The sequence below is a fragment of the Arcicella sp. GW822-FHT02H01 genome, from assembly GCF_058802005.1.
Genome location: NZ_JBXANT010000001.1, coordinates 2,922,843 through 3,035,000 on the forward strand (window position 1 = coordinate 2,922,843; position 112,158 = coordinate 3,035,000).

A 112,158-nucleotide genomic window follows, 5' to 3' on the forward strand; every position below is an offset into this window, starting at 1 on the left:
ATCTAACCAACTGCGTTGGGCTTCCAGATAATCTACAATGGTTGTTCCTCCGTGTAAGTAAGAATATTTTACGCTACTCAGAATATTCTCAGACTTTGTTAGCAAATCTTTAAACTGCTCAATATTCTGTTTTTGTACTTGATAAGCATTATAAGCCGTATAAATTTCTGTTTGAATCTGGCTTTGTGTTGCCTGCAAACCTTTTTCAGCTTGTTGCTTTTGTAAATACGACTTTTTGATTTCGCCCTGATTCCTAGCAAAAAAAGGAATATCTATTGAGCCGAAAAAGCCAACATAAGGAACCGTATTTTGTGGGTTGTATATTGCTCCTAAAGTAGGCTGTGGAATAGCCAGTGATTTTTGTAATTTAATATTACTTTCTGCTACCTGAATACTTGCCTGATACGCCTGAATATCACTTCTATTGCCTAATGCTTGCTGTAAGAGAGCGTTTAATTGAGGCGAGAATGTAAATAGAAAATTATCATTTACATCAATCTCAATATTATCTTGGGTACCTAATAAAAATTTTAAATTGGATAATTCATTTTGATACACTTGCTCGTTTGATTTGACTTGTAAGGCATATTGATTAGCCAACAATTCAGTTCTAGCAAGGTCGGTTGATGTAATTACTTCTTTACCAAGTCTGATTTTATTGATACTCACCAAACTATCGGTATTGTTTTTAGCAATTCTCAGAATCCCTAATTGTTTGTGGGCAATCCAAACATCTAGCCACTTCATCGCTACATCTTGCAAAACATTGCGTTCAGTTTCTGCAAAAGCTTTCTGAGAAAGGACAGCATTTTTCTGAGCAAAGTCTATTTTGGCTTGTCGTTGTGCAGGTAACTGAACTACTTTAGTCAATTGCCACCAAACTTGTCGGTTTTGTGCACTTGCCAAATCTGTATTGGCAGGGTACAAAGACGGGCGAGTTAAAACAAGTGTCTGATTGTTCAAATTCGGATTAGGACGAAGCTTTGAACTAATAATGTCTGATTCTGCAATACCAATATTCAACTGTTGCGTATTCAGCACAGGATTGTTTGCTTTTGCCGTTTGCAAGGCTTTTTGTAAAGTATAAATTTCTTGTGCTATGGATGAAAAGCATCCTAGTACAAGAAGACAAATAATTATGGGAATTTCTCGAAGCCGCATCATCTTATTAATCTTTGATTGTGCGGTAAAATTGGGTTATTTAGCGGAGAATGTTAGTTAGAGGGTTTTTAGAAAATTATTAGAAAATCATTAGAAAATGAAGGTAGGTACTAATGCCATTTGTACTTATCCAAGTATTTCACATTTTCCAGAAAAGGGCGTATGCAATACGCCCCTACAGGGATATTAAAGATGTGGAAATTCAAGGGTGAAATGTGTTCCTTTTCCTACTTGAGAGGTAACAGCAATTTCGCCATCGTGTAGCTTTACAATCTTTTGGGTAAGCGATAACCCAATGCCATGCCCTTCACTATATTTTTTGTTACTACCTCTATAGAAAGGCGTGAAAATTTGAGAGAGTTCTTCTTCAGGAATGCCGATACCTTCGTCTGAAAAGTGTAGTAACACTTTTTCATTTTGCACCGAAATAGATACCACACTCTTTTTGTTTGCTGAAAACTTACAAGCATTTTCGAAAAGGTTTGCAAAAGCTACTTTTAGCAGATATTCATTACCATTGATAGAAATCTCATCGTCATTTTCTACTTCATTTTCATACAAAATGTCAATCAGATAGCTAGGATTCTTTCGCTGTACTTGTTGGCGTGCATCCAATAGAATTTCGTCTAAACGAATTTCTTTAAATGAAATTTCCGAAGGGTCATAGCTCGCTTTGGCAAAGTCTAATAAACTGGTTGAAAGCCTTGCTAATTTCTGAGCATCCGTTAATACATTCTCTATAACGATTTGATAATCAGCAATACTTCTTTCTTTATGAGTCGAAAGCTCCAATTCGGTAATTATCGAGGCCAGAGGTGTTCGGAGCTCGTGTGAAATATTAGAAACAAATTGTTTTTGAGCATCAAATGATTTTTCCAGACGGTCGAGCATTTCATTGAAAGTGCTAGAAAGTTCTGCCAATTCATCTTTGCCGATACTATTATTCAAGCGTAAATCTAAATTAGAAGCCGTAATACTTTTTACTTTATAGACAATTTCGGTAACGGGGGACAACGCTTTTTTAGAGAAAAAACGTCCTGTAGCATAAATAAAGATAATAGAACAGATAAAAATAATAAGGATGGTATTTCGAAGGTTCTGCAACTTTTTATAACCGAATTGGTCATAAGCTGCTGCCATAATGATGTAGTCTTTTTTATCCACATGAAAAAGTAGCCCGATTACCTGCCAATCTTTTTGATAAAAACGCACTTCATTTTTCTTCCTAATTTCATCAATCATTTGTTCGGTTTCCTTCACAAAGTCAATATCTAAAGCATCATGATAGCGTAGTTGGAAAGTAGTATCATAAATGGCTACTTCTACTTCATTAATGGTTTCGCGGTTGTTTTTATAAATTTTTTGTAGTGTTGCAGTGTCTACTTTGGCAGTAAAGAAAAGATTAGCCTTTGTAATACCTTCTTTTTTGAGGCGATTATAAAACTCAGTTTCTCGATTTTGATAAGCAGCATAATATACCAAAGCCGCAAAAAGCAATAGGATTGCCGCTGTGAGCAACGTAAAAAGTAAACTAAGCCTTTCTCTGATTTTCATTCTTCCTTAAAGATAAAACCCATTCCAGATTTTGTATGAATGAGCTTGGGTTCAAAGTCTTTGTCAATCTTTTTGCGTAAATAGTTAATATATACATCGATAAAATTAGTACCTGTATCAAAATGTGTATCCCAAACTTTCTCGGCAATTTCAGTTCTGCTCAAAATCCTTTCTGCATTTCGCATCATATATTCCAGCAGCTTAAATTCTTTGGGCGTAAGGGTAATATCTATTCCCGAACGACTGACGGTTTTGGTCTGATTATTCAGTTCCAAATTAGTATATTTTAAGATAAAACCTTGATGACCCGTTTTACTACTTTGGCGTTTGGTCAAAGCTCTGATACGAACATGAAGTTCTCGGAAGTCAAAAGGTTTTACCAGATAATCATCTGCTCCAGCATCAAAACCCTCTACTTTATCATCCGTCGTTCCCAAAGCCGTTAGCATAATAATTAACGTATTGGGTTTGGCAGTACGAATATCTTTACAAAGCTCTAATCCATTAAGTTTTGGGAGAATAATATCGGTAATGATTAAATCATAGTCGTTTTGTAAAGCCAGCTTTTTACCCATCATACCGTCATAAGCAAGCGTTACGGTATAATCGTTTTCTTCTAATCCTCGTTTTACCAAAGAGGCTATTCGTTCGTCGTCTTCAATAATGAGAATGTTCATGCCTTATTATTTGCTGTATTGTTTCTGTTGGGAATAATACAAATTTAGATGAATTATTGAATGGGAATCTTGTTAGAAGCTGAATCTGCTAAAAATACAAATTTCCTTGCTGGTTTAAATATTTTTTAAACCTCATGACTAATAAATTACCGTTTACTCATTTATGTGTTTTTGAAACAACAAAATTGAAATTCTTTCGTAGAAAATGAAGCAAATTCCTTTTTATGGAACAAAAATCTTGAGAAGCTTTGTTACCTTTGAGCCTCCCAATTTACAAATGTTCTTTTTAAGGGTATTAAATTGGCTTGAAGCAATCAACAAGATATTTTAACTGCTTGTTCTCTGGTTTTTCAACATAAAAATTGGGAGAAACAATAACATTAACAATGCGATTTTCAAAAACAATTATCCTCATTTCTATTCTATTTGTATTCAATAGTTTAGCACAAAAAAATAAGACGGTTGCTTCAAACGATGTATTCCCGACTCCTCCAGATTCAGACATTCGTTTGTTTTATATTCAGCGAAGTTCTAATGCCAATACGGTAGTATATGATGCTAACTTAATGGCGGATAAAAAATTGAATCCTAAAAGTCCTGTACATACTTATTGGATAAAATATGCCGAAGGCGGACATAAACAAGAGCTAACATCTATTCAGCGTACGCTTGCTTATGGTTTACATACTAAAGAAGTAGCCACAGAAAAGGGAAGCTATGACGGACATTTTTTGGCTTATCGAAAAAGGAAGTTTGTGGTAAAAATCACGCCCGAAGGAGAACCTGTAGCATTATTCCCGATTAATGGTAAAATGCAAATTCTTAAAAAAGTATTTGTTAAAGTAGACGAAAGTGGCATGATGCCTTCTGTAGTTTATATCGAACTTTGGGGTAAAGATGTAGCTACAGGCAAAGAAATATACGAGAAATTTAAACCATAATTTTTGAGTGATGAGTTGTGAGTGATGAATGAGGAGTAATATTGTAAAATTCACTCACCACTCTGCACTCAAAACTCATCACTTAAAAAACTCACAACTCAACACTTAATATGGTACAGTATCAATACAAGCCCGAAAATTTTCGTCTTTCTGATTCAAACAAACACCAATTAAAGGATTTGAAGTCGGAAGAGATGATTTTATCACTTGGCCCTCAGCACCCATCTACACATGGGGTTTTGAGGATGGAAGTGGTATCTGACGGTGAGCTTGTCGTAGATGTTGTGCCACATTTGGGTTATTTGCATCGTTGCTTTGAAAAGCATGCGGAGGCTTTGCCATTCAATCAAATCATTCCTTATGTAGATAGAATGGACTATTTGGCTGCTATGAATTCAGAACATGCCTATGTAATGGGTGTAGAAAAACTCTTGGATTTGGAAGGTAAACTGCCTAAACGCATCGAATATATCCGTGTATTAGTAGCCGAACTCAACCGCCTAGCCTCGCACTTTGTGGCTGTGGGTACTTATGGATTAGATATCGGGGCATACACAGCTTTTTTATGGGTAATGCGCGACCGCGAGCATATTCAACGACTATTAGAATGGATAACAGGGGCAAGGATGCTCTATAATTATATTTGGGTAGGAGGGTTGTTTTACGATTTACCCGTAGGTTTTGAAGAACGTTGTTTAGAATTTGTCAATTACCTGAAACCTAAAATGGTTGAGCTACGGGAGTTGATTATTGAAAACAAAATCTTTATCCAACGAACAGCCAATGTAGGCGTATTGCCAATGGCTTTGGCAATCAATTATGGATGTACAGGACCAGTGTTAAGAGGTTCAGGATTGAAAGTAGATTTACGAAAAGTAGATGGCTATTCGGTGTATCCAGAATTAGAATTTGATATTCCTGTTGGTAAAGGAGAAATGGGAACCGTAGGCGACTGTTGGGATAGAAACTATGTAAGGGTATTAGAATGTGATGAATCAATCAAGATAATTGAACAATGTTTGATTCAGCTTACTAATGACCATAAACGCACTACCGAGTTCAATCCACAAGCCTTAGTACCTAAAAAGATTCGTCCGCAAGCGATGGATTTATATGTTCGTGCTGAAAACCCGAAAGGAGAATTAGGTTTCTTTTTCCGTACGGATGGACGTTCGGATATTCCTGTGCGCTTAAAAGCAAGAGCTTGTTCGCTACATAACTTATCAATCATTCCAGAAATTAGCCGTGGAGCCATGCTAGCAGACTTAGTAGCTATCATTGGCTCAATGGATTTGGTAATGGGAGAAGTAGATAGATAAAAAAAACGGTAACCGCAAGGGTTACCGCTACAGCTATTTTGATTTTGTATTAGATTGTAATTTTTTTCACAACCTACATCTTGTGTCTAATATCTTACGTCTTTTTATCTCATCAAGCTTCCATCAAATAAGCCTTAATAAACTCATTGATTTCGCCATTCAGAACAGCATCAGTATTAGATGTTTGATAATTTGTTCTATGGTCTTTTACACGACGGTCGTCCAACACATAACTTCTGATTTGTGAACCCCACTCAATTTTCTTTTTACCTGCTTCTACCTCCGCACGAGCAGCATTCCGTTTATCAATTTCTATCTGATAAAGCTTAGATTTCAAGAGTCTTAAAGCAACTTCCTTATTCATCAACTGTGAACGTTCTTGTTGGCAAGCAATGATAATTCCCGAAGGTCTGTGTGTCAAACGAACGGCTGTTTCTACCTTGTTTACGTTTTGGCCACCAGCACCGCCTGAACGGAAAGTATCCCAATCAATGTCTGCTGGGTTTACTTCAATCTCGATAGAATCATCTGCTAAAGGATACACATAGACCGATGCAAATGATGTATGACGACGAGCGTTGGAATCGAAAGGTGAAATTCTTACCAAACGATGTACGCCGTTTTCAGATTTTAAATTTCCGTAGGCAAACTCCCCATCAATTTCTAACGTAACAGATTTTATACCCGCTACATCGCCATCATTATGGTCAGCTTCTTTTACTTTAAAGCCATTCTTTTCTGCCCACATAATATACATACGCATCAGCATACTTGCCCAATCCTGCGACTCTGTTCCACCTGCACCTGCGTTAATTTCTAGTACTGCCGACATGCTATCACCTTCTTCCGACATCATTTTGCGGAATTCTAGTTCAGCTAGTTTTGCTTCTAGTTTTTCCCCTTCGGCATCTACCTCCGCTTCGGTAGCCTCACCCATTTCGTAGAATTCCCAGATAGTATCAAGGTCGCCTACGTAAGTATTTAGCTGGTCGAAACCCAATGTCCAGAACTTCAAACCCCTAATTTTTTGCATCGTCGATTCTGCTTTTTTTGAATCCGACCAAAAATTGGGGTCAAGCGTAATTACTTCTAACTCCTCAATTTGGAATTTCTTATTATCGTAGTCAAAGATACCCCCTCAAAGCCTCTACTTTGGCTTTCAGGTCATTGAACCTGTCTTTTGTCATGCGTTAAAATAAATTTATTTTGTTAATGCCAAGCCTAACTATTGTTCGATAAAACATCGTGTTACCTAAAATAGATAGAATCTTTCATTTACAAAGATAGCTAGAAAAACAAAGCCCTCTAAATTTTTGACTTAGAAGGCTTTGTCGAAAGGGCTTCTCGCTGTGCAAGAAAGCATCTATAAGTAAGGATTCTTCGGAAATTCATAATATAAATATCCTTCATTTTTTAGATTATTAATCGTTTCCTGAGTAGGCAATGTTTTAAAAATAACGGCACTTAATACTTGATAAGGCAAAACTCCTAGTTTGCACAAAAAATTATCTCGACGAAGTTTAGATTGAATTTTACGAAAAGCCTCCGAATTGTTATTGGCAATTTCTGTATCAAGTCCTGCTTTCCAATATGAATTATTAATACCTTTAAAAGCAATAGCTGGTAAGTTCATGCCCATCGCTATTTTTTCCATTTCTCTGTCCGATAATTTGAATACATAATTACCTACTTCTTCAAAAGAATAGCGATTTTTCCAGTATTTCTGTAAAATGGTAGGGTCGAAACGGTCGAGGATATTTTTAACAGCCAGCATCAAAGGCATTTTTGTTAAGGGGTCTTGTGGCTCGGTTAAAATAATGGCTTTTCTTGCCACTCTAATCATTTCGTAAACACCTAAATATGCCCTAGGGAAATGGTGATAGGCCTCTTTACAAAAGACATAATCAAATGAATTGTCTTCAAAAGTTAATTTTTCAACATTTTCAACCGAAAAATCATCAATCAGGTGGAGGTCTTTTACTAAAGGTAGAAAAGCTCCGCCAATATCCGTAGCCATCACTGTACAGCCTTTTCGCTTAAAATAATTAGCATCAAAACCGTAGCCGTCGCCCACGGTAAGCCAGCTTTCGCCTGAATTAATTAATGGGTTGGCTAATTCAAATAATCTTTCGTGGAGCCAATAATCAATGGTATTGTCTTCTATACTTTTTTGCCATTTACGAATCGTATTCAAACGCTTTTCTTGATCGGGATACTGTTTGGCAAACCAAGATTCATGAGATAAATAACTTGTTTCTTCAAAAGTTTTTTTTGAAATATTTTCCATTGCTCTAAATAGGGAATCAAAAAATAGTGTTTTTCGTTAGACTAATGTACAGCAAAAATCTTATGATAGCGTATTTTTTTGTCAACAAAACTTAAAGGTATATGTATTAAGGTACGATAGTTAGGGGAAAAACTTATTAATAAGCCCCTTTCAATTCCACGCTTATCCTTATCTTTGTAGCATAAAATTTGAAATTACCCTTAAAAAAATAAAAATTAAATGGCACAAGTTTATGATTTAATCGTGATTGGCTCAGGTCCTGGTGGATATGTAGCGGCAATCCGTGCTTCGCAATTGGGTTTGAAGTGTGCGATAGTGGAGCGTGAGTCTTTAGGTGGTATCTGTCTGAACTGGGGTTGTATTCCTACGAAGGCATTACTAAAATCTGCACAAGTATTTGAATACATCAAACACGCTGCTGATTACGGAATCACGGTTTCTGAATCCCACGCTGATTTTGGAGCAGTCATTAAGCGTTCTCGTGGTGTTGCCGATTCCATGTCAAAAGGTGTTCAATTCTTAATGAAAAAGAACAAGATTGATGTGATTATGGGTACTGGAAAAGCCTTAAAAAACAAAAAAGTTGAAGTAACTGCTGCAGATGGAAAAGTAACAGTGTATGATGCTAAAAACATCATGATTGCTACGGGCGGAAGAGCAAGAGCTTTACCAAATATTCCAATTGATGGCGTAAAAGTAATTGAATACCGCAAGGCGATGTCATTAGAAAATCAACCAAAAACAATGGTTGTTATTGGTTCTGGAGCTATCGGCGTTGAATTCGCTTATGTATATGCAGCAATGGGAACGAAAGTAACGATTGTTGAATTTTTACCAAACGTTGTTCCTGTTGAAGATGAAGACGTTTCGAAAGAATTAGCAAAACAATATAAAAAATTAGGTATTGATATTTATACAAACTCTTCTGTAGAAACAGTAGATACTACTGGTGAAGGATGTAAGGTTTCTGTAAAAACACCAAACGGCAATATTTCAATTGATTGCGATATCGTATTATCAGCAGCAGGTGTAATTGCTAATCTTGAAAACATCGGTTTAGAAGACGTTGGTATTATTACTGATAAAGGTAAAATTTTAGTAAACCAATGGTACGAAACTAACATCCCAGGTTATTTTGCTATTGGTGATGTTACACCTGGCCCAGCTTTAGCACACGTTGCTTCAGCAGAGGGTATCATTTGTGTTGAAAAAATTGCAGGTCATAAAGTAGAGCCTTTAGATTATTCAAACATTCCAGGTTGTACTTATTGTACTCCTGAAATTGCTTCTGTAGGTTTGACTGAAAAGAAAGCAAAAGAAGCTGGTTATGACATCAAAGTAGGTAAATTCCCATTCGTGGCATCAGGAAAAGCAACAGCAGCAGGTGCAAGAGACGGCTTTGTGAAAATAATTTTTGATGCAAAATACGGTGAATTATTGGGTGCTCACATGATTGGCTATAACGTTACCGAATTAATCGCTGAAGTAGTAGTAGCACGTAAATTAGAAACGACTGCTCATGAAATCATGACTGCGATTCACCCACACCCAACTATTTCTGAAGCTGTAAAAGGTGCAGCGGAAGCAGCCTATGGTGTTGCTGTAGATTTGTAATAAAATAAGTATAAATCAGATAGGTAAAATCCCTTTTCCTTAGGAGAAGGGATTTTTTTGTATCACGAGTTTTCAACGCGTTAAAACAATCATACACGAGTTGAAAACTCGTAATACAAATTATATCTTGCATCTTCAAGTTCTCCAGTCTGAAATTAAACCCAAGAAACCATGAAAACTCTTTCTATTCTCCTTTCTCTTTGTTGTTTCTGGTTCAACACTTATGCTAGTAAAAGTAAATACAATACTCAGGTGTTGATTATAGGCGGAGGAACAAGTGGCGTAATGGCGGGGATTCAATCAGCGAGAATGGGTGTAAAAACCATTATTGTAGAAGAAAGCGTATGGATTGGTGGAATGCTTACCTCTGCAGGAGTAAGTGCTATTGATGGAAACTATAATTTGCCGTCTGGCCTTTGGAACGAATTTAGAGTAAAGTTAGAAAAACACTATGGTTCTAAACAGGCGTTAGCCTCTGGATGGGTAAGTCAGGTCATGTTTGAGCCTTTGGTTGGCGAGAAAATTTTACGAGAGATGTGTGCCAAAGAAAAAAATCTTTCTGTGATTTCGTCCATCAAATTATTAAACATTCAGAGGAAATCAGAACATTGGCAATTAACGTTTTCAGATGATATTTCTATTACCGCTAAAATATTAATAGACGCTACAGAATTAGGAGATGTTGCTGCAAAAGTAGGTGTAAAATACGATGTAGGGATGGATGCCCAAGCCACCTATCAAGAAAGAATTGCACCAGAAAAAGCTAATCATATCGTTCAAGATTTGACCTATGTAGCTATTCTGAAAGATTTCCACAAAGATGTAACGATTAGCAAGCCTAGTTCATACAACAAAGATGAGTTTATCTGTGCTTGTGAAAAACTCTGTCCTGATAAACAAATGCGTCGTTTGTGGGACTGTGAGCAGATGAAAACCTACGGACAATTGCAAAATGATAAATACATGATTAATTGGCCGATTAACGGGAATGATTTTTATGTAAACTTGGTAGAGATGAATGATGTGCAAAGGCAAGAAGCAATTCAGAAAGCGAAAGACCATACAATGAACTTTGTCTATTTTATGCAAAAAGAATTAGGATGGAATACCTTAGGTTTGGCGGATGAATTTCCGACTGCTGATAAATTACCACTCATTCCCTATCATCGTGAAAGTCGTAGGATTCATGGGTTGGCAACAGCCAATATGAATCATTTAGAAAAACCTTTTGACCAATCTGAACCGTTGTATCGGACAGGTATTGCTGTGGGCGATTATCCTATCGACCAGCATCATGGAAAGAATAAGGATGCACCAGATTTATATTTTGTGCCTGTGCCTTCTTTTAATATTCCTTTAGGAAGTTTGATTCCCGACAATGTAGATGATTTGATTGTAGCTGAAAAATCTATTTCAGTTTCCAACTTGGTGAGTGGGGCTAGTCGTTTACAGCCCGTTGTAATGGGTATCGGACAAGCAGCAGGCACTTTAGCGGCTATTGCCATACAAGAAAAACGCCATCCGAAAGAGGTTTCTATTAGAAAAGTACAAGAGAATTTATTGAAAGCAAAGGCTTATTTAATGCCTTATTTGGATGTAAAGCCCGACCATCCTAACTTTGAAGCCATTCAACGGATAGGAGCAACGGGTATTTTGAAAGGAGAAGGTAAAAACTATAAATGGTCGAATCAGACGTGGTTTTATCCTGATTCAGTAATGACGAACGGAGCGGTTATTGCTTCATTAAAGAGCTACTTTCCTAATTTGAATATGCAAGCTAACGAACAAGTGTTGTTAGAAAAATTAGTGGCGGATGATGCCTTTGAAATACTGACAAAAATCCAACCAGTACCTGCTGATTATCTGGCTAATATCATGAAGGACTATCCAGATAAAAATCAGCCGATTACCAGAGCAAAACTAGCAGATTTGATTGATAAATTAATTGACCCTTTTCATCGGAAGGAAGTGGATTTTAAAGGAAATTTTAAACCTTGAGAAGTGAGCCTTCAGCTATGAGGTATCAGCCATCAGTTTTAAGGTTTCGCCTTTCTAATAAAGAAACTTTAATCTTTAAGAAATCGTTAATTAATCTTAGCATAGATGATAAATTAGAAGAAAGTGATTCATAATAAAACTGTAATTTTCCAGAATCTGGGATTAATAGATTACCAAACTGCATGGGATTATCAAGAGAAACTCCATGCTGAAATAGTGGGTGTAAAACTTAATAATAAGAACTTAGCACTTGATAGTCAGGTATTGACGCCTAACTATTTGCTTTTTTGTGAACACCCCCATGTTTATACCTTGGGTAAAAGTGGCAAGCCAGAACATCTCTTATTAGATGAAGCGGGGCTTGAAAACTATGAGGCTAAATATTATAAAATCAATAGGGGAGGAGATATTACTTATCATGGTAAAGGACAATTGGTAGGATACCCAATTTTTGATTTAGAAAACTTCTTTACAGATATTCATAAGTATATGCGTTTTTTAGAAGAGGGCGTGATTCGTACTTGTGCAGACTTTGGGATTGATGCTGGAAGAATCCAAGGGTTAACGGGCGTTTGGATTGATTATGTCGAACAGAAAAATCCAAGAAAAATCTGTGCGATGGGCGTGAAAGCTAGTCGCTGGGTAACAATGCACGGTTTTGCCTTGAATGTAAATACTGATTTGAATTATTTTAAACACATAGTTCCATGTGGGATTGAAGACAAAGCCGTAACTTCTATTGAACAAGAACTTGGAAAGCCTCAAGACTTTCAAGAAGTTTCGGATAGAATGGCGAAGCATTTACAGGATATTTTTGAAATTGATGCTTTAAGCGATAGACTATAAGCTTTCGGATGTCGGCTATCAAAAATAATAACCTTACTTAAAAGACTATTAATCATACAATGCTGAAAGCTGAAGACCGAAAGCTGATGGCACACAACTTTATAAGATTTAATGAAAAAAGATATAGAATTTCCTAATGTTGAAGGCGTAAAAGTAGCGATTGCTAGAAAGATAAATGACCTAAATGAAGTTGAATGGGATGTATATTTAATTAACCGTTTGTCGGTAGACCTAGCGAATGTTTTTGTTAATTCTCGTGGGTATGGTCATAACCCAGATGGTACAGAAATAAAGACGTCACAATTGCGCCACTTTTATAAGGATGTTCCAGCGAAAGGAATTATTAAAGTAGAAATAATTACGCCTGATGTTTTTCATTTGAATAATGAATATTGGGTGAGTTATTTTATTGGTAATCAATTGTTTGATAAGAAATTTGTTTTTGTGCCAGAGTCTATTCGTGAAGAAAATTTGATTCGGATTAAACAATTGGAGTTAGAGGGAATCTTGCATGAGTAATTTTTTGGGGGAGACTTTAGGACTTGGAGACTTTAAGACTGAAGGATTTACTCAAGACTTTAGGACTAGAGGACTTTAGGATTGAAGATTTTGATTTTGGATGCTAGACAACAGACTTAAGACTTTAGGATTTATTACAACAAAAACATTAAGGAAAAGTATTAAAGAGCGAATTTTAAAGTATTAATCAATTACAAATACAAAGCTGATAGCTTAAAGCTCATCACTCACAGCTACCCTACAATTATGGATTTTCAAAAATTTGCTAAAAGTCTTTTATTTATTGACATAGAAACAGTTTCTGGTGAAGGTAATTTCAATTTACTTTCTGAAAGGATGAAAACGCTATGGTTGCATAAAGCTAGTTATTTGACGAATCCCAATGAGTTGAATGATGAAGCGTTTTACTTTGACCGTGCTGGAATTTATGCTGAATTTGGCAAGATTATATCTATTGGCTTAGGCTTTTTTCATTGGAATGATGAACAGGAGATTTGCCTAAAAGTAAAATCTATTAGTAGCGATAATGAAGCGGAGGTTTTGAGTCAATTCAAGAGCTTGATTGAAAAAAAATATAAATCAAACCTAGCTTTTTGTGCGCATAACGGAAAAGAATTCGACTACCCATATTTGTGCAGAAGAATGTTGGTAAACAATATCGAGATTCCCAAAGCCCTACAACTCTCAGGAAAAAAACCTTGGGAAATACCGCATTTTGATACCTTGGAAATGTGGAAATTTGGAGATAAAAAGCACTATATTTCGTTAGATTTACTGGCTTGTATTTTTGATATTCCAAGTAGTAAAAGTGGACTCAGTGGCGACAAAGTAAATCATACTTATTACCAAGAAAAAGATTTACCAAAAATAGCTTCTTATTGTCGCGAAGACATTATTGTACTGGCACAGGTCTTTCTGAAATATCAAAACATGGATTTTGTGAAGGAAGAAAATATCGAAAGAATTTAGTTTTTACTTCCTTGTATCTTCATATTTTTTGGGAGCGTACAAAAAACCAAAGGCTTCTGCGCCTTCTCGTTCATGTACTTTGTGGTGGATATAATGTGCTTTCATAATACGTTTCAAATAGGGATGTTTTGCCACAAATTTAATTTTTATCCGACGATGCACAATGATGTCATGAAAGATAAAATAGAAAACTCCATACAGGGTTACACCCATTCCTATCCAAAACAAGTACCATAATTCAGGTACAAAATTTCCCAAACCAATCGTAATAATTGAGACAGCTGAGAACACGATAGCGAACAAATCGTTTTTTTCTAATACCTCATTATGATGCACATGATGAGAACGATGCCAACGCCACATAAAACCATGCATGATATACTTATGAGTAAACCATGCTGTTCCTTCCATCAAGAGGAAAGTGCCGAATAATAAGACCAATCTGATAAGCATTATAATAAGGTTATAAGATTAAAGTTGACATAAAAATATTACTTTAATTATCCTTTTAACCAAATGAATCTAGGTTTTGTTTATTTTTTTTACCCGCAGATATAGCAGATTAGTACCGCAGATTTACACTGATATTAATTATCTGCGTAAATCTGCGAAAAAAATCAGCCTAAATCTGCGGGGTAAAAACAAACCCTCAAAATTATTCAAGTTCCATCGGAACTTCCATCAATAATAGTTCAACGCCGTTTTCGGTTTTGAAATTTACCGCTGTAATATTTTCTAAGCCTAAACCATCGCGTAGTGCTAATAATTCTCCGTCTGCGTTTACACTGCCATTTACTACCATAATAAACAGACCATTGCCTTCACGATTGATTTTGTAAGTAAATTCTTGGACAGCCTCAAATTTTCCCATACTAAAATACGCATCTTGATGGATACCCAAGGTATTTGGAATGTTGGCTTCGATAGGGGTAACTAATAATTGAAAATCATTATGTTGTGCCGTCACATCGAACTTCATTTGACCATAACGAGGCGTAACGTTGCCTTTGTTCGGGAAAAGCCAAATCTGAAATAATTTTAAAGTTTCATCTTTCAAATGATTAAACTCTGAATGGTAAACGCCCGTTCCAGCCGACATTACTTGTACTTCGCCTTTCGTGATAATACCATGATTACCTTGATTGTCTCGATGTTCAACCACGCCTTCCAACGGAATCGTAATGATTTCCATGTTATCGTGTGGGTGCATACCAAAACCTTTTCCACCAGCAATTTGGTCATCATTCAAGACCCTTAACACACCAAAATGTACTCTTTTAGGGTCGTGATACCCTGCAAATGAAAATGTTAAGCGAGTTTTCAACCAACCGTGATCAGCCTGTCCACGAGTACCAGCTTTATATAATGTTTTTTTAACGGCTGTTCCTAAAGTCGTTTCCATTGTTTTAATTATTTAATAATTAGTTTTGAGCCGTGAGCTTTTAGCCATGAGATTGTATTTTAAAAAAGATTCCAATCTACAACTTTCTCAGATTTGTCAACTCTTTAAGAGTTGACAAATCAACCCCACCAAACTCCCAATTCCAAACTTATATTACGCTTGTTTCACTAATTGTACATTAGCGATTAATTTTACTTCTTCACTTACTAACGCACTACCTGCTTCAGTGATTGCGTTCCAAGCTAAACCGAAATCTTTACGATTTATTTTTCCTTTTAATTCAAAACCAGCCTTTACATTTCCCCAAGGGTCAGTTGCTGTTCCGTTATATTCTACCGCTAAACTTACAGGTAAAGTAGTTCCTTTTATTGTTAAGTCACCCACTAACGCGAAATCATCACCATCTTTTGTAAATGAAGTTGATTTAAACGATAATGTTGGAAATTGTTCAGCATCAAAGAAATCAGCACTTTTCAAGTGTCCGTCACGTTGTTCGCTATTTGTATTAATTGAAGCAGTATTGGCTTCAAATGAAATTGATCCGCCATCAAAATCATCACCAGCTTCTACTGAACCACTGAATTCTTTGAAGTTACCTGTTACTGTAGTAATCACTAAATGTTTTACTTTAAACTGAATTTCTGAGTGCGAAGGGTCGATAGCCCAAGTTGAAGTTGCCATTGTTAAATATTGTTTTTTGATAATTAATGTTTATACATTTAATGTTATAACATTCAAATGAAAAATAGGTTCAAATCTTTTTCATTTTTCTGAAAAAATATTTTTATACCTTTCAATAGCCAGAAAAGAGTCATGTCGATATAAGATAGATAGACTAGTGATGAATAATAAAGAATCAACAATAAAATCGTGTCAGGAATTTGTTACAAGGGTTTCGCAAAGCTATTTGGAATACATTCCGTAATTTTGTTAGTGAACAGATACTCACCAGTAGAATGAACCAACAACTCTTTGTATTAAAATTTACCTTGAAGTGGCTTTTAGTAGCAATGGTTATTGGCTTGGCTATTGGTTCAGCTTCGGCTTTCTTTTTAATATCGTTAGACTGGACGACCCATTATCGAGAAAACCATCCGTGGTTAATGTGGCTTTTACCTTTAGGTGGATTGGCTGTGGGGGCTATCTATCATTATTTTGGGCAAGATGTTACCAAAGGGAATAATCAGTTGATTGAAGAAATTCAACATTCTGATAAAATCATACCTTTCAAAATGATGCCTTTAATTTACGTCACTACCATCATTACACATTTTGTGGGTGGCTCGGCTGGAAGGGAAGGCACAGCAGTACAGATGGGTGGAGCGATTGCAGATACGCTGACAAAACCACTCAAATTAAATGATGATGACCGCAAAATCCTGCTAATGATGGGAGTAAGTGCTGGTTTTGCCTCTGTTTTTGGAACGCCACTAGCAGGGACTATCTTTGCTTTGGAGGTTGCCTTTATTGGTAAAATACGATACGATGCCCTTTTGCCAAGTCTGTTTGCGGCACTATTGGCTGACTATACATGTCAGGAATTATGGCATGTGGGGCATACACATTACCCTATTTTATCAGGACCGCATTTGGCAATTTTACCCATCATGTGGTCGATGCTAGCAGGAATTTTATTTGGTTTAGTCGGAATGCTCTTTGCTAAAAGTACACATTTTTGGAGCAATTTATTCAAAGCCCATATTTCATATCCTCCTTTAAGACCCGTAATTGGAGGAATATTATTGGCTTTGTGTTTCTGGCTGGTAGGTACTTCAAAATACAATGGCTTGGGCGTACCCATTATTGTAGCGTCATTTACTGAAAAGTTACCTTTTTATGATTTTTTAGCTAAAATTTTCTTTACTTCGTTAACATTAGTGTCGGGCTTTAAGGGTGGAGAAGTAACGCCTTTGTTTTATATTGGTGCTACAATGGGCAATGCTTTGACTAGTTTTATACCACTTCCTATGGCTTTATTGGCAGGTATGGGCTTTGTCGGTGTGTTTGCGGGCGCTTCTAATACGCCTATTGCTTGCACTTTAATGGGGATTGAATTGTTCGGGGCACAATCTGCCATTTATTTAGCGATTGCTTGTATAATGGCCTATGCCTTTTCTGGTCATTCAGGCATTTATACTGCTCAGAAAGTAGGGGTAAACAAATATAAAGTACCCAATGAAGAGTTTTTATAAACTTTTGAGCCCAAGACCCATGAAAAAGATTTTAGTACTTTATGTGATGTTTATTATGAATTCAATATCAGCAAACTATGCTCAAAATGTAGGAGAAATGCTTCATGGTTATCATGAAGTGTTTAAGGAACAAAGTATTACCAAACGTAGGTTCGGTTATCAGACTTTAGTTGCCAACATTGAGCGACTAAAAGTTAATCCATTATTTGATGTTTCTAAAGCCACGCTATCGAGTGAAGGAAGAGATATTTACTTGATAAAATGTGGTACAGGAAAAACGAAAGTATTACTTTGGTCACAGATGCATGGTGATGAAGCTACGGCTACGATGGCTTTGATGGATATTTTTAATTTCTTGGGAAACAGGACAAATTTAGCTGTAGACGACCAGCAATTAAATCAATTACGAACAGACTTACTGAAAGAATGCACTTTTTATTTTGTTCCGATGTTAAATCCTGACGGGGCAGAAGCTTGGAGCCGTTATACGGCATTGGGCATTGATATGAACCGTGATGCTTTGGCACTGCAAACGCCCGAAGGAGCTTTGTTAAAAAAACTAGTGTTTGATTTAAAACCTGATTTTGCTTTCAATCTTCATGACAAAGGCAGGCGATATTCCGCAGGCAAAACAGGGAATTTGGCCACTATTTCGTTTTTGGCAACGGCCTATAACGAAGCCCAAGAAGTAAACGAAATCCGAAAGAAAGCGATGTTGGTTATTGTAGGAATGAATCATGCTTTACAGCCATTTATTCCTGATGCTGTGGGGAAATGGCCTTCTGATTTTGAGCCTCGTGCCTTCGGTGATAATATTCAGAAATGGGGCTCTACCTTGATTTTGATAGAATCTGGAGGTTTTAAAAATGACCCTGAAAAGCAGTATATCCGACAACTGAATTTCGTTGCTATCCTGACAGGTTTGCAGATGATTGCAGATAAATCGTATGAAAAAGAAGATATTAGCGAATATGAAGCCATTCCTGTAAATGATAAAGTGATTTATGATTTAATCATCAGAAATGCTACTATCACAAAAGGAAATGCTACTTATCAGGCAGATATTGCCATTAATAGAAACGAAAGACCCGTAAAAGGAAGAGACTATTTTACACAAAGTTCAGTAATTGAAGAAATTGGCGATATGTCAGTATTTTTTGGAACAGACGAAATAGATGCTACAGGGTTAACATTGAGTGCCACCCAAGAAATAAGTTTAGGGCAAAAGGCTGAATTTGAATTAGTAAAAGACGGAAAAGTAATTTATAAAATAAATAACGGAGTAAAATTGTAACTCGATGTTTCAATCGAGAAAATTATGGAGAATCCAGTAATGATTTTAGGTGCAGGTGGTTTAGGAGCTGTCGCCCTTGATATTTTCAAAACAAATAATGTTGTGGTCTATGCTTTTTTAGATGACAACAAGGAATTGCACAATACCGAAATAGACGATGTAATCGTGATGGGTAGTACTGATGACGAAGATTATACCAAACTAATCGGAAAAAGATGCGAAGTATTTATTGCTATTGATGAGTTGAAAGTGCGTCAAAATTTAGTAGAAATGCTACATGACGATAAAAAGGTTCAGCCAGTAAATGCTATTCATGAGCAAACAGCTATTGCATTAACAGCAACTATCGGACATGGCAATTTGATTTCTGCAGGAACGATTATCAATGCCCGTGCTGAAATCGGGAGCCATAATTTATTACACAGTCGTGTAATTGTTGACTATGATGCTAAAATTGGTAATTTCGTTCAAATCGGAGCAGGAAGCATCATTGGAGCAGGCGTTTCTATTGATGATAATGTATTTATCGGCTCAGGTGTAACGATTGTAGGAGGCGTAAAAATTGGTAAAGGAGCAAGAATTGGTGCAGGCTCGGTAGTAGTAGAAAGCGTCAAGGCACGTGAAACGGTATTTGGTAATCCTGCTAAGAAAGTTTAGGGTTTATGAGCGTTCAAAGTTTATGAGTTTAAGGTGCATGAGTATATATTAATATAAAAATTTACCCTTAGCCAGTGACTTAAGTCACTGGCTAAGGGTAAATTTTTGTTAGTTATTTATGTATTTGTCGGTTCTCTCTCAGTAATACTTAAGTACATAACTATAGACATTTTTAACTTTAGACTCATAAACTTTTAACTCCTAAACGCTATCAATTCTCTTCTTCATCCTCTGGTTTCTTTTTCGCTTTAGGAGCTTCATAAATAATTTTCCCTTTGTTATCTCGCTCTTGTAATACCACTGCTTCAGAATTATCAAATTTATCTTTTGCGAATAAAGTCTCTTTTTTCAAACGCCCCATTGCTCCGAATTGATGGTATTCTCGCCAACGCCCTACCTTCACACTATCATCAAATTTGCCTTCTTCTTTTAGCTGTCCGCCTTCATAAAAAGAGCGATAATCGCCCGTTACTTTATTGAATCGTACAGGAATTACTTCTTTGATTTTTGTTTCAGCTTTATCATAATAGCTAACCTTTGAATCGGCTAAAAAACCTCTTTTATACTTTTCTTTCGATAGCAGGATATAGTCTTGGTTATAAGTTTCCCAACGTCCATCTTTTACACCCACATAAAACGAGCCTTCTTCAACCAACTCATCATTTACATACTTTTTATAAGGGCCATGACAAATCTCTCCGTAGTCTTTATCTTTTCTAGGCACGTTCGTTACCCTTCTAAGTTTAGGGTCATACCACCAAATCTCTTTCGCATAAATGCTTGGTTCGGCTTCGTCAGGGTTTCGTAATACATGAATTTCTTCTACAGTCAATCTTACACCAGACCCATATTCACCAATGCGTATTTCAAATTTTATGTCTTCGTATTCGTCTTTCGGCTTTTTCTTGGCTTTACTTTTCTTTTTTGATTTATGGATTTTCAAGCCTAAATCGGCCGTTAAATCATCAACATCATTGCCTAATTTTTTAAATTCTTCTTTATTATCTTCAATCGATTTCTTGGCATTTTTAACATTATCAAGTATGTCCGACTGTATTAATCCACCCAGCAGTCCAGCTTTTTTCTTGGCCGAACTATCAGTTTTTGGTTTTGCTTTTGTTTTGAATTCATCAGTTTGGGCAAATGTTATCCTGAAAGCAAACGAAAATATAAGTATTAAAAAGGAAATGATAGACTTCATTTTTATGGATGAAAAAATAAGCATGGAATCAAAAGAATTGTAAATCACACGGGGCATTATTCAGTACCCTCATGCCATCAACATGAAATGGTTATCCTTATAAACGAAAATATGAATATATTTATTTTTATAAGTAAAGATAAGCATTTTCATGCTATCCTAAGAACAGCACGATTATTCTTTCAGTAGCACGAGTTTTCAACTCGTCATTATTTTTCACGAGTTGGAAACTCGTGCTACTGAAAGAATTAATAAAATGCGTCTTCAAAATGCGTTACTTCAAAAGTATTGTTTTTAAAAACGACTGCAACAATATCAAAGCGAATCTGTTGATGCCAATTGTTTTTATAGACATAAAAGTCGGCAGCCTTGGTTATCATCGCAACCTTATGCTTATTTACCCCAATTTCGGGCATTCCAAATTTTGTATTAGTGAGGGATTTTACTTCGACAAATACTAAGAAGATTCCTTTTCGAATAATTAAATCAATCTCAGCCCGCCCGTAGCGATAATTTCTGTGGAGGATTTGATAGCCTTTTTCTATTAGAAAATTGGCGGCAATGTCTTCGGCTTTTTTGCCTGTTTCAAGGTGCTGTGTCATAAGGGTGTAGATTAAATGGCTATTGGTCTTCGGTCATCAGCTTTCAGCTATCAAAAAAAATGATAACCGAAAGCTGATGACCGAAAGCCGAATACTGATAGCCGACAGCTAATTAATATCCAAATACGTCTTCTAAAGTCAATTTCTTAACCTCTCCGTATTTTTTCAAAGTATCTAAGTTTACTTTTTTCTCAGAAGCCACCACACACATTGCGTATGGTTTTTTCGCTAGTAAAGTATCCTGAAATTTCTTTAAATCATCTAAGCTTAATTTATCCAAAGCCTTATAAATTTCCTGGCGCTCATCTGTAGTTACCCCTTTATCAAGTCCACTTAGATAAGTATAAATAATATTATCCTGCGTGATTCTCTCAGTTTGATAATTCTTTTTCATACTCGCTATAGCTGTTTCCAAGTTCTTTTCAGACGATGGGAAATCGTTCAACAACTCATCCATACCAGCGATAGACTCATGAATTTTATCTGCTTGTGTACCAATGTAAGCAATCATGCGGTATTTTTCATCCTTGATATTAGGTGTCTGATAATACGCATACGTTGAATAAGCCAACGCTTTAGATTCACGAATAGTTTGGAAAACAATAGAAGACATCCCTCCACCAAAGTAGTTGTTGTACAATTCTACGATAGGCGTTTCGGCTGCACTAAATCCAATCGTAGGACGAACCCAGTTGATTTCTGCCTGAACCATGTCATAATCTGTAAACAATACTACTGGCTTAGTTGGCGACTCCATTTTGAAATCTGCTACTAAAGGTAAATCTGCTTTGAAAGTACTATTAATTTGGTGAGCACCTTTTAATGCTACAGCCAACTCTTCCACTGTTTTTGGTCCATAATATACGATTGTATGTTTATATGAGAACAAATCGTGTAAGAAGCTAATTAAGTCATCCGCATTCAAAGCTTTCAGTTCTGCATCTGTAAACTGTAAGGCATTTCTTGGGTTTTTAGCACCAAATGAAGCATAAGAAGCTAATCCTTGCAAGATGGCTCCTTTGTTCAATTTAGCATCATTTCTTTGCTTCAATAATCTGCCTTTTAGTAATTCTAAAGCGGCATCATCTTTCTTGCATTTGGTCAACAAATCTTCAAAAAGACTTACTGTTTTAGCAAAGTTTTCATTCAAACCCGACATTCCCAACGTAATATGGTGGTCGGTATAAGAAGTATTGAAACTACTCGCCAAACGATAAAATGCCGTACTGATTTGCTCAGCATTCATTTTGTCTGTACCTACAAATTGTAAATACTGAAGAGCAATAGGCAATACTTTACTATTCCAAGAACCCATATCAAAACGGTAGCTCAAACGAAAAAGATCATTATCTGTATTTTTTACCGTTAGGGCTTCCAAGGTACCAATTTTCCCTTTTTTGATGTCTTTGTTGAAATCTAACCATTTTGGTTCGATGTTCGACATCGCCGTTGTATTTACATTTTTCAAGAATTCAGATTGTGCCTCACGGTTTACTTCCACTGGCGTAATCGCAGGCTTATCAACTTTTGAAATATTAGGATCAGTACCCTTACGTTTGTAAACAACTACGTAACCATCACCACAGTATTTTTTAGCGAAATCCATTACTTCTTGTTTGGTTACTTTGCTCAAAGCATCGTTGATGGCAACATCTTTGTCCCACTTGTTTGATTTATCAAACACGAAGCTTTCTAACAGTTTATAAGAACGCGAAGAGTTGTTTTCTAAACCTTGAATAGCTGTCAATTTATAATTAGCAGCAATCGCTTTGATGATAGATTCGTCAAAATTACCCGACTTCAATTTGTCTAATTCGCCTAAAAGCAATGCTTTTACCTCATCAAGGCTTTGGTCTTTTTTAGGAGAGCCCGTCATTTGCCAAACCGAATAATCTTTGTTCCATTCTGGGCTACAGCTTGCTCTTAATACTTTTTGGGCCTTTACTAAATTCAAATCTATCAAACCTGCTTTTGAGTTCGACATCAATTCATCTACGATTGTACCAATAATCTTTTCTTTGGTATTCAATGCACCCGACCAACGCCAAGCAATCGTAAGGGCATCTGGCGTAGGACCAAACACTTCGCGTACTAAAGGGGCAGTAATGGGTGCTTCAGGAGCTGGCTTGTATTCAGCAATAGGTTTGCTAACCATATATTTGAAAGAAGCCTCAATTTTTTTGATTAAAACATCCGAATTGAAATCACCCACCATAATAATAGCCATGTTGTTTGGCACATAATATTTTTTGAAGTAATTGCGGATTTCAACTAATGATGGATTTTTCAAGTGTTCAATCGTACCGATAGTAGTTTGTTGTCCATAATTATGCGTTGGGAACAATGCAGCATTTCTAGCTTCATATACTTTCCAGCCATCGTTGTCAAGGCTACGGTTTTTTTCTTCGTAAACAGCTTCTAATTCTGTGTGGAAAATACGTAAGATTGGGTTACGGAAACGCTCGCCTTGCAATTTCAAGAAACGGTCGATAGCATTAGCAGGAATGTCTTCTGTATAAACCGTTTGTTCATAAGAAGTAAAAGCATTCGTGCCTTGTCCACCCATTGAAGCCATCATTTTATCGTATTCGTTAGCGATAGCAAACTTCGCAGCCTCGCCAGATACGCGGTCAATTTCTTTGTAAATCGCTTTACGTTGTGTTGAATCAGTAGTTTTGTTATACTTTTCGTACAGTGCATCCACTTGGTCTAACAATGGTTTTTCTTTTGACCAGTCTAATGAACCAAACTTATCAGTACCCTTGAACAACATGTGTTCCAGATAGTGAGCAAGTCCAGTATTTGTTCTAGGGTCAGTGTTTGAACCCGCACGCGTTGGAATTAATGCCGCAATACGTGGTTCTTTGTGGTTTTCGCTAAGGATTACAGTCAGTCCGTTAGGCAATGTGTAAAAACGGGCTTTCATAGGGTCGTTACTTACGTATTTGTAAGTATAGCCACCTGATGAAGCAGTTTTCCAGTCAAAAGTTTTTTGAGCAAATGCGAAAGAGTTTAGAAGTAGCGATAACACGACTCCCAGCAGAGATAACCTAAGGTTTTTCATGCGAAGTAGGTTGGATTTTGTAAAAAGAAACAATTAATAGATTTATTGACAAAGTAACTATTGTTTTTTGATAAACGGTATTGTTAGTTGAAACTTTTACCCGTTACTGTAAAAGATGCTGGTTTCATAAGAAAAGTTGCATGAGGTAATCTTGCACGAGTTGGAAACTCGTGCTACAGCTTAAAAGCTCTTTACTGAAAGCTGATAAAATCTCAACATAAATCACTATCTTTTCCGTTATCTTGACAAGATAAAATAAACTATCTTTATCAGCGATGTCCAAGTAGAGAACTCTAACAAAAATAATCATGAAAAAGTATATATACCAAGGAATTATCATTTTAACAGGTAGCTTTCTGCTCATATCAGCCTGTTCAAAAAAAGCCATCGATGATAATCCGCCAGCAAGTGAAACATCAAGTTTTAGCTTAATACAAGATAGAATCATTACGCCTACTTGTGCCACTTCAGGTTGTCATGCCTCTACTTCAGATGGTACTTATGTTCAACACGGATTAGTCTTAGAAAAATCAGTAGCTTTTGCCAATTTAGTAGGAGTTGTACCCAAAAATGAACTTTCAAAGGCTGACGGGCACTTGAGAGTAAAAGCCTACAAATCATTAGAAAGCTTATTTTATCATAAACTCAATTGGGATGTATCGCATCATGGCGGTAAACAATATGGCTCGCCAATGCCTTTGGGCGGAACAGCCCTTACGGTCGGTCAAATAGAATTCGTTCGTCGCTGGATTGAAGCAGGGGCTCCTAAAACAGGTGATGTTGTCGATAAAACCTTATTGGATGATAAAACGCCAAGTGTTTCTAGCACCGATGATTTTAAAACCATGCAAACGCCTCAGCAAGAAGGCGTTGCAGGGTATCAGATGCAAGTAGAAAAATTTACGATTCAGCCCAATTTTGAAAGAGAGATTTTTGTACGCAAAGCGGTTGGTAATACTACGGATATATACGTAAACCGTTTAAAATTCCAATCTCGTACCAATAGCCACCACATGGTATTATACGATTTTAGAGATAAAACAGCGAGTAATTTACCTGTTATCAATACTATTCGAGATTTAAGGAATCCAGATAATACCTTGAATTTAGTGACAGCCTTACAGATGTCTAACCATGTGTTTTTGGGTGGAGGAACAAATGCTAGTCAGGAATATACTTTCCCTGAAGGAACAGCTTTACTACTACCAGCAGGCATGACGGTTGATTTAAATCCACATTATTTCAACAAAACGACTGATTTCCACTTTGGAGAAAATAATGTAAATCTTTATACTGTGGATAAATCAAAAGTAAAAAATGTCGTAAAAACGATTGACTTTAATAATACAAGTTTTAGTTTGCCTGCTAAAACTGTTACTACGGTTACGAAAGATTTTAAGTTTAGTGCAGACGTAAAAGTGGTAGCATTGACATCACATAATCATAAATACGGGCAAAAGTTTGTCATAAAAATATTGGGAGGTACAAGGAATGGTGAAATAGTGTATGAAAGTACCGACTGGGAACATCCAGCGATGATTAATTATACAACACCAATAACCTTGAAAAAAGGAGAGGGGCTCACGTCGGTGGTTACTTATAATAATACATCTAGCCAAACCATTTCATTTGGATTAACCTCTGAAGATGAAATGAATATTATTTTTGGTTATTATTATGAAGAATAGAGAAAATATAGCTTAAAAATGGAACTAAATTTATAAAAGACTTCTCAGAAATGAGCGGTCTTTTTTTGAATAATGTAATTAATCCAGAAGAGGTATTATATTTGCTTGCAATACAGACAATAATTTGCCATTTTTTGAATAAATTTTACTTAACCAATAAAAAATTGTAACTATCGGTGTTACAATGGCTTCCTTTTTATGGAACATAAAAGTATGGACAAAGCCACCGCAGCGGGTCTGCTGGTAGCGATGGGAATTATTTATGGTGATATTGGTACTTCACCACTCTACGTAATGCAGTCAATTATTGGGAATGTACCAATAGATGAAAGAACAGTCCTCGGGGGACTTTCGTGTATTTTTTGGACATTAACACTGCAAACTACCTTCAAGTATGTAATCCTGATTCTTCGAGCAGATAACCGTGGTGAAGGCGGTATCTTAGCCCTTTTCGCCTTAGTGAGGCGTCATGCTAAGTGGTTGACTTTCCCAGCAGTTATCGGTGCATCTACGCTGTTAGCAGATGGTGTCATTACTCCACCTATCTCAGTAGCATCTGCTATTGAAGGATTGCTGAAAATATATCCTGACCTCCAAACGGTACCTATCGTATTGGCTATTATTACAGGATTATTCATGTTCCAAATTTTCGGTACAAAAGTAGTAGGTAGAGCCTTTGGACCTATAATGTTGGTTTGGTTCTCTATGTTGGGCTTCTTTGGGATTCTGTGGATTGCTCAGGATTGGACAGTACTAAAGGCTTTGTCTCCTTATTATGCCTTTGATTTATTGACAAATTCACATGGTGGCGAAAGCGGTTTTTGGTTACTGGGAGCGGTTTTTTTATGTACAACAGGAGCAGAGGCTTTGTATTCAGATTTAGGACATTGTGGTCGTGGAAATATCAGGGTTAGCTGGATTTTTGTTAAAATAGCACTTCTATTGCAATACTTCGGACAAGGTGCGTGGCTGATTTCACATAACGGCGAACTTTTGAATGGGCGTAAACCTATCTTTGAATTAATGCCTGAATGGTTCTTGATTTGGGGAATTGGTATTGCGACAGCCGCAGCAGTCATTGCAAGTCAGGCTTTAATCTCAGGGTCATTTACGTTAGTTTCAGAAGCCATCCGTTTGAACTTTTGGCCTAAAGTTCGTTTGCATTATCCCTCAGACCAAAAAGGACAATTATACGTGCCAAGTATGAATATTTTCTTATGGTTAGGTTGCGTTGGTGTTGTATTGTGGTTTAAGGAATCAGCTAATATGGAAGCTGCCTATGGTTTGGCCATTACCCTCACGATGTTGATGACTACCGCATTGATGGCGTATTACCTACATACACGCAAAATTGATATGTGGTGGATTGTAGGATTTATCATCGTTTATGTAGCCATAGAAGGGGCATTTTTGATAGCCAATCTTCGTAAGTTTGTACATGGTGGATATGTTTCGTTATTTATTGCCTCCGCCATTATTGCATTGATGGTAATTTGGTTTAGGGCGAATATTATTAAAATGCGATTGACAGAATACGTAAAACTGGCAGATTATATAGAACCTTTGAAGGAACTGAGCCAAGATATGAGTATTCCTAAATATGCTACCCACTTAGTATTTATGTCGAATGCGGCTAGAACGAGCGAAATAGAATCAAAAATTATTTATTCTATCTTCCAAAAACGCCCTAAAAGAGCAGATATTTATTGGTTTGTGCACGTAGACACCATGGATGACCCGTATACAATGGAATATAAAGTAAGCGTAATAGAGCCTGACGACGTAATCAAAGTAAACTTTAGATTAGGTTTCAGGGTAGAACAACGCATTAATCTTTACTTCCGAAAAGTGGTAGAGGATATGGTGAAAAAAGGAGAAGTAGATATTACCTCTCGTTATGAGTCATTGAATAAACAAAATGTAATTGGCGATTTCCGATTTGTAGTATTAGAGAAATTCCTATCGTTTGATAACAAATTATCATTGCTAGAAGGCTTAATTATGAAGGCTTATTTCTTTATTAAAGACTTTACACCTTCGGAAGATAAATGGTTTGGATTGGATACCAGTGCTGTAAAAGTAGAAAAAGTACCATTGATTATCCGTCCAGTTGAAAACGTAGTATTAAAAAGAATAGAGTAAGTTTTAATTATAAATCTAGATATTTTGAAAATTCTTATCACTGGCGGAGCAGGTTTTGTTGGTTCTTCTCTGGCAATTAATATTAAAACGAATTATCCTACTTACGAGGTAATCTGTTTGGATAATTTAAAACGCAAAGGCTCTGAACTTAATTTACCTCGTTTGGCTAAAGCAGGAGCTATTTTTGTTCACGGGGATATCCGTAATAAAGAAGATTTTGATGCATTGCCAGTGGTTGATTTTGTGATTGAATCTTCTGCGGAGCCTTCTGTATTAGCAGGGTTGGAAGGAACGCCTGATTACTTAATCAATACAAATTTGGTAGGGACAATCAACTGTCTGAATTATACCAAAAAATGTGGTGCAGCGTTTATTTTCCTATCTACCAGTAGAATTTATCCTATCAAAGCCATTGAAAAACTGAACTTTGAAGAAACTGAAACTCGTTTTGTGTTATCAGATGAACAGTCAGTCGGTGGAGTTTCGTCAAAAGGAATAGCTGAAAACTTCCCATTGGATGGTGCAAGGTCATTATACGGGGCTACTAAACTAGCGTCTGAATTGATGATTCATGAATACAACGAATTTTACGGCATGAAAACCGTCATCAATCGTTGTGGCGTGCTGACGGGCCCTTGGCAAATGGGAAAAATAGATCAAGGTGTGATGGTGCTGTGGGTAGCGAAACATTATTGGCAACAACAATTGGCATACATTGGTTACGGAGGCTCAGGTCGCCAGACACGTGATATGTTACACGTAAAAGATTTATACAGACTCATTGATTTCCAATTGCATAACATTGATACAGTAAACGGTGAAATTCTGAATGCTGGAGGAGGCGTTGAAGTAAGTGCTTCTTTACAAGAACTTACTCAGATTTGTCAAGAGGTAACGGGCAAAACCATTCCAATTAGCAAAGTAGCAGAAAACCGTGCTGCTGATATTCGTTTATATGTAACAGACAATACGAAAGTAACGGCTTTGACGGGCTGGAAACCTGAAATTTCGATGAAACAAATTGTGACAGAAATTACAGAATGGATTACTGAAAACGAGGAGGCTTTGGTTTATGTATTGAAGTAATAATATTGATTTTTAATAAACATAAGTTATCTGGAGTTTTAAAATCAAAAAAGCGGTCGAAATTAGTTTTTCGACCGCTTTTTTGTGATTGATGAACAACGAATTCCTACTGTTTGAAAAGATATATTATCATCATCTTTAAGATGCACTATCGTTTTTTAAATACTCCTTATAATTTTTATAAACTTGAATTACCAGCTATTCTACCTACCTTACATCGTAGCCAGAGCTTTCCGTAAATATACGTATAGGGTTAAATATTTTTAACTCCAAGGGAAAACGGAATGAGGCTAGCTGAAAAAGTAAATGCTGTAACAAATTTTTATACCGAACTAAATGCCGATTTGGCTAATTTACAAACAAAAAATGGACTGTCGTGTTTAAGTGGCTGTTCCAATTGTTGTAAGTCGCCAAATGTTGGGGCAACCATCTTAGAACTTCTTCCCTTTGCCTATCATCTTTATCAGGAAAACAAAGCCAAGCTTTTTTATGATGAGCTGATAAACAATCCTAAAACAGCTATTTGTATGTTGTATAAACCTGCATTAACTCCTTTAAACAATGGAGGGTGTAGCGATTATACTTATCGAGCCATGATTTGCCGCCTTTTTGGCTTTTCTTTTCGCCGAAACAAAGAAAACAAACCAGAAATGGTTACTTGTAAAGAAATTAAAACAGCTTATCCTGTAGCTTATCAGGAGCTTACCCAACAAGCAGAAGCAGGAATGCTAGTGCCACAAATAAGTTATTATCATTCAAAGCTTTCAGCGATAGACTATCCGCTGTCCCAAGAACAATATCCCATCAACAAAGCGATAGAACTGGCATTAGAAATGGTTTTAAATCATTTTTATTATGCTGAAACTGAAAGTATTGAAACAATAGAAATTTAAGGTATTTTATTATTTTGAATAAGCGGTAATTATCTGAGATGTCCAGTTATTAACTTGGTCTGATGTGGTACGGTCGGCTTGATCAAAAAAGAAATGCTGTTTTATTTCAAAACCACAATAGTCATAAATGCCTTTATCGGAAGTTAATGACAAGGCTTTGTCCATACCCATTTTTTCATATTCGGCACTCGACTTTCCATGTGAATTAATGATGTAGGCAGATTTTCCACTCAATAATCCTTTTTGTAACCCTTGGTCATAGCGATAGGCAAAGCCATAACTAAAAACACGGTCGATGTAGCCTTTCATAATGGCAGGCATTCCTGTCCACCAAATAGGATAGATAAATGTAATGGCTTCTGCCCATGAGATAAACTCTTGTTCTAGCTTAACATCAGTGGTTACTGTGCCTTTGTGTTGACCAGCCATGTCTTCAAGAGAAAGTACGGGATTAAAATTGAGTTCATACAAATCTCTGACAACAACTTCATGATTATGTTGTGTCAGCGTTTGTTCAACAGTTTGTTTAAAAAGATGATTTAAACTCGCTTTATTGGGATGGGCATAAATAATAAGATGTTTCATTGTTTTATTTTTTAGATAATTTTATGAAACAAAGGTAGCGTGCCATATTAGTCTAAAATTGTAAGAAAACGAAATGCCTACTTAGACTCTGATTGGCAAATATCTTCTTGAAACTTAAGATATTGGTTGGGAGAAAGATTAAGAAAGTGCCTAAAATCGTGAATCAGTTGACTTTGGTCGTAGTAACCACCTATTTCAATGATAGTAAACCAATCTGTTTTTGTACGTTGATTTTGTAGTAGTTCAATAACCTTTATAAATTTCTGATAGCGACTTTTTTCTTTGGCAGTGTATCCAAAGTATTTTTTGTGATTGAGTTGTACGGTTCTTTCGCTTTGATTGGTTTCTTGTGCAATGATTTTAATAGGATTCAAAACCGTGTAATCATTTTGTAAGTTGGTAAAGTGCTCAAATGTTTTTTCTCTTTTTTGTAGATATGGTTTACAGAACTCCAGTATTAAATCGATACGTTTAGTTTTGTCAGTATTTTTAAGCAAAGCCCAAAGGTTTGTAAAGCAATTTTCGTTGAGTAAATCATCTGGATTAATAGGTAAATGGTCGGATAGCATTATTTGCCCGAAAAAACGGTAGAAGGCATCATCTTTGAAATTGACAACTAACATTTCGGCTCCGACTGGTAATGTATATTCAATAGGTTGCTTTATTGGCCCCAAAATGATACACTTATCAATCTCAATGCTGGTGTTTTGCTTAGTATTAAAACGTATTGGCATACCAAAACTAAAAACCATAATAGTTTGGAAGCTTGGAACTAGTGTTTTATGAATGTCTCGTGCTGATTTATTTTCAGCGAGATAAAAATGAGAAAAAATATCTTCGAATTCAGCAGATACAATGATTCGTTTACTAATATATTCTTGTAGGTTCATATCTGTATTAATCAATTGCTAATTACAAGTTAATCATTTCTTGATGGTTAAGCGCAACACTCTTTTGATAGTGTTAGGTCGTGGATTTTCCACGACCAGTTTTAGTGACTAACTTGGTATTTCATTAAACATATCCAACATTATCTGCAAACCATTCGGCGAATGCATCCAATCGGTATTATTCAAGGTTTCTTGGGCTACTTCCCCAAACCTTAAACACATCTGTTTTTCATAATGCGCAATGGCTGACTGTATCGTTGGATATGCTGAACCAGTTAAAGCCTCGCTTAATTCTACGGCATCCAACATCGCCATATTGACACCTTCGCCAGCATAAGGAGGCATCAAATGTGCCGCATCTCCAAGCATAGTAATATTCGCCTTTGTCTCCCAACTTTGGTCTAAAGGCATACAATATAAAGGTCTTGGGATGAAGTAGCCTTTATCATATTCAAATAATTCTTGCCAAATAGCATCCCATGCCGAATATTCATTTTTAAACCAATCTAATACTTGTTTGTTATCGGTAAAATCAATACCGCTGTCTTTTACCCAAGTGGCATCCATTTTACAGCCTGTGTAAAAGGCTAAACTGCCATCTCCTTTAGCACTTACTATCAATGTTTTAGCATCGCCAAAGGCAAATATTTTTCCTCCCTTTAATAGCTCATGAATTTTAGGAGTATTTTTTGCTGAATCATAAATATTACCTTCTAGGGCTGTTATGCCTGAATAAAAGGGCTTAATGGGCGTAATAAAGGGCCTGATTTTAGAATTTGCACCATCTGCACCGATGACTATATCAGCGATGGCAATATTACCATTTTGGAAAACTAATTTCCACGTATCTGCTATTGGTTCAAGGGTTAAAATATGGCTATCCCATACAACGGTATCAGCTTGTAGGGAATCTAGTAAGATTTCCCTCAGTGGACCACGGTCTATTTCTGGTCTAAACCATTCTTCTCCAAAAGCTTCCATGCTCTCTTCGGCGTGTTGGTCATAGAAAATGTTTGCATGTTCGTCTACGACACGGATTTTATCAGCACCAGGTCTATAATTTGCTTTAAAGGCATCCATTAAACCCGCTTCTTCCAAGGCCCTTAGTCCTGATTCCAAATGAAGGTCTAAAGTCGCCCCTTGTACTCTTACATTTCTATTAGCATCTCTTTCGTACACTTTTACATCAGCACCTTTCATTTGTAAAAGTCTAGCAAGGGTTAGTCCGCCAGGGCCACCTCCAACAATTGCGATTTTTTTATCTTTGATTAACATTTTGATAGCTTGTTTTAAATACGCTACAAAGCTATTCAGGTGGCAGGGCTAAAAATTGTATAAATCGGTCGTTTTTGTTTTTGCTCAATTCTTTCGGTACTACTCCCGAAAACCTTTTTACCTCTTTAATAAAATGTGCCTGATCAGTAAAGTTTTGTTCTGGGAAAAGCTTTCCTTCTTTCAGGTGTGTAAAAGAAGCCCTGAATCGTAGAATATTGCAGTATGCTTTTAAAGAGATACCAAAGGTTTGATTAAAATATCGGTTTATTTGTCGGCTACTCCAAGCTACTTTTTCAGCTAATGTGGTGATGTTCATCGAGCCTTTTGAGGAATAGATTAGCTCAAATAACTTCCGTTTGCGGTTGTCAATATTGCCTTTTATCAACTGACTTATTTTATCCGTGGCTTTTTTGCAACAAAGCTCAAAATTGCTTAAATCTTCTTGTTTAACTTCCCAGAAGTTAGGAGGTAAAACTTGAACATTGTCGAGTAAAGAAGAGATACTAGTATGAAGTAAATATTCAATGGCTAATAGTTTGAGGCTAATGCCAAAAATTACCGTTTGGCTCGCAAATGTTGTTTGCGTAGCTTGGCTTTCTAAACCCAAAAGAACAACATGAAAAGGGTCGGAAGCTGAATAAGAAAATAAAATATCGACCCTTCCGTCAGGTAAAATAATAATTTGTTTATCATTTTCAGAACGATTAGCAACCAGCCAAAAATAATCAACGTAGTCTGAAAGCAGCGTATCAGGCTTAATAAATTGATATTCAAAATCGTTTTTCAGCATGGTGAAAGCATTAACTGGGAGTGAACAAAAATTTATTAAATCGTAATAAATCTTTTAAAATTAATCATATCTATCGCTAGTAACTACCCCTTCTTTTATCTTTTTAAGTTTTATATGAAGAAATTTCAAGATAAGCTCTCAAATAATTGACAGTCAGATGACTAGCAATATAAAAAAGTTGTATATTCGTTATTGTATATAAACCGAAATGAATATGAAAAAACTGTTACTTATTTTGATATTCTCCCCTTTTTTTATTCAAGCACAAATCCAAGTCAGCACAGGAATTAGTTATGTAACAGAACCAACTTTTGGTGACGATGGCAGTTATTCAGGTTCGGGCTTAGATATTAGTCTAAGAAAGCACCTTTCTGAAAAGCTAAAATTAACAGCTTATTCTGGCATTAATAAAATGAGAGTCGCTTTAGCGGTACAATCTCGGTTTGATTATAGCACAAAAATTTATGGTTATTACTACAAAGATGTTGTTCCTGTATCTTTCGGAGCAGAGTATTATCTTTATAGCAAGAAATTTATTAAACCATTTGTAGGATTAGAAACTGGTGCTTATTTCACCAGTTACGAAACACAAATAGACCCTAATTATATTAGTTTTGCTAAAAATATTCCTTCTGGAAGCGCGGTCAATTGGGGTTTTTCACCAAGTATAGGCATACAATTTCAAGAAAATGCTGACAGAATGGGGTTGTTCTTGAAAATAAAGCATACAGGAATTGTTTATGGCAACTCAGGGTTGTCAAATATGCTTAGTTTTAGTGCTGGTTTTACGTTCAAATTTGGAAAAAAAATTATGTGGAAACCACCCGTAATAGATGTACCAAGTCAAGCGCCTTATTACGAGAAAAAAGATTTTGACTAAGCTACTAAATACCAATCCAGAATTTCATGAGGTTGCACTTTTAGTACATTAGCCAATACCAATAAAACCAAGGTTCTAGAAGCTAGCCAAAGAGGAATGTTAGCTATTTTGGCAAATTCGGGGAGCGTGATTTTTGTGTTTTCTGATAGATATGACATTAGAATCTTTTCCTTATCGCCAAAGGTGAATTGAATGCCTTCTTCATTTTCACGGCGAAGGATTTGTTTCATTTCCTTAGTAGCCTGTACTGAGCGGTCGGCAACACGCACATAGGCCTTACCCATTTCTTCGGATTCAAGTTGTACATAGTGGGGCTTTTTTTCACTTTTCGGAATTGTGATGACCAAAACCTCACGGTCGTCAGTCACGCTAACTCGTTCAATTTCGTACGAAATAGGAGGGAAGCAGTTTCGTTCAATGGCTCGTACTAAGATATACTCTTCTTCATCGACGAATTTGAGGCCTGGAATACTTTTATCATCACCTACGCCAATCAGCAAAGTACCTCCTTTCGTATTAGCAAAGGCCACAACTTCACGGATAATTTTTTCAGGGTGATTTGCTTTCAGCTTAAACTCAAGTTGAATATTCTCTCCTTGACGAACAAGGCTCTTTAAATCCTTCAATTTCATTCCTGACATGCGACTGTGGTTCTCAGTCTTCTCAAAATAGGATACAAGTGCCTGATTCATACAGATTTATGATTTAGGTATTCTTATAAACAGATATGGATTTGTTTTAAAGATAACAGATTTAGCAGTACGAAATTTTTTTTGGTTTAAAAATATTTTAGCTAAAATCTACCCAATTAATAGACTTTATATGATTTTTTTTAATAGACTTTGTCTAACTTTGTACTCCTAATTACTTAGCTACCAGTTAAAACTAATTGCTAAAGGATTAACAAGTCTAAAAGCCGAAAAGTTTGCCAAGTGTAACTAAGCAGATATGAAATTTTGCCAAGCTCGGATACGAGGATAAAATTCAGGATTGCTTATGTCAGATTTAAGTCAGTTAAAACAAGCCTTAGAAGGTCTTTCACTTACAGAAGGGCTAAGTTATATGGCTGAAAACTATGGAAATGTAGTTTTCTCATCATCGTTCGGTCAGGAAGACCAAGTAATTACCGATGCTATTTTTAAGAACAATCTTCCTATCAAAGTTTTTACGCTTGATACTGGTCGTTTATTCCAAGAGACTTATGAGCTGATGGATACTACCAAAAATAAGTATGGAAAAGAATTTGAGACTTATTTTCCTAATACTGCCAAAGTAGAAGCCTTAGTAAAAGAAAAAGGATTTAATAGCTTTTATTTTTCTGTTGAAAATCGTAAAGAATGTTGTGGTATTCGTAAAATAGAGCCTTTAAAAAGAGCATTGGCAGGTGCCGAAATTTGGATTACTGGTTTACGTGCGGAGCAATCAGAGAACCGTTCTGATATGGAAATTGTTGAATGGGATAATAACAATAATGTCATTAAATACAATCCACTTATTCATTGGACTTACGAAGATGTATTGGCTTATCTGAAAGAAAACAGAGTTCCTGATAGCCCTTTACACAGAAAAGGCTTTATTTCGATTGGTTGTGCACCTTGTACCAGAGCCATCCAAGAAGGAGAACATCCACGTGCGGGACGTTGGTGGTGGGAAGCTTCACAAAAGGAATGTGGCTTGCATAGTTAGTGATAAGTTATGAATTTTGAGTGATGAGTAGTCTAGTCTATCGTTTCAATTGTGATTAATATAAAGTACAAAAAGCTTGTAGCTCATTGCTTATAGCTGACAGTCAAAGAGTTAATAAAAAATTAAAAATATGGTTGATAATTTAAAAAATCCAAGTCCAGAAGTTTCCACTCCGAAATTTGGTTTTTTCCCTCGTGAATTAGAAGACGAAGCAATCTATATTATGCGTGAGGTTGTAGCTCAGTTTGAGAAACCAGCGCTTTTGTTTTCTGGTGGGAAAGATTCTATCACGTTAGTACGTTTAGCTCAAAAAGCTTTTTATCCGGGAAAAATTCCTTTCCCATTACTTCATGTAGATACGGGTCATAATTTCCCAGAAACCATTGAATTTCGTGATTGGTTGGCTAAAGAGACGGGGGCAGAATTGATAGTACGTTATGTACAAGATTCTATCAACCAAGGAAAAGTAAAAGAAGAATCAGGAAAATATGCTTCTCGTAATGCCTTGCAGACGGTTACTTTACTAGATGCTATCGAAGAATTCAAATTCGATGCTTGTATTGGTGGTGCAAGACGTGACGAAGAGAAAGCACGTGCGAAAGAACGTATTTTCTCAGTGCGTGATGATTTCGGACAGTGGGATGCTAAGCGTCAACGTCCAGAATTATTTGATATGTTGAATGGTCGTATTGCTATTGGTGAAAACGTAAGAGTATTCCCAATTTCAAATTGGACAGAATTAGATGTTTGGAATTATATCAAAGAAGAAGAAATGGCGATTCCTTCTATCTATTATTCGCACAAACGTCAGGTAATTCAGCGTGATGGAATGCTTTGGGCAGATTCTGAATATTTGAATAAAGATGCAGAAGAAATTCCTTTTGAAGAAACCGTTCGTTTCCGTACCGTTGGCGACATGACGTGTACTGCAGCTGTGGCTTCTGAAGCAATAGAATTAGACGATATCATTGGCGAAATTCTATCAGCAGAAATCTCAGAACGTGGTGCCAGAATAGACGACAAACGTTCTGAAGCAGCGATGGAAAAACGTAAACAACAAGGATATTTTTAATGAATTGAGTGATTGAGCGAGTTAGTGATTGAGTGAATATTTAATATTCCAATAAAATCACTCAATCACTCAATCACCATTCACTCAATAAAAAAGATGGATATTTTAAGAATAGCAACAGCAGGTTCGGTGGATGATGGGAAAAGTACCCTCATCGGACGACTTTTATACGAAACGAAATCAATTACGCGTGATAAAATTGAAGCATTAGAAGCGGCTTCAAAACGTAAAGGCTTAGATTTTTTAGACCTTTCTTTATTAACAGACGGCCTTATCGCCGAACGTGAACAAGGGATTACTATTGACGTAGCCAATATTTATTTCTCTACGCCAAAACGTAAATACATCATTGCAGATACGCCTGGTCACTTTGAATATACTCGTAATATGGTTACTGGGGCTTCAAATACAAAGGTATCTATGATTTTAGTAGATGCACGTAATGGTGTGTTAGAACAAACTTTCCGTCACTTCTTTATCTCATCAATGCTTCGTATTCCGAAAGTAATTGTGTGTGTCAACAAGATGGACTTAGTAGGTTATTCAGAAGAACGTTTCAACGAAATCAAAGATGCTGTTCAGGCTTTGGCTAATAAAGTATCTTTTGAAGGACAGGAAATTACTTTCATTCCAATGTCTTCTTTATATGGACAAAACCTCTCTACCCAGTCAACTGAAATGCCTTGGTTTACAGGTGCGCCATTGTTAGAAGAATTAGAATCTACCAATTTCGACGAAATAAAAAAACCTGCACGTTTCCCTGTTCAATTTGTGGTTCGTCCAAAAACAGAAGAATTCCACGATTATAGAGGGTATGCAGGTAAAATTGCCAGTGGTTCTTTCTCGGTAGGAGATGAAATCACTGTTTTGCCTACAGGACAAAACTCTAAAATTGCGACGATTGAAAAATTCGGTACGCAATTAGAAAAAGCAGGAGCGAAGGAATCTGTAGTAATTACTTTAGAGACAGACGTAGATGTTTCTCGTGGTAATATGTTGGTGAAATCTACTTCAACGCTTGAGCCATTGAAAGAAATCACTGCAAGAATTTGTTGGATGGATTCTAAACCATTGGTTTCAGGTAAAACTTATATCCTTCAACATGGCATCAATGATTCAAAAGCGAAAGTAGTAGCTTTGAACAATAAAATTGATGTAGTGAACCAAGATACGATTGTAGATGCCGTTTCTGAATTAAAATTGAACGAAATTGGAGAGATTGTCTTGAAAACTGCCAAGCCAATTTTTGCAGATAAATACGAATACAATCCTGCAAATGGAGCCTTTATTTTAGTGGATGACCAAACGAACTCAACCGTTGGGGTTGGATTTGTTTTATAGTAATAACTATTTTTGATAATAGTAAAAAAGCCCCAAGAGTCTGGGGCTTTTTTTGTAGCACGAGTTTTCAACTCGTCAAATTTAATGACTACACGAGTTGAAAACTCGTGCTACTGTTTTCGATACTTTAACTATTCAATCCCCAATAAAATCTCCGTAACGTTTTCAGAAGAAGTCAAATCTACCCATTTGATATATACCTCTCTCGTTTGATTAGTAGGTTTATATCCTTGTGCAAATAAAGTGTTGAAAAGCTCCTTATAAACTGGCATGATATCACTAAAATCGCCATAATGTGTATAGGCAAAAGCTTTGAAAACAGGATGCTCAACCAGTTCATAAGGTGCTGGAACTTCTATTGCTTGATTTCCCACAGGTAGAGCAATCTCCAGCGTAAATGGTTTTTCTACATCGCCTGTAGCTCCCCAATAAATAAATTCAAGCGGTGCTGAGGTGTCTAAGCCCAATTGTCCAGCGGTAGCATACAGCGTGTCAATTTCACGTACAGCAATAGCATTTACGTTTAACAGCGTAGTTTCTGTTCGATAGATAAAATACTTCTGAGCAGGTATTTCTTTTACTTGTACTTGCATAGTAACTTATTATTTGAGGTTTATTTTTTATTAACAATGCAAAGTAATTAAGGCTTACTGACAACAGTATGTCAGTGAAAAAATCAATTATACATTTATTTTTAATATTTTTTCTTGATGGATTCTACCCCAACGCCTGATTTCCTTTACAATCGGATATAACGTTTCGCCATAAGCTGTTAAACTATATTCTACCTTCAAGGGTACTTCGGCAAATACCGTTCTTGATAAAATACCATCGGCTTCAAGCTCGTCTAGTTGCTTGGCTAACATTCTTTCGCTAATGGTTGGCAAGGATCTTTTCATTTCACCAAAACGGTTTATTCCTTTTTTAATCAACACAATCAAGGTGGTTTTACATTTTCCTTTCAGTATTTTCATAAATACATCAGAAGGACAATCTTGTTCGATATAGTTTTTTTCTAGTATCATAAAAATTAAGTACTTGATTATCAGAAAAACTGTACTTTTTGTAAGTAACTGTAAGCTTTGTAACTACTTGACTTTCAATGTTTTTTTGTAGAGGTTTACAGTATAAATATAGCTTGTTTCACCAAACAAACACAAAACCATGAGCCATTCTTTTAAAGCCTTAGTGATTTCTGAAAATGTAGAAAAGCAGTATGTCAGGAATATTATAAAAAGAGAGATTTCAGATTTGCCTGTAGGTGAAGTATTAATAAAAGTAGAGTATTCGGCCTTGAATTATAAAGATGCCTTGTCGTCAGTAGGAAATAAAGGTGTAAGTAAAAACTATCCACATACGCCAGGCATTGACGCCGCAGGAGTTGTTGAAGAAAGCGATTCTTCTGATTTTCAGGTAGGCGACCAAGTAATTGTTACCAGCTATGATTTAGGAATGAATACCGCAGGTGGTTTTGCAGAATATATTCGTGTACCAGCGAACTGGATTGTAAAATTGCCTAGTGGATTAACTTTAAGAGAAGCAATGATAAACGGAACAGCTGGTTTTACGGCTGGTATGTGCATCAATGCACTACTTAATCATGGATTAAGTCCTGAAAAAGGGAAAGTGTTAGTAACAGGCTCGACGGGCGGAGTAGGGACGCTAGCCATTGCAATACTCTCTAAATTAGGTTTTGAAGTAGTAGCAGTAACTGGAAAACCTGAGGCAGTTGATTTCTTGAAGAAAATAGGTGCTAGCGAAATCGTTACTAGAGAAGCATTAGACGACCAGTCGGGGAGACCATTGTTAAAATCTGCTTACGCAGGGGTAGTTGATACCGTTGGCGGGAATATTTTGGCAACAGCATTGAAGTCTTTAACGTATGGAGGTTCGGCAGCCATTTGTGGTTTAGTGGCTTCTGCTGAATTGCATACTACTGTATTACCTTTTATTTTGCGTGGCAATACATTGTTTGGAATAGATTCAGCAGAATGCCCAATGCCTTTACGACAGAACATTTGGCAAAAATTAGCGACAGACTGGAAACCAAATAATTTAGCATTGCTTGCCCATGAAATTTCCTTAGAAGAAGTACCCGACAAATTAGATTTGATGTTGAAAGGAAAAGCTGTGGGGAAAACGATTGTTAAGCTATAATTTAAACCGTAGCACGAGTTTTCAACTCGTCAAATTAATGTGACACGAGTTGAAAACTCGTGCTACGGATTTATTATTCTTCCCACTCAAAGCTACGAGTGACGGCTTTTTTCCAATAATGATAAAGTTTTTCTCTTTTTGATGCCTCCATATTAGGAGTCCACGTTTGTGCAATACCCCAGTTTTGTTTCAAGTCTTCTAGGTCTTCCCAATAGCCAATGGCTAAGCCTGCGGCATAAGCAGCACCCAAAGCGGTGGTTTCTATCATAGCAGGACAAACCACAGGTACATCTACCATATCTGCCTGAAATTGCATTAACGTTTCGTTTACTACCATCCCTCCATCAACTCTTAGCGAAGAAATTTCAATGCCTGCATCTTTTTCCATTGCCTCTAATACTTCCAAGGTTTGATAAGCGGTAGCTTCCAATGCGGCTTTTGCAATATGAGCTTTAGTGACATAACGTGTCAGTCCTACAATTACACCACGAGCATCTGCTTGCCAATAAGGAGCATACAAACCCGAGAAAGCAGGGACGAAATAACACCCTCCGTTGTCTTCTACAGCATTTGCCAACGTTTCAATCTCCGCACTATTTTTAATAATTTCTAAATTATCACGAAGCCACTGTACCAATGCACCTGTAATGGCAACAGAACCTTCTAAGGCATATTTTACTGGTTGATTGCCAAACTGATATGCTACCGTAGTAAGCAACCCGAAGGTCGACGGCGTTATTTTCTCGCCCGTATTCATCAACATAAAGCAACCCGTACCATAAGTATTTTTGGCTTCGCCAGGGGCAAAGCAAGTTTGTCCTACTAAGGCCGCTTGCTGGTCGCCTAAATCTCCTGCTACGGGTACACCCGAAAGTACACCACGAGCTTCGCCATAGACTTCACTGCTTGATTTTATGGCTGGCAACATTGCTTTTGGTATATTTAATTTTTGGAGTATCTCATCGTCCCAAGCTAAGGTTTTCAGATTCATCAATTGGGTTCTGCTAGCATTGGTTACATCAGTAATATGGATTCCGCCATCTGTTCCGCCCGTTAAATGCCAAATGATGAAAGTATCCATATTGCCAAAAATGGCTGTTCCTTCTTCTGCATCTGCTCTGAGCCCTTCTACGTTTTCTAAAAGCCATTTTAGTTTTAAACCGCTAAAGTAAGTAGCCAGAGGTAATCCTGTTTTTTCACGAAAACAATCGCCTCCGCCTTCTTTAGCTAAATCGGCTACCATCGTACCTACGCGGGTATCTTGCCATACAATGGCGTTGTAATAAGGCTGACCAGTGAATTTATTCCATACTACTGTTGTTTCTCGTTGATTGGTAATGCCTACCGCCGCAATATCCAAAGGCGAAAGATTGGCTTTGCCCAATGCTAGTCCGATTACTTCTTGTGTATTGCTCCAGATTTCATCTGAGTCGTGTTCTACCCAACCAGCTTGTGGATATATCTGAGAATGTTCTTTTTGTCCGACAGAAATTTGATTGCCTTGTTTGTCGAAAATGATGAAGCGGGTACTGGTAGTCCCTTGGTCAATAGAGCCTATATACATTTTAAAGAGTGTTTTTGATAGTTAATTAGGTAATTGAATAAATTAGAGCGTTGTAAATCTTTGTTTAATTTTCAATATTTTGATGGCTGATAAATGTTTTCCCAGTACTTAAAAAAGCCTCTACCAAACCTTCTGATGCTTTAGCGGCTTGTGCGTCTCTTAATCCTAAACCCAACCTTCTGTTTAGTACATCTTGCGTAGTAACAGCCATTTCTTCTTGGATAGCATATATTATCTCCGCTTTGATAAATGGATGATTAGGATGAATCAATTCTTTCAATTCAGGCTGATTGTTCGTTAAACTTAATACAGTTCCTGCCAATGAACCATACTTTTTCATCAAATGCTGTGCTATTATTGGTGAAATATGATATTGACTGACAAGTTGTTGCCAATCTTCAAAATGATAGCCTTCTGCGCCATGTAATAACTGATGTTCGGATGTACAAAGTACTGGTTCTTTATGCCAAATGGTTTCATAAACATGGTCTATGGTATCTTTCGCCATTAAGCGATAGGTAGTCCATTTTCCACCCATGATACTTACCAACTGACTACTCTTATCAATCTCTACCTCGTGGTCACGGACAAGTGATTTGGTATCAGAACTTTTTTCAGCTTTTCCGAGCAATGGTCTTTGTCCTGCAAAACCACTGGTAATTTCTTCGGGTGTTACGTTTTTTTCTAAATAACGATTTACATAACTTAATAAATATGGAATTTCGTCTGGTTCTAAGTCTGGGTTTTCAGAAAGCTTATCTTCTTCGTCGGTTGTTCCTACCAACAGATGGTCTTGCCAAGGAATAATAAATAAAACTCTTCCATCATCCGTTTTAGGTACTAAGATGGCTGTTTCATTTTTCATCAAACTGGTAGGCAAAACAATATGAGCGCCTCTGCTTACTTTCATCCGAGGTTTCAATTTTGTGTTCGCCATCTTACGAATATGGTCTGCAAAAGGCCCCGTAGCATTGATAAATACTTTCGACTGAACCGTTAAAGTATTATTGCTCACATTATCTTTAATCGTCAAAGCAGTTAGCTTTCCTTCACTATCTTTTTCAAAACGAACAGCTTCGGCATAGTTCAAAACGGTTGCTCCCAAAGCTTCCGCCTTTTGAATAATTGCTAAACAATAACGTGCATCATCCAATTGCCCATCGTAATATAATACTGCAGAGGTTAGATTTTCTTTTTTTAATTCAGGAATGGTTTTTAACGCTTCTTTTCTCGATAGCCATTTACTAGCACCAATACCATGATTTCCTGCTATCCACTCATAGAGTTTTAAGCCGATTGTAAGGTAAATACCTTCAATCCAAGAATAACAAGGGGTTAATAGTGCTAATGGGCGAGTAAGATGAGGGGCATTTTTTATCAACGTATCTCTTTCATGGAGACTCTTCTGCACCATTTTGTACTGTTCCCAATCCAATTTTTTTACAGCTTGCTCAAGATAGCGCACTCCGCCATGAATAAGTTTCGTAGATTTAGATGTAGTTTGACCTGCAAAATCAGCTTTATCAATTAACAATACCTTTAAACCTCTTAGGGTAGCATCTAGGGCAATACCCGCACCTGTTGCTCCTCCACCTATGATGCACAAATCAAATTGTTCTATTGATGAGATTTTACTTAGTTGTTCTATACGATTCATAATGGATAATTTACCTAAATATTAACAAAAGATACTCACAAAAAAGGACTGACAGCAATAAGCAAAAATAGAGGATATTTAATAATTTATGGTAATGATATGCTGTAAGTTATCTAATAGTATAACAAACCTAAATGCCATAACATTTCATAAAACATAAAAACAAAAAAATGGCTCATCTACTTACAAAAATGTAAATAAATGAGCCGTTTGAAGATTAAATTTTCATGAATGACTAACTATAGAATAACCACTCTATCGCTTTAGGAAATTCTTTTCCCCATTGGTCTTCGTTATGCATTCCATCAGGGTCATACGAAAGATGGATATCCGTTTTCCTGATGCCTTGTCTCTGGAAAGTCTGCTTTAGTTTTTCCACATTCGGTAACATCATCGTTCCTTCGTCACCACCAGCATATACATAAATGTCGGTTGGTAAATGTGAGATAAAATCAATGGCATCAAAGTAAATATTAGGCGAAACCCATAGTGATGGAGAGAAAACCATCAACTTCCCGAATACTTCTGGAAACATCAAGCCTGAATAAATACTGATTAAACCTCCTAGCGAGCTTCCACCAATACCTGTAAATTCTCTTTCTGGACGTGTACGAAAGTTCTTGTCAATATATGGTTTTAGTGTTTTAGCCAAAAATTGAGTGTACTTTCTGCCCTGTCCTTTTCCCATTTTAGGATTATTATAGGGCGAATACTCTTGATAGCGTTGTTCACCACCATGTGCCACAGCCACTACAATTACATCGCCATGCCCACGTGCAGCCAAAACGGCCAATTGCTTATCAATTCCCCAATTTCCAAATACAGAACCTCCGCCAAATAAATTCTGAGCGTCTTGTAAATAAATTACAGGATAATGTTTGTCGGATGTTTCATAATTATGAGGCAAAAGGATATACACAGCACGCTTTCTATCAAACTGTGGTATCTCAAAAGCATCAGAAATTAAGCGGATTTCAGGCATTAAATCACCTGAAAGATTTTCGCCATCTAGTCGCCAGTGTGGTACAAAGTCTTTTAAAACACCCGTTTTTACTTTGGATGTTCTGTTGGCTGTAGGTTTACCAAATTCATCTAATTCTACTTGATTCCAGCCACCTTTGGTATATTTATACTCAAAGCTTTCTGGTAGCTTAATAGTATCTGGTAACTTCAATTCATATTTTCCGTCTTCAACTTTGTTCAAACGGAATTCTTCTTTATTGGGCAGCCATTCGTTGAAACTTCCTGAAATAAATACAGGTCTATTGTCTTCAACAGGGGTTGTTAGTTCAAAATATAATACGCCTTTACTCATTAGTGATTTATTTGTCGAACCACAAATTTAATTAAATATTTGCTTTTTATACAGTATTTAGTCTTCCATATATAACAATATTCTAATATAGAATATTGTGTGTAACAAGCTGATCATCAGTAAAGGAAACCTTTCTTTTCCATATACAGGTATTATAAAGCAACTATTGTACCAAAATACATCCTTAGTCTGTAGTGATAGTCTAACGTTTTCAAGGTATTATCTTCTAACGTCATTAATATTAAATTTTACTTTCCTTCATAAAAAGCTAGTTTTTCGTGGATTGATTCTCAAAAAAATACTATAATGATAAATATCACTTTTTATTTTTCGGAATTGTTTTGCTGATAGATGTCAAGTGCTAATTATGTTAATATCAGCTACTTATCACATCCATTGCTTTCATTAATTTCATATTTCAGCATAGGTATTTATATCATATATTAGAATTATTCTAAATAAAACTTGTCTGCAATTAATTTGATTTATACTTTTGTTGCAACTATTAAGAATTAGTCTAAATAAAAATAATGTACAAATCAACTAATGTTTGTACATATAAAAAAGTATTAAACCTGTCTATTAACATAAATAAGTACCCATTTTAAACCCATTATTCCCATACAAACAATGAAAAAAACAATTACTAAAAAACTCTATTTAAGTATAGTGTTTTTATTGACTGTGCAGTTTGCTTTTGCACAATTAGGCTCAATTAAAGGTCGTGTTACAACTAAAGAAGGCGACCCCGCAGAATTTGTAAGCATTATCCTAAAGACTACCTCAAAAGGAACAAAGACGGATAACAATGGTCATTATGACTTCAGGAATTTAAAATCAGGAGATTATACGTTAGTGTTTAGTTTAGTAGGATATGAAAAATTAGAAAAAACAGTTAGCGTATATGAAGACAGAACTACAGAATTAAATGTTCAATTAGATGTTTCTGCTAAACAATTAAGTGAAGTAGTAGTGGTGAGTGCGGCCCAAAAATTTGCCAAGAAGCAAAGTGATTTTGTAGCACGGATGCCCCTAAACAACCTTGAAAACCCACAGGTTTATACGGTAGTACCAAAAGAACTCGTCCAAGAGCAAATGGCGATAGATTTTAGAAGTGCAATTACTGCTGCTCCGGGCTTGAATAATATTACACAATCTGTTGGTTCAGGGGGTGTTGGACTAACATTACGTACTAGGGGATTTAGTGGTAATGCTGGCTCACTCAGAAATGGTGCAAATACCAATTGGGTTACCATGAACGACCCTGCTAACTTAGAAAGTATCGAAGTAATAAAAGGACCTTCGGCAACGCTTTTTGGTTCTACATTGGTTACTTATGGTGGTTTGGTAAACAGAGTAACCAAAAGACCTTTAGATTATTTCAAAGGCGAAATCTCTTATTCCACAGGTAGCTGGTCTTTGAGCCGTACTACGATGGACCTTAATACACCACTGAATGAAGATAAATCGATGTTGTTCAGAATCAATGGTGCGCTTGATAACCAGAAGACTTGGCAAGACTATGGCGTAAGCAATACAATGTTTGTGTCTCCAGCTTTTACCTATCGTGTCAATGACAAACTAACCCTTGACTTTGAACTTGAACTATTTAAAAGTACTAGAAATGCTACTTATATAGGTTTGGCAGGGAATGGCCCTAAAAGCTTCACGAGTTTTGATGATATGAATTTTGATTTTAACCGTTCGTATACTACAGATGATTTTGTATCAGAAAATCAAAACAGAAATATTTTTGCAAGAGCAACGTATAAGCTATCTGACACATGGACTTCGCAAACAATTTTTTCAAATGCTTTTACGGATAACAAAGCCAATTACTTGTTTTTGTTAATTACTTCTGACACTACCATGAACAGAAGGCTGATGAGTATTAACAGTTATTTTAAAACGACACAAGTTCAACAAAACTTTATTGGCGATTTTAATATCGGAGGTATGAGAAACAGATTGCTTGTAGGAGCAGAGTATGTTTACTTAGGTACAAACGATAGTCGTTGGATTGCTAACCCTTATGATGCCGTAAAAATAAACCAAGAAGCGCCATTTATCAATATGGAGAAATATAAAGCCATTATTGCTGCCGCTAAAGAACCTTGGTTGATTAACCACAGAAATAGAAATACTATCAGTTTTTATGCATCTGATGTAATCAACTTTACCGACCGCCTATTGGTGATGGCAAGTTTGAGAGTAGATAATTTTAATGACGTTACTGCCAACTATACGCAGACGGCACTTTCGCCTAAACTTGGTGCAGTGTATCAATTGGTAAAAGATAAAGTATCACTTTTTACCAATTACATGAATGGTTTTACCAACGTAGCACCTACCACAACAGCGGCTAGCCCGAGCAAAGCAGTAGCCTTTAAACCAGAACAAGCTAATCAAATTGAGGGGGGGATTAAAGTAGAATTATTAGAAGGTAAACTGAATGGAACATTTAGTTATTATGACATTCAGGTATCTAACAAAGTACGTACTGACCCTAATAACCCTCTTTTCTCGATTCAAGATGGAACACAGTTGAGCAAAGGTTATGAAGCTGATTTAATTGCTAACCCTATCAAAGGTTTACACTTAATTTTTGGCTACGGTTATAACGAAAGCAAGTTTGTAAAATCAGCAGCGAACGTAGAAGGCAAAAGACCGTACTCTACCCCTAAGCACGTGGGTAACTTGTGGATGAGCTATAAAATAGAAGAAGGAAAAGCAAAAGGATTTGGTGTTGGTTTTGGCGGAAATGTACAGAGCGATTCGTTTATTAACGATACCAATACGTTCTCGGCAAAAGGATATACTACTATTGACGGAACTGTTTTTGTTGATAAACCGAAATACCGCTTTGGGATAAAAGTTAATAATATCACCAACAAAAAATATTGGTTGTCTGACTTCTGGGCTAATATGATGCCTACGCGTCAACTCATAGCCAACTTGACGATAAAATTCTAACATGTACAAACTCTAATCTATTTGCCTGACTATATTTTATAGTCAGGTTTTTCTATTCAAATCAGACATGAAAGAGAATACAAAAAAACAATCCAACAAGAAAAACTGGATAAGCAAGATGAATAGCTGGCTACATTTATGGCTAGGTTTAACAGCTGGCCTGATTGTCTTGGTGGTGTCTCTTACAGGAACATTATTTGTTTTCTGTGACGAAACCATCGAGGCTTTGGCAGGCAATGCTAGGTATGTACAAGCCACAAATAGTCCTAGACTTTCGTCAGAACAATTAATCAGTGCCTTCAAACAACAATATCCTGATAGAAAACCTTTTTATTTTGAAGTATATAAAGACCCGAACAAAAGTTTTAAAATAGCCTCAGGAGATAAGGAACAGTCGAACTTTACTTATACTTGGTTAAATCCATATACTGGGGAAGTCCAAGGAGTTAGTAGCTCATATTGGTTTTTTTATGTAGTAGCCCATTTGCATTCACAACTTTTATTGCACGAAACGGGTAGGATAGTAGTAGGCATTGCCACCATTATTTTCTTTTTTCAACTTATCAGTGGGCTAGTGCTTTGGTGGCCTGTTAATGCTAATGCCCTTTCGCAACGAGTAAAATTCTTGTGGAAAAAAACGACAAAATGGAAGCGTAAAAATTATGATTTGCATAATGTCTTAGGGTTTTATAGTCTTCTTCCTGCTATTCTGATTACGGTAACGGGTTTGATAATGGCTTATGAAGTATTGGGAAATCTTACACAAACAGTGTTTGGAGGAAGTACTGATGCCCATGAGCAAGAAAAAAAGCTTACACCAAAGTATGAAAAAGACCTGAGGTTTATGTCTTACGACCAAATTATTGACCATCAGTTACAATCTGGTGATAATGTAAAAATTGTCAGACTAAGTATTCCTCGAAAAGACAGCGTCACTACCCTTTACTGTGTAGTAGCCGAAAAAGTAGGACTAAAGAGTTGGGTTAATGGACAGGCTGGAGCAGTAAATAGGTATACTGGAGAATTTGTAAAGTTTCCAAAGGATTTACAAAAACACGAGCAAATTGAAACCCTTAATTTCGACTTACATGTGGGCTATTGGTATGGATTACCCTCTAAAATATTCACTTTTATGGTGGGGCTAATTTGTACAAGCTTGCCCATCACAGGTTTTTTTATTTGGTTGGGACGACGCAAAAAAGAGAAAAAAGGAGTACAAACATCAGGTTCAAAAACTTTTATTCCCAACAAAATCTAATGAAAAATATATTAATTTTTATAGCCTGTTGCTGTATAAGTAATATGGTACTAGCCCAAGAAACACAGGAAATAGGTAAAAAGCAGCAAATATATTCTAATATCCTAAAAGAAGAGAGGAACTATTGGGTTGCCTTGCCTGCGAACTATCAGAACTCGAAGTATAAAACCGAAAAATATACAGTTTTATATCTTTTGGATGGTGAAATGAATTTTCAATACAGTGCACCAATTGTATCCTTTTTATCAAAAGGAGTATACGCTTCCATCCCTAATATGATTGTGGTAGGGATTAATAACACCGACCGAACGCGGGATTTAACGCCTACTAATGCTCCTATTGGTGACCCAGCGGATAAAAAAATAAAACTATTTACCAGTAGCGGAGGATCTGAAAATTTCAAAAAATTCCTAAAAGATGAATTAATCCCAACGATTGATAGTAGTTATCGGACTAATGGCTATAAGATATTATCAGGACATTCATTCGGTGGATTATTTGCTATTCATACGTTGATAACCACGCCTGAGTTGTTTAATGCTTATATTGCTTTAGACCCTAGTTTGTGGTGGGATAATGGAAAAACATTACAAGATGCCGAGCTTTTTTTACAAAAAAATAGCCTAAAAGGTAAAAGTTTGTATATCGGACTAGCGAATACGCCCTCTTCTCCGAGAGATTTAGCAAGCAATCATCCTCAGGCTATCCAGCAGTTTACGAAAGAAATTTTACCTAAGTATGAGGAAAGTAAATTGAGGTGGGACTGGAAGTTTTATGAAGATGAAGACCATGGAACAATATCATTACCTGCCTTTTATGATGCCTTGAAATTCTTGTATAAAGGATTTCAACTACCTGTAAAAGAAATACCTTATAGTCCACAAATTGTAAAGGAACAATACCTGAAATTATCTGAAAGAATTGGCTTTAATTTACCGATTGATAATAATTTATTAGACCAACTAATTGATTATTGTCAGAGACAGGGCTTTCCACAAAGTGCTGAGGAGCTTAGAAAACTAAAACCTTGAATTTAGACTTCTCTATCACTAGCGAGGTACTTAATTACCTCGCTAGTGATAGAGAAAGGATATTACTTATTCACATAAAACATACAAATCTGCCAGATTTCTTCCTAATCCGTCATAATCTAAGCCATAGCCCAATACAAATTTATTTTCTAAATCAAACCCAACGTATTGTACATCAATAGGCTCTTTTAACGCTTCTGGTTTTTGGAAAAGCGTAGCTATTGACAAAGAACTCGGATTTTGAGCCAATAATTGCTTTTTAATTTCAATCATCGTTAGCCCAGTATCTATAATATCTTCAATAATAATAATATCTCGGTTTTCAATATTTTCAGATAAGCCCAAAATCTCATGTACTTTCCCTGTAGAAGTAGTTGCTTGATAAGACGACACTCGCAAGAAAGTGATTTCGCAACTCACCGAAATAGATTTCATCAGTTCAGCAGCGAACATAAATGAACCATTCAGAATAGCTAAAAACAAAGGTTTTTTCCCTGTGTAGTCTTGGTTGATTTCAGTGGCAAGGGCATTGATGCGCTGTTCTAAAATGCTTTGTTCGATAAATACTTCAAAATGTTTATCGTGTACTTGTATCGTGGATTTCATAAATGCTTGATTTCTAATTTGTAAAAATACGCTAATCTATAGAGCTCACCAAATCGTTAGAAAGCAAGTACCTCTCCTTATAAATAGAATATCTGTATCAATGACACTTTTTAATAATGCTTTTCGTTGTATCATTCGTTAGAGCAATACTTAAAATTTCCTTAAATTTACATCCAGAAAAGACAATCACCATGAAAAAAGTATTTGATTTATCGACTTATATAAAAGTATTCCTCTTGTGCAGTTTGTTGGTTTCACAACAGCAAATAGCCAACGCACAATGGTGGAAAGATACAGAGAAAGCAGAACAAGAGCGTTCTAAAGGAATGCTTTTGCTTACAGCAGAAGTACAGATTGAGGCTACGCAGGCTATCAATCACATGTATAATTTCAAGTTTTATGAAGCCGAACGCGAGTTTAATTATTTAAAAGTAAAATATCCTGATCATCCCCTTCCTGAATTTTTATTGGGATTGATGGAGTGGTGGAAAATTGTACCTAATACTGAAAATGTCATTTACGATGAGCGATGTATAGAATACATGGATAAAAGCATTGAAAAGGCTGAAAAAATATGGGATGATTCTGAAAATCCGGAGGCGGCTTTCTTTATGGCAGCAGCTTATGCTTTTAAAGGTCGTTTGCATTCTGAAAGAAAACATTGGACGAAGGCTACTTTTGCCGCAAAAAATGCGCTAAAATATCTCGATAAGTCAAGAAGTTTCTCAGATTTTAGCCCAGAATTGATGTTTGGTGATGGTCTTTATAATTATTACTTCCATTATGTAAAAGACAACTATGCGATGCTTCGTCCAGTACTTTGGTTGTTTCCTAAAGGAGATAAACCAAAAGGAATCAGTCAGTTAGAAAAAGTAAGTTATAATGCTTTTTATACGCGCACAGAGGCACGCTACTTTTTATTACAGATTTATGGATTAGAAAACATGAATGAAAAAGCATTGAACTTGTCGAAATACACGTATGAGACCTACCCTGACAATCCGTTCTTTCAACGATTTTATGCTAGGAGTGCCTTTGTTGCTGGTCGTGTTTCTGAGGCTAAAACCATTGCCAAAAGTATTTTACAAAAAATAGACGAGCATTATCCTGGTTATGAAGGCGTGAGTGGTAGATATGCTGCTTATATTCTGGGTTATTATGCAATGAATTATGATAGAGACAACAAAGAAGCAAAGACATATTTTCAAAAAACAATTGACTTTGCTAAACAAACGGGGTCTAATAATTCAGGTTATTATTGGTCATCGATGATAGCCCTAGGAAAAATAGCTTCGCAAGACCAAGATTATGATACTGCCATAGAGTATTACAAACAGGTAATAGATGATTCTGAGCGAAAATCTTCCCAAAGGGAAGAAGCAAAAAAATTACTAACCGAAGCAAAAAAGGCACGAAGGAAGAAAAAATAATGATAATTTAAAAAAGTCGCTTTATCCTATAAAGCGACTTTTTTATTGCCAACCCTTAAATTTGTGATTAATTATTTGGTGAAAACCATCAAGTTTAGCTATATTTAGGATTCATTATCTTAAAAAATAATGACCTCTTTGCTTTATTGAACAACTTTTTAGTTAACTAAAACCTCTACTTGGTCAAAACATTGAATTTGACTAATCTATCATGAAAGTTTCTACTTCTCAGCCGTTTCAGATTATTTATTCGATACTCAATCACGAGTACCTCGGCTATCTCTTTGAGGCCTTTGTCGTTCAATTGGATGACAAACAAGAATTGACTTTGCTCAACCAAAACGTTTCGATAAAAAACATCAATGAGTTTGCCCATGACTTAGACGAAAACGATTTACAATTAGTAAAGCTCATTGATTACCTTCAATCAGAAAATATTTATAAAAAATTCGTAGGCTCAAAAAAAAGAACAGTCGTTGACTTTTTCTTGAAAGTGTATGACCAACAAAAAGGAGAGAAGGCTTTACAAGAAATTATCGCTACTTATGTAGAAAAAATAAAAGCAGAAATGTTGCCTTTACTGCTAGGTAAACAATTGTTTATCATGGGAGGGGATGGTAATCCCATCTGGCAAAAAGTAGAGGTGTTGCCTGAAAAAGCAACGGTATTTTTTCATTTTATGCGTAATGAAGAAAATACACATTACTATCCTACGATTAAATATGAAGGGGAAAAAATAGATTTTCAATATAAGAATGCCTACATCGTTTGTGACGAACCCGCATGGATGATTCTTGAAAATAAGCTTTATCATTTTGCCAAAGAAGTAGATGGCAAAAAGCTAAGACCTTTTTTAAAGAAGAAATTTATTGTCATACCCAAGACCATTGAGGAAGATTATTACCGCAAATTCGTTACATCCATCATCAGTATGTTTGATGTTCGACCTAAGGGTTTTAAAATTTTGAACGAAAAATATGCCGTTATTCCTATTTTGAACCTTGCCGAGCAAAAGAGTCATCAAACAGTGTTGGTTGAAGCGAATGATGTGGATGTTCAGAAAGAAGAAGATGTTACGTTAGCCATTAGTCTGTCTTTTCAATACGGAAAATTCACTTTTAAGTTCGATAGTTTTTCTACCGAAGTAAATGTGAGCATGGAAAAAAATGGAGACGATTATGTCTTTCATAAAGTAGAAAGAAATTTGACGTTTGAGAAAGCTACCTTAGCAAAACTTGAAGCATTGGGCTTAGAATTGAAAAACGGGCGGATGATTCTTCCTAAAAGTGATGCATTGGCACTCATTCAGAAAAATTATGCTGAACTAACAGAAACAGGTTTCACCATAGAACAAAGTGTAGAAGAGGATGCCAAAAAATATTTCTTAGGGTATTCAAATATTGAAGTAAATATTACCGAAGGCAACGATTGGTTCGATATTCATGCGATTGTACATTTTGGTGATTTTGAAATTCCTTTTCTGAAACTTAGAAATTTGATTTTACAGAAAAAGAGGGAATTTACGTTACCAAACGGCGAAATCGCCGTGATTCCAGAAACTTGGTTTACACAATATTCTGAGCTTTTTGCTTTTATTGAACATCATTCAGAACGAGATGGCTTTATCTTGAATAAACACCATCTTTCATTGGTGCAAGATTTACAAAGTGAATCATTAGCATCGGCAGTATTGAGTAGAAAGCTGGAGAAACTGAGAGATTTTGAAGAAATGCAAACTTATCAGTTACCCAAAGGATTTACGGGGAGTTTGCGTCCTTATCAAAAAGCAGGATACGATTGGATGCGCTTTCTAAATGATTATCATTTTGGCGGATGTTTGGCGGATGATATGGGCTTGGGTAAAACCGTTCAAACCCTTACCTTGTTGCAATCACAAAAAGAACAGAAGAATAATCAGCCAAGTTTGTTGATTTTGCCTACTTCCTTGATTTATAACTGGGAGATGGAAGCACGAAAATTTACGCCAGAACTTAGAATACTGACTTATACAGGCACTTATCGCGATAAAAATATTGAAGTGTTTGATAATTATGATGTAGTCCTTACCACTTATGGCATCATCAGAATTGATATTGATTTACTGAAAAACTATCGATTTAATTATGTGATTTTGGATGAATCGCAAGCCATTAAAAATCCATCTTCTTATATCACTAAAGCCGTAATGCAATTGAATTCTCGGAATCGATTAGTATTAACGGGAACGCCTTTAGAGAATAGTACAATGGATTTATGGTCGCAGATGACCTTTATTAATCCGGGGTTATTAGGTTCACAGCATTTTTTTAGGAATGAATTTCAAGTGCCGATTGAAAAAAAGGGGGACGATGTGAAAATGCAAAGGCTTTATTCTATTATCAAGCCTTTTATGTTGAGAAGACATAAGTCGCAAGTAGCCACCGAACTACCCCCTAAAATTGAAAGTATCCATTATGCTCAGATGACAGAGCAACAACAAAAGGAATATGAAGAAGCAAAGTCGTATTTCAGGAACTTAATTTTAGAGCATATCGAAGAAGCAGGCATGGCAATGTCACAAATGGTAGTGTTACAAGGCCTTACAAAATTACGTCAATTAGCCAATCATCCAAGAATGACCGAACCTGATTATCAAGGAGATTCTGGTAAGTTGGAAGATGTAATGGAAAAACTAGACACAATTCTAGAAGAAGGACATAAAGTATTGATTTTTAGTCAATTTGTGAAGCATCTCGACCTTTTCAAAGAACGCCTTGACCAAGAATCACGAACGTATGCGTATTTAGATGGCAGTACACATGACCGACAAGCACAGGTAGAGAAGTTTCAGAATAACGAGGACATACAGATTTTTTTAATTTCTTTGAAAGCAGGAGGGCTAGGATTAAACCTTACTGCGGCTGACTATGTATTTATTTTAGACCCTTGGTGGAATCCTGCTATTGAAGCTCAGGCTATAGATAGGGCGCATAGAATAGGGCAAGTAAATACCGTTTTTACCTATAAGTTTATTACTAAAAATACTGTTGAAGAAAAAATATTAGCATTACAGCAAAGCAAACAACGCCTAGCGAATGAATTGATTACAACGGAAGAAAGTTTTGTAAAATCCTTGACAAAGGATGATGTATTGGCTTTATTGGAGTAGATAAGTAGAACTTTTAATATAATATAAAATGATAACGTCATTAAATGATATTGATTTAAATGGGCATTATACTTATGCAGACTATGTTAAATGGCAGTTAGATGACTATATAGAGCTGATTAAAGGAAAGATATTCAAGATGTCACCAGCTCCTCTAAGTCAGCACCAAGTATTGGTTCATCGGTTGGATGTTGAGCTAGGATATTATCTCAAAAAGAAGACTTGTCAGGTCTTCCCCGCTCCATTTGATGTACGTCTTACTACCAATAATCTTCTTTCAGATGAACAAATTACGACAGTCGTTCAACCTGATTTATGTATCATTTGCGACCCATCAAAAATTGATAGAAGAGGTTGTATTGGTTCGCCAGATTTAATTATTGAAATTATTTCAAGCTCGACAGCTAAAAGAGATTTAGATGATAAGTTCCATTTATATGAAGAGTCTGGTGTAAAAGAATATTGGGTTGTTTTCCCTGATGAGCAAGTCATAAGTGTTTATCTGCTCAATGAAACTATTTCTGAATATCAACTATTGAAGCATTACGAAAAAGGAGAAAAGTTAAAGGTTAATATTTTAGAAGATTTAACAATAGACTTGAATGATATTTTTGATTAATAAAAAAGCCGTAATCAACAATTTGTTGATTACGGCTTTTTATTTTTACTAAATAATTTTACTTTTTAGCATCAATATCCTTTAATAGTGTTTCCACTGCTACTTTCAATTGTTCGTCAGTTCCTTTAGCTATCCAGTCTGGTGTATTTTCAACGATAACATCAGGAATGGCTGCGCCTAATTCTTGGTTTTTATCAGTTGTTTTTGTGTACCACCCTCTTCCCGGCAATCTAACAAACGAACCATCCATTAATGATTTTCCTCCTGTTGAAATTACCGAACCATTTGTTGGTAAGCCTACCAATTTACCTATTCCCAAAGATTTGTATGCGTGCGAGAAAATCTCAGCATTAGAATAACTTCCTTCATTACAAAGAGCAATTGATGGCTTCGTCCAAGCAGCATATACTAAGCGCTCACCTATTGGATAATAGTCTCTGAATTTTTTCTTGTCTTTCTCTAAATCAGCACTTGCTCCTCTTGGAATTGTATAAGCATGTTGTTTATAATTTAAAATAGTCATTAAATAATCCGTTGTCGACCCTCCACCATTATAACGAACATCAATCAAAATACCTTCTTTGCCATAACCAGCAGCAGTAAATTCTCTTTCTACTACTTCAAAACTAGGGAAATCCATGCTTTTGATATGGATATAACCTAGACGACCATTAGAGAATTTTTCTACTAATTTCTTTCTGCCTTCAACCCATTCATTGTATAAGTTATCACTGATGCTTTGTGTAAGACGTACTACTACTTCTCTACTTTTACCTGCGGCATCAACTACACTGACGATTACTTTTTCGTTCACTAATCCATTTAACAAACTATAAAAGTTTTCGTTTTCACTAACTTGTTGTCCGTTGATAGCAGTAATGGTTTCGCCTTCATTGATAACACTCTTAATTTTTGTGACAGGTGTTTCTGGTACAACATGGTTTACTTTCATACCAGTTGGCGTTGGAATAAGTTCTGTTCCTAACAATCCTGTCAATTCTCTCTGCGTTTCAGCGCGGTCTGGTGCAGTTAAGCCCATGTGGCTAGAATTTAACTCACCTAATAGTAAATTAAACATATCTCTGAAATCATTAGAGGTACTAGCATTTATACAACGCTCTTTGTATTTATCGTGCAATTGTACCCAGTTGTTCCCGTGGAACTTAGGGTCATAAAAACCATCACGAATGGTTCTCCAAGCTTCTTCAAATACCTGTGTGCGTTCTGCCAAATAGTCTATTTTCATTTTGGCAACAAATGGCATAGGTTCAGAAACACCCGTTTTTACATCAACGCGAGATAAACTACCTCCCATTTTCGTATAGTAGATATATTTACCTTCCTTATCTAATGTTAGATTATTAGGGTTACTTCCGCCTTTCGTAATTTCTTTTAATTCTTTACCATCCCATTTAACACTGTATAAATCTCTGCCTTTTGCCGTGCTAGTTGAAGTCGTATAAAAGAATGTTTCACCATCTTTTGAAATCACAAAATCGTTTTCATCACCAGGGAAACTAGTTACTTGCACTACTCTTTCATGGATATTATCAAAATCAATCACAATTGGTTTTATGCCTTTTTTCTCTGGTTTAGCATCAGGAGCAGGCGTTTCTTTTTCTTGCCAGTCTTGTGTTTCTTTTTCCCAATCTTCTTTTTTCAACCATACAAACCAAACGTCAGCACTACGACCAGCACTTCTTTCTGAAACAAAACCTAATTTAGAACCATCGGCACTCCAGAATGGGTTACTATCGCCACGTGGGTGCATGGTAACATTAACAGGTTTGCTTGAATTATCAGCCGTTCTGATATATACTTCTTGGTTATAATATAAATCTGATTGACTATAAGCGATGTATTTGCTATCAGGGCTCCAAGCGATATCTGAAGGGTTGTTCCAACCTTCTGATAAGATTTTTTCGTTCGTTAGTTTTCCATCAGCGCTAATATCAGCAACGATAAAGTTGCCTCTGCCTCTTACATAAGCAATCTTTTTATTATCTGGTGAAACTGTAGGAGAAGTCTCATCTTCTGGCGTTTTAGTAAGTTGTACTATTTGATGTTTCAACGATTTGAAAATATTACGTTCAGCACCATCAGCAGAATTTACTAGATATAAATCAAAATTACCATTGTTACGGTCGCTAGTAAACAACAGAGTTGAGTCATTCAACCAAGCTGGAGAAACGTCACGGAAAGCATGTTTAGAAACGTTAATGCTTTTTGTTTTTTCCTTGTCAGCTTCCTTGATGAAAATTTCTCCACGAATGCTATAAGCAAGTAATTTACCGTTCGGAGAAACCTTGTAATTGTCTAATCCTGTAGGAAATGTTTTTTGCTCAGCAGCATCAAAACGTTCATCTGCATTGATGGTTACATTAATTTTATCAACGGCTCCATTCGCAACTTTGTAGGTGAAAAGTGCCATTTCTTTTTCAAATACGATCGTATTGCCATCATTTGAAATACTAAAATGACGAATAGATTCATCTTTAAATTGCGTCAATTTTTTAGGAGCACCTACTGCCTTACCTTCGTCCGAAATTTTGATTTGGTATAAGTTATACGCTCCGTCAACGCTACTTAAAAAGTAAAGTAAGCCGTTTTTGCCCCATTGAGGAATGATATCGTTGGTTTCAAAAAGGGTTATTTTATTATAGCTTTTGTTTTTGATATTATACATCCAAATATCTCTGTTCGAGCTACCATTATAAGCCTGACGAGCCACAGGGTTAATATCTCCACGCACCAAGGCTATTAATTTGCCATCTGGTGAAAGCACAGGGTCGAAACCTACGGCATCTAATAAACGAGATTCTGTTCCTCCTTTTGGACTAATTGTATAAACTTCTTGAGGTCGCTCAATTTGTTTGAACTCACGGCTTGTCGAGAACAATATTTTATCGCTCTGCGTCCAGCTAGCTACTACATCTTGACTTGAGTGAAAAGTCAAACGTTTAGGCAAGCCCCCTGTTACAGGCATTACAAAAATATCGTTGTTGCCAAAGCGTGTTCCCGAAAAAGCAATTTGCTTGCCATCTGGACTAAAAATAGGATTACCCTCGTAGGCCTCATGAATGGTAAGCCTTGTTGCATTTCCACCTGAGCTTGGTACAGTCCAGATGTCTCCTTGATATGAGAATGATACTACCGAACCATCGTTATTGATACTTGGTTGGCGAAGTAACAGAGGGCTTTGAGCCATAGTACTTCCTGCGGAAAGTAATGAAAAAAGTAATAAGAAATGTTTTTTCATGAATTCGTAATGATTTGATGAAGATTTAAACCACAAATAAGTAATAATTTGCCAAATTAATAAATTATCAAAAGAATATTCGCCCAACAGCCCTTTTTCTGCGATGTTTGCTGGGAGACCTGTTATGGACTTTAGGATTAGAAGACTTTAGGACTAAAAGATTAGTAGATGGTGAATGAATTCTGTTATTCGTTTATAATATATCATAAAAATAGGCTATCCATTTCTGAATAGCCTAATAGTTCTGTCTAAGAAAAACTTACTTTCAACTCCATTACTCCAGACAAATATCTAGTGTTTTCTAACCTAAAATCTAGTATCCTCTAGTCTAAATATCTAGTGTCTTCTAGTCTAATATCTAGCGTCCTCTAGTCCTTAAGTCTCAACATCCTCAAGTCTACAAAAATCTATCGATTACAAACCTTACAAACCCCTTGTACTAACAAATTAGTCTCAACACGTTTATATCCTTCGGGCAGGATAAAATTAGGAATCACCACATGGTCTAAACACGTTGTTAAGCCACAAGTAGTACATTTAAAATGCACATGGTCGTGGTGATGAGTATGGTCTTCTGAATGACAATTATCTTTACAAAGTGCATACTTGATACTACCCTCATCGTCCAGTACTTTATGAATTAATCCCTTATCTACAAATGTTTTTAAGGTTCTATATACCGTTACTCTATCAAATTGTTCAGTTAACTGCGATTCCACATCCGCATGAGCCAAAGCGTGTTCTTTGCTCATAAAAACATCTAAAATACCTTCACGACAGTCTGTTTGGCGAAGGTTATATGATTTTAATGTATCTTTTATTGCTGGTTTCATTCTATTATCATTGCATTTTCAAACTGCAACTTCACTAAGTTAGCATAAATTCCTTCATCAATCAATACCAATTCGTCATGCGTTCCTTTTTCGGCTACTTCACCATCTTTCAATACATAAATTGTATCTACATTACGAATAGTTGCCAAGCGATGGGCAATAATTACGGTAGTACGGTTTTGCATCAAGCGGTCTAGTGCATCTTGTACCAATCTTTCAGACTCTGAATCTAGTGCACTTGTTGCTTCGTCTAACACCAAAATAGCAGGGTCTTTTAAAATAGCACGAGCGATAGCAATACGCTGACGTTGCCCACCCGAAAGTTTTACGCCACGTTCACCTACAATCGTTTTAAAGCCCTCAGGAAATGAATTGATAAAATCTAAAGCATTGGCTTTTCTGGCCGCTTCAATGACCAATTCCTCCGTTGCTTCTGGATTACCATAAGCAATATTTTCATAAATTGTTCCACCAAAAAGCATTACTTCTTGTGGTACAATGGCTATATTCTTTCTTAATTCTGTAATATCAAAAGTGTTAATGTTTTTACCGTCTACCAAAACCTCTCCTTTCGCAAGATGATAATAACGCATTAACAATTGTACAATGGTTGATTTTCCTGCCCCCGAATGACCAACTAAAGCTATTTTTTCGCCAGATTTTACAGATAAAGAAATATTCTTCAGCACTTTCATGTCTGGGCGAGAAGGATAATTAAACGCAACATTTTTATATTGGATTTTAGGAATAGCAACCTCATCATTTGCCTTCGCTAGTATTGGTGCAACGGCTGCTTTTGGAGCATTTATGTCAACAATTTTTACTTCCGATTCTTCATCTAAAATTTCTAAAATACGTTCAGAAGCACCTACTGTTTTCTGAATCTGCGCATACATATCACCTAAACCACCCACAGAACCACCGATAAAACCTGTGTAAATGATAAAAGTGAAAAGGTCTTTGAAAGATAATTCGCCTTGCAATACCAAATTACCACCATACCATACTACGCCTACTACGCCCCCAAACAATACAAAAATGATGAACGAAATAAAGCCTCCTCTGAAAGTGGCAGCCTTTAAGGCATAATCTACTACTTTTTGAACAGATAATCCGTAGCGATGTGCTTCTAGACTTTCATTCGTAAAAGCTTTTACAACATTGATAGACTGTAACGTTTCTTCAACAATGATGTTAGTAGCGGCTAGTTCGTCTTGTACCTTTTTAGAGTTTTTACGAATAAATCTCCCAAAAACAATGGCTGCAATTACCAAGAATGGGAAAGTAAGCAACATAAAAAGTGTTAGCTTGCTCGATAAGTAAGAGATTAATACAATACCGCCCACTAAAGTAAACACTTGACGAAAAAGCTCTGCTAACGTTATAGAAAGGATGTCTTGTAACTGACCAATGTCTGTTGTAATTCTACTCATTAATTCCCCCACACGATTTTTTTCAAAAAATGGCACTGGTAACGTAATGATTTTACTATATAGGGCATTGCGTAAATCACGCATTGATTGTTCAGAAACCCTTGTGAACGTATATACCCTAAAAAATGAGAATATCGCTTGTAGAATAAGTAATCCAACAAAAATAAGGGTTACTTCATTTAACGTAAATCTTGGTGCTTCATGAAAAACGCGTTGTAGTTTATCCGTCATCATACCACTACTTATTCCCGAACCTGAGTCTGGCATTTGTTGTGGCGAAACTATTGATCCTACCATCTGACCCATTAATAAAGGGATACTCATCGTAGTAATCTGTGAGAGAATCAGAAAGATGAAGCCTATTAAAAATGTGCCTTTATAGGGAAGGGTAAATCTAAAAATCTTGAAGGCTTTCTGAAATCCTTCCTTATTTACTTTTTTCTTGTCTTCTGGAGAAACCTCTGCTCCAAAATTGCTACTTCGCTTTGCCATTTTTTGGTTTAATTACTAAAAAGCTATTAATTTAGTTATGATTGAGTAATGGTTATTTAATTACTCCTTATATCAGCATTCGGATTGATAGCTGATATACGAATGCGGATGATTAACAGTAGAAATCATTCTTCCTCGTCTGGTAATCCTTTATAATGAGACTCTTCAAAAATCTTTTGGGCATTTTTTTCCTTCATCAATTCCTGAATCGTTAATTTATCATTTTCGTCGAAATATTTACCTACAATTCGCCAGCCTAGCCAACGACCAATTCCTCCTGGACAAGATGCTCCAATCTCAGACGTCGTAGGTCTGTCCATGATATACTTTGCCTTGATAGGGTCTTCATTGGTATACAATAATTTTTTATCAATAAAATGAGCCCAAATATCTTTCTGGAACGTATAACAGTCCGTCAATTGTGCATCTGAATAACCAATAAATAGGCTGTCAGCCTTTGAGGGCATCATCGTATGACCAAAAACATAACTTTTCCCATACCAAACCATATCTGCTAATAACGATTTTTCAGAAGGTTTGGTTGCATTGTATTTGGCAGAAAGTAAAAGCACAGCTTGTGGTACAATAGCATGAGGAGAAGCTTTCCTTAATTGATAGTCATAAATGTCAGGTAAGAATTTTCCTTTCTTTCCCATGAAATAATCTAGTCCGATAATAATTAATGAGTCCGAAATTATTAATTCTGGACTACTTAGGATATCCTGCGCAAAAAAACCTGTAAAAATTGTAATAATTTTAGGCTCTTTGAAGTCGGGATAATAATATTTCAAGTGCTGGAAAGCTTCTTTAAAATCATCTTCAAGCTCAGTATTTCCAAAAAATGCAGGTTCTTGTGATTGCTTGTAAAAGTCTTGAAAAGCCTGATTTTGGATTACTGGAAGTAACCTTTCAGCGAGTTTATCAAAGTCTTGTGGTAAAACTTGAAAGTAAGTACTCACGAAATTTTTATGGGCATTGAAGAAATTTATTAACTGATTTTTGTCTTTACACGCAAGTAAATCTTTGTCAAGTCGTTGAATAGCTACATTTACTTTTACTGAACTAACATCGGGTTCAGAAGAACTATCTTGTTCGGAAGTACAAGCAAAGACTAGGCTTGAAAAGAGGAGGATAATATAGCATTTATACTTTTGAAGCATAAGTTTTTTAGATTAATAGTTTTAAGCAGTAGTATTCGTCTAAGTTTCAAAACCATATTTAACAGTACAAAATTATGAAGAAAAACGCATTTTTAGTCCTTTTTATTCTGTTGATGATAACGAGAGGTTATGCTCAAAATTATGGATACCCTTCTGGATATGGCGGAGGGTATGGTAACGGACTATATAAATTAAAAATAGGGTTTAAATTTTCACCCACTATTACACTAAACGAAGTGGATGCATCGAAGGAATTTCGTGATTTTGATGCTTCGGGAATCAACCTAAAAATGAGTTTGGGTCCTGTGATAGATTTCTATTTTGCCGAAAAATATGCCTTTAGTACAGGGTTATGGTATAGTGTCAAAGGAGTTAGTTATGCTGTAGGAAGTAGTTTTTATGATAATGATTTGTTTGGCACGTATCCCCTCACTGCCGATGAGCATACGGGAAATAAAGCGGCTTATAACCTACAATATTTACAAGTACCCGTTACACTCAAGATTTTTAGTGATGGCGTTTTTTCAGATACACCTGTTTATTTACAATTTGGAGGTACGTTCGATTTGAAAATTGCCGAAAAACCCATTGATAGAACCTCCAATCCACTTTATCAATATAGCCAACGGGTGATGAATCAACCAGATGTTTTTAGTCTGGGAGATATCAATCTATTATTAGGATTCGGTATTGAAAAGCGCATAAATGGCGGAGACGACTCTTTTATATTTGGCATTCAATACCAAAGAGGCTTAACCGAAATTAATCATACCAAGGGTTATAGTAACATAATTACTAAAAACGGATTGATTTCGCTAGACTTAGGGTTGAAGTTTTAATACTTCTCAGCCTTGAATTCAACCAGTTTTTTGTCTTTTATTTTTACGATATACAGATTGTCATATTCGCTTTCTGGAATTATTTTTAGGTCAAAGTTGGCGCCCAAAAGTCTAACAATTTCAGGAACGGTATTTGAATGACCAATAATTAAAATGTTCTTACGAGGTTCAACTTTATCCAAGAAATGAGCATTTCTGGCACTATAGATAGTGGTATCTATTTGATTATTGATACGCAAAGAATCGCCAGTTTGTTGTACTCTGAGGTATTCAGTAGCATAAATTTTAGTAATTTTTTCATTGGCTAAACGCTTGGATAGCTTACCAGCACGTTGATGCCCCGAAGTACTTAAAGGACGAAAATGGTCATCACCTTTATAGACTAAATCCTTCTCTGCATGGCGTACCACAAAAACGGTAGAGACTTTGCTTGTACAAGCAGACAAGAAGATAACAACTGCTAAAAAAGGTATCCATTTTTTCATAAGAATAGTCAATTAGAAATATAAGTTTGGAAATCAGACATCAGCTTTTGGCTATCAGTTTTTAACAATAGCTTTTACATATTGTAATTTACCTAAAGTTAAAAACATAAAAAAGGCTTCTCAGTTTAAAACCTTAGAAGCCTTTTTTATATTTCAACATCTATTTAAATTCAATCACCTCTGGCATCAAAGTCATTAAGCCTTCACGGGCTTTCAAATCTTGAATTTGTTTTACATAAGGTGCTAATTCACCAAACTGCGCTTTCATGATTTTAGCTTGTGCTTCTTCCTCTTTTTTCTCAAAAACCTCTTCAAAGAAAGATTTTGGTTGTGGATAAAACTTCGCTTTATAGTCCCCTTCTTTCAATTTCGCTTTTTGTGCTGCAATTTTAATCGCATCTTCCAAGCCCCCTAACACATCTACTAACCCATTTTGTTTTGCTTCTATTCCCGACCAAACGTGTCCGCCTGCTAATGATTTCAATTTTTCAATCGTCATTTTTCTGCCTTTTGCTGCTTTAGAAGTAAAGGTTTCGTAGCCTGCATCTACACTTCTCTGAAACCAATCTTTCTCAAAATCAGTCATTTCACGAGTAACTGTTGGGAAATCAGAATGAGCATTCGTATTTACACGGTCGTTGGTAATGCCCAATTTGTTCTTCAAGAAGTTTTCAAAGTTGAAAAACTGAGCAAAAATCCCGATAGACCCTGTAATAGTTGTTGGTTCAGCAACGATAGTATCAGCCGCCATTGCCATGTAGTATCCTCCAGACGCTGCATAATCTGCCATTGAAGCAATTACAGGTTTTACTTTTCTAGTTAATTCTACTTCACGCCACATGACGTCAGAAGCTAGTGAAGAGCCACCAGGGCTATCAATTCTTAATACAATGGCTTTTACTTTTTTATCTTCACGAGCTTTACGAAGTTCAGCTACCCAATCATCCGAGCCAATATTTCCTTTATCTGCTTTGGCTCCGATAATCGCTCCTTCGCCTACAATTACAGCAATTTTGTTTTGAGACTCATTAAAAGGAATCGCAGATTCTGCTTTTAAGAATTTTGAAAGACCTACGAAATCAATTTTGTCTTCTGTTTCTTTTTTTAATTTCTTCTTGAAATCAGCCTCAAATTCATCGTAATAACCAACATCCGTTACCAATTTTGAAGCCAACGCACCTTTAGGTTTGTAGGCAATTAATTCATCAGCAACCTTTTTCAACGTAGCAACGTCGATGTTTCTCGATTTTGCAATTTGCTCAAAGATGTGATTGTTGATGCTATTGAGCAATAATGAGTATTGTTGCTTATTAGCATCACTCATGTTTTCACGTAGATAAGGTTCAACCGCTGATTTATATTCACCTACTCTGAAAACTACGGGCTTGATATCTAACTTATCTAAAGCACCTTTATAAAAACTTACTTCAGCGCTGATACCGTTGAAATCCATTCCACCTGCGGGATTCAAATAAATTTTATCAGACACCGAGGTAACATAATATCCTTTTTCAGTAAACGATTCGCCGTAGCTATAGATGAACTTGCCAGATTTTTTAAAATCTAATAGTGCATTGCGGATTTCTTCTAATTGAGCATAGCCTGCCTGAGGATAGTGTGCTTGTAAATAAATTCCTTTGATATGACTGTCAACAGCGGCACGTTTCAAAGCCTCTCTGATTTGAACCATCCCAATGCTTTCATTATTGTCCATGAATGCCCCACCTAAATCCTTGAAAGGATTTTCTTCGTCGCTAACATTTTCAACAATGCTATGGTTGAGGTCTAATTTTAAAACAGAATTATCTTTAAGCGTAGTTTCGTCTTTAGAAGAGCCAACTGCGGCAGCAATACCAATAATTATAAAAAGGCTAACAATAGAGAAAACTATTAATCCGACTATGGTAGCTAAAACATATTTAAGAAATTGTAACATGAGTTTTCGTTTTGGTTTTAATACTTACAACCTACAAGATTAAGAACTTTTATGCTAAGTCGTAAACCCAAAAATAAATTGACTTGTTTCCAAAAAAAAGTTTATGTGTTCAATGGAGAATTGGCTTGATAGGAGGGCGGTTTGGAAACTTACTAAACTATCCGTCACCTAATTCCCTCAACTCTCTATCCTTTTACAGCTTTAGTTCCTACCTTTGTAGTATGAATTATTTATCAGCAGAAAATATCTCGAAAAACTACAGCGAAAGGTGGTTATTTCGTAACATAAATTTTGGTATCTCGAAAGGAGATAAAGTAGCTTTAGTCGGACAAAATGGAGCAGGTAAAACTACTTTAATGAACATTCTGGCAGGATTGATTCCTTCTGACGAAGGAACTGTAAGTATCCGTAAAGGTATTTCGGTAGGATACCTTTTCCAAAATCCAGAGTTTAATGAGCAATTGAGTGTAATGGATACGCTTTTTGCGGGCGATTCTCCAGCTAACCAAGCCCTAAAAATGTATGAAAGGGCAATGGAGAATCCAGAAGATTCAGACCTTTTGTCGGACGCTTTGGAAATGATGGACAAGCACGATGCTTGGGATTATGAAAGCAGGGTAAAGCAAATCTTGGGGAAACTAGGTATCCACGATTTCGAGCGTAAAATCTCTCAACTTTCGGGTGGGCAACGTAAGCGTGTGGCTATGGCGAAAGTATTGATTGATGAGCCTGATTTGATGATTTTCGATGAGCCTACCAACCACTTGGATTTAGAAACGATAGAATGGTTGGAACAAACACTTTCTGCTCAGAATATCACCTTGTTATTGGTTACTCACGACCGTTATTTCTTAGACAGAGTGTGTAATAACATTGCTGAATTAGACAACGGAACGATTTATCCTTACCGTGGAAATTATAGTTATTTCTTAGAGAAAAAAGCTGAACGCGAAGCCTCGGAAGCGGCAAGTATTGATAAAGCGAAAAATACGTTAAGAACAGAATTAGAATGGATGCGTCGCCAGCCAAAAGCACGTGGAACAAAAGCTCAATATAGAATTGATGCTTTCCATGAGCTAAAAGAAAAAGCTTCGCAGTCTAAAGACGATTCAAAGGTTACCTTGAATGTAAAAATGTCTCGTCAAGGCAGTAAGATTCTTGAAATTGAAGGATTGAATAAAGGATTTGGCAACCAAAAGATTGTAGAAGACTTCTCTTACATTTTCCAACGTAAAGACCGTATAGGGATTATTGGTAAAAATGGTATCGGGAAATCTACTTTCTTGAACATGATTACCCAAAACCTAAAGCCAGACTCTGGTAGCATTACTACGGGCGAAACCGTGGTATATGGTTATTATACCCAAGGAGATTTAGATTTTAAACCAGGCGATAAAGTAATTGATGTAATCAAAGATATTGCGGAGGTAGTAACGGTAGGAACGGGTGAAACTATTTCTGCAAGTCAGTTTTTAACGCACTTCAAATTTGAACCGAAAGTACAATATGCAGCAGTAGATAAACTGTCGGGGGGAGAGAAAAGACGTTTGCAATTGATGAAAGTATTAATCAAGAACCCCAACTTCTTGATTCTTGATGAGCCTACCAACGACCTTGATATTCAAACGTTGAATATCTTGGAAGATTTCTTGATTGCTTTTGGGGGTTGTCTATTATTGGTTTCTCACGACCGTTACTTTATGGATAAATTGGTTGAACACCTTTTTGTATTTGAAGGCGACGGACAAATCAGAGATTTTCCCGGAAACTATACTGACTATAGAGAGTGGTTGGAAGAAAACGAAATTACTTTAGGCGAAAAACCTAAAGTGAAAAGCGAGCCAGTTTCAACGAATAATCATAAGCTAGAACCTTCTGTTCAAGTTTCAACGACGAAAAGAAAACTTTCTTTCAAAGAACAAAAAGAATACGAAGATTTAGGTAAAGCCATCGAAAAAGCAGAAAAGAAGAAAGCGGAATTAACTACAAGATTAAATAATGGTGGTAGTTATGAAGACTTAAGTGCTTGGGCAAAGGAAATTGAAGAAATCAATAATGATTTGGATGAGAAAGAATTAAGATGGTTAGAGCTTTCAGAGTAAGATAGTTTGGCTGTCGGATTTCGGACATCAGCTATCGGATAATATGAGTAATCCTGAATTTTAAAATCATCAAAAAAGCGGTCGAAAACTAATTTCGACCGCTTTTTTGATTTATTGATACAGAGTATAGTTCCGTTAGGAACACTATATCGGTAGAACAAATATCCTATTTCCCCTCCAAGCCCCATGGGGGCGAAATATTTCGCCCCCATGGGGCTTGGAGGGGAATGTTGTTTACATTTTTACTACCGATATATAGCCTCTATGAGGCTATTTTGTTAAACTTCCTATTTAAAGAAAATTCGAGATGATTCATGTTTTTTGATACAAGATTATTACTGAAAGCTTCTATTTTACCTCTGTTAGTTCTAATACTACACTTGTTCTTCTGCGTGTAATATCTGGATTGATACCTACATTCATCAAATAGTCGCCAGAGTAAAAAAGGTCTTTTGCCAAGCTAGACTTTGTATCAGGATAAATATTAATCTCCTGAACCTTATATCGTTTCTTAGGGTCTAATCCTTTTAATTTCACAGGCGTAATGCTGAATACTTGGTCGTATCTGTTAGTCGTTAAGTATGAAAACACTACCGCGTGGTCTTGTTTATCATTACTAAACATCAACGAAGCATAAGGATTCTCCCAAGGGTTTTTCAAACGATACAAATCACCATGCCAGATAACATCACTAACATTCTTATAGTTTGCCAATGCCTGTTGGCTAAACTGCAATTCTTTTTCTGAAAGCTGGCTTACTACAATATCATACCCCATTTTGCCCATCATTGCTACGTCGGTACGGTATTTAATACCTACTTTACTCCAATCTGTAATATGATTACACTGAGCGATAGCTGGATAAAAATAAGAATATTCCCACTGCAAAAATACTCTTTCAAGTGGGTCGGTATTATCACTTACCCAAAATTCAGTAAAGTACTTCAAGGCTTCGTAGTCTACTCTTCCACCTCCGCCAGAGCATAACATCATGGGCACTTTAGGATATTTAGCCCTGATTTTTTCTAATACTTTATACAATCCACGTACATATTCTACATACAAATGTGTTTGGGGAAGTCCTTTCTTTTGTAAATATTCTGAATGAGCATTGTAGGTTACGGCATTACAATCCCACTTAATAAAGGCTATTTCAGGATTTTTAGTAAATAAGTTATCAATTACACCATATACAAAATCTTGTACTTCTGGATTCGACAAGTCTAAAGGTAATTGGTTTCTAAAATATTGTTCAGGGCGTTCAGGCTCACGGATTACCCAATCACGGTGTTTTTCATACAACTCAGATTTCGGATTTACCATTTCTGGTTCTACCCAAATCCCAAATTTAATGCCTGCCTTTGTGGCTTCTTTTACTAAATATCCAATACCATTTGGGAGTTTTTTGCGGTTTTCTTGCCAATCACCCAAGCCTGCATTATCGCCATTTCTTGGATATTTGTTGGCAAACCAACCATCATCTAACAAAAACATATCTACACCTAACTTCTTCCCATCTTTGAATAATGCTGTAAGTTTAGGCTCATCAAAATCAAAATAGGTAGCTTCCCAGTTGTTTAGTAATGTTAGTCTTGAGCCTTCACCATCCAAAATCCTGTATTTTCTAGCCCAGTTGTGCATATTTCTACTGGCTTCTCCTTTACCATTATCAGAGAAAGTAAAGATGAACGAAGGAGTTTTGAAATCTTGGTTACTAGCCAAAGAATATTCCGAAGCAAAAGAATTGATACCTGCCAATAGACGAAGATTATGGTAGGTGTCTAGTTCAAAATCAATCTTGAAATTACCAGACCATGCCAATGTACCTAATAATACTTTTCCGTAGTCTTCCGTGGCAGGTTTATCGAAAGATAGCATGAAAGTAGGAGGCTGAAACAAGTTAGCTCTTGTGCCTAATTTGGAATCTAACGTTTTGATACCAGCCGTTAGCTTTGTTTCCTCAGGCTTCATTTCCTTCGCCCAACCACCATGATAATGATTTAAGTAATAATCATCCGCCATGAAATACAAATTGGCAGAAGCATACTTTTGTAAAGTAATGTTTTTAGCTTCCTGATGCTTGATAACAGACCATTGTTCGATGACATTCTCTTTGAAATAAGTCTTGTAGAAAAGCCTAACTTCTACCGCATAAACAGGGTCTTTCAGGATAATCATTGTCTGAGAAACATTATCATCAATTTTTATTACTTCATGGCTTACATATTTAAGCTCCAACGAAGTATTACCGTCAGCATGTTTTACTTGAATAGCAGGTTCTACTAAATTCCAAGTACCACTAGGCGTGTAAACGGAGTTAAAAATCCCCGAATTTTCATCACTGATTTTATATTCCTTAGAAACAACAGGATATTCTGATGCCTGAGCGAGTTTCTTGCCGAAGAAAACTGTTCCGAGACGGTTTTCTTGATCTGTTTGAAAAACCAAGGCATTCTGTGCAGTTTGAATAGGAATTGTGACCACGGGCTTCTGGGCTGAAAGACCAAAGCTGATGAGAAAAAGACCTAAAATGATATAAAACGTTTTCTGAGAGTGATTAAACATATTATTGTTTTTTTAATTATTTATGCCAAATTAACTCATTTTGTATAGTTTAATAACCAATCTTATCATGAAATGTCATTAAACTTCATTAGATTTCTGAGAGTATTGCCTTTATGCTCTCAACAACCATAATACATTCAAGCATGAAAAAAATTAAACAAAGCTCTTTTATCTTTCTGTTATGTTTAGCTACAGCTTTATCTTCTTTGGCACAGCAAAAAAAGCCTCTTCATTCAGAAATGCTTCATACCGCTCAGCCAGATTATCCTGTGGCTTATACTACGCCCAAAGTAGAGGAGGTTACGCAGTTGCTCAATAGAGTACATAAATATTTGGATGCCGTAACACCTACCAAAGTAATTAGTAATACGACTAAAAAGGAGATTACAGATTTTTCTAAAATAGACACCAGTGCCGTTGTAGAAAGAGGGACTTTTAGTTTAACTAGCTACGAATGGGGTGTTACTTACTCAGGAATGTTAGCAGCTAGCGAGGCTACTGGAGATGACCGCTTTAATGAGTATGCTCGTAAAAGAATGACTTTTCTAGCGGAGAAAGCACCTTATTTCAAAGAAGTATTAAAGCAAAATCCTAAAAGCAAAGGACTTCGTCAGGTAGTGATGCCGCATGCTTTAGACGACTGTGGTGCGGTGTGTTCAGCCATGATTAAGGCAACCACAGGGAAGGTTATCAAAACAGATTTACGTCCTTTGATTGATAATTACATGAATTATATCAGCACGAAAGAGTTTCGTTTTGCTGATGGTACGTTAGCGCGTAACCGTCCGCAAGCGAATACGCTTTGGCTAGATGATTTATTCATGGGTGTGCCTGCGTTAGCACAAATGGGTAAATTGACGGGCGATAATCGTTATTTTGATGATGCTGTTAAACAAGTTTCTCAGTTTTCGAAAAGAATGTTTAATCACCAGAAAAACGTATTTATGCACGGTTGGGTAGCTGATATGGAGACGCATCCTGAATTCCACTGGGCACGTGCCAACGGTTGGGCTGTTTTGACGATGGTGGAATTATTAGATGTTTTACCAGAGAATCATGCAGGACGTGCAGAAGTATTGACATTATTAAAAGCGCATGCAAAAGGTTTAGCTTCATACCAAACAGGAAGTGGTTTCTGGCATCAATTACTAGACCGTCCAGATTCATATCTTGAAACATCGGCAACGGCTATTTATGCATATTCGTTTGCTAGAGCCATCAACAAAGGATGGTTGGATGCTAAAGCGTATGGACCAGCTACTTTATTAGCATGGAATGCTGTAGCGACTAAAGTAAATGCAGGCGGACAAGTAGAAGGAGTTTGTGTAGGTACAGGAATGGGCTTTGACCCAGCTTTTTATTATTACCGTCCAGTAAATGTATTGGCGGCACATGGTTATGGTCCTGTGTTATTGGCGGGTGCAGAAATGTTGAAGTTAATGAAATCTGGAAAATATACTATTAACGATAGTGCTTTGCAGTACAACAAATAATAACAGTCTATTTTTATCCAAGAGCCACAAATTGAGCATCAATCTCAATCTTGTGGCTCTTTATTTTTATCTTTATGTGCAATGTTAATCTTTTGTTAATAAAATACTTTTCAAGCAAAAGGCTCGTTTCCCTGTCAAATCAAATTAAACAATCAGATGAAAAAATTAGCTAAACTATTAATGCTCGTTGTTCCTTTCGGACTAGGAGCTTTTGCAAGCACTGCACAACAAGTAATCGTAGAGAAACCTCAACCTAAAAAAATTGAAGTAACAGGAAGTGCAGAACAAGAAGTATTGCCAGATGAGATATATGTATCTGTAACCCTCAGAGAGTACTTTAAAGACAAAGACAACAAAAATAAAGTGGATATCATGACTTTAGAGAAACAACTCCAAAAGGGTATTGAAGAGGCTGGTATTGCAAAAGAAAACTTTACAGTAGGTAATATCAATGGCTATCGTGAATGGTTTGGTAAGAAAAAACCAACGATATTTTTGGAGAGTAAAAACTATGTAATTAAAGTTGCTAATCTTTATAAAATTGATGGAATCATTGCTAAAGTAGACGATAAAGGTGTTGCGTCTACCAATATTGAACGCTTTGAATATTCTAAAATAGAGCAACTAAGAAAAGAGATTAAAATAAAAGCATTGCAAGCCGCAAAGGATAAAGCGAAATACTTGCTAGAGGGAATCGGCGAGCAATTGGGAGAAGCATTAGAAATCTATGAAATAGATAACGAATATGCCCCAGCACCGATGTATTCGAATATGAGGATGAAATCAGCAAGAGTAGAGGCAGCAGACGCCATGCCTGAAAGCACTATCGATGTACAGAAGATTAAAGTGAGATATGAGATGAAGACTGTTTTTAGAATTAAATAGTTTTTCTCAAGACGCAAGATGTTAGACGAAAGACACAAGACTTTAAGGAGTAAGGTGATTGCGTCTAGGTAAACAGAAGGGACATATAATGTCTTTTGTTTAAAGTCTTGTGTCTTTCGTCTAGAGTCTTGCATCTAACATCTTATATCTAAAAAAAATCATTTTAATAGCACGATTCTCAGGAGTCGTGCTATTTTTGTTTATAAACTAACTTCTTCAGCAAACATGAAAAAACATTTACTTTACTCAATAATTCTTTTATTCTTTTGCCTACCATCTTTTGCACAACAAAATACTTATTTGCTGAAACCTTCTCGTGTTTTTGATGGAGAGGTGATTCATGAAAATTGGCAGGTACTGGTTCAAAAAGATAGAATTGTTGCAGTAGGCGAAAACCTGAGTGTTCCGTTAAATACGGAAATTGTCAACCTACCTCATACTACTTTATTGCCTGGGCTGATTGAAGGACATTCCCATTTGTTACTTCATCCCTATAACGAAACCTCTTGGGACGACCAAGTACTGAAAGAATCCCGTGCTGAACGTATCATCAGAGCGACCATTCATGCCAAAAATACCCTGATGGCGGGCTTTACTACTGTCAGAGATTTAGGTACAGAAGGTTCAGACTATGATGACGTAGGTTTGAAGCAGTCTATCGAAAAAGGTATTATCGTAGGCCCACGAATGTTAGTAGCAGGGCGAGCATTGGTCGTTACAGGTAGTTATGGACCTAAAGGCTTTCAGTCAGATGTAAATGTAATTCAAGGAGCAGAGGAGGCCGACGGGATAGATAATTTATCAAAAGCCGTGAGAACTCAAATTGGAAAAGGAGCAGATGTCATAAAAGTATATGCTGATTACCGTTGGGGACTTTTTAAAGATGCTCAGCCTACTTTTTTAGAATCAGAATTAAAATTAGTCGTTGATATAGCCAAGAGCTCGGGAAGGGATGTAGTAGCTCATGCTTCCACTGCTGAAGGAATGCGGCGAGCAATAATGGCGGGCATCAAAACAATAGAACATGGCGACGGAGCAACTGCGGAAGTATTTGCTTTAATGAAAGAAAAGGGGGTATGTTTTTGCCCGACTTTAGCCGCTGGTGATGCTACTACTCAATACAAAGGTTGGAAAAAAGGACAAGAGCCTGAGCCAACACGTATTCAGGAAAAACGCAAGAGTTTTAAATTAGCTTTAAATGCAGGTGTGAAAATCTGTATGGGTGGAGATGTAGGAGTGTTCCCACATGGAGAAAATGCCCGCGAAATGGAATTGATGGTAGAATATGGGATGAAGCCTATGGATGTTTTACAATCGGCGACCGCTGTTAATGCAGAAGTATTTAGGTTAAAAGAGCTAGGAAGAATAAAAAATGGCTATTTTGCAGATATAATAGCTGTTGAAGGGGAGCCAGAAAAGAGCATCTCTAGTATCAGGAATGTGATATTTGTGATGAAAAATGGCATTATTTATAAAAAATAATACCTAACAGGCTGGTATAATTTTTTACTTATATATTTGTAAGAAAGATAATAAGTTATTACTGCATATATTGATTACCGCAAACCAAATTACTATGTTTACTCAAAACGACCTCAATCAAATTCAAGAATTAGGCATTAACTTAGATACTGTTCAACAGCAAATTCAGGATTTCAAAGATGGATTCCCATTTATGCAGCTTCAAAAAGCGGCTACTCCTGAAAATGGTGTTATACAGCTTTCTGACGAGAAATTGGCTGAGTATGTAAGCCTTTATGAAAGTAAAGTAAAAAGCATTACGCCATTGAAATTCGTTCCTGCATCGGGTGCAGCCTCAAGGATGTTTAAATCTTTATTTGCCTTTTTGGAAGAAGGAAAATCAGATAAATCAACGAATCAGTTCTTCGAACGATTACCTGAGTTTGCATTTTATGACGATTTGCAGAAAGTTCTCCCTGAAAATGCCGACGAAAAAACCATTGCTGACTATTATTTAACAAGCAAAGGGTTAGAATATGGCTCTTTACCAAAAGGACTTTTAAAATTTCATAAATATGAAACAGGCAATAGAACAGCCATTGAAGAACATTTAGTAGAAGGTGCAAATTATGCTAGCACTGACGGCATTGTAAAGCTACATTTTACAGTTTCGCCCGAACACTTAAGTCGCTTTAAGATGCTTTTAGATAAGGTAGTACCTACTTATGAAACTACTTTTGGCGTCAGCTACGAAATTACTTTCTCTGAACAGCGTCGTTCGACAGACACCGTTGCGGTAAACCTAGACAACACACCTTTTCGTGAAAAAGATGGGTCATTATTGTTTCGTCCAGCAGGTCATGGGGCTTTATTAGCTAATTTGAATGATATTGATGCCAATATCGTGTTTATTAAAAACATTGATAATGTGGTGCCAGATCGTATCAAACAAACTACTTATGATTACAAAAAGGCCTTAGCAGGGGTATTGGTGTATTATCAAGAAAAAATATTTGATTATCAGCATCAATTAACTCAGTTTGCTTCGCAACCATTAATTATAGAATTGACTGAGTTTTTTGAAAAAGAACTGTGCGTATTACAACCATCAAATTTTACAGATTTACCTCATAATGACAAAATAGCTTATTTCCTTAAAAAGCTTAATCGTCCACTTCGTGTTTGTGGAGTTGTGAAAAATACTGGTGAGCCAGGAGGAGGTCCTTTCTGGTGTAAAAATGCTGACAGAACCACTTCTTTACAAATTGTTGAATCAGCTCAGGTTGATTTAGATGATGAAAAGCAAAAAGAAATTTTCAATAATTCAACACACTTCAATCCTGTGGATTTAATTTGTGCTTTGAAAAATAGCAAGGGTGAAAAATTCGATTTACTAAAATTCCGTGACCCTAAAACAGGTTTTGTTACCCAAAAATCTAAAGATGGTAAAGACTTGAAAGCACAAGAGTTACCAGGTCTTTGGAATGGAGCCATGGCTGACTGGAATACCATTTTTGTTGAAGTACCTTTAATTACATTCAATCCTGTAAAAACAGTGAATGATTTGTTAAGAGACGAACATCAATAAAAGAAGGAGAATGAAGTTTATAAAATCCCTTTGACTCGTAAATTATAAAAACGAGTCATAGGAAATTTAACATCATAAACATGAGTCATCCCGAATTTTTCCTAAAATTGTGCGTTTTGGAGACAATTTGAGAGGTTTTCTACTTATTATTGGCTAGTCCTTACTTTTCTTTCCTTGATGAAAGAAAAGTAACAAAAGAAAATCAAGAATTCCTAAACTCGCTCCGCTCAAACAGTAGGAATTCGGAATTCATCAATCATAAAAAAGCGGTCGAAATTAGTTTTTCGACCGCTTTTTTATGATTTTAAAATTCGGGGTGACTCATGTTTGTGATTGATGCAAAACGAATTCCTACTGTTTGAGCGGAGCGAGTTTAGGAATTCTTGATTTTTTTGTTACTTTTTGCATCAAGGCAAAAAGTAAGGACGAGAATATATTACAAAAACTTAAAATCATCTAAAACTCATTATTATAAATAAAATTCGGGATGATTCATGTTTAGGAACTGATTTTGCTTAAAAATCATTATCTCTTTAGTGAAAAAGAAAACAGAAAAAATATGTTTATTCCTTTTGAAAAAATGCCCGATTATGCCCGTGTATGGGTATACCAAACTGATAAAAATTTAACCGATGCTGAATTTATTTATGTGCTAGAAACCCTTGAGGCACAGGTAAACCAATGGGCAGCGCATGGCGTTCCTTTAGTAGGTTCGGTAAAAATATTACATAACCGTTTTATTGTGGTGGCCGTAGACGAAGCTCAAAATCAAGCGTCTGGTTGTTCTATTGATGCTTCTACGCGTTGGTTGAAAGAGCTTAGTGCTGAAATGAACATTAATTTCTTCGACCGCTCTATTGTGTTTATTCATCAAGATGCCCTTCATAGCGTAGAGATGTTGAAAATTAAAAGCCTTGTAGCCGAAGGAATTATTCATCCCGATACTTTAATCTTTAATAATTTAGTGGCTAATATCGGCGAATTTAAAAACAATTGGCAAGTAAGTGCAGCACAAAGCTGGATGAAACGCTACTTCCAACCTATTACCGCTTAATACGCATGTCAGAAAGTTTGTATATTCCATCAACGACTAATCGTAAAGAAATTTATGAAAGTCTTTTGCCACAAATCAAATCACTTGTTTCAAGTGAAAATGATTTAACAGCAAACCTTGCTAATATATCAGCTGCCTTGAAAGAAGCTTTCAATTTCTTTTGGGTAGGGTTTTATCTAAAAAAAGAGAATCAATTAGTATTAGGTCCTTTCCAAGGACCCATTGCTTGTACACGCATCAATTTTAATAAAGGCGTTTGTGGGCATGCTTATACTACTAAAGAAGTTGTCATCGTGCCAGATGTAGAGGCTTTCCCTGGGCATATTGCTTGCTCTTCGGCATCAAAATCTGAAATTGTGTTACCAGCTATCAACAAAAACGGAGAAGTTTTCCTTGTCCTTGATGTAGATTCAGATGAATTAGACGATTTTGCTGAAGAAGATGCAGAAGGTCTATCGCAAATCATTAAGCTAATAGAAGAAATGGTGTAAGATTATAAATCATCAATTTTGTTCATCAAGAGAAAAATGCTTTTCTCTTGATGAACAAAATAAAATTATATTTAGAGAATAGCCTTTGCTGTTCTCTTTTTATTTTCTAGAATAATCGCAGAGGGGGGCAATTTCCGTCCCATGTTTAACTGTTCAACATCAGGCATACCTCTTCGTAAAAACGAGCCTAGTATGATGTCAGCATCGCCGTCTTGGTCCATATCTCCTACATCCATCACCATCCATTTTCCATGAGTAGCCTCAGGGAACGTAGCAACCTTAAACTGATTATTCCCTTGATTATCTAATAACAAGAAATCTTCATGAGGCTTTTGTGTAGGGTCTGTAAAGAATGAAATCGCAGCAATATCTAAATCTCCATCCAAATCAAAATCGGCTGCCATCGCTTTGGATGCTCCAAACATCGGATAGAAATAAGTTTGCTTAAAATTGTTTTTGCCATCATTCATAAAAATTCTAATGCCATGATAGCTTTTGAGAATAATAGAAAAATCAGCATTATCTCCATTGGTATACAGAATATCCATGAAGCCATCCTTGTTGAAATCTGCTAATTCCATGTAACTAGAACCATATACCGCAGGGAAGGAAAGAACTTGTTTTTCTTCAAAATTCCCATTGCCTTTGTTATAAAAGATAAAAATGCCTTCTCGTGCTTGTGTCATCAATGCCACGATGTCGGGCAGGTTATCACCATTCATGTCTTTAATAAATGTATTTCTAGCACCTGGGAGTGCCTTTAAAAGGTGTTCTTGTTTATCCTTGCCGTCATACCAAGCTAATTTTCCGATTTCGTTACCAAAATTGCAAAGGATAAAATCTTCTTGTCCATCCTGATTTAAGTCACCAAAAGTTGCCTGTACTGGTCTCTGTAATGATTCTATAATGGGCTTTTGTTGTTTCTGGTCATTGATTTCAAACAAACTGCCTTGGCTTAAATTAGTAGGAGCCATCAACCCCATAGTCAATACTCTACTATTTTTTGTAGAAAAGTCTACATCTGAAACAGGACTAGGAACAGCCAAAGAATCTGTTTGTGTAAACCCTAAATTATAAATTTTTAGGAAACTTTGTAATCCGCGCCAGCCTATATAAATATTTTTTTGAGCAGGATTAAATTTAACAAATGTTACATAAGGTACTTTGTTAGGCGTTCCTTCTATTTCCACCACCTTAAAGTTGCTTAAACCCACAGACACCTTTTCTTTTGGTGCTTGTGGAAGGGGCTTCTCTGGAGCGTTATCAATATAATATTTGATAATTTTAGCCCAATCTTCTGGAGCAATCACGGGTTTTTCAGGAAATACATTGGCAGCAGCAAGAATTGGTAATTCTTCGGGAGACATTCCGTCGTAAACTTTAAAAAGATCAGGCTCTAATCCTAATCTGTACGACATTTTAGGCAACACGCTTCTTTCCCAAGTAGTCTTATCTAATAAATCAGGGGAGGGTAATTGATGGCAACTGCTACAGTAGGTCTGGGCTAATTCTTTCCCAGTTTTATTAGAAGGGACAGGAGGGACATAAGTCTCTGTTTTATTTGAACCAGAACAGTTCCAAAGTAAACAAACTACAATGATAAATAATAAACGAATTAACATTTCTTGAGATTGAAGTATAAAAATGGTTTTAAACACAAAAAGGGTAAATTAAAAATACTTAAAATTTTTAATTTACCCTTCGGTATATATACTGTTTAGAAAAATATTAGGCTAATTCAGCAATCACTGTTTCACCGCCTATTGGTCTGTCTTCTAAGTTTACTAAAATTTTAGCATCTAAAGGAAGATAAATGTCTATTCTTGAGCCAAACTTAATAAAGCCAAATTCTTTTCCTTGTTCTACTGTCTGTCCTTCTTTTACATACCAGCAAATTCTACGGGCTAATGCACCTGCAATTTGGCGGAATAAAACCTCTGTGCCATTATCGTGTTTTACCACAACGGTTGTTCTTTCATTATCAGTACTTGATTTTGGATGCCAAGCTACTAGATATTTCCCAGGATGATATTTGAAATAAGAAACAATACCAGAAATTGGATTGAAATTGATGTGAACATTGATAGGCGACATAAAAATAGAAACTTGTCGACGTGGTTCTTTGAAGTATTCAGTTTCCACAACCTCCTCAATTACCACTACCTTCCCGTCGGCTGGAGCAATGACGTGTTTTGAATTTTTTTCTGTTGTACGAACAGGTACACGGAAGAATTGTAAAATTATTAATGCAAAAACTACACTAAAAGCGTATACGGTGTTGCTTAATATTTTATTTTCAAGAAAAAAATAAGCAACTGCACCATTTAAAACGAGTAAAAAAATGATTGTAACTAAAATAGTACCTTTACTTTCTTTATGGATAGTCATGTGTTTAAGGGGGTATAATCAAACAAAGTTAATTAAAACTTTTGAAAATCATGAATTATTGGTTTGGGATAGTTATCTTAATTGTTGAATAAATAAAGAATAAAAAAAAATACATATTGTCTATATTCCTACGCAACCTTTTAGGATAAAAACCGTAATGGTTATGAAACGTATTCAAAATGCCCATTATTACAGATAAGAATAATAACCTCCAAATCATACTTGAAGGATGCCGTAACGGTGATTCTAAGAGTCAAGAATTGCTATACAAGCAGTTTTATGGCTACGGTATGAGTGTCTGCTTGCGTTATACTAGAACGCGGGATGAGGCTGTGGAGATTGTTAATGATGGGTTTATAAAAGTATTTAACAATGCCGATAAGGTTGATTTGAATAAATCGTTTAAGAATTGGTTCAGAAGAATTATGGTTAATACTGCACTAGATTATTACAGGCAAAACCATAAATATTATGACCATGATGATATAGAATACGCAGAAAATGTAAGCGATAGAAGTGATGATGCATCAGCAAATCTTGCTTATGAAGAATTGTTATCTTTTGTGCAAAAGCTGTCTCCAACTTATCGAACAGTTTTTAGTTTGTTTGCTATAGATGGTTACTCACATGAAGAAATAGCAAAGATGCTAGGCGTTTCAGTAAGTGCTTCAAAGTCAAATTTAGCTCGTGCGCGGGTTAATTTGAGGGAAATGTTAAGTAAACGTTTTTAAAAATAACCAAAAGTATAAAATCAAGATTCAACAAAGAATCTTACTAAAAAGATGTCAGATAAGTGGTGGGATATGTCCGATGACGAACTGGATGACCTTTTCAGAGAAGCCTCTGATAAGGTAGAAATCCCGTTTGACCAGTCGTCTCTGGATAAACTTAAAAATAAGCTTGAACCCCAGCCTGCAATAATACCAGAAAGTCGCTATAAATACGAAAGATGGTTATTATTGTTGTTTTTGCTATGTTTTGTAGGTGGAATTACGATATATTATTTTACTAAAAATAATCTTGCAGAAAAATTAACAACGAAAACAGAAGTAAAAAAGAATCAATTAGAAAGCCCAAAAGAAGTATCAAAAGCATCCAAACAAAGTACTACAAAAGAAGAAGAACTAACTAAAAATATTGTTAATCCTAATGCCGTTTCAGCAGTAGAAAATACAAAAACAGTCGTACAACCTAAAGAACAATCATCTGTTGAAAGTGTTGATAAAAGCACTGTGATAGAGAATAAGGTTGATGCTGTTTCAAAACGAAATGAAAAAAACAATCCAAAGTCATTAAAAATATTTAAGTCTACCCCAAGCTTATCAAAAAATAAAATAACCTCTAAATCATTTACTAATTTTAATCATAATAGTCCATCTCAGGAGCTATCGAATATTCGTCAGAAAGAACAGCATAGTGCTGGACAAAAAAGCATAGATAATATTGGGCAAAAAACGATAGGAGAGGATGTATCATCCGCACAAGGAAATTTGGTAAGTGATAATTCATTAAAAACATCTGAAAGCTTGGCATTACTGACTAGCAAGCCCTTAAAGCCACTAAAATCAGCATTAGAAATCACTTTGCCAGAATTTGAAGAGAGTAGCAGTGAACCTCATATTAGCCCGCTCGTTAAATCTAATAAATTTTCACGTTTTGGCGTGAGATTATCTATTGCACCAGATGCTAACGGGGTAGAAACCTTATCAGGTTTTGCACTTGGTAAATCGGCAGGCATATTGTTTGAGTATAATATCACAAAGCATATCGTTATCCAAACGGGTGCAGTTTATAGTTCAAAAAAATACAGTACGGGAATCGAAAATTATCATGCTTGGGCTAAAAACTGGACTACCCGTCCTGTTTTGCCTACAAGTGTTGAAGGCGATTGTCAAATTTTGGATATTCCTTTTAATATTCGTTACAATGTTTTACAAAAGGCTAAAGATACTTGGTTTGTAAGTGCAGGTGCGTCTTCTTATTTGATGCTTACAGAAGGATATGACTATTATTATCCAGAAGGAGTTACAGTGCCAACTAACTTCCCTAGGTCAGTATCTTGGAAAAGAGATAATGATTACTTCATGAGTAGCTTGAATATTTCATTTGGTTTTGAGAAACGAATCAATAATCATCTTTCTATCCAAGCAGAGCCTTATTTGAAAACTCCTTTGAAAGAAGTAGGGAGAGGAAAGGTCAATTTATACAGTAGCGGAATTATGTTCTCGTTGAAGTACGGTTTTTAAAGAAATGCTAAACGATTTCCAGAATCATAGATTCTAACGTCAGTCCTGGCCCAAAAGCACAGCTTAGAATATGTTGATTTTTGCGAACAATTGCTACATCTTCGACGATAGCCTTTAATACAAAAAGTACTGTTGCTGACGACATATTTCCATAGTCCCTTAGAATCTGATAGGCATAACGATTGTCTTCCGTACTAATGCCTAGTGCCATTTCAATGGCTTCTAAGATGGCTTTCCCACCAGGGTGCATCGCATACAATGAAATATCCTGCGTAATCAATCCACAGTTTTCTAATAATTTATCTGTCAGTGACTTGATGCCTGATTTTACCAATTTGGGGATGTACGACGTCAGTGTCATTTCAAAGCCAAAGTCGGCCACTTGCCAAGCCATGTCTTGTTTTCCTTCAAGGTATAAATCACAAAAAAACGATTTTAATGCTAATGATTGACTCGTCGCTGAAGGCGTTCCTGCTACTAAAACAGCGGCAGCACCATCTGCAAATAATGCATTAGATAAGAGAAAATCTTCATCCATTTTTTTCTGGAAATGGAGCGTGCATAACTCCACACAAACTACCAATACCTTCGCTGCTGGATTAGCCTTACAGATAACATCGGCCATTTTCAAGCCATTAAATGCCCCGTAACAGCCCATAAAATTAATGGCCGTTCGCTGAATAGTAGTGTTCAACTGTAAAGACGCAATAATTTCAATATCAAGCCCTGGTGCATACATTCCTGTGCAACTTACGGTAATGATATGGGTGATGTTTGGAAGAGTGCCTAAGTTATCAATCGCTTTTAAGCAAAGGGGCAATGCATATTTTTTGTAGGCAAGCATTCTTTGAGAAATACTTGGGAATGGTTCTAAATCTACCGTTTTGGGATAAAATTTGTACTCTGACATATTACTACCATAATCAGATAATACAGAGTAACGTTGGTTGATTTTAGTAGAACGATACAACGCTTTTAGTCGTCGTTGGTCGTATTCATTCATTTGTAACGCAGCAGCCATGAATTCCGCAATGTCTTTCTGAGGAAAACAATTTTCAGGAACTGCCGTACCGATAGCATTGATAAAACTCATGAAGGATGATGGTGTTAAACGTTTGTTGACAATGAAAGCTACGTATTATATAGGAGAATACAAATTATATACGAATTTGGAGGGGCAATTGTTTTAATACAATAAAATGAATGTCATTTTATAGCATATTATCTTCATTTTGTAGGTATTCTACTACCTTTTCAAGCATTTTTGTATGTCCCGCTTCAAGTGTTATCATCTGAGCATTTGGTAGTTTTTGTGAAAGGGGCAATACTTGTTTGGTAGGAAGGATAGTGTCATATTTCCCTGTGAAAATACTTACTTTAATCTTTTGTGAATTAATCATTTCGGCTATTTTGCTCATATCAAACTTTAAATATCTAAAACCAGTCCATGATTCAAAGACTTGCTTTTTTTTAGTAGGAGTATCCAACATTTTATGGGCAAAACGAATAGAACTTTCGGGAACAATCCGCATTTTGGCAAAAAGCTTAGTTAATACTAACAGTTTATCTTCTTTAAAAATAACGTACTTGAATAACCTCCTAGTCAGATTAAAATGGGTAGCAAAGGCATAAATTGGATGCTCAGAAATGCCATCTGGCGCGATTAATATTAGCCTTTCTATTTTATCAGGGAAAGCTTCTAGTGTAGCCAAGGCAAATCTGCCCCCCATGCTAAAGCCAACTATTGAAAAAGAATGGATATTATGTTGTTCTAGAAAACTTTTCAGAAAATGCTTCCAAATATCTTTTGTAATGATTCCATCTATGGGATGGTTATTGAAACTTTTTCCATGAAAAGGCAAGTCAAAAGCATAGGTAGTGTAGGTATCAGCAAAGGTTTCACCAAATTGTTGAAAACACAAAAAATCCTGCCCAATTCCATGAAAGGCGAGCAGGATTTTTTGTCCGTTTCCAATTTTTTGAAAATATAATTCCATTAATTATTAATGACCTTTACCGCCTGTAACAACAGCATTATCAAAATCAATTCCCTGACTTTTCAATACACCTTGTACTCTTATACCAAAGAACACTAAGTAAGAGAAACAAATAATTGGCACAAAATACGATTGTTGAATACCGATTGTATCAGCCACGATACCTTGTAGAACTGGCACTACAGCGCCACCACAAATCATCATAATCATGTATGCTGAACCTTGGTTGGTATATTTTCCTAAACCTGCTGTGCCTAATGAGAAAATACATGGCCATAAAACTGAGCAGAATAAACCTCCACTAATGAAAGCGAATAAAGTAACTGTTCCGCTAGATAATAAGCCGATAATCATGGCCAAAGCACCCATTCCTGAGAAAACTAATAATGTTCTTACAGGTTTTTCATCGCAGTAGAAGAATGCCGCAATCATAATCAATACACAAATAGCATACGCATACAAATCGCTCATATCACTTCCGTGCAATGTATTTACGCCCAATACAATGGCAAAAGCTACGAATGGCACAATGATAGTCAACAGTTTTTTAGTAGTAGGGGTAACGTCAAAATTACTGATTGAGGCCGTCCAACGACCAATCATCATACTTCCCCAGAACATCGAAACGTAGTGTGAAATCTGAGATGAATCTAACCCTTGAGTTACTTTTAGGTATTCGCCTAAGTTACTACCAATGGTTACTTCTACGCCCACGTACATAAAAATGGCAATCATACCCATTACCAATTGTGGGTATTTCAATACACCTGTTCCGATTTCTACTTCTTCGTCATTCGTAATTCTTGGTAGTTTAGAAACTTTGAAGAAGATAGCTAATAACACAAAAAGTGCTCCTAGAATCAAATAAGGTAATTTCACTGATTCGATGGTTGCATTCTTAGCAGCATCCGCTGCAATTGAACCAAAGATGGCAAAGCTAATAATAACAGGGCCAATAGTTCCTCCTAAATTGTTTACAGCACCCCCTAAGTTAATTCTGTGGGAACCCGTTTCTGGTGGTCCAAGTGCAATCATAAATGGCTGAGTAGCCGTTTGTTGAAGCGAGAACCCTAAACCTACAATAAACAATGCTGAAAGTAATAAAGGAAAAGATTTCATTTCGGCTGCTGGGTAAAATAGCAAAGTACCTAACGCCGATATAATTAAACCGTACACAATCCCATTTTTGTAGCCGATTTTGTTCAAGATATCACTTTTTATGGCACTCGAAACGATAAAGTATAAAATAGAACCAACCGTATAAGCGATATAAAATGCAAAATCAACCAATTGTGCTTGCCATTGTTCTAAACCAAATTTTTCCTTGAATAAAGGAATTAAAATACCGTTTGAGGCAGCAACGAAACTCCAGAAGAACCATACTGTCATTAAAGTATAAAGATGGGACTTCTGATTGGATTGTGTGGTCATTGAAAACTTGTTTAAGGGTTATTTTTTGAATAATTAAAAAGGATAATTTTACTTTAAAACTAATACTTTTTAATTGTTTCGTCAAAAATATATTAATAAAATACTAGAGTCTTTACTTATATTGCCGATTAAGCTTATAAATAGTGTATTCACTACTGAACATAAATATCTGCTGAGTCATAAACTACTACTTTAGACCATAGATGATGATTATCTGCTCCAAATTTTTTGTGTAATGGATGTACTAAATACTTTTCTTCATCTTCTTTGCTAGCAAAAATCAACATTACAGAAAAAGAATAAGAAGCGTCAGTTACAGGTTTGTCAAAATCATTAATAGAAGGTAGCCCAATGTGTGCAGATTTGATTACTTCTATTTTTCCTAGTGCTTTCAAGGCTGCTAATAATTGGTCATGGTCTTTTTTATTAGAAGGGTCTTTCAACCAGAAAAATACATGGTGAATAAAAGAAAGTTTGCCAGCTACGGGTGCTGCGGCTTCTGAATCTGTGGTAGCAATACTTGTCATGATAGTTCCTGCAGCTAATGCTGCTGTTGAATTTTCTAAAAATTGTCTTCTAGTTGATTTTTGCATGATTTTGGATGAGATAAGTAAAATTTACAATGTTTTTGAAGAGTTTCGCAACAAATATATCTTTTCTTGACTTAAGTCTATCATGAAATACCTGTGAACTATTTTTATAGCCATATCGGTTAACTCTATAGATTAAACATTTTTTGTAATTTAAGGCTTAATTAATACCCATTTCCCTAAAACATACATTATGAATATTGCTATTATTGCCACATCGCCCAGAAAAAACAGCAACTCATTACGCTTTTCTAAATATCTTCAAAAAGTACTCTATACAGAAGGTTTTGAGTCAACCACGGTGGTAGATTTCCATCATTTTGATATTCCTTCAGTAGGAAGAGGAATAATTAACAAAGATGAATTAACTCCTTTTCAAAGCGAATTGATTGGTGCTTGGGAAAAAGCCGATTTAGTTTTTTTTGTAAGTCCAGAGTATAATTGGACGGTAAACGGAGATTTATTAAATGCTTTACATCAATTAGGCTCAAAGGATTTTATGCATCTTTTTGATAACAAAGTATTTGCTTTGGCAGGGGTTTCGAATGGACGTGGCGGAAAAATACCTTGTTTAGAATTGACAACAGTTATTAATAAAATCATCAATTTCACGCATCAATATTCAGTGGTTTCTCCAAGGATTTATGAGTCACATGAGACCTCAAGCAATTTAGACGAGCATTCTGAATCAACAGGTAATAAAATCTATGAATTTACGGTAAAGTCTTTTGTTGAATACGCGGTAGCTGTAGCACAGAGGTGGGTAAAATAGTTGTGATTGAGTGAATTGTGATTGAGTGAGTTGTGAATGAGTGAATTATAATTATTTTAATATTACATTCTTCGAAAAAATTAATCACTCAATCACAACTCACTCAATCACAAATATATTAGCTATATCTATCATTCCTCCAAGGGTAGGCAGTATTTGAATAACCTCTTTCTTCCCAAAAGCCTAGTTTGTTTTTAGGCATAAACTCTATTCTCTTTATCCATTTAGAGCCTTTCCAAGCATATAATTGTGGAGTAATCATTCGTAATGGTCCGCCGTGTTCTACAGCCAAAGGTTGTCCGTCTACGGTATGCACCAACAATACATCTGGTTTTAAGGCTTCTTCTAATGACACATTCGTTGTATAAGTATCATAGCCATAACACATTATGTGCGTGGCAGTTTCTTTGGGTTGTACTAAGGCCGCTAAATCTAATAAACGAACACCTTTCCACATCATATCTAGTTTTGACCAAGTAGTGACACAGTGAAAATCTGAGACATCCTCCGTTTGTGGTAAAGCCATAAAATCATCCCACGTTAGCATCAATGGTTTTTCTACTTCGCCATCAATAATCAAACGCCATTTGTCTAAGGGGATTTTCGGTTGATATCCCAAGTCTAGTACAGGCCATTTAACAGTTAGGGTTTGTCCCACTGGAGTATTTGGCATACCGTGCCTATTAATAGACCCCTTTCCTTGAGGTTTGGAATCAGCCATTGAAGGCGTCGCTTTCATTTTTTCTTCAAAACGAGCTTTCAATTTCATTCTAGCCTCGATGATACGGTCGAGCTTATCGTCTTGATGTTGTTCATTTTCCATGTTAGTATTTTTTCAGCCTTTAGCTTTTAGTCTATTTTTTACCCGCAGATTTACGCTGAAATCTTACGGAGATAACGAAGATTTTTAATTTATCACAACTCTAAATTAGCGCAAATCAGCGGTTTCAAATCTTTGAAATCTGCGGATAAAATGTCACCCGCAGATTTACGCTCAAATCTTACGCAGATGACGGAGTTTTTTAATTTCTCACAACTTTAAATCAGCGCAAATCAGCGGTTTCAAATCTTTGAAATCTGCGGGTAAAATATCACCCGCAGATTTTCTACTACAAAAGTATAATCACAATTTACGCTATATTGTTTCTTCGGCATTAATTTTTAACCAAAAAAATGCACCAATAATCACAATAACTCCTAATAGTAATACAGGAAAATTATACCCAAAATTGGTTGCTAAATAGCCGAAACTTACCGTATTTAAATAAGCAACTAATAATCCTGCCGAATTCATTGCCCCTGAAATAGACCCACTTCTTTTTCCTCCAATATCCATTGAAACAGCCCAAGCTACTGGAGCAGTAACATCCATAAAAGCCATACCTAATGAAAGCAAGACGATAGCAATAGTATTATTAACCGTAAGCGCCGAGATAATTAAAAATATACCAGAAATACCCATGCCAGCCATCGGAACAATTCTTCGTCCCCATTTTTTGCCATACTTTTTTACTAAAATATCGCTAATAAAGCCACCCATAAAACAACCAAATGCTGCTAGTAGAAAAGCGATAGAACTGATATATTTTAGTTGGTCTTCGCTGACCCCTCTACCTTGTTGTAAGTATTTAGGTAGCCATGTTTGAAAGAAATAAATGCCTGTAGCATAGCAAGCGTACATTCCCATCAAAAACCATAAGTTTTTACTTTTCAGAAAATTTCTGAAAGGTACTTTATCGGAATGATTATCTAATTGACGCTTCGCTAAGATTTCATCTAATTCATCCTTTGAAATATCTTTTGCCTGAGTAGGGTCTTCTTTATGCCAAAAGTACCAGAAAATCACCCAAATGACACCTACAAAACCTAATACATAGAAAGATGCCTCCCAACCATAACGCTGTTGAATCGGAATCACCACTAGGGGTGTTAAGCCCGCCCCTAAACGCGAAGCACCCCAAATGATGGCTTGGGCTTGTCCACGTTCGTTAGCAGGAAACCATTTTGCCAAGGCAATAGCAATATTAGGGTATGCACCAGCTTCGCCAATGCCAAACAAAAACCTAATACCAAGGAGCATAACAAAGCCCGTAGAGAAACCCGTTAATACTGTAAAAAACGACCACCAAAGTACTACCCTAATCAAAACCGATTTTGCCCCGATTTTATCACCCAATAGACCTGTAGGAACTTCAAAAAGGGCATAGGCTAAGGTAAATGAGCCCAAAATCCAACCCCATTGTACGGGCGAAAGTCCTAGTTCTTTAGTGATTCGCTCTCCTGCTGTAGAAAATGCGATGCGGTCTAGAAAAGTAATGACAGATAAAATAGCAAGTACTAACAGTACTTGGTGACGTTTTTTCATTATTAAAAGGGTTTATTTAGATGGTTAAAGATAAGTAATAGTTATGGATTATAATTTCAAAAAGCTGATATACACTATAATTATGCTGTTCAATTTATTGAATATTCATCAACGCGACATACGTTTCAAGCCCGTTCCATAGGTTTTGTATTCTGATATTTTCATTTTCAGCATGCTGATTATTATCATGATTGGCAATAGGAACAGTAATGGTAGTAGTTGACAAGTATTTACCAAACAAATACAAAGGTAAACTTCCACCTGAGCTTGGCATCAACACGATATCCTCTTTAGAAGTACTCTGCACAGCTTTAATGATAATTTGAGCGATTGGTAAATCCATTTTAGTGCGTTGTGCATTGTATCCATCTTTAGCTTGCACACGAGCAATAAGCGGATATTTTAATCGCTCTTCGTCGGTTATACTTTCGTTGGTAGTGACATAATAACCCTGTGATTTAATATGATTAATGAGTTTTTGTACTTGTCGCTGAGCATCATTTCCTAATACCAGGCGTAAGTCTAAAGCAGCCGTAGCTGAAGTGGGAATAATATTGGCTACCATTTTACCTACATTGGCACTGGCTATCCCGTTGATATTTAAAGAAGGTAAACTAATTAATTCTGCTAGTGACTTACCTCCGCCTTCGGCACGCACAAAACCCAGTTCATTTTTCATTTGTTCGTCGGGCGGAGGGATATTGGCTAATGCTTGTTTTTCTAAGGCTGTTAGGGGCGTAACATCATCATAAAAATCCTTGATTAATACTTTCCCTTTTTCATCCTTCATAGATGCTAATAGATTCACTAATAAGTTAGCAGGATTAGGAGCCCAGTTGCCATAATGCCCACTATGAAGTGGACGCTTTGAGGCATATACTTTTACCTCCACATTTACATCCCCACGTACTCCAAACACAACCTGTTTGCGTCCAGATTGATGTACTGGTCCATCACAAATTACCCAGAGGTCGGCTTTGAGTTTATCTTTATGTTTATCTAAAATTTCTTCCAAGTGTGTCGACCCTGCTTCTTCTTCCCCTTCAAAAAAGAATTTCAAATTAACTTTCGGACTAATGCCCATTTTAGTCATGGCTTGATAGGCAGATAGGATGGTAAAAACGCCTGCTTTGTCATCAGAAGCACTGCGGCCATAAATTCGCCATTCGGGATTAATACTTTCTGTGGATTTAGGCGTAGGAATGATTGTCCCGCCCTTTTCTAAAGACTCATTCAAAAAAACAGCTTCAAAAGGTTTGATACCTTCTGCCCATTGGTTTGGGTTTACTGGCTGACCGTCATAATGAGCATAGAAGACCAGCGTTTTTGTAGCATTAGGCACAATTACTTCTCCAAAAATAGCAGGAGGAACGCCTTTGGTTTTGGCATCTAACTTTTGAGCTTTGATACCCCTTTCCTCCATCATTTTTACAATATAGTTAGCAGTTTTCTGAATCCCTACGGTATCATACACTACATTAGGAATAGACAGCAGTCCCATGAATTCATTCAAAAGACGATGCTCATTCGCTTTACGAAATTCACGTGTTTTTTCTACTAAAACATTTTGCGAGAAGGCAGACAAAAGGGAGAGGCTGAGTATAGTAAGTAAAAAATAGCGTTTCATGGAGGAAGTATGGATTTTAGTTTACCCAAACTTACATTTTGCAACGCATAAAACAAAATTGAGGGGAGAGTATTAGACTTGAGGATAGAGGACTTTAGGACTGGAGGAGGTTAGATTATGGACATTAGACAAAAGACTTTAGGACTGGAGGAGGTTAGATTATGGACGTTAGATTTTAGACTTTAGTAGATTATAGATGTTAGACAAAAGACTTTAAGACTGAAGGAAGTTGAGGTTTAAATACCACGGTAATTCCACTCTCCTCCAGTCCTAAAGTCTAACATCCCAAAATCTACCAAAAATAAAAAGCCGAGATAATTATCTCGGCTTTCATTTCACTATCAAACAAACCTGTAAACTACTAAATAAGATTGTTTTTAGCCAAATACTCTACAATTTGTACAGCGTTAGTAGCAGCACCTTTACGAAGGTTATCCGCTACAATCCACATATTGATGGTATTAGGTTGGGTTTCATCACGACGGATACGTCCAACGAAAACCTCATCCTTACCATGTGCATTAATAGGCATTGGATATACAAAATTCTTAGGGTCATCCTGTAAGATTACACCCTCTTCATTTGCTAAAATATTTTTTACTTCTTCTACGTCGAAGTCGTTTTCAAATTCAACATTTACTGCTTCAGAGTGTCCACCAATCGTTGGAATACGCACTGTAGTAGCTGTTACCGCGATAGAATCATCCAACATGATTTTCTTGGTTTCATTCACCATTTTCATCTCTTCTTTGGTATAACCATTATCCAAGAATGAATCAATGTGTGGTAAAACGTTCAAATCAATTTTGTGTGGATATACCGCAGGTACATCTGTACGACCTTCACGTTCAGCAAATAATTGATCAACTGCCGCTTTGCCCGTTCCTGTTACTGATTGGTACGTAGACACAACAACACGCTTGATTTTATATTTTTTGTGTAAAGGGTTCAACACTACAACCATCTGAATTGTAGAACAATTCGGGTTAGCAATGATTTTATCTTCTGATGTTAATGTAAACGCATTAATTTCTGGTACTACTAGTTTTTTAGTAGGGTCCATTCTCCAAGCTGAAGAATTATCTACTACTGTAATCCCTGCCGCTGCAAATTTCGGAGCTAATTCCAAAGATGTACCACCACCTGCCGAGAAAATCGCCACGTTTGGTTTCATCTTAATAGCATCATCAAAACCAACAACGGTGTACTGTTTACCCTTAAATTCTACCTGTTTACCTACTGAACGCTCAGAGGCAACTGGGATGATTTCTGTTACTGGGAAGTTACGTTCCGCTAACACTTTAAGGATTTCGCCACCGACCAAACCTGTGGCTCCGACTACTGCTACTTTCATTTTAAAAATTGATTATTAATTGATTATATAAAAAAATACTTAAAAATTATGCTTTAATCCAACCCCCACTATCGCCTGATGATCAGGTGTTGTCTGTACATTTAGCCCGATTTCGTTATTACGGATAACCTCATTATAACGATTAATCGCATTAGATAAATGCATATTTGCTTTTACATTTAAATAAGTCGAAATCAATAAAGTAGTGCCGACTGTAGACCAATAAAAACCGCTGGATACTTTATCTCTGTTAAAAACTGTATAAAGCGAAACCCCCGCAGGAATAATATTGATTAGCTTAACTAGCTTTTGTTGTTGTTTGTAAGTCAGGAACTCCACATTTACTTTGGGGTCTCTGGCTTGCAACAAGGGTATTTGTAAAGCCGATGCATTGTCGATAATCTGTCTATCGTAAATAAATTTTACGCCAAACAATTGTCGTTTAACTGAAATCGGATACAAAGTTCTTTTTTCTTCCTGAGCAAAGGTTTTAAAACCTATAAATAACAAAAAGCATATTAAAATCTTAGTTTTCATGGCTTCTTTCGTGCGATTTGTCTTTCAAAAAAATCACAGCGTTGAATAGTCGTCAGAATCATTGAAATTTAATTTCCTTTGAAAGTCAGGGAAAATAAAAAGTTTGCAAAATTACTTGATAAAGTTGGAAGAGAAAAGGAATCTGCTGGGAATAGTAGAGTAAATTTGTAGGAATTCTTGTTTTTTATTGAAATTTTACTTCTATCCGAAGGAATATAGTCTATTTGGACTAATACAGTAATTGATTTTAACATCAAATTCATTCACATCCTCAATGCTGTCAATGGGGTCTTCTAAGCATAAGCCAATTGAGATAAGCTCGGGAGAACATTGCTTAAGAAACCTATCGTAAAAACCTTTGCCATAGCCCACACGGTTGCCTGCTTTATCAAAAATCAATAGCGGAACAATTACCATTGAAATATCGATAGGCAAAATGGGAATAGTTGGAATAGGCTCTGGAATACCCCACTTGTTTTCAATCAATTGACTTTTATCGTATAGATAATGTTCCATCTCGTTGGTTTCAGGAATACTTTTTGGCACCACTAATTGTACGTGAGGAAATTCTTGCTGAATGCTATCAATGATCAGAAAAGTATTGATTTCATGATGCCTGATAATGGGTAGAAATATATGAAGGTATTCAATCGTAGAAAGATTGAAATGCTGAAAGAACAAATCGCAAATAGCTTGACTCTTTTCGGTGATACTTTCCTGACTGAGTGCTTTTCGTCGAGCTAAATAATGTTTCCTGAGAGCCGATTTGTTCATGCTGATTTTAGATTAAAGTATCATTTACAGCATCTTTCATCCAAACGCCATTATTTTCTACGGTTAATATCACCTCTCTGCCACACGGCATTGCCCAATTGGTTGGTTCATGTCCGACAGGGAAATCATAACATACAGGGAAATTATATTCAGCAACGGCATCCTCAATAATTTGGTTGGCTGTTTTGCCGAATTGTACTTCGTTGTCTTCTAAGTCAGAAAAATGTCCTACAATCAAACCAGCCAAGGATTTTAATTTCCCTGAACGTTTTAGCTGAATCATCATACGGTCGATGCTGTATAAATATTCACCTACGTCTTCCAAAAACAATATTTTTCCTGTCGTATCAATATCAGAGTTTGAGCCAATGATATGGGTCAACATTGCTAAATTACCACCAACTAACTGTCCTTTGGCACTACCCACTTTGTTTAATGCATTCGCAGGAATATGATAATCGAGGGGTTCGCCAAAAAGTACTTTTCTGAGGGTGTCTAACGCATATTCACCGCCATCTTGCATAAATAATTTAAGCATGGTGGCGTGAATACTTTCAATATTTAGGTTATGGATGTGGCAAAGCACCGCCGTAATATCTGAAAACCCAACAACCCATTTGGGGTGTTGAATAAATTGTGTGAAGTCTATGCTATCTAATAAACGTGAGCTACCATAACCTCCTCTGGCAGAAATAATGGCTTTGATATTAGGGTCATCTAACATCATCTGGAAATCATTAGCCCTGATTTCATCAGTTCCTGCAAATTGATGGTACTTACTAGTCAACGAAGTACCCAAAACTACATTCAGCTCCCATACCTTTTCTATTACCTCAATGGCAGGTTTTATTAATTCAAAATCTACTTTGCATGCCAATGCTACTAAGCCAACAGTATCTCCTTTTTGTAATGCTTTTGGTTGAATCATTTTAATATTTATAAAGACGAGTTCATAAGCATGAACTCCTTAATTTTTGTTTTATATCCAGCATTATAGCTCACTTGATAGAGGCACATCCTGAATATCTGATAATTTACGCAAGTCTAGCGTTACTACTCCAGCTCCTGGAACATCGCTAAACATAGGAAGGAATTTTGCACCGACTACTACTTCACGCGCATGAAAAGAAGTACGCGAATTTACTGTTTGATTATAAGTCTCTTCTGTAGCTTTGAGCAATACTAAAAACTCAGCATCACTCGATAGCAAATCCTCTTTAGTCAATCCAAACAGTGGACTATCTTCTGTAATTGGATGCACGATTGTCCAATTAGTCGGAAAGAAATTCACTTTGCTTCGTTCTAATTTCAGTCCATAGAATCTCCTTACTTTTTTCCCATGACCTTCATCTCTTAGCATTGATACCGCTAGTTCAACTTGCAAATCGATTAATTGATTACTTTGCTCATTCACAATCCTAAACATAAAGCCCGTAATATCCAGATAAGGCGCAATAATAGCTTTGTCGGAATATAATACTCTAGCGACTGGTCTTGAAAAACGACCATACAGTAAACTAGTAGCCAAGGCAAAAATCAATAAGCCTAATAGCGATTCAATGGCTGCGATAGTGCTTGCCCAAAAACCAACGGGAGCAATTCTTCCATAGCCAACCGTGGTTAGTGTTTGAGAAGAAAAGAAGAAGGCATCCATAAAGCCCGAGCCTTTGGTGGTTAAATCCACACCCTGTAGATGTTCAATCCCTACGGCTTGATAAAGGCAGGCAAATATAAAATTCAATATTAAGTAAAAGGCAACAATGAGGATAAAAAAACGTTTCCATGAACAGATAATAAGCTCATTAAATATATTATAACGTCCCCAAAAATTACCACCAATTCTTTTAACATTAAAACTACCATCTTTATTGAGGAGCCTAGTGTCAGGGTCAGTAATTTGAGAGCCAAAGCCTAAATCTCTACGTTTTTCTTCAGCCTCAACAAGTTTACTTTTTTTGTGTCGAAGTATAGTCATGAATTTATTTGAAGTCAAAAATAGTTAAAGATAATGAGTGAAAATAAAACAGTTGACCGTTTAATCAAAAATCTTTGTAAGGAAAACAAACCTTTTGTAAATTGCTAAGGTAATAGAAAAGCTATTTAGCTAAAATCTGGAAGGACTAGAGACAATCTTTCAGAAAGTTGGACGTCGGATTCAATAAAATATCTTAAAGTATAGTATAATTAAAATTACTTTATCCAATTATCTTTGCTAAAAAGGAGAAAACCGTTTTAGATAAAAATCTCACAGAGCAAGACCAACTTATAAAACATGAAAAACATATTCTTTACATTTCTTATATCCTTGATATCATTTGCTGGAAATGCACAAATCGCTGCTAATACAGCACCCAACACTAGCCTTATCACTAAAGTAAACAAAGCCAAAATTAATTGGATGACTTTGGAGGAAGCGTATGCCGCTACCCAAAAAGAACCAAGAAAAATTTTGGTGGATGTATATACAGGCTGGTGCGGTTGGTGCAAGGTGATGGATCAAAAAACTTTTACGGATGAAAAAGTAGCTGAATTTGTCAATCAAAAATATTATGCTGTAAAACTAGATGCTGAAATGAAAGATACCATCAGAATTGGCAAACAACAATATATCTGGGAAAATGGTTACAATCAGGCAGGAGTTGCTCTTTTACAAGGAAAGATGAGTTTCCCGACGATAGTGTATTTAGATGAGCAATTTAATATGATTCAGCCAGTGGCAGGTTATCAAGAAGCTCAGCAGTTTCATCAAATAGTTACTTTTTTTGGAGATAATCATTACCGTAAAGGAAATTGGGAAAAATATCAAAAAGAGATATATCCCCAACAGTACAGTCTGAATAATAAGTAATTATTTAAAGGCTATCAATAATAGGCATTAATAGGGACTTATTCTTATTTTAAATATGTTAGAGTTTGTCAAGTTTTTTTGTAAATTCCACTATTATTTCCTATTTCACAACAGACAAAATGAAAATAAACCTTTACGTTTTTCTTATTCTAATCCTTATTACTTCAACAGCTGCATTTCAACCTTTAGGAAATGAAGATGAAGAATTAATAGAAACATTCAGGCGAATCAACGATGAAGTAGTAGCCAATAGTAGGGCTTACGAAACATTGGGAGATGCTTGTAAAACAATTGGACACCGCCTTACGGGTAGTGCAAATGGTAAAAGAGCTGAAGAATACACTTATAATTTATTAAAATCTTATGGTTTTAAAGATGTAAAATATCAGCCATTTCAAGTAGAGGCTTGGTCAAGAGATACCGTGACGTTAGCAATTGCCCCTAAAAAAAGTGATAATTTTCATGACATAGAAGTAGTTTCATTGGCAATGACACCCGTTGAAGCCAAAGTAACTGCCGAACTTGTGGATGTAGGGAATGGATTAGAACCAGATTTTCAAGCCGTAAAAGACCAATTAACAGGAAAAATAGCATTAGTAAACCTCGGATTGTTAGCCCCCTTTAAAGGAACTCGTAATTTACACCGTTCTGAAAAAACAGCCCTAGCCATGCAATATGGTGCAGCAGGAGTTATTTTTGTCAATACCGTAAAAGGAAATGTATTGCTAACGGGCACAGCTTCGGTTACTGGAAGTTTAATCGCGATTCCAGCAGTTTGTGTGTCATTAGAGAGTGGCATCAAAATCCGTTCTTGGATGAGCGAGCAACCCAACTTGATGGGCGTAATAGATATGAAGAACTTTAGTAAAATGATTAAAGCTCGAAATGTTATCGCTACCATCAAAGGAGACAATAAAAAATACCGTGACGAAAAAATAGTAATTGGTGGACACCTCGATTCTTGGGATTTGGCTACTGGTGCGTTGGATAATGGCATAGGTTCGTTTTCTATTTTAGATATTGCCCGTACTTTCAAAGCATTAAATCTAAAACCTAAAAGAACGATTGAGTTTGTCATGTTTATGGGTGAAGAAGAAGGTTTGCTGGGGTCAAAAGCGATGATTGAGAGAAGTAAGCGTAATAACTCTTTAGAGAAAGTGGTGTTTATGTTCAACCTCGATATGGCTAATAATGCGAATGGATTTAATACGGCAGGAAGAGACGAAATGGTATCATTGTTTACAAAAATAGGAGAGTGCATGCAAAAGGCCGTACCTGAATATAAAAACAATGTTATTAACCAAGCAGGACTTCATTCAGACCATCAAAGCTTTATGTTGGAAGGAATACCGACGGCATCTCCGATTGGAGGAATCTCGCCAGATGCGGTAGGATGTTATCATGCTAATTGCGACCGCTTTGATTTGATTAACAAGAACGAAATGGTTAATACCGTAAGGTACACAGCAATGATGTTGTATGGAATCGCCAATGTAGATAAGGTGCCAGCGAAGAAATTAGATTTTTACTCGACAAGAGATTTTTTTATAAAACAAAACCTGAAAAAAGAGTTAGAGCTTGGTAGAGAATGGCGATGGGGAGCAGAAGAATAATAGTGCATTCAACTGATTTTCAAGACAAATAATACGGGCTATTTAGTAATTAATTAATCCTTAATAATAATTTATAATATGGATTTTTTTCATCATAATATTGAAATTTCATCTGAGACAAAAGACAATATCATTAAAGTGATTGGTGTCGGCGGAGGAGGAAGTAATGCTGTTAGTCACATGTTCGAAATGGGGATTGATGACGTCGATTTTGTAGTGTGTAATACCGACTTACAGGCCCTGAATGATAATAAGGTTCCTGTAAAACTGCAATTAGGCGAAATTTTGACAGAAGGACTTGGTGCTGGAACAGAACCAGAACAAGGACGACTAGCAGCGCTGGAAAGTGAAGCTCAGATTAAAGCATTACTACAACCAAGTACCAGAATGGTCTTTATTACGGCTGGTATGGGTGGAGGAACAGGAACAGGAGCAGCACCAGAAATCGCGAGAATAGCCAAAGAATTGGATATACTAACAGTGGCGATTGTAACAGCTCCATATTCATGGGAAGGTACTGAGAAAATTGAAGCGGCCAACCGAGGAATTGCTGAATTACAACGTACTTGTGATACTGTTTTGGTGGTATTGAACGATAAATTATTAGAGATTTATGAAGATTTAAACATCTTAGAAGCCTTTGAACATGCAGATGATGTATTGGCCAATGCTGCCAAATCAGTAGCGGAAGTAATTACAAAATCTGGTAAGATAAATGCTGACTTTAAGGATGTTAAAAAAGTATTAAGCAATGCTGGGCAAGCTGTAATGAGTACGGCTACTGCTAAAGGACCAAACAGAGCTAAAGAAGTTATTGAGAAAGCCCTTGATTCGCCGTTATTAAACAACCGTGATATTAAAGGTGCGAAACGTGTATTAGTAACGATTGCTACAAGTGACCAAAAAGTAATGGCAGTAAAAGAGCAAACAGCTATTACTGCCCATATCATGGAGGCTATCGGAAATTCACCTGCTGGATTTAAACTCGGTTTTATCATTGACAATAACTTGGGTGATGATATGAGCATCACGGTAATAGCAGCTGGGTTTGATTTACCAGATGGACCCGTGCGTACGCCTTTGAAACAACCAGTTAACGGGAATCATGCTAAAAAAGGAGTTAAAGTAGAACCTGTATCTTTACAGCCTTCAAATATTGTGGAAGATGAAGAGTATAAAGAAGATGAGGACGAAGTAATAGAAGAAGAAAAACAACCTATTAAGCATGTTTTTCCTCCGAGAGAAGATGATACACCAAGATTGCGAAAAATGATTGAAGATTTTGCAACAAAAATGCCATCTGATTCTGAGGATTTTGATACGCCAGCTTTTCAGCGTTATAATATCAAATTATTAGATATTTCTGAAATCCTTGAACTTGATTATCAGTCACATTCTTTATAATTGAAGCATATAGCTTATCGTTATCAATCCCGCAAGCAATTCAAAATACTTGTGGGATTTTTATTAAACAATATTCAACTATCATTACAATTAATTAGTCGATGAAAAATTTCATTTTATTATTCTTAATGTGCCTTGTATTTACTAAAAGTAATGCTCAGGATAAAATAAAAGACCTTACTACACAAAGACAAACATTATATCAAAAATACAAGGAATCAGAAAACCTATCAACAGGGCTTTTTGGCAATCGTTCTAAGGATGATATGCAAAAGACGATAGATGCGCTCAATGAAATTATTGATAAAGACAATGAAATCCTAAATGAATATCAAAGTCAGCAATCCAATGCTACGGCTGCTTTCACTGAAAAATACAATGAGCTGATTCAACAAAATAATGACCTCACTCAAAAGAATCATGATTTAGTAGAATTGACGGAAAGGCATAAGGGTTTTTCAAAAGAGAATCATCAAATGTTAGAAGAAATTGAAAAATACCAAGGCGTATATATCGCTTTGTTGGGGCTATCGTTGGTAGTCGCGATTGTATTTGTAATCAAATATTTCGGCTTGAAAAATAAAGTAAAAGAAGCAGAGAGGCAATAATCGAAGTTAAAGGATTACTACTTATAAAAATACGACATCCTGAATGATTTTTTCTCCTACTTCTTTATTGATAAGCTCAACGATTTTATTTTTTGCCATCAATAATTCATTTCGAAGCGGAGCGGAATCTAATTGAATAAACAATTTTCCGTCTTTAATATAAATTTGGGTTGTTCTTGAGGCAATCGGAGAACCCATGATTTTTTCCCAATAAGCAACAATATAAGTTTCGTTAAACTTAGAACGAATTTTATACAGCTCAAGCATATCCTCTATGGCATCCTTTAACGAGGATGCTCCTGTTTTTCTACGAACATTTTCTTTATTATAATGATATACCTTCGACATACACTTTTGGGGATACTGCAAGATGATTGAATCAAAGTTACAATATTTGTTATTTTAAATGTTAATTATTTAGACCATCTCATTTTAAAATTCATAAAAAACTATAAAATGCCTAGTCTTTTTTTATATATTCAAGTACGAAATAGCCAGTTAAATATCAAATATACTAATACTTTCATTGATTTTGTAAAGCTATCAAACCCCTCAGTAATAGTTTATGATATTGATAATTTTTCTGATAATTTAACGATTCAGTATGCTATTAAATTAATAAAAGATTCACCAAAAATACTTGTTTTTCTGGATGCTGAAGAAGGAAGTAGCCTCAAACAATTGATGGCATTATTGACTAATTTATTAGATAAATCAGAAAGTATTAGGGTACTTATAAACGGAGAAAATGAACGCCTTGAAAAAATGATAAGTATTTTAGACTACCAGAAAATCAGAGAAAATACTCATGGAATAGTCTTGCTAGAATCAATACTTAAGGAGTTTTTATAAAAAAAAGACAATCATTGAAAAGTTATATACATTCTTTGTAAAGTCAAATTCTTGAAATAGTCCTGCAAATATGTTTTAAAATGCATGTATTTATTGTTATAGTACAATACATAGGTTTTGTTGAATATTTTTTTAAAAAAACTTCATATACGTGGTATGATAATTAAAAGATTTTTGTGTTAGTTTTGTCATTACCTAAAACAAGTTATTTCAAAAGAATCTTTTGTATTTAGGTTATTTTCATTATTTTTATTTTAAAATTCACCTAAAACTGTTTTTTAACTTAAACCCAAAAATTACCAAACTAATGAGTACACAAGCAAAAACTCCAGCTGCTAAACCAGCAGCACCAGCTCAAAAAAAATCAGGCGGCATTTCAGCAGGCTTGGTTATTTTAATTCTTTTTGTTATTGCCCAATTATTTTTCCGTTTTGTAATGGGAGATGGATCTCGTTTTGAAGGTGGAACGAACGCAGGTCACCCACACCAAGGAGATTATCTTGCTCTTGCATTTAAAGGTGGTGATATCGTACCAATCCTTTTAACTTGTTTCTTGACAGCTTTGACATTCTCTATCGAGCGTCTAATTACAATTAGTAAAGCAAAAGGTAGCGGTGATGTTAATGCATTCGTTCGCAAAATTCAGGCTCTTCTTGACAAAGATGATACTGATGCAGCTTTGAAAGAATGTGACAAACAAAAAGGTTCAGTAGGAAACGTTACTTTAGCTGCTGTTAAAAAATACAAGCAGTTGACAAGTGATGGTTCTTTGGACAAAGAACAAAAATTAGCTGCTCTTAGCAAAGAAGTTGAAGAAGCTACTTCATTGGAATTGCCAATGTTAGAGAAAAACTTAACTATCATTGCAACGTTAGCTTCAGTTTCTACGCTAATCGGTCTTTTAGGAACAGTAGTTGGTATGATTAAAGCGTTCTCGGCTTTAGGTAACTCAGGAGGATCAACAGATTCAACTGCATTAGCAAACGGTATCTCTGAAGCCCTTATCAACACGGCATTAGGTATTGGTACTTCAGCAGTTTGTATCATTGCTTATAACTTCTTTACGTCTAAAATTGACGAATTAACTTACAGCGTTGATGAAATTGGTTTGAGCATTAACCAAAACTACGCAACTCACCATAATTAATAGTTATGTGTTAAGCGCTAAGTGTTATAGGTTAACCTTATAACTCATATCAAACAACTTATAACTAAACAAGATTATGCCAAAAGTTAAAGCAAAACGACAAAGTGTTTCTCTAGACATGACAGCGATGTGCGATGTGGCGTTCTTGTTACTTACTTTCTTCATGCTTACTGCAAAGTTTAAACCTGAAGAAGCCGTAACAATCGTTCCTCCGTCATCTATTTCAGAGAAAACAATAACTGGCGAAAAAGGAATTCTTACTATTTCAGTAAGTCCAGAAGGTGGTATTTATTTAGGAACAGACGACAAAGCTGCTAAGGATTATATGTTGGAAAGAATGGCAAACCGCCTATCTGTTCCAGTATCTGCGGAAATGAAGAAGAACTATGACGCTTCAGAAATCGTAGGTTATCCAGCAGGCGCTATGCGTCAGGTTTTAAGTGTAAAGCCATCAGATGCGAAAGCAAAAGGATATTTGAAAGGTATTCCTTGCGATTCAGCCAATAATGAACTTTTCCTTTGGGTTAGTTATGCAAAAATTTCTAATCCAGGATTAAAGGTAGCTATTAAAGGTGATGCTAACTCAAACTATAAAGTGTTCAACCAAGTAGTTGGTACTTTACAGGAACAGAATATTAACACATTCCAATTGGTTACATCTCCTGAAGGTAAGCCTCAATAGATTTTATTTAGTTGTACTCAGTAGTTTTAACCCTGCCTCTCTTTGAAAGGCAGGGTCTTATAAAGCTAAAACTCTCTGAGTATCATTAACTACCAACAATTAAAACCCCAATACAATGGCAGAAATAAGTCAAGACGGTGGGGGCAAAAAAGGCGGTAAGAAACGCGCAAAGAAAGCGTCAACCAAAATTGACATGACTCCCATGGTTGATTTGGGTTTCTTATTGATTACCTTTTTTATGTTAACCACGACGTTAGCAAAGCCCGTAGTAATGCAGTTGAATATGCCTGATAAAACGGAAAAGGATGATAAATCAGAAGTTAAAATGTCTGAAACCTTAACTGTTATGCCTGATGCCGAGAAAGTATATTACTATCAAGGTTTGCCAACAGAAGCATCAACTCAACTTCAGAAAACAAATTATTCTAAAGACGGAATTAGAACTGTTTTGTTCGATTACAAAAGACGAATCGGTGATAATTTTACGATTGTTATTAAAGCTACTAAAGGAGCTAAATACAAGAACATGGTAGATTTGCTAGACGAATGTGCTATTACAAGTAACAAGCGTTATGCAATCCTTGAAATAGATCCAGATTCTGAGAAGCTAATCAAAAAATCGGGTCTTTAATAAAAAATCACAATAAAACTAAAAAAATAGTTGATAATATTTTGAAAACTAAATTAATAGTTTTATCTTAGTTCAATGAAAATTTAATTTGAAAGGTTTTGATTCAAATTAAGAAACATTAACAGTATTAACATCAGGAATTATGTCAAACGTAATAAGCCCAAATGCAACGTTGGATGACATTATTTTTAAGAATAAGAACAAAGAATATGGTGCTTATATCTTAAGAAAATCTTATCCAAAAGTGGTTTCACGTTCTTTGATAATTGGTATAGCGTCGGTTTCAGCTCTTTTTGCATTATCATTTATTTATAATAAAATCAATGAAGAATTAGCAAAAACTAAAACTGAGGTTACAGCTGAAGTAATGAAAATTGATCAGCCACCACCAGAGAATAAAACTCCACCACCACCACCACCACCACCGCCGCCACCACCACCAAAAGAATTACCAAAGGTGACGACGACAAAATTCTTACCTCCTGAAATCAAAAAGGATGAAGAGGTAACAAAACCTGAACCACCACCAGAAGAAGTAAAAGGTAATACTGCTTCTGAAACGGTAAAAGGAGAAACTGAAGATGCTGGCCCGCCAGTAGATCCAGATGCAAGAGGTACTGCGCCAGAAGCACCAGTTGAACCACCAAAGCCAAAAGAGGAAGAAATCTTTACTGCGGTAGAACAACAAGCTGAATTCCCAGGAGGTATGGCTGCATTTGCTAAATTCTTGCAGAAAAACTTGAAATACCCAGCAGCAGCGCAACGTGCTAACGTTTCTGGTAAAGTATATATCCAATTCGTTGTAAATACTGATGGTAGTATCCAAAACGTAGATGTACTTAAATCAGTAGGTTTTGGTTGCGATGAAGAAGCTGTTAGAGTAATTAAATCTGTACCGAAATGGACACCAGGTAAACAGTCTGGTCGTGCAGTACGTTCAAGATTTACAGTACCAATTAGCTTCGTGCTATCTGAATAATTATATTATTTAGCATTAAGATACAATGAAAACCTGTCAGGAAACTGGCAGGTTTCATTTTTCAATAGGAATCTGTTTTTGTTTTTTTCTATGGGAAATGTATCAAATAGGGTTGTGATTATCGTTTTATATTAAATATCAAAAGATGTCCGGTAGAATTTTTGTACTTGTTAATGTATTAATGGCCCTTTCATACGCGGTGATAGGATTGCTTTTGGTACTTAACCCTGAATCAGCTTTTGCTCAGATGATGTTGCCTTCTTCCTTGTATGTATATGCTTTGGGTGCATTGCTTATCATATATGGCATTTTTAGAGCATGGAGAGTTTACACCAAATTGAAAGATGAAGACGACGATGATAATGAGGAGTATTCATATTATGACGAGAAGAAATAAACAATCACAAAAACCATGAAAACTATATTAAATCTATCTTATTCGATTCTACTAACCGCTACCTTGTTTTCTTGTGGAAAAAACACAGGAAAAGATGGTAAAGAATTAGATGGCCCTGCAAAAGGAGAAATTACTGTTGCTGTTGATGAGTCTTTTCAACCCATCATGCAAGCCGAAAAAATGGCTTTTGAACAGACTTTCCCCTATACAAAAATCAATTTAGTGTATAAACAAGAAGGAGAAGCAGTAGCAATGTTATTAAATGATAAAGCTAGAGTAGCTGTAATAACACGAGAACTGACCGATAAAGAGAAGACAGTTTATACAGATGAGAAAATTACTTATAGGAGTTTTAAATTTGCAGGTGATGCCTTAGCCCTCATTACTAATAAAGATAATCGTGATAGTATGATTACTGTTAACGATTTGGCAAGTATTATGAAAGGGGAAAAAAAGAAATGGTCTCAGATTAGCAAAAATGGTTCAAGTGAAGATATAGTATTGGTTTTTGATGGAGCAAGCTCTAGTAATTTAACGTTTTTAGTAGAAAAATTTGGAATAGATAAGAAAGAAAAAGTTTCTTTCTTTGCCACAAAGTCGAACAAGGAGGTAATAGAATATGTAAAAACACATAAAAATGCGATGGGCGTTATTGGTACTAATTGGATTAGTGATGGTGATGACCCCGCGTCTTTAGGTTTTATCAAAGACATTAATGTGATGTCAGTTTCAGAGAAAAACAGTACCAATCCTGAAGATTATTATCAGCCATTTGGGTATAATCTTGCTTTGAAAAGGTATCCATTAATTCGTCAAATTAAATTAATCTTAAAAGAGCCTTATATGGGGCTTGGAACTGGTTTTATCAATTATATGTGTCTTGAACAAGGACAATTAATTGTATTGAAAGGAGGGCTTTTACCACTTACAAAACCACTACAGATTAGGCAAGTAAAAATGGACTAAACTAAGGTGGCATAATATTTTAAGAATTATTAAAATATAGGAATAAACAAAATATTTTATTTGAATAGATTGCGAATAAAATTTTGAGTTATTGTAACAATTTTTTAATTTAATTTTATAATTTGTTACAAATTCAAAAGATATTTTGGAAATTTGTTTAATAAAAAGAATTACCTGATTTTAGATACTTACTTTTAATTACTTACAACTAAAACTTTAAAAAAAAATGGAAGTAAAGATTAAATCTCTGTTGGTGGCTGCAAGTTTGTTATTTGCCGTTGCGGTAAATGGGCAGACTGTTCAGCAAGGCTTGACGCAGTTGGACGGAGACCAGCCAATTAAAGCTAAAGCAACATTTACATCACTAGTATCGGCTAGCCCTACGGGTGAAAATTTATATTATTTAGGATACGCTCAGTTACGTTCAGGAGAATTAAGTGAAGCAAAAGCAACATTTGAAAAAGGACTTGCTGCAGACCCTAAACAACCGTTGAACTCAGTTGGTTTAGCAACTTTGTTATTAGCAAATAAAGACGGAGCAGGTGCAAAAGCTGCTTTTGATAAAATTTTGGCTGATACAAAGATGAAAAATGCTGAAGTGATTTTCCGTATTGCTGAAGCTTATACATTGTTTGAACATACAAATGACCCTGCGGAAGCTGTTCGTTTGATTGACTTGATTACTGAAAAAACTAAGAAACCTTTGACAGTTGATATGCAAATTGTAAAAGGAGATGCGTTTTTATTGAAAAATGATGGTGGCCCAGCGGCATCAGCTTATGAGCAATCTATCTTAATCAACAAAACAGCAAAAGCTTATGTTAAATTAGGTATTGTATATTTAAGAGGTAAAAACTATCAATATACAATCAATAACTATCAAACTGCTTATGAGACAGATTCATCTTATGCTCCATATTACAAGAGAATGGGTGAATACTATATCATTTTCAACCGTTATAAAGAAGCATCTAAATTCTTTAGAAAATATGTTGAAAGAGCAGAGGCTACTCCAGTAATCTTATTAGAAACAGCTAAATTATTATTCTTAGCGAAAGATTATGAAGGTGCTATGCAGTTTACAAAACAAGCAGAAGCAGGGGGTGCTAAAGATAATGATATCTTTAGAATGAAAGGTTATTCTAATATTGAATTGGGAACTCCACAATTGGGTATAGATAACTTAGAGCAAATGGTGAAAGCTGGTGTAAAACCATATTATTTGGATAATGTATATTTTGCAAAAGGATATCAAGGTTTAAAACAAGATTCTTTAGCCGTTGAATATTATTTGAAGGCAGCCCCTGAAGATACTATCAACAACCATTTCGCTACAATCTATACGATTGTATATGGTCAGAAAAAATATGCAAAAGCAGCTGATTATGCTTTAAAGGCAATTGACTGGAAACAAAAGAAGAAAGCTCCAATGGCAAGTGCTGATTATTACAATGCTGCTATGGCTCTTTATTTTACAACAGCTTATACGCCACGTGAAGATTCATTAGGTAGATATAACACTGGTATGAAAGCAGATTCAATGTTTGCTAGTGCAATTGCAATCAATGATAAATTTGCTCCATTCTATTTGTTCCGTGCTAGAACTAACAACTATGTGGATTATACTGGCACAAAATGGTTGGCAGTACCACATTATGAGAAATTCTTAACAGTAGTTGACTTAGCAAAAGCTAATAAAGAACAATTGTACGAAGCATACAGATACCTAGTAGGATATCATGCAAACGTAACGAAAGACACAGCTAAAATTCAAGAGTATGTAGATAAAGCTGTTGCTATCAAACCTGAAGACCCAGATAAGTTAAAAGAGTTTTTAGCACCTGCTACAGGAACAGCGGCAACGCCAGCTAAGACTCCGAAAAAATAAAAATTTAAAATTTGTTTGATACAAAGCCCTGCCATTTGGTAGGGCTTTGTTAATTTTGAGGCATTCTAACAAAACAACAAACATGTACGCACTAATTACAGGAGCCAGCAAGGGAATCGGGAAAGAAATAGCCGTAGAATTGGCTAAACAAAAATATAATCTATTATTAGTGGCAAGGTCAGAAGGTTTGCTTCGTGAAGTAGCCATTGAAATTCATGAAAAATACGGCGTAACAGTAGATTATTTAGCCGTCGACTTAGCTGCGGTTGATGTTGCTAGAAAGGTATATGATTGGGTTGAACAAAAACAATACGAAGTAGCTATCTTGGTGAATAATGCAGGGTATGGTTCTGTAGGTAATTTTGATACCTATTCTATTGAACAAAATAGGGATATGATGAACCTAAACATGGCTACTCTTACTGAGATGTGTCATGTGTTTTTGCCAATGCTGAAACGCCAAAGCAAAGCATATATCATGAATATTGCTAGCTCTACAGCCTACCAAGCTCTGCCAAAAATGGCGGTTTATGCGGCTACTAAAATATTTGTATTGAACTTTACAAGAGCATTAAAAGGCGAATTGAAAGGTTCTTCGGTATCTGTAACTTGTATTAGCCCGGGAGCAACGGATACAGGATTTAATGATAGAGCGGCTGTACCAGCTAAGGCTCGCAAGGCAGCTGAGAAAGTAGCGATGACTCCTGAACTGGTAGCAAAAATTTCTGTAGCAGCCATGTTTGCAGGGAAAACAGAGGTGATTCCGGGCTTAGTAAATAAGCTTGGAGCTTTCTTGGCTTGGCTTGCACCAAAATCGATTACTGAAAATGTAGCGGCTGGAATTTATCAATAGAATATAGGAATGTCACTGGAAACTAGCTTTTCAGTGACATTAAATTTTCAAATTACCTTCGCCATCATAAGCTATTTCCCCATCAGCAATCATTTCACGAATGATATCTTTGAATAGTTGCATATTGGGTGGTTGCATAATCTGAGTAATTAACTGTAAGCTCATTGCCCCATTAGCCAAAAGCAGTTTTATTTTCTGCCGAGTATTATTGGCAAAGTCTTCATCTTCTACCACTTGTTTATTCCGCTTCTTTTTCTTCAAGCAATTATCACAAATACCACAAGTTTCATCAGTAATTTCATCAAAATATTCTAATAGAATTTGTGTACGGCACCTAGTTGCATGTTGTACATAATGTGCCACTGCTTGGGCTTTTTGTAAGGCTTTTGCTTTGCGATAATCAATGTCTTGTACTTGTAGCGGTAATGTTTTTGAATCAAACCGCGGAGTAAGGAAGGTAACTTGAGGTTTATCTTTTTGCCTATCGTAAATTACTAAATCAAATTTTTCTAAATTCGACAGCATTGTTTCAACCTCCTTCAAAGGTATTGAATAAGCTTTGGCAATATTTACTTCAGAAATGGTTATAAAAGTACTAAAAAGTTCGCCACCATACATCCTCAGCAATAGTTTAATAAAGGAGTCGTATTTAGGATTTCGTAGTTGAAAATCATATAACTGTCGGTTATCAACTTTGAAAGTGATTTTAGAAGGGCTATGAAATGAATCTGATAGCTGAATGAATCCTTCATTTTCAAGAACCTTTAAGGCAAAATAAGTTTCGGTAGGAGGGAGGTCAAAGCGTTTTTGAAATTCTAGCAAATCAAAATCAAAACTCGAAAATTCACCTGCACCCACCGCCAATTGAAAAAAGTTACCTAAACATTGATATACTTTTTTGACTAATTCAATTGCTGGATAATTCTGTAAAATATTTTTCTCTAAACTTTCAATATCTTTTAGGTTAAAAAGCGCTACGCCATACGCCTTTTCGCCATCGCGTCCTGCTCTGCCAGCTTCCTGATAATAAGCCTCTAGGGTATCGGGCAAATCTATATGAATGACAGACCTAACGTCTGGCTTGTCGATACCCATACCGAAGGCATTCGTAGCTACGATTGTCCTAACTTGATTTTTTATCCATCGTTCTTGTCTTTTACTACGTTCATCAGCACTCAATCCTGCATGATAAAAAGTAGTATTGATATTGTTTTTATTTAATAAATCTGAAATTTCCTGTGTTCTTCGGCGATTGCGCACATACACCACAGACGAGCCTTGTACATTTTGCAAAATTTTAATAAGCCTTCTTTCTTTATCTTCTTCATTAAAGGCCGAGTAGGATAAGTTGTCACGAGCAAAGCTTTGTTGGAAAACGGATGGAGAATCCATTTCCAGTCGCATCAAAATCTCTTGCCGAACATCTTTCGTAGCAGTGGCAGTTAAGGCAATAAGAGGAACGTTGGGGATATTTTTTTTGAATTCAGCGATTTTCAGATAAGGTGGTCTGAAGTCATGACCCCATTGCGAGATACAGTGGGCTTCGTCAATAGCCAACAGATTTACTTTCATCTGTTTGACTCTTTCAATAAAAATAGTGGTTTGTAATCTTTCGGGCGAGACATATAAAAATTTAACATCGCCATAGATACAGTTATCTAAGGCAATATCAATTTGATTTTTATGCATTCCTGAAAAAATACCAATCGCCGAAATTTTTCTCTGCTTTAGCTGGTTTACTTGGTCTTGAATCAGCGCAATTAAGGGTGAAACCACGATACAAATGCCATCGTTCATCAATGCTGGGATTTGAAAACACAGTGATTTCCCCCCCCCCGTTGGCATTAATGCCAAGGTGTCTTTTCCATCCATTACCGATTGAATAATATCTTCTTGTAATGGTCGAAAGGAATCATAACCCCAATATTGCTTTAGTACTTCCTGTGCCGACATAGGTAATAAGCAGATTATTCAATAATATAATGTATCTAGGGCTATAGAACGAGCATTGAAAAATATTTAAATAAATGTTCTTGCTAATAGCTCTTGTTTAATCGTTTTGATTCTCGAATTAAGGTTAATGTGTTCAAAGTCGATGCCTTCTACACAAATAGCCGTTAAAAAAGCATTGACTTCTGGCTGATGTGGTGTTTTCTTTCCTGTAATTACATCTATGTATTTAGAAGTTGTCCACAGTACTGCCTTTAGATGTGTACAATTTTCATCTGTCATGACAAACTCTGTAACCAACGTATCATCGTTAAAATAAATAGCGGAAGAAATAATACCGATTCTCTCGCTTACTTTAGCAGAATTGACGTAGGCTATTTGATGGTTATATACAACCCAAGATGTTTTGTTGTGTTCAAAATAGTCGTTATAATCAAACTCATAGATAGTAGCAACTTGGTCTTCACGGGCGTTAAAGAAGTAATCAAAGTATTTCGCATTGTTTAAATGCTTCAAAGGGTCGCAATCCTGAAACCTTATTACAGCTTTTGAATATAATTTTTTAGGATATTGTTTATCTGGCTTTAACGAGAACATTGTTTTTCTGTTTATTGACTGTTGATATGGAATGACTTTTTATACTTATTAAATATGTACAAAAGTAGCAATTCGTTACGAATTGTAAATATTAGCTAAAACAAGTACATTAGCAACACAATATATTGCGCCGACAAACATTAAGAAAGATAATCTTATAACCAAACGAATGACAAAAATATTATTAGTCGAAGACGACGATA

96 protein-coding genes (2 of these 96 running past the window's edge) are annotated in these 112,158 nt (G+C 36.1%); 50 read left to right on the top strand and 46 right to left on the bottom strand.

The window, feature by feature from the left end:
* The 3 genes from AC1RNE_RS12425 to AC1RNE_RS12435 form a co-directional block, all read right to left on the bottom strand.
* Positions 1 to 1,164: the 5' portion of a TolC family protein gene (locus tag AC1RNE_RS12425; protein WP_492801266.1), read on the bottom strand. 96 nt of this gene lie to the left of the window's left edge; only the first 1,164 of its 1,260 coding nucleotides appear in the window; the start codon lies at positions 1,162 to 1,164; the stop codon falls past the left edge of the window.
* 183 nt (positions 1,165 to 1,347) lie between these two features.
* Positions 1,348 to 2,715: a HAMP domain-containing sensor histidine kinase gene (locus AC1RNE_RS12430; protein WP_492801267.1), complete on the bottom strand. Its 1,368-nt coding sequence runs from the start codon at positions 2,713 to 2,715 to the stop codon at positions 1,348 to 1,350.
* Positions 2,712 to 3,392, bottom strand: a complete 681-nt coding sequence (locus AC1RNE_RS12435; RefSeq protein WP_492801268.1) for a response regulator transcription factor — start codon at positions 3,390 to 3,392, stop codon at positions 2,712 to 2,714. Before AC1RNE_RS12435 ends, AC1RNE_RS12430 begins: the two co-directional genes overlap by 4 nt.
* A 386-nt stretch (positions 3,393 to 3,778) precedes the next feature.
* On the opposite strand from AC1RNE_RS12435, the gene AC1RNE_RS12440 reads away from it, so the two are divergent.
* The gene (locus AC1RNE_RS12440; RefSeq protein ID WP_492801269.1) at positions 3,779 to 4,333 is read left to right on the top strand and encodes a DUF4833 domain-containing protein; all 555 of its coding nucleotides are present in this window, start codon (positions 3,779 to 3,781) and stop codon (positions 4,331 to 4,333) included.
* 110 nt (positions 4,334 to 4,443) lie between these two features.
* A complete protein-coding gene (locus AC1RNE_RS12445) occupies positions 4,444 to 5,652 on the top strand; it encodes an NADH-quinone oxidoreductase subunit D (protein ID WP_492801270.1) in 1,209 nt (402 codons plus the stop codon).
* A gap of 112 nt (positions 5,653 to 5,764) precedes the next feature.
* Here the strand turns inward: AC1RNE_RS12445 and prfB are convergent.
* Both prfB and AC1RNE_RS12455 read right to left on the bottom strand, forming a co-directional pair.
* Positions 5,765 to 6,839, bottom strand: a protein-coding gene (gene prfB / locus AC1RNE_RS12450; protein WP_492801271.1) for a peptide chain release factor 2 whose coding sequence is annotated in 2 segments (ribosomal slippage) — positions 5,765 to 6,778 and positions 6,780 to 6,839 — 1,074 coding nt in all. Because the reading frame shifts where the segments join, the coding sequence is not laid out codon by codon here.
* A 176-nt stretch (positions 6,840 to 7,015) separates the two neighbouring features.
* The gene (locus AC1RNE_RS12455) at positions 7,016 to 7,939 is read right to left on the bottom strand and encodes a class I SAM-dependent methyltransferase (RefSeq protein ID WP_492801272.1); all 924 of its coding nucleotides are present in this window, start codon (positions 7,937 to 7,939) and stop codon (positions 7,016 to 7,018) included.
* 219 nt (positions 7,940 to 8,158) lie between these two features.
* On the opposite strand from AC1RNE_RS12455, the gene lpdA reads away from it, so the two are divergent.
* From lpdA to AC1RNE_RS12480, 5 genes are all read left to right on the top strand, one after another.
* The gene (gene lpdA / locus AC1RNE_RS12460; RefSeq protein WP_492801273.1) at positions 8,159 to 9,553 is read left to right on the top strand and encodes a dihydrolipoyl dehydrogenase; all 1,395 of its coding nucleotides are present in this window, start codon (positions 8,159 to 8,161) and stop codon (positions 9,551 to 9,553) included.
* A gap of 171 nt (positions 9,554 to 9,724) precedes the next feature.
* The gene (locus AC1RNE_RS12465; RefSeq protein WP_492801274.1) at positions 9,725 to 11,551 is read left to right on the top strand and encodes an FAD-dependent oxidoreductase; all 1,827 of its coding nucleotides are present in this window, start codon (positions 9,725 to 9,727) and stop codon (positions 11,549 to 11,551) included.
* Positions 11,552 to 11,674: 123 nt separating this feature from the next.
* Positions 11,675 to 12,397, top strand: coding sequence for a lipoyl(octanoyl) transferase LipB (lipB, locus tag AC1RNE_RS12470; protein WP_492801275.1), 723 nt, complete (start codon positions 11,675 to 11,677; stop codon positions 12,395 to 12,397).
* Between the two features lie 111 nt (positions 12,398 to 12,508).
* Positions 12,509 to 12,916, top strand: a complete 408-nt coding sequence (locus AC1RNE_RS12475; RefSeq protein WP_309924591.1) for a hypothetical protein — start codon at positions 12,509 to 12,511, stop codon at positions 12,914 to 12,916.
* Positions 12,917 to 13,162: 246 nt separating this feature from the next.
* Positions 13,163 to 13,885 carry a 3'-5' exonuclease gene (locus tag AC1RNE_RS12480; protein WP_492801276.1) on the top strand — a complete coding sequence of 241 codons (723 nt, stop codon included), beginning with the start codon at positions 13,163 to 13,165 and terminating at the stop codon, positions 13,883 to 13,885.
* A 3-nt stretch (positions 13,886 to 13,888) separates the two neighbouring features.
* Here AC1RNE_RS12480 and AC1RNE_RS12485 read toward each other — a convergent pair whose 3' ends face one another.
* The 3 genes from AC1RNE_RS12485 to AC1RNE_RS12495 form a co-directional block, all read right to left on the bottom strand.
* On the bottom strand, positions 13,889 to 14,338 hold the full coding sequence (locus tag AC1RNE_RS12485; protein ID WP_492801277.1) for a sterol desaturase family protein: 450 nt from the start codon (positions 14,336 to 14,338) through the stop codon (positions 13,889 to 13,891).
* Positions 14,339 to 14,540: 202 nt separating this feature from the next.
* Positions 14,541 to 15,287 (bottom strand): pirin family protein, encoded by a 747-nt coding sequence (locus tag AC1RNE_RS12490; RefSeq protein WP_492801278.1) that lies wholly within the window; start codon positions 15,285 to 15,287, stop codon positions 14,541 to 14,543.
* Positions 15,288 to 15,440: 153 nt separating this feature from the next.
* Positions 15,441 to 15,968 (bottom strand): YceI family protein, encoded by a 528-nt coding sequence (locus AC1RNE_RS12495; protein ID WP_492801279.1) that lies wholly within the window; start codon positions 15,966 to 15,968, stop codon positions 15,441 to 15,443.
* A 275-nt stretch (positions 15,969 to 16,243) separates the two neighbouring features.
* Here AC1RNE_RS12495 and AC1RNE_RS12500 point away from each other — a divergent pair, with 275 nt between their 5' ends.
* The 3 genes from AC1RNE_RS12500 to AC1RNE_RS12510 are packed head-to-tail and all read left to right on the top strand — an operon-like array spanning position 16,244 to position 19,430.
* Positions 16,244 to 17,479, top strand: coding sequence for a voltage-gated chloride channel family protein (locus tag AC1RNE_RS12500; RefSeq protein ID WP_492801280.1), 1,236 nt, complete (start codon positions 16,244 to 16,246; stop codon positions 17,477 to 17,479).
* Between the two features lie 19 nt (positions 17,480 to 17,498).
* Positions 17,499 to 18,773: a M14 family zinc carboxypeptidase gene (locus AC1RNE_RS12505; protein ID WP_492801281.1), complete on the top strand. Its 1,275-nt coding sequence runs from the start codon at positions 17,499 to 17,501 to the stop codon at positions 18,771 to 18,773.
* A 24-nt stretch (positions 18,774 to 18,797) separates the two neighbouring features.
* A complete protein-coding gene (locus AC1RNE_RS12510) occupies positions 18,798 to 19,430 on the top strand; it encodes a NeuD/PglB/VioB family sugar acetyltransferase (protein ID WP_492801282.1) in 633 nt (210 codons plus the stop codon).
* Positions 19,431 to 19,641: 211 nt separating this feature from the next.
* Here the strand turns inward: AC1RNE_RS12510 and AC1RNE_RS12515 are convergent, their stop codons facing one another.
* The 3 genes from AC1RNE_RS12515 to AC1RNE_RS12525 form a co-directional block, all read right to left on the bottom strand.
* A complete protein-coding gene (locus tag AC1RNE_RS12515) occupies positions 19,642 to 20,631 on the bottom strand; it encodes a toxin-antitoxin system YwqK family antitoxin (protein WP_492801283.1) in 990 nt (329 codons plus the stop codon).
* Between the two features lie 248 nt (positions 20,632 to 20,879).
* Positions 20,880 to 21,233 (bottom strand): YraN family protein, encoded by a 354-nt coding sequence (locus AC1RNE_RS12520; RefSeq protein WP_492801284.1) that lies wholly within the window; start codon positions 21,231 to 21,233, stop codon positions 20,880 to 20,882.
* A gap of 112 nt (positions 21,234 to 21,345) precedes the next feature.
* Positions 21,346 to 24,297 carry a M16 family metallopeptidase gene (locus AC1RNE_RS12525; protein ID WP_492801285.1) on the bottom strand — a complete coding sequence of 984 codons (2,952 nt, stop codon included), beginning with the start codon at positions 24,295 to 24,297 and terminating at the stop codon, positions 21,346 to 21,348.
* 308 nt (positions 24,298 to 24,605) lie between these two features.
* Between AC1RNE_RS12525 and AC1RNE_RS12530 the strand changes: the two genes are divergently transcribed.
* The 4 genes from AC1RNE_RS12530 (at position 24,606) to AC1RNE_RS12545 (ending at position 30,106) form a co-directional block, all read left to right on the top strand.
* Positions 24,606 to 25,985: a monooxygenase gene (locus AC1RNE_RS12530; RefSeq protein WP_492801286.1), complete on the top strand. Its 1,380-nt coding sequence runs from the start codon at positions 24,606 to 24,608 to the stop codon at positions 25,983 to 25,985.
* Positions 25,986 to 26,183: 198 nt separating this feature from the next.
* Positions 26,184 to 28,127, top strand: a complete 1,944-nt coding sequence (locus AC1RNE_RS12535) for a KUP/HAK/KT family potassium transporter (protein WP_492801287.1) — start codon at positions 26,184 to 26,186, stop codon at positions 28,125 to 28,127.
* Between the two features lie 24 nt (positions 28,128 to 28,151).
* On the top strand, positions 28,152 to 29,213 hold the full coding sequence (locus tag AC1RNE_RS12540; protein WP_492801288.1) for an NAD-dependent epimerase/dehydratase family protein: 1,062 nt from the start codon (positions 28,152 to 28,154) through the stop codon (positions 29,211 to 29,213).
* Positions 29,214 to 29,497: 284 nt separating this feature from the next.
* Positions 29,498 to 30,106 (top strand): YkgJ family cysteine cluster protein, encoded by a 609-nt coding sequence (locus AC1RNE_RS12545; RefSeq protein ID WP_492801289.1) that lies wholly within the window; start codon positions 29,498 to 29,500, stop codon positions 30,104 to 30,106.
* 9 nt (positions 30,107 to 30,115) lie between these two features.
* On the opposite strand, the gene AC1RNE_RS12550 is transcribed toward AC1RNE_RS12545, so the two are convergent.
* The 4 genes from AC1RNE_RS12550 to AC1RNE_RS12565 all read right to left on the bottom strand — a co-directional run bounded on the left by AC1RNE_RS12550 (position 30,116) and on the right by AC1RNE_RS12565 (position 33,646).
* Positions 30,116 to 30,691, bottom strand: coding sequence for an NAD(P)H-dependent oxidoreductase (locus AC1RNE_RS12550; RefSeq protein WP_492801290.1), 576 nt, complete (start codon positions 30,689 to 30,691; stop codon positions 30,116 to 30,118).
* A gap of 77 nt (positions 30,692 to 30,768) precedes the next feature.
* Positions 30,769 to 31,581 (bottom strand): helix-turn-helix domain-containing protein, encoded by an 813-nt coding sequence (locus AC1RNE_RS12555; protein ID WP_492801291.1) that lies wholly within the window; start codon positions 31,579 to 31,581, stop codon positions 30,769 to 30,771.
* Between the two features lie 108 nt (positions 31,582 to 31,689).
* Complete coding sequence (locus tag AC1RNE_RS12560) at positions 31,690 to 32,856, bottom strand: FAD-dependent oxidoreductase (RefSeq protein WP_492801292.1); 1,167 nt, start codon at positions 32,854 to 32,856, stop codon at positions 31,690 to 31,692.
* A 31-nt stretch (positions 32,857 to 32,887) separates the two neighbouring features.
* Entirely contained in the window at positions 32,888 to 33,646 is a 759-nt protein-coding gene (locus AC1RNE_RS12565) for a helix-turn-helix domain-containing protein (RefSeq protein ID WP_492801293.1), read from the bottom strand.
* Positions 33,647 to 33,860: 214 nt separating this feature from the next.
* Between AC1RNE_RS12565 and AC1RNE_RS12570 the strand changes: the two genes are divergently transcribed.
* A complete protein-coding gene (locus tag AC1RNE_RS12570; protein WP_492801294.1) occupies positions 33,861 to 34,526 on the top strand; it encodes a hypothetical protein in 666 nt (221 codons plus the stop codon).
* Here the strand turns inward: AC1RNE_RS12570 and AC1RNE_RS12575 are convergent.
* Positions 34,523 to 35,167: an AlbA family DNA-binding domain-containing protein gene (locus tag AC1RNE_RS12575; protein WP_492801295.1), complete on the bottom strand. Its 645-nt coding sequence runs from the start codon at positions 35,165 to 35,167 to the stop codon at positions 34,523 to 34,525. The two genes, AC1RNE_RS12570 and AC1RNE_RS12575, sit on opposite strands and share 4 nt — an antisense overlap.
* A gap of 355 nt (positions 35,168 to 35,522) precedes the next feature.
* Between AC1RNE_RS12575 and AC1RNE_RS12580 the strand changes: the two genes are divergently transcribed.
* From AC1RNE_RS12580 to AC1RNE_RS12590, 3 genes are all read left to right on the top strand, one after another.
* The gene (locus AC1RNE_RS12580) at positions 35,523 to 36,212 is read left to right on the top strand and encodes a phosphoadenylyl-sulfate reductase (RefSeq protein WP_309924566.1); all 690 of its coding nucleotides are present in this window, start codon (positions 35,523 to 35,525) and stop codon (positions 36,210 to 36,212) included.
* A 130-nt stretch (positions 36,213 to 36,342) separates the two neighbouring features.
* Entirely contained in the window at positions 36,343 to 37,284 is a 942-nt protein-coding gene (gene cysD, locus AC1RNE_RS12585; RefSeq protein ID WP_309924564.1) for a sulfate adenylyltransferase subunit CysD, read from the top strand.
* Positions 37,285 to 37,380: 96 nt separating this feature from the next.
* Positions 37,381 to 38,625 (top strand): sulfate adenylyltransferase subunit 1, encoded by a 1,245-nt coding sequence (locus AC1RNE_RS12590; protein ID WP_492801296.1) that lies wholly within the window; start codon positions 37,381 to 37,383, stop codon positions 38,623 to 38,625.
* Between the two features lie 131 nt (positions 38,626 to 38,756).
* On the opposite strand, the gene AC1RNE_RS12595 is transcribed toward AC1RNE_RS12590, so the two are convergent.
* On the bottom strand, positions 38,757 to 39,218 hold the full coding sequence (locus AC1RNE_RS12595) for a GyrI-like domain-containing protein (RefSeq protein ID WP_492801297.1): 462 nt from the start codon (positions 39,216 to 39,218) through the stop codon (positions 38,757 to 38,759).
* Between the two features lie 87 nt (positions 39,219 to 39,305).
* Entirely contained in the window at positions 39,306 to 39,650 is a 345-nt protein-coding gene (locus tag AC1RNE_RS12600; protein ID WP_492801298.1) for a winged helix-turn-helix transcriptional regulator, read from the bottom strand.
* 139 nt (positions 39,651 to 39,789) lie between these two features.
* Here AC1RNE_RS12600 and AC1RNE_RS12605 point away from each other — a divergent pair, with 139 nt between their 5' ends.
* Positions 39,790 to 40,782 carry a YhdH/YhfP family quinone oxidoreductase gene (locus tag AC1RNE_RS12605; RefSeq protein ID WP_492801299.1) on the top strand — a complete coding sequence of 331 codons (993 nt, stop codon included), beginning with the start codon at positions 39,790 to 39,792 and terminating at the stop codon, positions 40,780 to 40,782.
* 73 nt (positions 40,783 to 40,855) lie between these two features.
* Here AC1RNE_RS12605 and glpK read toward each other — a convergent pair whose 3' ends face one another.
* From glpK to AC1RNE_RS12620, 3 genes are all read right to left on the bottom strand, one after another.
* Positions 40,856 to 42,346, bottom strand: a complete 1,491-nt coding sequence (glpK, locus tag AC1RNE_RS12610) for a glycerol kinase GlpK (RefSeq protein ID WP_492801300.1) — start codon at positions 42,344 to 42,346, stop codon at positions 40,856 to 40,858.
* 64 nt (positions 42,347 to 42,410) lie between these two features.
* Positions 42,411 to 44,003 (bottom strand): glycerol-3-phosphate dehydrogenase/oxidase, encoded by a 1,593-nt coding sequence (locus AC1RNE_RS12615; protein ID WP_492801301.1) that lies wholly within the window; start codon positions 44,001 to 44,003, stop codon positions 42,411 to 42,413.
* Positions 44,004 to 44,238: 235 nt separating this feature from the next.
* Complete coding sequence (locus AC1RNE_RS12620; protein WP_492801302.1) at positions 44,239 to 45,318, bottom strand: alpha/beta hydrolase; 1,080 nt, start codon at positions 45,316 to 45,318, stop codon at positions 44,239 to 44,241.
* A 630-nt stretch (positions 45,319 to 45,948) separates the two neighbouring features.
* On the opposite strand from AC1RNE_RS12620, the gene AC1RNE_RS12625 reads away from it, so the two are divergent.
* The 3 genes from AC1RNE_RS12625 (at position 45,949) to AC1RNE_RS12635 (ending at position 50,580) form a co-directional block, all read left to right on the top strand.
* Entirely contained in the window at positions 45,949 to 48,291 is a 2,343-nt protein-coding gene (locus AC1RNE_RS12625) for a TonB-dependent siderophore receptor (protein ID WP_492801303.1), read from the top strand.
* Positions 48,292 to 48,358: 67 nt separating this feature from the next.
* Positions 48,359 to 49,549, top strand: a complete 1,191-nt coding sequence (locus tag AC1RNE_RS12630; RefSeq protein ID WP_492801304.1) for a PepSY-associated TM helix domain-containing protein — start codon at positions 48,359 to 48,361, stop codon at positions 49,547 to 49,549.
* Positions 49,549 to 50,580 carry an alpha/beta hydrolase gene (locus AC1RNE_RS12635; protein ID WP_492801305.1) on the top strand — a complete coding sequence of 344 codons (1,032 nt, stop codon included), beginning with the start codon at positions 49,549 to 49,551 and terminating at the stop codon, positions 50,578 to 50,580. The genes AC1RNE_RS12630 and AC1RNE_RS12635 overlap by 1 nt, the downstream gene beginning before the upstream one ends.
* A 66-nt stretch (positions 50,581 to 50,646) precedes the next feature.
* Here AC1RNE_RS12635 and hpt read toward each other — a convergent pair whose 3' ends face one another.
* Entirely contained in the window at positions 50,647 to 51,186 is a 540-nt protein-coding gene (hpt, locus tag AC1RNE_RS12640; protein WP_492801306.1) for a hypoxanthine phosphoribosyltransferase, read from the bottom strand.
* Positions 51,187 to 51,377: 191 nt separating this feature from the next.
* Here hpt and AC1RNE_RS12645 point away from each other — a divergent pair, with 191 nt between their 5' ends.
* From AC1RNE_RS12645 to AC1RNE_RS12655, 3 genes are all read left to right on the top strand, one after another.
* Positions 51,378 to 52,616, top strand: a complete 1,239-nt coding sequence (locus AC1RNE_RS12645; RefSeq protein ID WP_492801307.1) for a tetratricopeptide repeat protein — start codon at positions 51,378 to 51,380, stop codon at positions 52,614 to 52,616.
* 211 nt (positions 52,617 to 52,827) lie between these two features.
* A complete protein-coding gene (locus AC1RNE_RS12650; protein ID WP_492801308.1) occupies positions 52,828 to 55,764 on the top strand; it encodes a DEAD/DEAH box helicase in 2,937 nt (978 codons plus the stop codon).
* A gap of 28 nt (positions 55,765 to 55,792) precedes the next feature.
* Positions 55,793 to 56,383, top strand: coding sequence for a Uma2 family endonuclease (locus AC1RNE_RS12655; protein ID WP_492801309.1), 591 nt, complete (start codon positions 55,793 to 55,795; stop codon positions 56,381 to 56,383).
* Positions 56,384 to 56,441: 58 nt separating this feature from the next.
* Here the strand turns inward: AC1RNE_RS12655 and AC1RNE_RS12660 are convergent, their stop codons facing one another.
* The 4 genes from AC1RNE_RS12660 to gldB all read right to left on the bottom strand — a co-directional run bounded on the left by AC1RNE_RS12660 (position 56,442) and on the right by gldB (position 63,560).
* Entirely contained in the window at positions 56,442 to 59,642 is a 3,201-nt protein-coding gene (locus AC1RNE_RS12660; RefSeq protein ID WP_492801310.1) for a S41 family peptidase, read from the bottom strand.
* A gap of 407 nt (positions 59,643 to 60,049) precedes the next feature.
* Positions 60,050 to 60,475, bottom strand: a complete 426-nt coding sequence (locus tag AC1RNE_RS12665; protein WP_492801311.1) for a Fur family transcriptional regulator — start codon at positions 60,473 to 60,475, stop codon at positions 60,050 to 60,052.
* Positions 60,472 to 62,400 carry an ABC transporter ATP-binding protein gene (locus tag AC1RNE_RS12670; protein WP_492801312.1) on the bottom strand — a complete coding sequence of 643 codons (1,929 nt, stop codon included), beginning with the start codon at positions 62,398 to 62,400 and terminating at the stop codon, positions 60,472 to 60,474. The genes AC1RNE_RS12665 and AC1RNE_RS12670 overlap by 4 nt, the downstream gene beginning before the upstream one ends.
* A 125-nt stretch (positions 62,401 to 62,525) precedes the next feature.
* A complete protein-coding gene (gene gldB / locus AC1RNE_RS12675) occupies positions 62,526 to 63,560 on the bottom strand; it encodes a gliding motility lipoprotein GldB (RefSeq protein WP_492801313.1) in 1,035 nt (344 codons plus the stop codon).
* A 74-nt stretch (positions 63,561 to 63,634) separates the two neighbouring features.
* Between gldB and AC1RNE_RS12680 the strand changes: the two genes are divergently transcribed.
* Positions 63,635 to 64,399 (top strand): outer membrane beta-barrel protein, encoded by a 765-nt coding sequence (locus AC1RNE_RS12680; RefSeq protein WP_492801314.1) that lies wholly within the window; start codon positions 63,635 to 63,637, stop codon positions 64,397 to 64,399.
* Here the strand turns inward: AC1RNE_RS12680 and AC1RNE_RS12685 are convergent.
* Both AC1RNE_RS12685 and sppA read right to left on the bottom strand, forming a co-directional pair.
* A complete protein-coding gene (locus AC1RNE_RS12685; protein WP_492801315.1) occupies positions 64,396 to 64,884 on the bottom strand; it encodes a SixA phosphatase family protein in 489 nt (162 codons plus the stop codon). The two genes, AC1RNE_RS12680 and AC1RNE_RS12685, sit on opposite strands and share 4 nt — an antisense overlap.
* 160 nt (positions 64,885 to 65,044) lie before the next feature.
* Positions 65,045 to 66,820, bottom strand: a complete 1,776-nt coding sequence (gene sppA, locus AC1RNE_RS12690) for a signal peptide peptidase SppA (protein ID WP_492801316.1) — start codon at positions 66,818 to 66,820, stop codon at positions 65,045 to 65,047.
* 221 nt (positions 66,821 to 67,041) lie between these two features.
* Between sppA and AC1RNE_RS12695 the strand changes: the two genes are divergently transcribed.
* Positions 67,042 to 68,922, top strand: coding sequence for an ABC-F family ATP-binding cassette domain-containing protein (locus tag AC1RNE_RS12695; protein ID WP_492801317.1), 1,881 nt, complete (start codon positions 67,042 to 67,044; stop codon positions 68,920 to 68,922).
* A gap of 348 nt (positions 68,923 to 69,270) precedes the next feature.
* Here AC1RNE_RS12695 and AC1RNE_RS12700 read toward each other — a convergent pair whose 3' ends face one another.
* Positions 69,271 to 71,487 (bottom strand): alpha-galactosidase, encoded by a 2,217-nt coding sequence (locus AC1RNE_RS12700; protein WP_492801318.1) that lies wholly within the window; start codon positions 71,485 to 71,487, stop codon positions 69,271 to 69,273.
* A 143-nt stretch (positions 71,488 to 71,630) separates the two neighbouring features.
* On the opposite strand from AC1RNE_RS12700, the gene AC1RNE_RS12705 reads away from it, so the two are divergent.
* The 6 genes from AC1RNE_RS12705 to AC1RNE_RS12730 all read left to right on the top strand — a co-directional run bounded on the left by AC1RNE_RS12705 (position 71,631) and on the right by AC1RNE_RS12730 (position 78,459).
* Positions 71,631 to 72,980 carry a glycoside hydrolase family 88/105 protein gene (locus AC1RNE_RS12705; RefSeq protein WP_492801319.1) on the top strand — a complete coding sequence of 450 codons (1,350 nt, stop codon included), beginning with the start codon at positions 71,631 to 71,633 and terminating at the stop codon, positions 72,978 to 72,980.
* Between the two features lie 156 nt (positions 72,981 to 73,136).
* Positions 73,137 to 73,865: an SIMPL domain-containing protein gene (locus tag AC1RNE_RS12710; protein WP_492801320.1), complete on the top strand. Its 729-nt coding sequence runs from the start codon at positions 73,137 to 73,139 to the stop codon at positions 73,863 to 73,865.
* A 225-nt stretch (positions 73,866 to 74,090) separates the two neighbouring features.
* Complete coding sequence (locus tag AC1RNE_RS12715) at positions 74,091 to 75,347, top strand: metal-dependent hydrolase family protein (protein WP_492801321.1); 1,257 nt, start codon at positions 74,091 to 74,093, stop codon at positions 75,345 to 75,347.
* 94 nt (positions 75,348 to 75,441) lie between these two features.
* Positions 75,442 to 76,914 carry a DUF4301 family protein gene (locus tag AC1RNE_RS12720; protein WP_492801322.1) on the top strand — a complete coding sequence of 491 codons (1,473 nt, stop codon included), beginning with the start codon at positions 75,442 to 75,444 and terminating at the stop codon, positions 76,912 to 76,914.
* Positions 76,915 to 77,473: 559 nt separating this feature from the next.
* A complete protein-coding gene (locus tag AC1RNE_RS12725) occupies positions 77,474 to 77,968 on the top strand; it encodes a hypothetical protein (RefSeq protein WP_492801323.1) in 495 nt (164 codons plus the stop codon).
* Between the two features lie 5 nt (positions 77,969 to 77,973).
* Positions 77,974 to 78,459: a GAF domain-containing protein gene (locus AC1RNE_RS12730; RefSeq protein ID WP_492801324.1), complete on the top strand. Its 486-nt coding sequence runs from the start codon at positions 77,974 to 77,976 to the stop codon at positions 78,457 to 78,459.
* A gap of 71 nt (positions 78,460 to 78,530) precedes the next feature.
* Here the strand turns inward: AC1RNE_RS12730 and AC1RNE_RS12735 are convergent, their stop codons facing one another.
* Both AC1RNE_RS12735 and AC1RNE_RS12740 read right to left on the bottom strand, forming a co-directional pair.
* Positions 78,531 to 80,081 (bottom strand): FG-GAP repeat domain-containing protein, encoded by a 1,551-nt coding sequence (locus AC1RNE_RS12735; protein ID WP_492801325.1) that lies wholly within the window; start codon positions 80,079 to 80,081, stop codon positions 78,531 to 78,533.
* Positions 80,082 to 80,187: 106 nt separating this feature from the next.
* On the bottom strand, positions 80,188 to 80,847 hold the full coding sequence (locus AC1RNE_RS12740) for a phosphatidylserine decarboxylase family protein (protein WP_492801326.1): 660 nt from the start codon (positions 80,845 to 80,847) through the stop codon (positions 80,188 to 80,190).
* A 179-nt stretch (positions 80,848 to 81,026) separates the two neighbouring features.
* Between AC1RNE_RS12740 and AC1RNE_RS12745 the strand changes: the two genes are divergently transcribed.
* Positions 81,027 to 81,578 (top strand): RNA polymerase sigma factor, encoded by a 552-nt coding sequence (locus AC1RNE_RS12745; RefSeq protein ID WP_492801327.1) that lies wholly within the window; start codon positions 81,027 to 81,029, stop codon positions 81,576 to 81,578.
* A 51-nt stretch (positions 81,579 to 81,629) separates the two neighbouring features.
* On the top strand, positions 81,630 to 83,093 hold the full coding sequence (locus AC1RNE_RS12750; RefSeq protein ID WP_492801328.1) for an outer membrane beta-barrel protein: 1,464 nt from the start codon (positions 81,630 to 81,632) through the stop codon (positions 83,091 to 83,093).
* A 7-nt stretch (positions 83,094 to 83,100) separates the two neighbouring features.
* Here the strand turns inward: AC1RNE_RS12750 and AC1RNE_RS12755 are convergent, their stop codons facing one another.
* The 4 genes from AC1RNE_RS12755 to AC1RNE_RS12770 all read right to left on the bottom strand — a co-directional run bounded on the left by AC1RNE_RS12755 (position 83,101) and on the right by AC1RNE_RS12770 (position 87,114).
* Complete coding sequence (locus tag AC1RNE_RS12755; protein WP_492801329.1) at positions 83,101 to 84,186, bottom strand: type III polyketide synthase; 1,086 nt, start codon at positions 84,184 to 84,186, stop codon at positions 83,101 to 83,103.
* A 118-nt stretch (positions 84,187 to 84,304) separates the two neighbouring features.
* A complete protein-coding gene (locus AC1RNE_RS12760) occupies positions 84,305 to 85,090 on the bottom strand; it encodes an alpha/beta fold hydrolase (RefSeq protein WP_492801330.1) in 786 nt (261 codons plus the stop codon).
* A 6-nt stretch (positions 85,091 to 85,096) separates the two neighbouring features.
* Positions 85,097 to 86,521 carry an MFS transporter gene (locus tag AC1RNE_RS12765; RefSeq protein ID WP_492801331.1) on the bottom strand — a complete coding sequence of 475 codons (1,425 nt, stop codon included), beginning with the start codon at positions 86,519 to 86,521 and terminating at the stop codon, positions 85,097 to 85,099.
* 152 nt (positions 86,522 to 86,673) lie between these two features.
* Positions 86,674 to 87,114 carry a Dabb family protein gene (locus AC1RNE_RS12770; RefSeq protein ID WP_492801332.1) on the bottom strand — a complete coding sequence of 147 codons (441 nt, stop codon included), beginning with the start codon at positions 87,112 to 87,114 and terminating at the stop codon, positions 86,674 to 86,676.
* 190 nt (positions 87,115 to 87,304) lie between these two features.
* On the opposite strand from AC1RNE_RS12770, the gene AC1RNE_RS12775 reads away from it, so the two are divergent.
* The gene (locus AC1RNE_RS12775; protein ID WP_492801333.1) at positions 87,305 to 87,883 is read left to right on the top strand and encodes an NAD(P)H-dependent oxidoreductase; all 579 of its coding nucleotides are present in this window, start codon (positions 87,305 to 87,307) and stop codon (positions 87,881 to 87,883) included.
* Between the two features lie 118 nt (positions 87,884 to 88,001).
* Here the strand turns inward: AC1RNE_RS12775 and AC1RNE_RS12780 are convergent, their stop codons facing one another.
* The 8 genes from AC1RNE_RS12780 to AC1RNE_RS12815 all read right to left on the bottom strand — a co-directional run bounded on the left by AC1RNE_RS12780 (position 88,002) and on the right by AC1RNE_RS12815 (position 96,515).
* Positions 88,002 to 88,706, bottom strand: coding sequence for a sulfite oxidase-like oxidoreductase (locus AC1RNE_RS12780; RefSeq protein ID WP_492801334.1), 705 nt, complete (start codon positions 88,704 to 88,706; stop codon positions 88,002 to 88,004).
* 312 nt (positions 88,707 to 89,018) lie between these two features.
* Positions 89,019 to 90,248: an MFS transporter gene (locus AC1RNE_RS12785; RefSeq protein WP_492801335.1), complete on the bottom strand. Its 1,230-nt coding sequence runs from the start codon at positions 90,246 to 90,248 to the stop codon at positions 89,019 to 89,021.
* 94 nt (positions 90,249 to 90,342) lie between these two features.
* Positions 90,343 to 91,875: a M20/M25/M40 family metallo-hydrolase gene (locus AC1RNE_RS12790; RefSeq protein WP_492801336.1), complete on the bottom strand. Its 1,533-nt coding sequence runs from the start codon at positions 91,873 to 91,875 to the stop codon at positions 90,343 to 90,345.
* Positions 91,876 to 92,236: 361 nt separating this feature from the next.
* The gene (locus AC1RNE_RS12795) at positions 92,237 to 93,229 is read right to left on the bottom strand and encodes an aspartate-semialdehyde dehydrogenase (protein WP_309924535.1); all 993 of its coding nucleotides are present in this window, start codon (positions 93,227 to 93,229) and stop codon (positions 92,237 to 92,239) included.
* A 39-nt stretch (positions 93,230 to 93,268) separates the two neighbouring features.
* The gene (locus AC1RNE_RS12800; protein ID WP_492801337.1) at positions 93,269 to 93,766 is read right to left on the bottom strand and encodes a hypothetical protein; all 498 of its coding nucleotides are present in this window, start codon (positions 93,764 to 93,766) and stop codon (positions 93,269 to 93,271) included.
* A gap of 201 nt (positions 93,767 to 93,967) precedes the next feature.
* Positions 93,968 to 94,540 carry a 5-formyltetrahydrofolate cyclo-ligase gene (locus AC1RNE_RS12805; protein ID WP_492801338.1) on the bottom strand — a complete coding sequence of 191 codons (573 nt, stop codon included), beginning with the start codon at positions 94,538 to 94,540 and terminating at the stop codon, positions 93,968 to 93,970.
* Positions 94,541 to 94,547: 7 nt separating this feature from the next.
* A complete protein-coding gene (locus tag AC1RNE_RS12810) occupies positions 94,548 to 95,468 on the bottom strand; it encodes a S66 peptidase family protein (protein WP_492801339.1) in 921 nt (306 codons plus the stop codon).
* Between the two features lie 63 nt (positions 95,469 to 95,531).
* Positions 95,532 to 96,515, bottom strand: coding sequence for an ion channel (locus AC1RNE_RS12815; RefSeq protein WP_492801340.1), 984 nt, complete (start codon positions 96,513 to 96,515; stop codon positions 95,532 to 95,534).
* 297 nt (positions 96,516 to 96,812) lie between these two features.
* Between AC1RNE_RS12815 and AC1RNE_RS12820 the strand changes: the two genes are divergently transcribed.
* The 4 genes from AC1RNE_RS12820 to AC1RNE_RS12835 all read left to right on the top strand — a co-directional run bounded on the left by AC1RNE_RS12820 (position 96,813) and on the right by AC1RNE_RS12835 (position 101,013).
* Positions 96,813 to 97,388, top strand: coding sequence for a thioredoxin family protein (locus AC1RNE_RS12820; protein WP_492801341.1), 576 nt, complete (start codon positions 96,813 to 96,815; stop codon positions 97,386 to 97,388).
* Between the two features lie 119 nt (positions 97,389 to 97,507).
* On the top strand, positions 97,508 to 99,001 hold the full coding sequence (locus AC1RNE_RS12825) for a M20/M25/M40 family metallo-hydrolase (protein WP_492801342.1): 1,494 nt from the start codon (positions 97,508 to 97,510) through the stop codon (positions 98,999 to 99,001).
* Between the two features lie 78 nt (positions 99,002 to 99,079).
* Complete coding sequence (gene ftsZ / locus AC1RNE_RS12830) at positions 99,080 to 100,405, top strand: cell division protein FtsZ (RefSeq protein WP_492801343.1); 1,326 nt, start codon at positions 99,080 to 99,082, stop codon at positions 100,403 to 100,405.
* 101 nt (positions 100,406 to 100,506) lie between these two features.
* A complete protein-coding gene (locus tag AC1RNE_RS12835; protein ID WP_492801344.1) occupies positions 100,507 to 101,013 on the top strand; it encodes a hypothetical protein in 507 nt (168 codons plus the stop codon).
* A gap of 21 nt (positions 101,014 to 101,034) precedes the next feature.
* On the opposite strand, the gene AC1RNE_RS12840 is transcribed toward AC1RNE_RS12835, so the two are convergent.
* Positions 101,035 to 101,361, bottom strand: coding sequence for a DciA family protein (locus AC1RNE_RS12840; RefSeq protein ID WP_309924515.1), 327 nt, complete (start codon positions 101,359 to 101,361; stop codon positions 101,035 to 101,037).
* A gap of 108 nt (positions 101,362 to 101,469) precedes the next feature.
* Here AC1RNE_RS12840 and AC1RNE_RS12845 point away from each other — a divergent pair, with 108 nt between their 5' ends.
* From AC1RNE_RS12845 to AC1RNE_RS12885, 9 genes are all read left to right on the top strand, one after another.
* Positions 101,470 to 101,865, top strand: a complete 396-nt coding sequence (locus tag AC1RNE_RS12845; RefSeq protein WP_492801345.1) for a hypothetical protein — start codon at positions 101,470 to 101,472, stop codon at positions 101,863 to 101,865.
* A 307-nt stretch (positions 101,866 to 102,172) separates the two neighbouring features.
* On the top strand, positions 102,173 to 103,012 hold the full coding sequence (locus AC1RNE_RS12850) for a MotA/TolQ/ExbB proton channel family protein (RefSeq protein WP_323253843.1): 840 nt from the start codon (positions 102,173 to 102,175) through the stop codon (positions 103,010 to 103,012).
* Positions 103,013 to 103,088: 76 nt separating this feature from the next.
* Positions 103,089 to 103,694: an ExbD/TolR family protein gene (locus tag AC1RNE_RS12855; protein ID WP_323253841.1), complete on the top strand. Its 606-nt coding sequence runs from the start codon at positions 103,089 to 103,091 to the stop codon at positions 103,692 to 103,694.
* A gap of 115 nt (positions 103,695 to 103,809) precedes the next feature.
* Positions 103,810 to 104,325 carry an ExbD/TolR family protein gene (locus AC1RNE_RS12860; protein ID WP_323253839.1) on the top strand — a complete coding sequence of 172 codons (516 nt, stop codon included), beginning with the start codon at positions 103,810 to 103,812 and terminating at the stop codon, positions 104,323 to 104,325.
* Between the two features lie 142 nt (positions 104,326 to 104,467).
* Entirely contained in the window at positions 104,468 to 105,304 is an 837-nt protein-coding gene (locus AC1RNE_RS12865; RefSeq protein ID WP_492801346.1) for an energy transducer TonB, read from the top strand.
* 145 nt (positions 105,305 to 105,449) lie between these two features.
* Positions 105,450 to 105,701 carry a hypothetical protein gene (locus AC1RNE_RS12870; protein ID WP_492801347.1) on the top strand — a complete coding sequence of 84 codons (252 nt, stop codon included), beginning with the start codon at positions 105,450 to 105,452 and terminating at the stop codon, positions 105,699 to 105,701.
* 15 nt (positions 105,702 to 105,716) lie between these two features.
* Positions 105,717 to 106,667 carry a PstS family phosphate ABC transporter substrate-binding protein gene (locus AC1RNE_RS12875; RefSeq protein ID WP_492801348.1) on the top strand — a complete coding sequence of 317 codons (951 nt, stop codon included), beginning with the start codon at positions 105,717 to 105,719 and terminating at the stop codon, positions 106,665 to 106,667.
* Between the two features lie 226 nt (positions 106,668 to 106,893).
* Positions 106,894 to 108,555 carry a tetratricopeptide repeat protein gene (locus AC1RNE_RS12880; RefSeq protein ID WP_492801349.1) on the top strand — a complete coding sequence of 554 codons (1,662 nt, stop codon included), beginning with the start codon at positions 106,894 to 106,896 and terminating at the stop codon, positions 108,553 to 108,555.
* 82 nt (positions 108,556 to 108,637) lie between these two features.
* Complete coding sequence (locus AC1RNE_RS12885) at positions 108,638 to 109,408, top strand: SDR family NAD(P)-dependent oxidoreductase (protein WP_492801350.1); 771 nt, start codon at positions 108,638 to 108,640, stop codon at positions 109,406 to 109,408.
* Between the two features lie 39 nt (positions 109,409 to 109,447).
* Here AC1RNE_RS12885 and AC1RNE_RS12890 read toward each other — a convergent pair whose 3' ends face one another.
* Both AC1RNE_RS12890 and AC1RNE_RS12895 read right to left on the bottom strand, forming a co-directional pair.
* Positions 109,448 to 111,361, bottom strand: coding sequence for a RecQ family ATP-dependent DNA helicase (locus AC1RNE_RS12890; protein ID WP_492801351.1), 1,914 nt, complete (start codon positions 111,359 to 111,361; stop codon positions 109,448 to 109,450).
* 66 nt (positions 111,362 to 111,427) lie between these two features.
* Positions 111,428 to 111,955 (bottom strand): acyl-CoA thioesterase, encoded by a 528-nt coding sequence (locus AC1RNE_RS12895; RefSeq protein WP_492801352.1) that lies wholly within the window; start codon positions 111,953 to 111,955, stop codon positions 111,428 to 111,430.
* Positions 111,956 to 112,124: 169 nt separating this feature from the next.
* Between AC1RNE_RS12895 and AC1RNE_RS12900 the strand changes: the two genes are divergently transcribed.
* On the top strand, positions 112,125 to 112,158 hold the start of the coding sequence (locus AC1RNE_RS12900; RefSeq protein ID WP_492801353.1) for a response regulator transcription factor. The gene runs 653 nt beyond the window's last position; 34 of the gene's 687 nt are visible here — the first part of the coding sequence; its start codon is at positions 112,125 to 112,127; its stop codon lies off the right edge, out of view.

Excerpts from the sequence above, each read along its gene's own strand:
- AC1RNE_RS12430 (WP_492801267.1), bottom strand. The coding sequence starts at position 2,715 with ATGAAAATCAGAGAAAGGCTTAGTTTACTTTTTACGTTGCTCACAGCG.
- gldB (WP_492801313.1), bottom strand. The coding sequence starts at position 63,560 with ATGCTTCAAAAGTATAAATGCTATATTATCCTCCTCTTTTCAAGCCTA.
- AC1RNE_RS12795 (WP_309924535.1), bottom strand. The coding sequence starts at position 93,229 with ATGAAAGTAGCAGTAGTCGGAGCCACAGGTTTGGTCGGTGGCGAAATC.
- AC1RNE_RS12805 (WP_492801338.1), bottom strand. The coding sequence starts at position 94,540 with ATGAACAAATCGGCTCTCAGGAAACATTATTTAGCTCGACGAAAAGCA.
- AC1RNE_RS12705 (WP_492801319.1), top strand. The coding sequence starts at position 71,631 with ATGAAAAAAATTAAACAAAGCTCTTTTATCTTTCTGTTATGTTTAGCT.
- AC1RNE_RS12525 (WP_492801285.1), bottom strand. The coding sequence starts at position 24,297 with ATGAAAAACCTTAGGTTATCTCTGCTGGGAGTCGTGTTATCGCTACTT.
- sppA (WP_492801316.1), bottom strand. The coding sequence starts at position 66,820 with ATGTTACAATTTCTTAAATATGTTTTAGCTACCATAGTCGGATTAATA.
- AC1RNE_RS12895 (WP_492801352.1), bottom strand. The coding sequence starts at position 111,955 with ATGTTCTCGTTAAAGCCAGATAAACAATATCCTAAAAAATTATATTCA.
- AC1RNE_RS12500 (WP_492801280.1), top strand. The coding sequence starts at position 16,244 with ATGAACCAACAACTCTTTGTATTAAAATTTACCTTGAAGTGGCTTTTA.
- AC1RNE_RS12505 (WP_492801281.1), top strand. The coding sequence starts at position 17,499 with ATGAAAAAGATTTTAGTACTTTATGTGATGTTTATTATGAATTCAATA.
- AC1RNE_RS12550 (WP_492801290.1), bottom strand. The coding sequence starts at position 30,691 with ATGAAACATCTTATTATTTATGCCCATCCCAATAAAGCGAGTTTAAAT.
- AC1RNE_RS12520 (WP_492801284.1), bottom strand. The coding sequence starts at position 21,233 with ATGACACAGCACCTTGAAACAGGCAAAAAAGCCGAAGACATTGCCGCC.
- AC1RNE_RS12465 (WP_492801274.1), top strand. The coding sequence starts at position 9,725 with ATGAAAACTCTTTCTATTCTCCTTTCTCTTTGTTGTTTCTGGTTCAAC.
- AC1RNE_RS12725 (WP_492801323.1), top strand. The coding sequence starts at position 77,474 with ATGTTTATTCCTTTTGAAAAAATGCCCGATTATGCCCGTGTATGGGTA.
- AC1RNE_RS12615 (WP_492801301.1), bottom strand. The coding sequence starts at position 44,003 with ATGAATCGTATAGAACAACTAAGTAAAATCTCATCAATAGAACAATTT.
- AC1RNE_RS12785 (WP_492801335.1), bottom strand. The coding sequence starts at position 90,248 with ATGAAAAAACGTCACCAAGTACTGTTAGTACTTGCTATTTTATCTGTC.
- AC1RNE_RS12445 (WP_492801270.1), top strand. The coding sequence starts at position 4,444 with ATGGTACAGTATCAATACAAGCCCGAAAATTTTCGTCTTTCTGATTCA.
- AC1RNE_RS12475 (WP_309924591.1), top strand. The coding sequence starts at position 12,509 with ATGAAAAAAGATATAGAATTTCCTAATGTTGAAGGCGTAAAAGTAGCG.
- AC1RNE_RS12755 (WP_492801329.1), bottom strand. The coding sequence starts at position 84,186 with ATGAGTTTTATCAATGCTATCGGTACGGCAGTTCCTGAAAATTGTTTT.
- AC1RNE_RS12800 (WP_492801337.1), bottom strand. The coding sequence starts at position 93,766 with ATGAAAACTAAGATTTTAATATGCTTTTTGTTATTTATAGGTTTTAAA.
- AC1RNE_RS12780 (WP_492801334.1), bottom strand. The coding sequence starts at position 88,706 with ATGGAAAATGAACAACATCAAGACGATAAGCTCGACCGTATCATCGAG.
- AC1RNE_RS12545 (WP_492801289.1), top strand. The coding sequence starts at position 29,498 with ATGAGGCTAGCTGAAAAAGTAAATGCTGTAACAAATTTTTATACCGAA.
- AC1RNE_RS12595 (WP_492801297.1), bottom strand. The coding sequence starts at position 39,218 with ATGCAAGTACAAGTAAAAGAAATACCTGCTCAGAAGTATTTTATCTAT.
- AC1RNE_RS12720 (WP_492801322.1), top strand. The coding sequence starts at position 75,442 with ATGTTTACTCAAAACGACCTCAATCAAATTCAAGAATTAGGCATTAAC.
- AC1RNE_RS12820 (WP_492801341.1), top strand. The coding sequence starts at position 96,813 with ATGAAAAACATATTCTTTACATTTCTTATATCCTTGATATCATTTGCT.
- AC1RNE_RS12435 (WP_492801268.1), bottom strand. The coding sequence starts at position 3,392 with ATGAACATTCTCATTATTGAAGACGACGAACGAATAGCCTCTTTGGTA.
- AC1RNE_RS12665 (WP_492801311.1), bottom strand. The coding sequence starts at position 60,475 with ATGAAACCAGCAATAAAAGATACATTAAAATCATATAACCTTCGCCAA.
- AC1RNE_RS12775 (WP_492801333.1), top strand. The coding sequence starts at position 87,305 with ATGAATATTGCTATTATTGCCACATCGCCCAGAAAAAACAGCAACTCA.
- AC1RNE_RS12670 (WP_492801312.1), bottom strand. The coding sequence starts at position 62,400 with ATGGCAAAGCGAAGTAGCAATTTTGGAGCAGAGGTTTCTCCAGAAGAC.
- AC1RNE_RS12535 (WP_492801287.1), top strand. The coding sequence starts at position 26,184 with ATGGAACATAAAAGTATGGACAAAGCCACCGCAGCGGGTCTGCTGGTA.
- AC1RNE_RS12510 (WP_492801282.1), top strand. The coding sequence starts at position 18,798 with ATGGAGAATCCAGTAATGATTTTAGGTGCAGGTGGTTTAGGAGCTGTC.
- AC1RNE_RS12515 (WP_492801283.1), bottom strand. The coding sequence starts at position 20,631 with ATGAAGTCTATCATTTCCTTTTTAATACTTATATTTTCGTTTGCTTTC.
- AC1RNE_RS12455 (WP_492801272.1), bottom strand. The coding sequence starts at position 7,939 with ATGGAAAATATTTCAAAAAAAACTTTTGAAGAAACAAGTTATTTATCT.
- AC1RNE_RS12645 (WP_492801307.1), top strand. The coding sequence starts at position 51,378 with ATGAAAAAAGTATTTGATTTATCGACTTATATAAAAGTATTCCTCTTG.
- cysD (WP_309924564.1), top strand. The coding sequence starts at position 36,343 with ATGGTTGATAATTTAAAAAATCCAAGTCCAGAAGTTTCCACTCCGAAA.
- AC1RNE_RS12560 (WP_492801292.1), bottom strand. The coding sequence starts at position 32,856 with ATGTTAATCAAAGATAAAAAAATCGCAATTGTTGGAGGTGGCCCTGGC.
- AC1RNE_RS12590 (WP_492801296.1), top strand. The coding sequence starts at position 37,381 with ATGGATATTTTAAGAATAGCAACAGCAGGTTCGGTGGATGATGGGAAA.
- AC1RNE_RS12630 (WP_492801304.1), top strand. The coding sequence starts at position 48,359 with ATGAAAGAGAATACAAAAAAACAATCCAACAAGAAAAACTGGATAAGC.
- AC1RNE_RS12620 (WP_492801302.1), bottom strand. The coding sequence starts at position 45,318 with ATGAGTAAAGGCGTATTATATTTTGAACTAACAACCCCTGTTGAAGAC.
- AC1RNE_RS12850 (WP_323253843.1), top strand. The coding sequence starts at position 102,173 with ATGAGTACACAAGCAAAAACTCCAGCTGCTAAACCAGCAGCACCAGCT.
- AC1RNE_RS12860 (WP_323253839.1), top strand. The coding sequence starts at position 103,810 with ATGGCAGAAATAAGTCAAGACGGTGGGGGCAAAAAAGGCGGTAAGAAA.
- AC1RNE_RS12495 (WP_492801279.1), bottom strand. The coding sequence starts at position 15,968 with ATGGCAACTTCAACTTGGGCTATCGACCCTTCGCACTCAGAAATTCAG.
- glpK (WP_492801300.1), bottom strand. The coding sequence starts at position 42,346 with ATGTATATAGGCTCTATTGACCAAGGGACTACCAGTACCCGCTTCATC.
- AC1RNE_RS12605 (WP_492801299.1), top strand. The coding sequence starts at position 39,790 with ATGAGCCATTCTTTTAAAGCCTTAGTGATTTCTGAAAATGTAGAAAAG.
- AC1RNE_RS12555 (WP_492801291.1), bottom strand. The coding sequence starts at position 31,581 with ATGAACCTACAAGAATATATTAGTAAACGAATCATTGTATCTGCTGAA.
- AC1RNE_RS12870 (WP_492801347.1), top strand. The coding sequence starts at position 105,450 with ATGTCCGGTAGAATTTTTGTACTTGTTAATGTATTAATGGCCCTTTCA.
- AC1RNE_RS12735 (WP_492801325.1), bottom strand. The coding sequence starts at position 80,081 with ATGTTAATTCGTTTATTATTTATCATTGTAGTTTGTTTACTTTGGAAC.
- AC1RNE_RS12485 (WP_492801277.1), bottom strand. The coding sequence starts at position 14,338 with ATGCTTATCAGATTGGTCTTATTATTCGGCACTTTCCTCTTGATGGAA.
- AC1RNE_RS12765 (WP_492801331.1), bottom strand. The coding sequence starts at position 86,521 with ATGACCACACAATCCAATCAGAAGTCCCATCTTTATACTTTAATGACA.
- AC1RNE_RS12770 (WP_492801332.1), bottom strand. The coding sequence starts at position 87,114 with ATGCAAAAATCAACTAGAAGACAATTTTTAGAAAATTCAACAGCAGCA.
- AC1RNE_RS12570 (WP_492801294.1), top strand. The coding sequence starts at position 33,861 with ATGAAAAAACTGTTACTTATTTTGATATTCTCCCCTTTTTTTATTCAA.
- AC1RNE_RS12685 (WP_492801315.1), bottom strand. The coding sequence starts at position 64,884 with ATGAAAAAATGGATACCTTTTTTAGCAGTTGTTATCTTCTTGTCTGCT.
- AC1RNE_RS12815 (WP_492801340.1), bottom strand. The coding sequence starts at position 96,515 with ATGACTATACTTCGACACAAAAAAAGTAAACTTGTTGAGGCTGAAGAA.
- AC1RNE_RS12880 (WP_492801349.1), top strand. The coding sequence starts at position 106,894 with ATGGAAGTAAAGATTAAATCTCTGTTGGTGGCTGCAAGTTTGTTATTT.
- AC1RNE_RS12650 (WP_492801308.1), top strand. The coding sequence starts at position 52,828 with ATGAAAGTTTCTACTTCTCAGCCGTTTCAGATTATTTATTCGATACTC.
- AC1RNE_RS12835 (WP_492801344.1), top strand. The coding sequence starts at position 100,507 with ATGAAAAATTTCATTTTATTATTCTTAATGTGCCTTGTATTTACTAAA.
- AC1RNE_RS12890 (WP_492801351.1), bottom strand. The coding sequence starts at position 111,361 with ATGTCGGCACAGGAAGTACTAAAGCAATATTGGGGTTATGATTCCTTT.
- AC1RNE_RS12680 (WP_492801314.1), top strand. The coding sequence starts at position 63,635 with ATGAAGAAAAACGCATTTTTAGTCCTTTTTATTCTGTTGATGATAACG.
- AC1RNE_RS12740 (WP_492801326.1), bottom strand. The coding sequence starts at position 80,847 with ATGACTATCCATAAAGAAAGTAAAGGTACTATTTTAGTTACAATCATT.
- AC1RNE_RS12655 (WP_492801309.1), top strand. The coding sequence starts at position 55,793 with ATGATAACGTCATTAAATGATATTGATTTAAATGGGCATTATACTTAT.
- AC1RNE_RS12730 (WP_492801324.1), top strand. The coding sequence starts at position 77,974 with ATGTCAGAAAGTTTGTATATTCCATCAACGACTAATCGTAAAGAAATT.
- AC1RNE_RS12580 (WP_309924566.1), top strand. The coding sequence starts at position 35,523 with ATGTCAGATTTAAGTCAGTTAAAACAAGCCTTAGAAGGTCTTTCACTT.
- AC1RNE_RS12625 (WP_492801303.1), top strand. The coding sequence starts at position 45,949 with ATGAAAAAAACAATTACTAAAAAACTCTATTTAAGTATAGTGTTTTTA.
- AC1RNE_RS12710 (WP_492801320.1), top strand. The coding sequence starts at position 73,137 with ATGAAAAAATTAGCTAAACTATTAATGCTCGTTGTTCCTTTCGGACTA.
- AC1RNE_RS12855 (WP_323253841.1), top strand. The coding sequence starts at position 103,089 with ATGCCAAAAGTTAAAGCAAAACGACAAAGTGTTTCTCTAGACATGACA.
- AC1RNE_RS12715 (WP_492801321.1), top strand. The coding sequence starts at position 74,091 with ATGAAAAAACATTTACTTTACTCAATAATTCTTTTATTCTTTTGCCTA.
- AC1RNE_RS12600 (WP_492801298.1), bottom strand. The coding sequence starts at position 39,650 with ATGATACTAGAAAAAAACTATATCGAACAAGATTGTCCTTCTGATGTA.
- AC1RNE_RS12790 (WP_492801336.1), bottom strand. The coding sequence starts at position 91,875 with ATGAAACGCTATTTTTTACTTACTATACTCAGCCTCTCCCTTTTGTCT.
- AC1RNE_RS12810 (WP_492801339.1), bottom strand. The coding sequence starts at position 95,468 with ATGATTCAACCAAAAGCATTACAAAAAGGAGATACTGTTGGCTTAGTA.
- AC1RNE_RS12565 (WP_492801293.1), bottom strand. The coding sequence starts at position 33,646 with ATGCTGAAAAACGATTTTGAATATCAATTTATTAAGCCTGATACGCTG.
- AC1RNE_RS12440 (WP_492801269.1), top strand. The coding sequence starts at position 3,779 with ATGCGATTTTCAAAAACAATTATCCTCATTTCTATTCTATTTGTATTC.
- AC1RNE_RS12760 (WP_492801330.1), bottom strand. The coding sequence starts at position 85,090 with ATGGAATTATATTTTCAAAAAATTGGAAACGGACAAAAAATCCTGCTC.
- AC1RNE_RS12695 (WP_492801317.1), top strand. The coding sequence starts at position 67,042 with ATGAATTATTTATCAGCAGAAAATATCTCGAAAAACTACAGCGAAAGG.
- AC1RNE_RS12575 (WP_492801295.1), bottom strand. The coding sequence starts at position 35,167 with ATGTCAGGAATGAAATTGAAGGATTTAAAGAGCCTTGTTCGTCAAGGA.
- AC1RNE_RS12490 (WP_492801278.1), bottom strand. The coding sequence starts at position 15,287 with ATGGAAACGACTTTAGGAACAGCCGTTAAAAAAACATTATATAAAGCT.
- AC1RNE_RS12635 (WP_492801305.1), top strand. The coding sequence starts at position 49,549 with ATGAAAAATATATTAATTTTTATAGCCTGTTGCTGTATAAGTAATATG.
- AC1RNE_RS12530 (WP_492801286.1), top strand. The coding sequence starts at position 24,606 with ATGAAAAAGTATATATACCAAGGAATTATCATTTTAACAGGTAGCTTT.
- AC1RNE_RS12885 (WP_492801350.1), top strand. The coding sequence starts at position 108,638 with ATGTACGCACTAATTACAGGAGCCAGCAAGGGAATCGGGAAAGAAATA.
- hpt (WP_492801306.1), bottom strand. The coding sequence starts at position 51,186 with ATGAAATCCACGATACAAGTACACGATAAACATTTTGAAGTATTTATC.
- AC1RNE_RS12750 (WP_492801328.1), top strand. The coding sequence starts at position 81,630 with ATGTCAGATAAGTGGTGGGATATGTCCGATGACGAACTGGATGACCTT.
- lpdA (WP_492801273.1), top strand. The coding sequence starts at position 8,159 with ATGGCACAAGTTTATGATTTAATCGTGATTGGCTCAGGTCCTGGTGGA.
- ftsZ (WP_492801343.1), top strand. The coding sequence starts at position 99,080 with ATGGATTTTTTTCATCATAATATTGAAATTTCATCTGAGACAAAAGAC.
- AC1RNE_RS12845 (WP_492801345.1), top strand. The coding sequence starts at position 101,470 with ATGCCTAGTCTTTTTTTATATATTCAAGTACGAAATAGCCAGTTAAAT.
- AC1RNE_RS12875 (WP_492801348.1), top strand. The coding sequence starts at position 105,717 with ATGAAAACTATATTAAATCTATCTTATTCGATTCTACTAACCGCTACC.
- AC1RNE_RS12700 (WP_492801318.1), bottom strand. The coding sequence starts at position 71,487 with ATGTTTAATCACTCTCAGAAAACGTTTTATATCATTTTAGGTCTTTTT.
- AC1RNE_RS12480 (WP_492801276.1), top strand. The coding sequence starts at position 13,163 with ATGGATTTTCAAAAATTTGCTAAAAGTCTTTTATTTATTGACATAGAA.
- AC1RNE_RS12865 (WP_492801346.1), top strand. The coding sequence starts at position 104,468 with ATGTCAAACGTAATAAGCCCAAATGCAACGTTGGATGACATTATTTTT.
- AC1RNE_RS12660 (WP_492801310.1), bottom strand. The coding sequence starts at position 59,642 with ATGAAAAAACATTTCTTATTACTTTTTTCATTACTTTCCGCAGGAAGT.
- AC1RNE_RS12745 (WP_492801327.1), top strand. The coding sequence starts at position 81,027 with ATGCCCATTATTACAGATAAGAATAATAACCTCCAAATCATACTTGAA.
- AC1RNE_RS12840 (WP_309924515.1), bottom strand. The coding sequence starts at position 101,361 with ATGTCGAAGGTATATCATTATAATAAAGAAAATGTTCGTAGAAAAACA.
- AC1RNE_RS12825 (WP_492801342.1), top strand. The coding sequence starts at position 97,508 with ATGAAAATAAACCTTTACGTTTTTCTTATTCTAATCCTTATTACTTCA.